The 113,675-nt window shown below is 71.5% G+C and carries 105 protein-coding genes, 2 pseudogenes and 1 riboswitch (1 of these 108 only partly in view); of the genes and pseudogenes, 53 read left to right on the forward strand and 54 right to left on the reverse strand.

What is annotated here, in order from left to right; genetic code table 11:
* Positions 1–593: 593 nt before the first annotated feature.
* Together OG514_RS33630 and OG514_RS33635 are read left to right on the forward strand one after the other, a co-directional pair.
* Positions 594–1,082, forward strand: a complete 489-nt coding sequence (locus OG514_RS33630; protein ID WP_266901246.1) for a carboxymuconolactone decarboxylase family protein — start codon at positions 594–596, stop codon at positions 1,080–1,082.
* Between the two features lie 212 nt (positions 1,083–1,294).
* Positions 1,295–1,633 (forward strand): co-chaperone YbbN, encoded by a 339-nt coding sequence (locus tag OG514_RS33635; RefSeq protein WP_266901247.1) that lies wholly within the window; start codon positions 1,295–1,297, stop codon positions 1,631–1,633.
* Positions 1,634–2,035: 402 nt separating this feature from the next.
* Here OG514_RS33635 and OG514_RS33640 read toward each other — a convergent pair whose 3' ends face one another.
* Both OG514_RS33640 and OG514_RS33645 read right to left on the reverse strand, forming a co-directional pair.
* Complete coding sequence (locus tag OG514_RS33640; protein ID WP_266901248.1) at positions 2,036–2,614, reverse strand: suppressor of fused domain protein; 579 nt, start codon at positions 2,612–2,614, stop codon at positions 2,036–2,038.
* A gap of 114 nt (positions 2,615–2,728) precedes the next feature.
* Positions 2,729–3,562 (reverse strand): NAD(P)H-binding protein, encoded by an 834-nt coding sequence (locus OG514_RS33645; RefSeq protein ID WP_266901249.1) that lies wholly within the window; start codon positions 3,560–3,562, stop codon positions 2,729–2,731.
* 306 nt (positions 3,563–3,868) lie between these two features.
* On the opposite strand from OG514_RS33645, the gene OG514_RS33650 reads away from it, so the two are divergent.
* From OG514_RS33650 to OG514_RS33665, 5 genes are all read left to right on the forward strand, one after another.
* Entirely contained in the window at positions 3,869–4,249 is a 381-nt protein-coding gene (locus OG514_RS33650) for a DUF2185 domain-containing protein (RefSeq protein WP_266901250.1), read from the forward strand.
* A 217-nt stretch (positions 4,250–4,466) separates the two neighbouring features.
* Positions 4,467–4,826: a transposase gene (locus OG514_RS39535; RefSeq protein WP_353962715.1), complete on the forward strand. Its 360-nt coding sequence runs from the start codon at positions 4,467–4,469 to the stop codon at positions 4,824–4,826.
* Between the two features lie 564 nt (positions 4,827–5,390).
* A complete protein-coding gene (locus OG514_RS33655; RefSeq protein WP_266901251.1) occupies positions 5,391–5,771 on the forward strand; it encodes an HIT family protein in 381 nt (126 codons plus the stop codon).
* 202 nt (positions 5,772–5,973) lie between these two features.
* Positions 5,974–6,249, forward strand: a complete 276-nt coding sequence (locus OG514_RS33660; protein ID WP_266901252.1) for a hypothetical protein — start codon at positions 5,974–5,976, stop codon at positions 6,247–6,249.
* A gap of 434 nt (positions 6,250–6,683) precedes the next feature.
* Positions 6,684–7,250: a HutD family protein gene (locus OG514_RS33665; protein WP_266901253.1), complete on the forward strand. Its 567-nt coding sequence runs from the start codon at positions 6,684–6,686 to the stop codon at positions 7,248–7,250.
* 116 nt (positions 7,251–7,366) lie between these two features.
* Here OG514_RS33665 and OG514_RS33670 read toward each other — a convergent pair whose 3' ends face one another.
* Both OG514_RS33670 and OG514_RS33675 read right to left on the reverse strand, forming a co-directional pair.
* Positions 7,367–7,579: a hypothetical protein gene (locus OG514_RS33670; protein ID WP_266901254.1), complete on the reverse strand. Its 213-nt coding sequence runs from the start codon at positions 7,577–7,579 to the stop codon at positions 7,367–7,369.
* A gap of 192 nt (positions 7,580–7,771) precedes the next feature.
* Positions 7,772–8,431, reverse strand: a complete 660-nt coding sequence (locus tag OG514_RS33675) for an MSMEG_1061 family FMN-dependent PPOX-type flavoprotein (RefSeq protein ID WP_266901255.1) — start codon at positions 8,429–8,431, stop codon at positions 7,772–7,774.
* Positions 8,432–8,909: 478 nt separating this feature from the next.
* Between OG514_RS33675 and OG514_RS33680 the strand changes: the two genes are divergently transcribed.
* From OG514_RS33680 to OG514_RS33700, 5 genes are all read left to right on the forward strand, one after another.
* Entirely contained in the window at positions 8,910–9,458 is a 549-nt protein-coding gene (locus OG514_RS33680; RefSeq protein ID WP_266901256.1) for a GNAT family N-acetyltransferase, read from the forward strand.
* Between the two features lie 279 nt (positions 9,459–9,737).
* Positions 9,738–12,590: a hypothetical protein gene (locus OG514_RS33685; protein ID WP_266901257.1), complete on the forward strand. Its 2,853-nt coding sequence runs from the start codon at positions 9,738–9,740 to the stop codon at positions 12,588–12,590.
* Between the two features lie 300 nt (positions 12,591–12,890).
* Positions 12,891–13,169 carry a polyprenyl synthetase gene (locus OG514_RS33690; RefSeq protein ID WP_266901258.1) on the forward strand — a complete coding sequence of 93 codons (279 nt, stop codon included), beginning with the start codon at positions 12,891–12,893 and terminating at the stop codon, positions 13,167–13,169.
* The gene (locus tag OG514_RS33695) at positions 13,162–14,214 is read left to right on the forward strand and encodes a polyprenyl synthetase family protein (RefSeq protein WP_266901259.1); all 1,053 of its coding nucleotides are present in this window, start codon (positions 13,162–13,164) and stop codon (positions 14,212–14,214) included. The genes OG514_RS33690 and OG514_RS33695 overlap by 8 nt, the downstream gene beginning before the upstream one ends.
* A gap of 211 nt (positions 14,215–14,425) precedes the next feature.
* Positions 14,426–15,589: an oxygenase MpaB family protein gene (locus OG514_RS33700; RefSeq protein ID WP_266901260.1), complete on the forward strand. Its 1,164-nt coding sequence runs from the start codon at positions 14,426–14,428 to the stop codon at positions 15,587–15,589.
* 67 nt (positions 15,590–15,656) lie between these two features.
* Here OG514_RS33700 and OG514_RS33705 read toward each other — a convergent pair whose 3' ends face one another.
* A complete protein-coding gene (locus OG514_RS33705) occupies positions 15,657–16,280 on the reverse strand; it encodes a hypothetical protein (RefSeq protein WP_266901261.1) in 624 nt (207 codons plus the stop codon).
* A 352-nt stretch (positions 16,281–16,632) separates the two neighbouring features.
* Between OG514_RS33705 and OG514_RS33710 the strand changes: the two genes are divergently transcribed.
* The 6 genes and pseudogenes from OG514_RS33710 (at position 16,633) to OG514_RS39425 (ending at position 22,875) form a co-directional block, all read left to right on the forward strand.
* The gene (locus OG514_RS33710) at positions 16,633–17,511 is read left to right on the forward strand and encodes a maleylpyruvate isomerase N-terminal domain-containing protein (RefSeq protein WP_266901262.1); all 879 of its coding nucleotides are present in this window, start codon (positions 16,633–16,635) and stop codon (positions 17,509–17,511) included.
* A 1,435-nt stretch (positions 17,512–18,946) separates the two neighbouring features.
* The gene (locus tag OG514_RS33715) at positions 18,947–20,332 is read left to right on the forward strand and encodes a cation:dicarboxylase symporter family transporter (RefSeq protein WP_266902263.1); all 1,386 of its coding nucleotides are present in this window, start codon (positions 18,947–18,949) and stop codon (positions 20,330–20,332) included.
* A 113-nt stretch (positions 20,333–20,445) separates the two neighbouring features.
* Positions 20,446–21,216 carry a GNAT family N-acetyltransferase gene (locus OG514_RS33720; protein WP_266901263.1) on the forward strand — a complete coding sequence of 257 codons (771 nt, stop codon included), beginning with the start codon at positions 20,446–20,448 and terminating at the stop codon, positions 21,214–21,216.
* Between the two features lie 218 nt (positions 21,217–21,434).
* Positions 21,435–22,097, forward strand: coding sequence for an AMP-binding protein (locus OG514_RS33725; protein ID WP_323181673.1), 663 nt, complete (start codon positions 21,435–21,437; stop codon positions 22,095–22,097).
* A gap of 88 nt (positions 22,098–22,185) precedes the next feature.
* Positions 22,186–22,548: pseudogene (locus OG514_RS39420) on the forward strand (SMI1/KNR4 family protein); the annotation flags it as partial.
* Positions 22,549–22,599: 51 nt separating this feature from the next.
* On the forward strand, positions 22,600–22,875 hold the full coding sequence (locus OG514_RS39425) for a histone-like nucleoid-structuring protein Lsr2 (RefSeq protein WP_323181682.1): 276 nt from the start codon (positions 22,600–22,602) through the stop codon (positions 22,873–22,875).
* Between the two features lie 54 nt (positions 22,876–22,929).
* Here OG514_RS39425 and OG514_RS33735 read toward each other — a convergent pair whose 3' ends face one another.
* Positions 22,930–23,547: a hypothetical protein gene (locus OG514_RS33735; protein ID WP_266901265.1), complete on the reverse strand. Its 618-nt coding sequence runs from the start codon at positions 23,545–23,547 to the stop codon at positions 22,930–22,932.
* Positions 23,548–23,914: 367 nt separating this feature from the next.
* Between OG514_RS33735 and OG514_RS33740 the strand changes: the two genes are divergently transcribed.
* Together OG514_RS33740 and OG514_RS33745 are read left to right on the forward strand one after the other, a co-directional pair.
* Positions 23,915–25,114: a S8 family peptidase gene (locus OG514_RS33740; RefSeq protein ID WP_266901266.1), complete on the forward strand. Its 1,200-nt coding sequence runs from the start codon at positions 23,915–23,917 to the stop codon at positions 25,112–25,114.
* Positions 25,115–25,273: 159 nt separating this feature from the next.
* Positions 25,274–26,068 carry a YqjF family protein gene (locus tag OG514_RS33745; protein WP_266901267.1) on the forward strand — a complete coding sequence of 265 codons (795 nt, stop codon included), beginning with the start codon at positions 25,274–25,276 and terminating at the stop codon, positions 26,066–26,068.
* Positions 26,069–26,082: 14 nt separating this feature from the next.
* Here OG514_RS33745 and OG514_RS33750 read toward each other — a convergent pair whose 3' ends face one another.
* From OG514_RS33750 to OG514_RS33820, 15 genes are all read right to left on the reverse strand, one after another.
* Positions 26,083–26,544 carry an SRPBCC family protein gene (locus tag OG514_RS33750; protein ID WP_266901268.1) on the reverse strand — a complete coding sequence of 154 codons (462 nt, stop codon included), beginning with the start codon at positions 26,542–26,544 and terminating at the stop codon, positions 26,083–26,085.
* Entirely contained in the window at positions 26,541–27,458 is a 918-nt protein-coding gene (locus tag OG514_RS33755) for an amidohydrolase (protein WP_266902265.1), read from the reverse strand. Before OG514_RS33755 ends, OG514_RS33750 begins: the two co-directional genes overlap by 4 nt.
* 41 nt (positions 27,459–27,499) lie before the next feature.
* Positions 27,500–27,811 carry an L-rhamnose mutarotase gene (locus OG514_RS33760; RefSeq protein WP_266901269.1) on the reverse strand — a complete coding sequence of 104 codons (312 nt, stop codon included), beginning with the start codon at positions 27,809–27,811 and terminating at the stop codon, positions 27,500–27,502.
* 28 nt (positions 27,812–27,839) lie between these two features.
* Positions 27,840–28,850 carry an aldo/keto reductase gene (locus OG514_RS33765; protein ID WP_266901270.1) on the reverse strand — a complete coding sequence of 337 codons (1,011 nt, stop codon included), beginning with the start codon at positions 28,848–28,850 and terminating at the stop codon, positions 27,840–27,842.
* On the reverse strand, positions 28,847–29,611 hold the full coding sequence (locus OG514_RS33770) for an SDR family NAD(P)-dependent oxidoreductase (RefSeq protein WP_266901271.1): 765 nt from the start codon (positions 29,609–29,611) through the stop codon (positions 28,847–28,849). Before OG514_RS33770 ends, OG514_RS33765 begins: the two co-directional genes overlap by 4 nt.
* Complete coding sequence (locus OG514_RS33775; protein ID WP_266902267.1) at positions 29,608–30,942, reverse strand: enolase C-terminal domain-like protein; 1,335 nt, start codon at positions 30,940–30,942, stop codon at positions 29,608–29,610. The genes OG514_RS33770 and OG514_RS33775 overlap by 4 nt, the downstream gene beginning before the upstream one ends.
* 327 nt (positions 30,943–31,269) lie before the next feature.
* A complete protein-coding gene (locus tag OG514_RS33780; RefSeq protein WP_266901272.1) occupies positions 31,270–31,941 on the reverse strand; it encodes a FadR/GntR family transcriptional regulator in 672 nt (223 codons plus the stop codon).
* A 121-nt stretch (positions 31,942–32,062) separates the two neighbouring features.
* The gene (locus OG514_RS33785) at positions 32,063–33,523 is read right to left on the reverse strand and encodes a polysaccharide lyase 6 family protein (RefSeq protein WP_266901273.1); all 1,461 of its coding nucleotides are present in this window, start codon (positions 33,521–33,523) and stop codon (positions 32,063–32,065) included.
* A gap of 44 nt (positions 33,524–33,567) precedes the next feature.
* On the reverse strand, positions 33,568–34,899 hold the full coding sequence (locus tag OG514_RS33790) for an alpha-L-fucosidase (protein WP_266901274.1): 1,332 nt from the start codon (positions 34,897–34,899) through the stop codon (positions 33,568–33,570).
* 50 nt (positions 34,900–34,949) lie between these two features.
* Positions 34,950–36,218 carry an enolase C-terminal domain-like protein gene (locus OG514_RS33795; protein WP_266901275.1) on the reverse strand — a complete coding sequence of 423 codons (1,269 nt, stop codon included), beginning with the start codon at positions 36,216–36,218 and terminating at the stop codon, positions 34,950–34,952.
* Positions 36,215–37,171, reverse strand: coding sequence for a 5-dehydro-4-deoxyglucarate dehydratase (locus OG514_RS33800; RefSeq protein WP_266901276.1), 957 nt, complete (start codon positions 37,169–37,171; stop codon positions 36,215–36,217). The genes OG514_RS33795 and OG514_RS33800 overlap by 4 nt, the downstream gene beginning before the upstream one ends.
* Before the next feature lie 27 nt (positions 37,172–37,198).
* Positions 37,199–38,065 carry a carbohydrate ABC transporter permease gene (locus OG514_RS33805; RefSeq protein ID WP_266901277.1) on the reverse strand — a complete coding sequence of 289 codons (867 nt, stop codon included), beginning with the start codon at positions 38,063–38,065 and terminating at the stop codon, positions 37,199–37,201.
* The gene (locus OG514_RS33810) at positions 38,062–39,090 is read right to left on the reverse strand and encodes a carbohydrate ABC transporter permease (protein WP_266901278.1); all 1,029 of its coding nucleotides are present in this window, start codon (positions 39,088–39,090) and stop codon (positions 38,062–38,064) included. Before OG514_RS33810 ends, OG514_RS33805 begins: the two co-directional genes overlap by 4 nt.
* The gene (locus OG514_RS33815; protein WP_266901279.1) at positions 39,087–40,412 is read right to left on the reverse strand and encodes a sugar ABC transporter substrate-binding protein; all 1,326 of its coding nucleotides are present in this window, start codon (positions 40,410–40,412) and stop codon (positions 39,087–39,089) included. Before OG514_RS33815 ends, OG514_RS33810 begins: the two co-directional genes overlap by 4 nt.
* A 314-nt stretch (positions 40,413–40,726) precedes the next feature.
* On the reverse strand, positions 40,727–41,737 hold the full coding sequence (locus OG514_RS33820) for a hydroxyacid dehydrogenase (protein WP_266901280.1): 1,011 nt from the start codon (positions 41,735–41,737) through the stop codon (positions 40,727–40,729).
* A gap of 152 nt (positions 41,738–41,889) precedes the next feature.
* Here OG514_RS33820 and OG514_RS33825 point away from each other — a divergent pair, with 152 nt between their 5' ends.
* The 3 genes from OG514_RS33825 to OG514_RS33835 are packed head-to-tail and all read left to right on the forward strand — an operon-like array spanning position 41,890 to position 43,961.
* Positions 41,890–42,750, forward strand: coding sequence for a fumarylacetoacetate hydrolase family protein (locus tag OG514_RS33825; protein WP_266901281.1), 861 nt, complete (start codon positions 41,890–41,892; stop codon positions 42,748–42,750).
* 12 nt (positions 42,751–42,762) lie between these two features.
* Positions 42,763–43,401 carry an SGNH/GDSL hydrolase family protein gene (locus tag OG514_RS33830; protein ID WP_266901282.1) on the forward strand — a complete coding sequence of 213 codons (639 nt, stop codon included), beginning with the start codon at positions 42,763–42,765 and terminating at the stop codon, positions 43,399–43,401.
* 2 nt (positions 43,402–43,403) lie between these two features.
* Entirely contained in the window at positions 43,404–43,961 is a 558-nt protein-coding gene (locus OG514_RS33835; RefSeq protein WP_266901283.1) for a hypothetical protein, read from the forward strand.
* A gap of 45 nt (positions 43,962–44,006) precedes the next feature.
* Here the strand turns inward: OG514_RS33835 and OG514_RS33840 are convergent, their stop codons facing one another.
* On the reverse strand, positions 44,007–46,046 hold the full coding sequence (locus OG514_RS33840) for a calcium-binding protein (protein WP_266901284.1): 2,040 nt from the start codon (positions 46,044–46,046) through the stop codon (positions 44,007–44,009).
* A 337-nt stretch (positions 46,047–46,383) separates the two neighbouring features.
* Between OG514_RS33840 and OG514_RS33845 the strand changes: the two genes are divergently transcribed.
* The 3 genes from OG514_RS33845 (at position 46,384) to OG514_RS33855 (ending at position 49,134) form a co-directional block, all read left to right on the forward strand.
* The gene (locus tag OG514_RS33845) at positions 46,384–47,607 is read left to right on the forward strand and encodes a serine hydrolase (protein WP_266901285.1); all 1,224 of its coding nucleotides are present in this window, start codon (positions 46,384–46,386) and stop codon (positions 47,605–47,607) included.
* A 164-nt stretch (positions 47,608–47,771) separates the two neighbouring features.
* Complete coding sequence (gene thpR / locus OG514_RS33850) at positions 47,772–48,389, forward strand: RNA 2',3'-cyclic phosphodiesterase (RefSeq protein ID WP_266901286.1); 618 nt, start codon at positions 47,772–47,774, stop codon at positions 48,387–48,389.
* Positions 48,390–48,441: 52 nt separating this feature from the next.
* On the forward strand, positions 48,442–49,134 hold the full coding sequence (locus OG514_RS33855) for a VOC family protein (protein WP_266901287.1): 693 nt from the start codon (positions 48,442–48,444) through the stop codon (positions 49,132–49,134).
* Between the two features lie 131 nt (positions 49,135–49,265).
* Here the strand turns inward: OG514_RS33855 and OG514_RS33860 are convergent, their stop codons facing one another.
* Entirely contained in the window at positions 49,266–49,892 is a 627-nt protein-coding gene (locus OG514_RS33860; protein WP_266901288.1) for a hypothetical protein, read from the reverse strand.
* A 249-nt stretch (positions 49,893–50,141) separates the two neighbouring features.
* Between OG514_RS33860 and bla the strand changes: the two genes are divergently transcribed.
* The 4 genes from bla to OG514_RS33880 all read left to right on the forward strand — a co-directional run bounded on the left by bla (position 50,142) and on the right by OG514_RS33880 (position 52,893).
* Entirely contained in the window at positions 50,142–51,059 is a 918-nt protein-coding gene (gene bla / locus OG514_RS33865; protein WP_266901289.1) for a class A beta-lactamase, read from the forward strand.
* 412 nt (positions 51,060–51,471) lie between these two features.
* On the forward strand, positions 51,472–51,915 hold the full coding sequence (locus tag OG514_RS33870) for a DUF3995 domain-containing protein (RefSeq protein ID WP_266901290.1): 444 nt from the start codon (positions 51,472–51,474) through the stop codon (positions 51,913–51,915).
* Positions 51,902–52,414, forward strand: coding sequence for an RNA polymerase sigma factor (locus OG514_RS33875; RefSeq protein WP_266901291.1), 513 nt, complete (start codon positions 51,902–51,904; stop codon positions 52,412–52,414). The genes OG514_RS33870 and OG514_RS33875 overlap by 14 nt, the downstream gene beginning before the upstream one ends.
* Entirely contained in the window at positions 52,411–52,893 is a 483-nt protein-coding gene (locus OG514_RS33880) for a hypothetical protein (protein WP_266901292.1), read from the forward strand. The genes OG514_RS33875 and OG514_RS33880 overlap by 4 nt, the downstream gene beginning before the upstream one ends.
* A gap of 58 nt (positions 52,894–52,951) precedes the next feature.
* Here the strand turns inward: OG514_RS33880 and OG514_RS33885 are convergent, their stop codons facing one another.
* Genes OG514_RS33885 through OG514_RS33895 form a run of 3 tightly spaced genes read right to left on the reverse strand, consistent with a single transcriptional unit; the run spans position 52,952 to position 55,796 of the window.
* On the reverse strand, positions 52,952–53,782 hold the full coding sequence (locus OG514_RS33885) for an ABC transporter permease (protein WP_266901293.1): 831 nt from the start codon (positions 53,780–53,782) through the stop codon (positions 52,952–52,954).
* Positions 53,779–54,993, reverse strand: a complete 1,215-nt coding sequence (locus OG514_RS33890; RefSeq protein WP_266901294.1) for an ABC transporter ATP-binding protein — start codon at positions 54,991–54,993, stop codon at positions 53,779–53,781. Before OG514_RS33890 ends, OG514_RS33885 begins: the two co-directional genes overlap by 4 nt.
* Positions 54,993–55,796, reverse strand: a complete 804-nt coding sequence (locus tag OG514_RS33895; protein WP_266901295.1) for an ABC transporter permease — start codon at positions 55,794–55,796, stop codon at positions 54,993–54,995. Before OG514_RS33895 ends, OG514_RS33890 begins: the two co-directional genes overlap by 1 nt.
* Before the next feature lie 161 nt (positions 55,797–55,957).
* Here OG514_RS33895 and OG514_RS33900 point away from each other — a divergent pair, with 161 nt between their 5' ends.
* The 3 genes from OG514_RS33900 to OG514_RS33910 all read left to right on the forward strand — a co-directional run bounded on the left by OG514_RS33900 (position 55,958) and on the right by OG514_RS33910 (position 60,090).
* Positions 55,958–56,839 (forward strand): winged helix-turn-helix transcriptional regulator, encoded by an 882-nt coding sequence (locus tag OG514_RS33900; RefSeq protein ID WP_266901296.1) that lies wholly within the window; start codon positions 55,958–55,960, stop codon positions 56,837–56,839.
* 444 nt (positions 56,840–57,283) lie between these two features.
* Positions 57,284–58,606, forward strand: coding sequence for a hypothetical protein (locus tag OG514_RS33905; RefSeq protein WP_266901297.1), 1,323 nt, complete (start codon positions 57,284–57,286; stop codon positions 58,604–58,606).
* A 173-nt stretch (positions 58,607–58,779) separates the two neighbouring features.
* Positions 58,780–60,090, forward strand: a complete 1,311-nt coding sequence (locus tag OG514_RS33910) for a phytase (protein ID WP_266901298.1) — start codon at positions 58,780–58,782, stop codon at positions 60,088–60,090.
* A 102-nt stretch (positions 60,091–60,192) separates the two neighbouring features.
* On the opposite strand, the gene OG514_RS33915 is transcribed toward OG514_RS33910, so the two are convergent.
* The 7 genes from OG514_RS33915 to OG514_RS33945 form a co-directional block, all read right to left on the reverse strand.
* Complete coding sequence (locus OG514_RS33915) at positions 60,193–63,102, reverse strand: DUF5682 family protein (RefSeq protein WP_266901299.1); 2,910 nt, start codon at positions 63,100–63,102, stop codon at positions 60,193–60,195.
* Positions 63,099–64,220: an AAA family ATPase gene (locus tag OG514_RS33920; RefSeq protein WP_266901300.1), complete on the reverse strand. Its 1,122-nt coding sequence runs from the start codon at positions 64,218–64,220 to the stop codon at positions 63,099–63,101. The genes OG514_RS33915 and OG514_RS33920 overlap by 4 nt, the downstream gene beginning before the upstream one ends.
* A 95-nt stretch (positions 64,221–64,315) precedes the next feature.
* Complete coding sequence (locus tag OG514_RS33925) at positions 64,316–65,737, reverse strand: VWA domain-containing protein (protein WP_266901301.1); 1,422 nt, start codon at positions 65,735–65,737, stop codon at positions 64,316–64,318.
* A complete protein-coding gene (locus OG514_RS33930; RefSeq protein WP_266901302.1) occupies positions 65,734–67,146 on the reverse strand; it encodes a hypothetical protein in 1,413 nt (470 codons plus the stop codon). The genes OG514_RS33925 and OG514_RS33930 overlap by 4 nt, the downstream gene beginning before the upstream one ends.
* Positions 67,146–67,649 (reverse strand): hypothetical protein, encoded by a 504-nt coding sequence (locus OG514_RS33935; RefSeq protein WP_266901303.1) that lies wholly within the window; start codon positions 67,647–67,649, stop codon positions 67,146–67,148. Before OG514_RS33935 ends, OG514_RS33930 begins: the two co-directional genes overlap by 1 nt.
* A gap of 86 nt (positions 67,650–67,735) precedes the next feature.
* On the reverse strand, positions 67,736–67,903 hold the full coding sequence (locus tag OG514_RS33940; protein ID WP_266901304.1) for a hypothetical protein: 168 nt from the start codon (positions 67,901–67,903) through the stop codon (positions 67,736–67,738).
* Positions 67,900–68,220 (reverse strand): helix-turn-helix transcriptional regulator, encoded by a 321-nt coding sequence (locus OG514_RS33945; RefSeq protein ID WP_266901305.1) that lies wholly within the window; start codon positions 68,218–68,220, stop codon positions 67,900–67,902. The genes OG514_RS33940 and OG514_RS33945 overlap by 4 nt, the downstream gene beginning before the upstream one ends.
* Before the next feature lie 113 nt (positions 68,221–68,333).
* On the opposite strand from OG514_RS33945, the gene OG514_RS33950 reads away from it, so the two are divergent.
* Complete coding sequence (locus tag OG514_RS33950) at positions 68,334–69,332, forward strand: zinc-dependent alcohol dehydrogenase family protein (RefSeq protein ID WP_266901306.1); 999 nt, start codon at positions 68,334–68,336, stop codon at positions 69,330–69,332.
* 384 nt (positions 69,333–69,716) lie between these two features.
* A complete protein-coding gene (locus OG514_RS33955) occupies positions 69,717–70,379 on the forward strand; it encodes a deoxynucleoside kinase (protein WP_266901307.1) in 663 nt (220 codons plus the stop codon).
* A 241-nt stretch (positions 70,380–70,620) separates the two neighbouring features.
* On the opposite strand, the gene OG514_RS33960 is transcribed toward OG514_RS33955, so the two are convergent.
* Genes OG514_RS33960 through OG514_RS33980 form a run of 5 tightly spaced genes read right to left on the reverse strand, consistent with a single transcriptional unit; the run spans position 70,621 to position 76,040 of the window.
* Positions 70,621–71,406, reverse strand: a complete 786-nt coding sequence (locus OG514_RS33960) for an enoyl-CoA hydratase (protein WP_266901308.1) — start codon at positions 71,404–71,406, stop codon at positions 70,621–70,623.
* A complete protein-coding gene (gene mmsB, locus OG514_RS33965; RefSeq protein WP_266901309.1) occupies positions 71,403–72,323 on the reverse strand; it encodes a 3-hydroxyisobutyrate dehydrogenase in 921 nt (306 codons plus the stop codon). The genes OG514_RS33960 and mmsB overlap by 4 nt, the downstream gene beginning before the upstream one ends.
* Positions 72,320–73,396 carry an enoyl-CoA hydratase/isomerase family protein gene (locus OG514_RS33970; protein ID WP_266901310.1) on the reverse strand — a complete coding sequence of 359 codons (1,077 nt, stop codon included), beginning with the start codon at positions 73,394–73,396 and terminating at the stop codon, positions 72,320–72,322. Before OG514_RS33970 ends, mmsB begins: the two co-directional genes overlap by 4 nt.
* Entirely contained in the window at positions 73,393–74,544 is a 1,152-nt protein-coding gene (locus OG514_RS33975) for an acyl-CoA dehydrogenase family protein (protein ID WP_266901311.1), read from the reverse strand. Before OG514_RS33975 ends, OG514_RS33970 begins: the two co-directional genes overlap by 4 nt.
* Positions 74,541–76,040, reverse strand: coding sequence for a CoA-acylating methylmalonate-semialdehyde dehydrogenase (locus OG514_RS33980; RefSeq protein WP_266901312.1), 1,500 nt, complete (start codon positions 76,038–76,040; stop codon positions 74,541–74,543). Before OG514_RS33980 ends, OG514_RS33975 begins: the two co-directional genes overlap by 4 nt.
* Positions 76,041–76,267: 227 nt before the next feature.
* A riboswitch (cobalamin riboswitch) is annotated at positions 76,268–76,448 on the reverse strand.
* A 107-nt stretch (positions 76,449–76,555) separates the two neighbouring features.
* On the opposite strand from OG514_RS33980, the gene OG514_RS33985 reads away from it, so the two are divergent.
* Positions 76,556–77,029 (forward strand): diadenosine tetraphosphate hydrolase, encoded by a 474-nt coding sequence (locus OG514_RS33985; RefSeq protein ID WP_266902269.1) that lies wholly within the window; start codon positions 76,556–76,558, stop codon positions 77,027–77,029.
* Positions 77,030–77,065: 36 nt separating this feature from the next.
* On the opposite strand, the gene OG514_RS33990 is transcribed toward OG514_RS33985, so the two are convergent.
* On the reverse strand, positions 77,066–78,481 hold the full coding sequence (locus tag OG514_RS33990) for a short-chain fatty acyl-CoA regulator family protein (protein ID WP_266901313.1): 1,416 nt from the start codon (positions 78,479–78,481) through the stop codon (positions 77,066–77,068).
* Between the two features lie 366 nt (positions 78,482–78,847).
* Between OG514_RS33990 and aceA the strand changes: the two genes are divergently transcribed.
* On the forward strand, positions 78,848–80,161 hold the full coding sequence (aceA, locus tag OG514_RS33995; RefSeq protein ID WP_266901314.1) for an isocitrate lyase: 1,314 nt from the start codon (positions 78,848–78,850) through the stop codon (positions 80,159–80,161).
* Between the two features lie 113 nt (positions 80,162–80,274).
* Here the strand turns inward: aceA and OG514_RS34000 are convergent, their stop codons facing one another.
* A complete protein-coding gene (locus OG514_RS34000; protein WP_266901315.1) occupies positions 80,275–81,045 on the reverse strand; it encodes a transposase family protein in 771 nt (256 codons plus the stop codon).
* A gap of 145 nt (positions 81,046–81,190) precedes the next feature.
* On the opposite strand from OG514_RS34000, the gene aceB reads away from it, so the two are divergent.
* From aceB to OG514_RS34020, 4 genes are all read left to right on the forward strand, one after another.
* A complete protein-coding gene (gene aceB / locus OG514_RS34005; protein ID WP_266901316.1) occupies positions 81,191–82,789 on the forward strand; it encodes a malate synthase A in 1,599 nt (532 codons plus the stop codon).
* Positions 82,786–83,667: a 3-hydroxybutyryl-CoA dehydrogenase gene (locus tag OG514_RS34010; RefSeq protein WP_266901317.1), complete on the forward strand. Its 882-nt coding sequence runs from the start codon at positions 82,786–82,788 to the stop codon at positions 83,665–83,667. Before aceB ends, OG514_RS34010 begins: the two co-directional genes overlap by 4 nt.
* Before the next feature lie 362 nt (positions 83,668–84,029).
* Entirely contained in the window at positions 84,030–85,226 is a 1,197-nt protein-coding gene (locus OG514_RS34015; RefSeq protein WP_266901318.1) for an MFS transporter, read from the forward strand.
* 44 nt (positions 85,227–85,270) lie between these two features.
* Complete coding sequence (locus OG514_RS34020) at positions 85,271–85,690, forward strand: heme-binding protein (protein ID WP_266901319.1); 420 nt, start codon at positions 85,271–85,273, stop codon at positions 85,688–85,690.
* Between the two features lie 171 nt (positions 85,691–85,861).
* On the opposite strand, the gene OG514_RS34025 is transcribed toward OG514_RS34020, so the two are convergent.
* From OG514_RS34025 to OG514_RS34035, 3 genes are all read right to left on the reverse strand, one after another.
* On the reverse strand, positions 85,862–87,034 hold the full coding sequence (locus OG514_RS34025; protein ID WP_266901320.1) for an alpha-hydroxy-acid oxidizing protein: 1,173 nt from the start codon (positions 87,032–87,034) through the stop codon (positions 85,862–85,864).
* Positions 87,035–87,199: 165 nt separating this feature from the next.
* Positions 87,200–88,303 (reverse strand): hypothetical protein, encoded by a 1,104-nt coding sequence (locus tag OG514_RS34030; protein WP_266901321.1) that lies wholly within the window; start codon positions 88,301–88,303, stop codon positions 87,200–87,202.
* A gap of 202 nt (positions 88,304–88,505) precedes the next feature.
* Entirely contained in the window at positions 88,506–90,578 is a 2,073-nt protein-coding gene (locus OG514_RS34035) for a pectinesterase family protein (protein ID WP_266901322.1), read from the reverse strand.
* 121 nt (positions 90,579–90,699) lie between these two features.
* On the opposite strand from OG514_RS34035, the pseudogene OG514_RS34040 reads away from it, so the two are divergent.
* A pseudogene (locus tag OG514_RS34040) lies at positions 90,700–90,816 on the forward strand (two-component sensor histidine kinase); the annotation flags it as partial.
* An 80-nt stretch (positions 90,817–90,896) separates the two neighbouring features.
* Here the strand turns inward: OG514_RS34040 and OG514_RS34045 are convergent.
* A complete protein-coding gene (locus OG514_RS34045) occupies positions 90,897–91,688 on the reverse strand; it encodes an NPP1 family protein (protein ID WP_266901323.1) in 792 nt (263 codons plus the stop codon).
* A 60-nt stretch (positions 91,689–91,748) separates the two neighbouring features.
* Positions 91,749–92,306, reverse strand: coding sequence for a TetR/AcrR family transcriptional regulator (locus OG514_RS34050; protein ID WP_266901324.1), 558 nt, complete (start codon positions 92,304–92,306; stop codon positions 91,749–91,751).
* A gap of 112 nt (positions 92,307–92,418) precedes the next feature.
* Here OG514_RS34050 and OG514_RS34055 point away from each other — a divergent pair, with 112 nt between their 5' ends.
* Positions 92,419–93,657 carry an FAD-dependent monooxygenase gene (locus OG514_RS34055; RefSeq protein ID WP_266901325.1) on the forward strand — a complete coding sequence of 413 codons (1,239 nt, stop codon included), beginning with the start codon at positions 92,419–92,421 and terminating at the stop codon, positions 93,655–93,657.
* A gap of 33 nt (positions 93,658–93,690) precedes the next feature.
* The gene (mgt, locus tag OG514_RS34060) at positions 93,691–94,911 is read left to right on the forward strand and encodes a macrolide-inactivating glycosyltransferase (RefSeq protein WP_266901326.1); all 1,221 of its coding nucleotides are present in this window, start codon (positions 93,691–93,693) and stop codon (positions 94,909–94,911) included.
* A gap of 65 nt (positions 94,912–94,976) precedes the next feature.
* Here mgt and secD read toward each other — a convergent pair whose 3' ends face one another.
* On the reverse strand, positions 94,977–97,304 hold the full coding sequence (gene secD, locus OG514_RS34065) for a protein translocase subunit SecD (RefSeq protein ID WP_266901327.1): 2,328 nt from the start codon (positions 97,302–97,304) through the stop codon (positions 94,977–94,979).
* Between the two features lie 150 nt (positions 97,305–97,454).
* Positions 97,455–97,907: a hypothetical protein gene (locus OG514_RS34070; protein WP_266901328.1), complete on the reverse strand. Its 453-nt coding sequence runs from the start codon at positions 97,905–97,907 to the stop codon at positions 97,455–97,457.
* A gap of 185 nt (positions 97,908–98,092) precedes the next feature.
* On the opposite strand from OG514_RS34070, the gene OG514_RS34075 reads away from it, so the two are divergent.
* The 8 genes from OG514_RS34075 to OG514_RS34110 all read left to right on the forward strand — a co-directional run bounded on the left by OG514_RS34075 (position 98,093) and on the right by OG514_RS34110 (position 106,740).
* Entirely contained in the window at positions 98,093–98,767 is a 675-nt protein-coding gene (locus OG514_RS34075; RefSeq protein ID WP_266901329.1) for a 1-acyl-sn-glycerol-3-phosphate acyltransferase, read from the forward strand.
* Positions 98,768–99,003: 236 nt separating this feature from the next.
* On the forward strand, positions 99,004–99,660 hold the full coding sequence (locus OG514_RS34080; protein WP_266901330.1) for a cupin domain-containing protein: 657 nt from the start codon (positions 99,004–99,006) through the stop codon (positions 99,658–99,660).
* Positions 99,657–100,715 carry a hypothetical protein gene (locus OG514_RS34085; protein WP_266901331.1) on the forward strand — a complete coding sequence of 353 codons (1,059 nt, stop codon included), beginning with the start codon at positions 99,657–99,659 and terminating at the stop codon, positions 100,713–100,715. Before OG514_RS34080 ends, OG514_RS34085 begins: the two co-directional genes overlap by 4 nt.
* Before the next feature lie 107 nt (positions 100,716–100,822).
* Positions 100,823–101,818: a hypothetical protein gene (locus OG514_RS34090; protein ID WP_266901332.1), complete on the forward strand. Its 996-nt coding sequence runs from the start codon at positions 100,823–100,825 to the stop codon at positions 101,816–101,818.
* Positions 101,815–102,753, forward strand: a complete 939-nt coding sequence (locus OG514_RS34095; protein ID WP_266901333.1) for a hypothetical protein — start codon at positions 101,815–101,817, stop codon at positions 102,751–102,753. Before OG514_RS34090 ends, OG514_RS34095 begins: the two co-directional genes overlap by 4 nt.
* A gap of 43 nt (positions 102,754–102,796) precedes the next feature.
* A complete protein-coding gene (locus tag OG514_RS34100) occupies positions 102,797–103,378 on the forward strand; it encodes a hypothetical protein (RefSeq protein ID WP_266901334.1) in 582 nt (193 codons plus the stop codon).
* Between the two features lie 64 nt (positions 103,379–103,442).
* Positions 103,443–105,218: an asparagine synthetase B gene (locus tag OG514_RS34105; RefSeq protein ID WP_266901335.1), complete on the forward strand. Its 1,776-nt coding sequence runs from the start codon at positions 103,443–103,445 to the stop codon at positions 105,216–105,218.
* 64 nt (positions 105,219–105,282) lie between these two features.
* Positions 105,283–106,740, forward strand: coding sequence for an aldehyde dehydrogenase family protein (locus tag OG514_RS34110; RefSeq protein ID WP_266901336.1), 1,458 nt, complete (start codon positions 105,283–105,285; stop codon positions 106,738–106,740).
* Here the strand turns inward: OG514_RS34110 and OG514_RS34115 are convergent.
* From OG514_RS34115 to OG514_RS34125, 3 genes are all read right to left on the reverse strand, one after another.
* Positions 106,676–108,172 (reverse strand): multicopper oxidase family protein, encoded by a 1,497-nt coding sequence (locus OG514_RS34115; RefSeq protein WP_266901337.1) that lies wholly within the window; start codon positions 108,170–108,172, stop codon positions 106,676–106,678. The genes OG514_RS34110 and OG514_RS34115 overlap by 65 nt on opposite strands.
* Positions 108,169–108,624 (reverse strand): hypothetical protein, encoded by a 456-nt coding sequence (locus OG514_RS34120; RefSeq protein WP_266901338.1) that lies wholly within the window; start codon positions 108,622–108,624, stop codon positions 108,169–108,171. Before OG514_RS34120 ends, OG514_RS34115 begins: the two co-directional genes overlap by 4 nt.
* A 96-nt stretch (positions 108,625–108,720) precedes the next feature.
* Entirely contained in the window at positions 108,721–109,842 is a 1,122-nt protein-coding gene (locus OG514_RS34125) for an amidohydrolase family protein (protein WP_266901339.1), read from the reverse strand.
* 84 nt (positions 109,843–109,926) lie between these two features.
* On the opposite strand from OG514_RS34125, the gene OG514_RS34130 reads away from it, so the two are divergent.
* Positions 109,927–110,433, forward strand: coding sequence for a MarR family winged helix-turn-helix transcriptional regulator (locus OG514_RS34130; RefSeq protein ID WP_266901340.1), 507 nt, complete (start codon positions 109,927–109,929; stop codon positions 110,431–110,433).
* 34 nt (positions 110,434–110,467) lie between these two features.
* Here OG514_RS34130 and OG514_RS34135 read toward each other — a convergent pair whose 3' ends face one another.
* The 4 genes from OG514_RS34135 to OG514_RS34150 all read right to left on the reverse strand — a co-directional run.
* On the reverse strand, positions 110,468–110,935 hold the full coding sequence (locus tag OG514_RS34135) for an NUDIX domain-containing protein (protein WP_266901341.1): 468 nt from the start codon (positions 110,933–110,935) through the stop codon (positions 110,468–110,470).
* Positions 110,936–111,025: 90 nt separating this feature from the next.
* A complete protein-coding gene (locus OG514_RS34140; protein WP_266901342.1) occupies positions 111,026–111,955 on the reverse strand; it encodes a glutaminase in 930 nt (309 codons plus the stop codon).
* On the reverse strand, positions 111,952–113,046 hold the full coding sequence (locus OG514_RS34145; RefSeq protein WP_266901344.1) for an enoyl-CoA hydratase/isomerase family protein: 1,095 nt from the start codon (positions 113,044–113,046) through the stop codon (positions 111,952–111,954). The genes OG514_RS34140 and OG514_RS34145 overlap by 4 nt, the downstream gene beginning before the upstream one ends.
* Before the next feature lie 401 nt (positions 113,047–113,447).
* A protein-coding gene (locus OG514_RS34150) for a GNAT family N-acetyltransferase (protein WP_266901346.1) crosses the window boundary here: on the reverse strand, positions 113,448–113,675 show its 3' portion. It continues 456 nt past the right edge of the window; the window shows 228 of its 684 coding nt (coding positions 457–684); its start codon lies beyond the right edge, outside the window; the stop codon is at positions 113,448–113,450.

Here is a 113,675-nt window from a genome sequence, read left to right on the forward strand (position 1 = left end):
GCGTATGGCCTTTCGTTCCTCTGAGTCCCCCTACCGGTAGCACCGGCGGTTCGGCCGCCTGCCCTGGCTTCTGGAATCCATGCGCGATGTGTTGCGGAGAGTGTTCTGACTCACGCTTGAAGTCGGTTCAAGTAGGGACATAGGGAACGGATTGCACGGAGGGCCCACTCGCTCCGGTGGAGTTGACGGCGGCCTCACAGGCCGTCGCGGGTGACGTCAGCGCACCCCAGGCCTCACCGACCGAGAGTTCAGCCTGTCGATTTTTATCTTTCTAAATGCAGAAACGCTACATTGCATTCACGAAGGCGACATCGATTCCATTGCACCAAGCGAACTATTAATACAGGTGAAATCGGGACTATCGATGCACCTACCCGGCCAGGTAGCCGTAGCGCCAGAGACTCTCACGTTGCAATGGGCTGTGCGTGGACGCTGTGCGTGGAGGAACGATCAGACGGATCGATCCGGCTCCGGTCACATCTTCGTGCGCCGCTCCGTCAGTGCTGTGAAGACGCCAACCCGGCCGAAGCACAAGCCGCATGACAAGTCGCGATACAAGTCGCAGTACAAGTCGCAGTACAAGGAGAGCAGCCATGACGAACACCTCTATCTCCCGGATGCCCGACCCCTCCGAGTTCGTGCCCGAGCTGAAGGACGTCAGTGCCGCCCTGTTCCGGGCGACGGGCAACCGCTCGGTGCCGCGCACCACGATGAGTCTGGTCCACCTGCGCGCCGGGCAGATCGTCGGCAACACCTACCTGACGATCCTGAACACCGGTTTCCTGCGCAAGGCCGGGGAGTCCGAGGCGCGCATCACGGCCGTCTCCTCCTGGCAGGACGCCCCGTACTTCACCGACGCCGAGCGCGCCGCCCTCGCTCTCGTGGAGGCCACCCTCCAGCCCGCCCCGCACGGCAGGGAGCGCGTCTCCGACGACCTGTACGCCGAGGTGGCCAGGCACTACGACGAGAAGGCCCTGGCCACCCTCACCATCGCGATCGGCCAGATCAACTTCTTCATCGCCCTGGCCGTCATCGGCAAGCCCCAGCCCGTCGACTCCCTCGCCGACCAGCAGTGGGACTGACCCCTGCCCGTCCCGTCCCCTCCATGCACGCGGGCGCCGGCGCAGTCGATGACGGCCCGCCCGGCCTGCCCGTCGCCGGTGCGTCACGGACTGCCGGTGCCCAGGTCCTGGCGGTCCGACGCAGGTGGAGGGCCTGGTGTCCTGGCCGGCCCGCCGCATCGCGCAGGGGATGATGGGGGCCGGAAAGACGGAACACGAGGTCAGGAGCTTCCATGGCGAAGCGGGTTCACCAGCCACGTGAGGACGCGGAGTTCGATTTCATCCTCAGGATGAGTGGAACCCCGGTCCTCGCGTACTTCACCGGGACATGGCCCAAGGCCATCGAGCCCTGCCGGGTGATGGACCTCGTCGTGGGTGGCATCGCCGACGAGTACGCGGGCCGCCTGACCGCCGTCCGAACCGACATCACGCGCTGCCCGGCGACAACCGAACGGTTCGGGATCACCGGAGCCCCGTCCTGCGTCCTGCTGAAGGAGGGGGAGGCGGTGGCCCACCGCGCGGGGCCTTTGACCACGGTCGAGCTCCGGGAGTTCCTGGAGGGCCACGTCTGAGACCCGATGCCTCCGCCGAACGCCACCAAGACCCACTCCGCTTGCCCCGAGCCGGAAGCCGCCACCCTCCGCGTCCGCGGCTTCGCCGACATGATGAGCAACCGCCGCGGCCAAGAACGGCCTGACTGGATCAACGGTGTCCTGCGCGACGGTCGGCCGGCCATCCGGGACTTCGTACAGGGGCTCCGGTACGACGAGAAGGCAGCCATCGCCGGCCTGTCCCTCCCCTGGGGATCGGGTCAGGTCGAAGACCAGGTGACGCGGGTGAAGCAGATCAAGCGCCAGGGCTACGGCCAGGCCGGCCTCGACTCCTCCGCGAACGGATACTCCTCATGGCGCGAGCCGGCTCTCGGCCACAAGATCCGGCGCCCGGCACGGTGGCCGACCCGGAGACCTGGCCGATCAGACGACGGATGCCCGCCGGGGATCGACCGGGTCGATCGCGTGCTCGTCGAAGAGGCTTTCAAGGGCCTCCAAACCGTCGTCCCGCCGGAAGTCCTTCTCAGCCCTGGTGATCGGCAGGAGCCACAGAATCCGGGCGTGGGCCCCACCCTTCCAGGTGCAGACCTCGAACTCGGGCCCCAGGGGATAAGGCAGGCTCACCAGGTAGTGATCACACGCCGAGTCGTCCAGCCACGGCCGACCGATGGGGACGGTGTGTCCGACGTCGAGTCGTTGCTGAACAGGCCCGCAGTGGTAGTACGCGTTCATGGTGACGCTCTCCAGATTGACCCACTCGTCACGCGGTGCGGCGAGGAAGAACTCCGTCCCGTGACCATCGTGCTGCGTTGCCTCCCAGCAGCCCGACGTCACGTAAAGCCACCAGTCCCCCGGATGGGCGGGGTGGATCCGGAAGATCCGGAACCCGGGCGCGCGGTCCTCGATCGGCCCCTCCACCCCGGCGACCTCGTCGATGACGCGGCCAGGAAGAGTGCTGCGAAGGTGGTCGAGCAGAGCGGTACGTGCTGCGGCGTTCGGCATCCGATCATGATGCTTCCAGACCCTCGAAGCTCGTCAGCTGGGGTGCGGCCCCGCCGACGCGCCCGATCGCACCGATTGCGACAGACCCGAAGAACGTACTCAAGCCCAGGCGCTTCAGCGGAAGGCGTTGACGTTTTCCGAAGCCCATTGCCGGAAGGGGCGGGCGGGAGTTCCGGTGATCCGTGCAACCGTGTCGCGCACCATCAGCAGCTCGTCGTTCACGTCTCCGCCCGTGACGTCGAGAACGGCTTCCGCGGCTTCCGGGCCGAAGACCGCGGCCATGTGTGCGTGGGCTTCCTGACGGCTGATCTCGGCGAAGGGAACCTCCCGGTCCAGTGCTTCCGCGATGGCCTCGGCCTGTTGCCGGGCGGTCACCTGCTCGGGACCGGTCAAGGCATACGTGCGTCCGTGGTGGCCGGGCTCGGTCAGTGCCACCCGTGCCACCGCCGCGATGTCCGCAGGATGGATGGTTGGCAGCGCGGTCTCGGCGTACGGTGCGCGGACGGTCTCGTGGCCACGGATAGAGTCGGCCCACATCAGCGCGTTCGAGGCGAACTGCGTCGGTCGCAGGATTGTCCAGGCCATGCCGCTTGCCTTGAGTAGTTGCTCCACCGCCAAGTTCTCGCCGGCGGGGTCGAGGTGCGGGTGGGTCTGGACGGTGATGGACGACACCAGCACGACGTGCTCCACACCCGCCTGCAGGGCGGCTTCGAGTATGTCGGCGTCCGGGCCCAGACGTGACACGAGAAACAGCGAACGCACCCCTTGCAACGCGGGCTTCAAGGAAGCCGGCTCCATGAAGTCGCCCTCCACGGCCTCAACCCCGTCGGGAAGGACGGCCCGTACAGCATCGCGCGTGAGCCCCCTCAGCGGCCCGACACCGCGTGCGTGCAGCTCCTTCAGCAGGGCACTGCCTATGTTTCCGGTAGCTCCGGTCACGAGGATCATGGGTGTATCTTCCCGTCATCAGATGATCAAGTAGGCAACACACTAGAACCTCAACCAAGCTTCAGGTCAAGGAGCGTCCGGCCACTCCCACGGGCTGGGCCCGTACATCCGTACGCGACCAGGTCTGCCGTCAGATCTCACGCCCGCACCAGCGCCAGTGAGGGTAGCGGCTGCTTTGCAGGATGGATCCGGACTCGGTCTTGTCCTTGCGGGCCGCGACCTGTGCCGAGGGGCGAAGGCCAGGCCTGCCCGTACGGCCGTTGGGGCGGGTGCGGACACCCGCCCCGATCACCGCAGGAGGAGCACATGTCCCGCCCATACCCGGAGTTCATCCCCGGCGCTGGAGCGAGCCTGGCAACAAGAAGCGTTCTTGAGGGCGAGAGCCGGATTCGCTGGGTCCATCGCAAGCCGTCCCGGCAGCCGGCCGACAATGGCTGGCGCATCCTGGGCGACACCGACACGGGTGACTACCTGCCGAACCCGAAGAACTGGAGGCCCGTCGACCTCAACGAGCTCTGCGCCATCGAACCGGCCCTCATCGGCAGCTACGACTTTCCGGTCGGGGCGGACCTCCAGATCGTCCGTGAGGGCCGTGGCGTGTTGATCGTCGACACCAAGTCGGGCCGCGAGGCCCCCCGGAGCGCCCCCTACGTCCCGCCGCAGCACCGGGCGGGCCAGGAGGGTTGATCGGCCATGGGACACGTTCCGGCCCGTCCGCCATCCGCGCGCCCACGAGGTCCTGCCGCCTGATGTCATGCCCACACCTGGAGCGGTGCAAGGGTGACGGCAGCCTTGCAGGACTGGGCAGTCCAGGGGGCGCCCTCAAATGATCTTGCGCGGTGGATCACAGGGGCGTGATACGTCGTCATGAACTGTCCGATGCCGAGAGGGAGTTCGTTCGTCCGTGTTGCTGCCCGAGTCGTTGCGGGGGCGGAAGCGGCTGGACGACCGCAGTGTCCTGAACGGGATCGTGTGGTGGTTCCGGACCGGAACGGCGTGGCGGGACGTGTCGGAGCGTTTCGGGCGGCGGGCCACGCTCCACACCCGTTTCCGCAGGCGGGCGGCGGACGGGGCGCTCGACCGGATGCTGCGGGCGGCCCAGACGAAGGCGAACGCGGCGAGCGGCCTCGACTGGCTGGTGCCAGTCGCCTCCACCACCTCCCGGGCCCATCGGCACGCGGCCGGAGCCCAAAGAGGGGCTCCGCGACCCGGCCCGCGGCCGGTCCCGAGGCGGCCTGACCAGCAAGATCCGCCTGGCCGGTGACGGGCGGTGGCCGTCCGCTCGCATTCGTGGTGAAGGGCGGCAACACCCACGACTGCACTCAGTTCACCACCGTGATGCCACCGATACGAGTGCCCCGCATCGGACCCGGGCGGCCCCGGGTCCGGCCCGCTCACTCCCCTGCGGGAGGAGTACGCCCCACCGACGATCTGCCCGCCCCTGGTAGCCCGCATCCGTGCCGTACACGTCGACCCCCATGGCGCAGGGCCGTGGTCGCAGCGGGGAGTGGCCGAAACGGCGACATCGCCATGAGGAGCGCGATCGCCCGAGCAGTACGAGGTGCAGGGCGACAGAACGGAGAAGGACCTCTGGCAGCCGGCTTCGACTTGTTCGACTTGTGGGGGCGACTGGCACTGAGTCACGCGATCGGGTGCGAGTTGACGCGGGGTCGGAGGGAAACGCGCTCACCTCGCCTGACCACAAGAGCCCGTTGTGTACGGTGAATTCACTCCCGCTCACGTTGGTACGGCTGACTCCCGTGGGCGGCGACCCACGCCAGATGCACTGGTGACGAGATCGCCCAACGACTGCGGAAAGTTACCGACTGTGACAAATGGTGCTGCCGTCTCCGACTTCTACTGCAACCAGGCCTTGTCCGGCCGGGTGCCGATTGAGACGGTCGCGGAGACGGATCGAGCACTCGCCTTCCACCACACCAATCCGTCGTACCCGGTCCACATCGTGGTGATCCCCAAGGAGCACGTGCCGTCACTGACGGACCTCGGTAACGCCGATCCGGACCTGCTGAACGAGGTCGTCGGTCTGGTGCGCGAGGTCGCTGCCGAAGTCGAGCAGGAGCACGGATCGTGCACGGTGACCACGAACTTGGGGCTCTATCAGGAGTCCAAGCACATGCACTGGCATGTGGTCTTCCGGGGTGAGAACCCCGAGCAGATCTTCGACACCTACGGCCACCACGACGGCTGACGCAGGGCCTGCTGTGAAAGTAGATCTTGGTCGTGAATGATCACTTTCTGTGGGACGTGGGGATCCGGCGAATGGCCGGTGGGCCAGGCTGAGCCGTTGCTGCCGCAGGCCATCAAGGTGGGCCGTCCGCCGGTGTGGACTCGGCGACAGCTGATTGACGGCATAGGGGTGGCGGACCCGGACCGCCGCTCCGTGGCCGGAGGTGCCCGAGAGGTACGGCCAACGGGAGCGCATCTATGACCGCTTCCGGTGTTGGCAACGGGACGGCACCTGGGCCCGGATCGTCACCCAGCTCCAGGCACGGACGGACGCGAAGGGCTTGATCACCTGGGACGTGAACGTCGACTCGACCGTCTGCCGGGCCCATCAGCACGCCGCCGGGGCGGCGGAAGGAGGGCATCCCTGCGGACCGGGTCCGCAACAGGCGGAATCTCGGCTCCCTCGGCGGTCGGCCACCCATGTTCGCCCAGACCGATGACAAGCAGCGGCACGTGGTCGAATGCGGCATCAAACCAGCTCAAGCGCCACCGCGCAGTCGCCATCAGGTAGGACGAACTCGCCATCCCCCACGAAGCGACCGCGCTGGTCGCGGTCCTTAGCGAGTGACGGTGAAGACCTTCGGACTGATGCCCATAAGCAGCGGCTCTCAGGCTAGCCTCCGGTGCCATCATCGTGCAGAGCAGTACGGACCAGAGCGACGTCCACAGCGGGACGGGAGTACGGGGAGGGTCGAGGAGGGCGGAGAGGACGGGGAGGACGCATATAGTGCGTTGGCGGGCACGCCGATGTCGACGGCTCGGCCCTCCTGGACACTGCCGTCGCCCTCCGGCGCACGCTCGCCACCCGAGGGCGCCGCTCAGGGGTGATCCGTACCCGTGATCCGTACTACCGCACGCAGCTCAGGAGCCACCCATGCGCCACTTCGATGTCGATACGCTGACGCCGGGTCGGTGGCGCAACGGCGGCGGTGCTACCAGGGAGATCGCCTCCCGGTCGGCAGGCACCGAGGAGTTCGGATGGCGCGCGAGCGTCGCCGATATCGACCGGGACGGGCCGTTCTCGGCGTTTCCGGGAGTCGACCGGACACTCACCCTGCTGGCGGGCCATGGTGTCCGGCTGAGCTGCCCCGGGGTGTTCGAGCGGCTGCTGTCACGTGCGGGCGAGCCGTTCGCGTTCTCCGGCGACCTCGCGCTCTCGGCCGAACTCCCCAGTGGTCCCTGCCGGGTGCTCAACATCATGGTGCGGCGCGGTCGCTGGACGACTCGGGTGGAACGGGTCGCCGGTCGGGTTGTACCGCCGGTCGGGCACGCCGGGGTGTTCTACGTCCTGCGCGGCCGTTGGCAGACAGGCGAGGACGGACGTGTCCTGGCGTCCGGACAGGGCGTGTGGTGGGACGACGACAACCCGTCGGGCGAAGGAGTCACACCGCTCTCGCCCGACGCATCGGCACTGTGGGCGGACGTCACGCCGACGGAGTGACATCTGGTCAAGCAGCCGGCGCCGCCATCGGATGACCGTCATCGGACGGCTTCCATGGGACCGCGGCCCGATGGAAGCACTCGACTGGAGCAGGACGGTTCCCTGCGTGAAGGGCCTCAGGTCGCCGGACCGACCCGCATGGTCGACCCGGCGAATACCCGAACGGCACCCGCATCGACGTCCGGCACGACCGCCCATACCCCGCCGCCCAACTGCCCCAGTTCGACATGGACGAAGGCATACAGCAGTGTGAAGTCCGACACCACGCGCGCGCCGGCAGGAGAGTTGGCCACCGCCGAGCCGATGAAGTCAGCTACCGGCTGCTGCACACAGCTGCTCGACTCACCCACAGTGGACGCCGCCTCCCCATGTGGATCTCCGCCACCTGGCCTTGGGGCTCCCACCATGCCGACACGGCGAGAAGCAACCAACACCTCACGGGCTGACCCGCGATTGTTCTTGGGGCGTACTGGTCTGGGGGGGTTGGCGCGCTGATGGTGCAGCAAGCGCAGGGCTGGCCGTTACTCGTACCGGTATTTCAGCGAATCCGCCTCCGCATGCTCGATGTCAGCGATCGTCAGCTCCGGCATCCGCAGCTGCGCCAGCGTCACCTCGGCCGAAGTCGGCTGCGCGTCCGCCGGCAGCCACTGCTCCGGCTTCCAGGCCCCGCTGCGCAGGAGCGACTTGGGGCAGTGTGGGTAGACCTCCTCGATCCCCAGCACCAGCGCACTGGCAGGCGGTTTGCCCACGGCGGTCAGCTGCGACAGCAGGTCCGGGCGGGTGGAGACACAGGCCCGACCGTTCACCCTGAGCGTGGTGGTGCGCCCCGGGATGAAGAACAGCAGTCCAGCCCGTCCGGTGGCGATGACGTTCTGCAAGGTGTCCAGACGCTTGTTTCCGGTCGCGTCCGGTATCGCCACCGTCCGTTTGTCCAGTACGGCGACGAACCCGGCGGGGCCGCCGCGCGGGGAGACATCACAGTTGCCCTCGGCGTCCGCGCTGGCGACCAGGACCAGCGATGAGCAGCCGATCAACCGTTGGGTCTGATCGGTGAGTTCGGTCATCTGCTTGCGCATTGCCGTGTCCTTGGGGAATTCGTAGACACGGCGCAACGCCTCCTGGTCGGGCACGGCGTCGCGGCGGAGCGAGTCGAAGGCACTGCTGACAAGGGGTGTCGTCATGCCACCGACTTTAGTGGGCGGACCTTCGATCGATCTTGGCGGCCGGTGAGTGCGGGGACGGGGCGACCGCCTCGCACGTGGTCCACCCTGCTTCCGGTGCCACCTGCCGGCCACTGGCCTTCGTCCTCACCACCGGGCAGGCCGACGACGCCCCCGCCTTCGCGTGCCCCGACTGCGCGGACGGCACCGCACCAGGCCGACGGCGTTTCGGTGCTTCGGCGCTTCGGATGGGGCCGGTCCGACTGGTGACGCCACGCCGCGCCAGGCCGCCCGGCCGGCCTGGCTGACGACCTGCCGACCTGGCCGGCTGACCTGCGGGCCTCTTGTCCACCCACGTCCCGGAAGACTCGGAGCTCCTGGCCACAGCGTCGGGATCTCGGCGTGCCGGCAGCTGGAACCGACGTGGCCGCGGCCATCCATCCAACCGCGCGCCGCACCTCGCCAACCACAGCTGAAACACCGGGGCTAACGTTGACCCATGCCCAATAAGCCGTCGCGGATCGAACTGAGCCCGCTCACCCTCTCCGACCAGGACGAGTTCTGCGCCCTCGTGCGGGCCAGCTCCGAGCTGCATATGCCGTGGATGCAACTGCCCTCCACGGCCGATGAGTTCCAAGCCTGGATGCGTCGCTTCGACGACGGCGCAAACCAGGGCTTTCTGGTCCGTATCCGGGAGACCGGCGTGGCCGCCGGGACGGTCAACATCAACTCGATCATCCGGGGCCGCTACCAGGGCGCGTCCCTCGGCTATGCGGCCTTCGCCCCGTCCGCAGGGTCCGGTTACATGACCGAAGGGCTCGTCGCCACCCTGCAGTACGCCTTCACCGATCTGCGGCTCCACCGGCTGGAGGCCAGTATTCAGCCGGCGAACAAGGCATCCCTGGCGTTGGTCCAGCGGCTGGGCTTCCGCTACGAAGGGCTCTCGCCCGCCTACCTCTACATCGACGGGGCCTGGCGGGACCACGAGCGCTGGTCCATCACCGCACCACAGCCCTGGGCTCCCGATCCGTCCCTTCCCCGGGTCTGACTCCCGCCGATCTCGTCGCACCGGGCCGGGGGTCGAGTCGCCCTGCGCATAGACCTCTTGAACCCTTCGGCGCGCGCCCGGCCGCTTCCGGCACATGGTCGAGATCTTCTCCTGACGCATCGTTCACGTGTCGACAGGCAACCCACACCCCTTGGTTGCCGTCCTCCGGAGGCAAGAGAGGCACCAGGGAAGCCAGGCGCCCGAGAGACCGGAAGCCCGGAATCCCCGTCGGCGCGGTCCTCCTGCGCTCCTCGGTGTCCGACGAGACCGATCTTGAGGATGACCGTTTTGATACGTGCTACACGCGGCGTGGCCACGGCCACGGCGTTACTCGCGCTGGCGGCGGTGTCACCCGGGCCGGCGTACGCGCAGCAGTCACCGCCGTCTTCGCTGCCATCGTCACCGTCCCCGTCACCGGCTCCCGGAACAGCGCCGGCCGCGTCTTCCGGGAGCCGGGTCGGCAACCTCCAGCTCCCCGCGGGATGGAAGATCACCGGGGGCGGGGCCGGGCGGCAGCTGGTCTGGACGTCGCCCGACGCCGTACCCATGGGCGATGCCCGGGTCGAGTTCCACGCCGGCGACCGGCTGCTCGGCCGACCGGTGGCTCAACAGGACGGCCACTCCTTCCGGTTGCCCCTTCGTGACGTCCGGCTTGTCGAGGGGACCCAGTTGCGGGTGACGGCCGCCGGGCGCCGACTCGACGCGCCCGGGCCCGCCCGCTCCGCGCGCATCGATCCCGCCGCCCCCGCCGCTCTGCCGGAGGCCCCGCTTCCCGCGAACCGGGTGGATCCCGGAGTGCCGGGTCGCTACCGGACCGTCAGCGGCGAGTACGGTCTGAAGTCCGTGCGGCTGCCCGGCTTCCCCGAGCCCGTCGAGATGCGCGCCACGGTCGTGGGACCGGCCGACGCGCCGGGGAAGCGGCCCGTAGCCCTTTTCCTGCACGGCCGCCACGAGACCTGCTACACCCCTGGGTCCGACGAGGTGGTGGGCGCGTGGCCCTGCCCGGCGGGCTCTCGGCCGATACCGAGCCACGAGGGATATCTGCGGGCGCAGCGCCTCCTGGCCTCCCAGGGGTACGTGACGCTGTCCATATCGGCCAATGGCATCAACGGCCAGGACTACCGTGCCGAGGACGGCGGCGCCCAGGCCCGTTCCTCCCTGATACGGCTGCACCTCGCCCGCTGGGCCGACTGGTCCGCGAACCGGGCCTCCGCCCCGGCCGCCGTACGACGCGCCTCGGCCGCGGACCTCTCGCGCGTGCTGCTCGTCGGCCACTCCCGTGGCGGTGAGGGAGTCAACCGGGCCGCGCTCGACAGCCTCTCGCCGCCGCCCGCCGGCCAGGACGGCTACCGGGGACCCGTACGGTGGAAGATCCGTGGCACCGTCCCGATAGGGCCCACGATCTTCGGCAACAACCCGGCCCCTGACGTGCCCTCCATGACCATTCTGCCGGGCTGTGACGGCGACGTGTACGACCTCCAGGGCCAGAACTTCGTCGACGGCACACGCGGTGTCAGCCGAGGTGCCGCTCTGCACAGCGCGGTCTACGTGGTCGGCGCCAACCACAACTTCTTCAACAGCGAGTGGACCCCCGGGCAAGCACAGGCGCCTGCCATGGACGACTTCTCGTCCGACGACGGGGTCGACCCGGTCTGCTCCCCCGGCACGAAGACCCGCCTCACCGCCACGCAGCAGCAGGCCGCGGGCGCCACCTACATCGCGGCGGCCGCCCGGCTGTTCGTCGCCGGTGACGACCGAGTCCGGCCGCTCCTCGACGGCACCGGCCGCCGCGCCCCGTCGGCCGACCCTGCCCGGGCCCTCACCCACGCCGTCGGTGCGCACCGCACGCCGGCCTTCGTGCCGGGCTCCTCGGTCACCGTGTCCGGCAGCGGCGGCAGGCTCTGCGCCCAGGTCGACCCCGATCCCGCCCGCGCGTGCCTGTCCCCCGAGGCGGGCGGCATGTCACCCCACTTCGCTTCCTGGGAGGCCTCCCCCGAACCGGGCCGTGACGCCGTCGCACTGGAGTGGGCGACCCCCGGATCCCCGGTCGCGCTGCGCTCGGCCCGGCCGGTCTCCCTCGCGGGTTCCGACGCGCTGGCGCTTCGGTTGATCGTCCCGCCCAACAGCACGGGCACCGAGCTGGACGTCACCGTGACGGATTCCACCGGGCGCCGCGCACACCTGGGCCGTACCCGTGTCGACGGGCTGCCGGGCAGTGAGCGGACCGCCTCCTACTGGGCGCGCGAGATTCGTGTGCCGCTGTCGGCCGCTGCCCGGTCCGGCGTGGACCTGAAGCGGATCACTGCGCTGGAACTGACCCCCCGCAGCGGTTCGGGCCGCGCGTGGCTGATGGACGCGTGGGGCTGGCGCCCCGGCACTCCGGCCGTACGAGCGGCCGCCTTGGCCCGCGTCGACATCGGCCGCCTGACCGTCGCCGAAGGCGACTCCGGAGTCCGCACCTATCGTGTGCCGGTGCGGGTGTCAGGGCAGAGCAGCGGACAGGTCCGACTGTTCGTTCCCGCGCCGGACACGGGCGAGTTGACGTCCCGCACGGTGACGGTACGTCCGGGTCGGCACGACATCGACGTACCGGTCGCGGTACGGGGCAACACCCGCTTCGGCTATGACGTCCCGCACGACGCCTTCGTCAAGGCCGTGCGGGGCACTGCGGTCGGCTCGCACCGGGGTGGTGTGACCGTGCTGAACGACGACGCCATGCCCACGGTGAGCGTGACGCCCGTCGCGGCCGATGTGAGCGAGGGTTCCGCCCTGACCTGGCGGGTGACGCTGTCCGCGGCCGCCGACGCCGAGATCATGGGCGGCGTCGGCTTCCTGCCACCGGCCGGCGGTACGGAGCTGTCGACCGAGGACGTCGACCGGGCGTGGCTGGAGGAGCACCTCGGCGAGGTGCCCGCCACGGCTACGCCGCTCTCCCAGCTCGATCACGGGGGCCTGTACCTGGGCCTCTCCGTACCGGCCGGCGAGACGAGCGCCGAGGTGAGCGTGCCCACCGTCAAGGACGGTGTCAGTGAGACGGTGGAGTCCGTGCGCGCTCAGCTGACTACGTACGACGGCTCGTGGGAGCCCGTCCCTGGGCCGGAGTTCATCGGAACGGTGCGGGACGCGTCGTAGCGTGCCGCGCGCTGTGCCGTGATGAGCGGCGTTACGTGACACGACGTGACATGACACGGTCGGGGCCCCCTCCCATGGGGGCCTCGACTGCCGGAATGCGCGGCGCCCCGCAGCACCGCGCCTGCCGTACCGCGCTCCTCAGCCCCGCGCCCTGCGCCCTGCATCCCCTCTTGATCCGTACGCTCAATCGGTGTGATCACTCGTTCGTGAGTTTCTCCCTGGTCGTGACCGGCGGGCCGCGAGGCTGGCCTGTGGCGCGTGACCTGCGCCGTATCGGTGTGCTGTGGAGGGGGAGATGTCATGAGTCGGGAAGCGGGGCGCCGTGGAGGGCCCGGCGAGCAGGCTGTGCTGCTTGTGGCCGGGCTGGCCGATGTGGCCGTGGGCACGTTGGGGTCCGCGCTCGGGGTCGTACGGGGGCTGGCGCGGCGCTCGGACGCGGCGGAGTTGGTCGGGGAGGCCGAGCGGGATCTGACGGCGCGTGGGCGTCTTGTGCTGGATCGCTACGCATCCGTGCCCCCGGCACATCTGGAGGTGCTCGCCCGGCACGTGCTGGCCGAGCGGGTGGGCGACGGTGGCTGAGCGGTGGGAGTCGGCCGCGTTCAAGGCCCGTGTCGACCAGGTGCTGCATCGCTTCGTCGCCGATGAGGCCGATCTGCTTGCGGCGGTCGATCCGGCCCTGGGGGCGGTGGCCGAGCAGCTGGAGGCCGCCGTCGCGGTCGGCAAACGGTTACGGGCGGCGTTCTGCTACTGGGGCTGGCGCGCGGCACGGCAGCCCGACAGCGACGCCTTGGTGCGGGCGGCGGCCTCCATGGAGCTGGTGCACGCGGCCGCCGTCGTCCACGACGACCTCATCGACGACAGTCCGCTGCGCCACGGGCGGCCCACCGCTCACGTGGCCCTCGGCAGTGTCGTACAGCGTCATCCCCGGGCTGCGGACGCCGCCCGGTCGTTGGCCATGCTCGTCGGCGATCTGCTCATGTCCCTCGCCGGGCAGCTCTTCGCCACCAGTGGTCTGCCCGCCGCCTATCTCGGCCGGGCCCGCCCGCTGTGGGCGGCGCTGGCCCGCGACCTGATCGCCGGGGAGTGTCTGGAGATCCTGCACACCGGTGCCGCCCCGGACACGGCGGCGTCGCTCAAGGTCATCCGCTACAAGACCGCCAAGTACACCGTCGAACAGCCCCTGTTGATCGGCGGCGCCCTGGCCGGGGCCGGCGAGCGGCTGCGCGAGGGGTACAGCGCCTACGGGCTGCCGCTGGGCGAGGCCTTCCAGCTGCGGGACGATCTACTCGGCCTGTTCGGGGACACACGGCGCACCGGCAAGGCCAACGCCGACGACGTGCGCGGCCATCGGCCGACCGCGCTCCTCGCGGAGACCTGGCGCATCGCCGGCTCCGGCGACCGCGAGCGTCTGCGCGCCCTGCTCGGGCGGCACGACCTGGACGAGGACGGTCTGGAGGCCGTACGCGAGGTGATGCGGCGGCTCAAGACACCCGACCGGGTCGAGAGCATGATCGCCGCCCGGGTCGAGGAGGCGCTCGGCGCGCTCCACGCGCTGGACCTGCCTTCGCCTGCGGTCCATGCCTTGACCGGTCTCGCCCACTCGGCCGCGGTCCGTCTGTCCTGACCCGGCTCTTCCCGGCGTGACCCGATCCGACTTGATCCGATCTGGCCTGACTCGATCCGGCTTGAGTCGATCCGGCCTGAGTCGCTCCGGCCTGAGTCGCTCCGGCCTGATCCGACGTCAGCCCGCCTCGCCCCGCACCCGTCCGTCCAGCTGTCCTGTCCGTCCGGCTGCCCCTTCCGCCCGTGGCCGTCACCATTCAAGGAGTCCTGCCGTGTCCGACACCGAGGCATCGATGAACGCCCTTCGGCAGAGCGGCGACGAGCTCGCCGATGCCACCGTCGCCGCTCTCTTCGAGCGCGGCGAGATGGGTACCTTCAACACGCTCATGCGCTTCTTCTCCACCGCCGGCGCTCCCGTGCCGGACGGGTTGCCCGATGTCGCCAGGGAGTATCTGGAAGCCACGAGCGCCCCACCGGCCTGGGTGGACTGGGACGAGATGGAGCGGGCCCGGCTGTTCTTCATCGACAACAACGTGCACATCGCCACCGCTCTGTCCTTCGCCTCCATGCCGGCCTGCTATCTCGTCCCCCACGTCGCGAATCTGCTGTCGACGACCCACGGGCTGAACTACCCCTCCACGCGCATGGCGGCAACCGGCCAGTTCACCGTCTACCTGATGCAGCCCGATGCCTTCGAGGCCGGCAGCCGCTTCATCCCCGCCGCGCAGAAGGTCCGGCTGCTCCACGCCTCCATCCGTCACCACCTCAGGCGCGAGGACCGCTGGGACATCGAGGCGGCGGGGGTGCCGATCTGTCAGGAGGACATGATCGGCGGGCAGATGTTCTTCTCGCTGCTCGTGCTGGACAGCCTGCACCGTCTCGGCATCCACATGTCCGAGGAGGGAGCGGAGGCGTACTACTACGCCTGGCGTGTGGTCGGCGCGATGCTGGGGGTCGACCAGGGCGCCGTCCCCAAGTCCCTCGACGAGGCACGCCGGTTCCTCGACCTGTACATGATCCGGCACATGGGGCCGTCCCCTGAGGGCGCCCACCTGACCCGGCAGCTCATCCGCCTCTACGAGGACATCGTGCCGGGGACGCTGTTCGACCCGGTCGTGCCCGCTCTCGTCCGGTATCTCGTCGGCGACACCTGCGCCGACTGGCTCGAGGTCCCGAGCACCCCGTGGGACACCGTCGTCAAGGCCGTACCCCATCTCCTGGGCGTACTGGAGACCATCGAGGACCGTTCCCCGCTCGGCGCCTGGGCCCTCGACCGGCTCGGACACCTCACCACGGTCTTCGAGCTGTCCTCGCTCACCCGTGGGCGCGTCATGCACTACGCCATTCCTGAAAACCTCAGGAAGGAGTACGGCGTCCCCGACGCACCCTCCCCCACCCGTCGCTGGACCCCGCCGGCCGCCACCGTCTCCCCGTGATCCGATCGGAACCGATCGGCAGGGACCGGCACCGACCGGGTCCGCGGACGACCCGGGTGGTGGTGTGTCAGGGGAGGTTGGCTGCCAGAGCCAGGCGGGTGGCGCGCTGGGTGCGGTAGGCGGCGAGGGCGTCGGCGACCTCTGTGGAGATCCGCTTCTGGTAGGCCGTCTCGATCGCGGCCCCGAAGCCCACCAGGTTCACCTTCTGCTTGCAGGCGACGTCCCGGACGGCGGCCGCGATCGCCTCGGACCCGCCGAGGTCGTCCCCGAGGCGGAGCTTCTCCGTCACCTGATACGGGTCCCCGATGCCCGGGTAGCCGGAGCGGGCCATGCAGCGCGACCAGTTCCCGTTCACCCACTGCGTCCGGGAGTCGGCCTCGGCGCGGGTGTGCGCCTCAGCGGACAGCTGGAAGGGGAACGTCGGGTCGGTGCTCGTCCACTTGGGCTCGTAGAGCTTCCGGTAGCCCTCTCCGAGGCAGCCGTGGACCGGCACGCTCAGGCCGTTGACCTTGATCCCGGCGTCCGTCTCCTGGATGCGGCCGGGGGCGGGCTCGTCCCGGTGGCCGGGGCGAGGTTCCCCGTTGCCGCTCTGCGCGGCGGCGGGGCCGGATAAGGCCGGCAGCCAGGCGAGTAACGCGGCTGTCAGCGCCCCGGTTACGGCCGCCGCTCGGCGGAGTCGGGCGGAATGCATGGTGTGCTCCCTTGTCGTGGGGACCGGCTGTGTCGCGCGTTCGGCGGGAGTCTGCGGATCCCGCGGCTGGACGGGCAAGCTCAAATGCCGCATACAGATGGCCTGTGACAGAACGGACTCATTGGGTCGGGGCGAGCCGGTGGTGCGGGGGGGGCGGGTCTGCGGGGCGGTGTTCGGGGCGGGTGCGCGGGCCGGCGTTCGGGGCCGTATGGAGGCGGCGTTGGGGGCAGTGTTGAGGCGGTGTAGGGGGCCGTGTGCGAGGCGGTGTTGGGGGGGCGGCGCGCGGGAGCCCTACCGCAACCCCTCTACCCGGCGGTAACCTTCGGGCCCGTCCGCAGCTTGGGGGAGTTGTATGGGTGCTGTCACACGGTTCGATTCCTTCGCGAAGTTCGATCCCTTCGCAGAGCACGAGAAGACCCGTGCCGCGTTGAGGGACGTGGTTCCACGGCTGGTCCGGCTACTGCATGGCGTCCCGGACATGGACGCGTCATCCGGTGTCCCCGTGTGGACGGTGGGTGATGTCGGCGCCCACCTCGCGGGCGTGCACTTCGCCTACTCCGTCGGCTTCACCGACGAGTCCGTGGAGTGGGACAGCCTCCTGCCACCGGGCGACGGCCAGTCTTTCGGCGAGCGGATCGCGGCCATGAACTCCACGTCCATCGGACTCTTCAGCGGCGAGGAGCGCGCCGGTCTCGGCGACTTCATCTCCGAGCGGAGCGAGATGTTCCTGCAGGTGACCGAAGGACTCTCCCCGGACACCCCCGTCACCGCCCCCTGGCTCGGGAAGGACTCGGCGCTCACGCTGGCGGCGGCGACCGGTCTGATACTCAGCGAGAGCCTCGTACACGGCCTGGACATCGCCCGCGGCGCCGGACTGCCCTGGCCCATCGGCCCCGAGGAGGCGAGCCTGGTGCTCGGGCAGTCGATGCCGACGATGATGCCGCTGGCCCTGGACACGGCGAAGGCGCGGGGTGTCGGCATCGCGTTCGACCTCGCCATCAAGGGCGGTCCGCGGCTTGCGGTCGTCATCGACGACGGGACGGCGACGGTGACGCGGGACGCCCCGCCGCGCGCGTACGACTGCAGGATCACGGCGGCTCCGGTCGCGTTTCTGCTCGTCTCCTTCCACCGCATGCCCATCTGGAAGGCGATCGCGCGCGGTCAGATGAGGGCGGGTGGGCGTAGGCCGTGGCTCGCCATGCGGCTCGGCGAGCTCATCGCCAGCCCCTGACCTGCCTGGCCTCCGGGACAGGTCGAGCCGTCGCACTCCGACGATCGCCACCGCCGCCGCGCCCAGCGCCCACCCCACGTTGACCGTCCAGGCTCCGCCGGTGCCCAGGGAAAGTCGGTCGGGGAGAGGGAGCACCGACGTCCGCGAGTCGGATCCATGCACGGAAGGGCATGGCGTGGCTCGCGAGCGCCGACCAGTAGCGGCCGTCGGCGAGGGCGTTGGGTAGGACGAGGACGACCGCGACCGTCGTGATCATGGTGGCGGCTGTATGGCGGACGACGGTTCTGAGAGCCATCCCGGTGAGCGGGCACACCGGGGCGAACAGTGCGGAGGCGAGGACGACGCGCTGGGCGCCCGGGTCGGCGATCGAGAATCCCCCGACCGCCGAGGATCGCCTGGGTGAGGACGAACGAGGCTCCCGTGACCAACGCGCCGAAGGCGCCCGCGACGACGACGGCCTTTGCCGCCATCAGCGAACGTCGGTCCGGAACGGCCGCGAACGTCGAACGGACCGTTCCCGTGCTGTGCTCCCCCACCATCGCGAGTGCGCCGCCGGCCCCGAGCTCCCTCACATGCCATGGCTGCGTTCCCGGTGAAGGCGATCTGCAGGGGGATGCCGTCCGGTATGAACTCGGCCCGGTCCCCCGCATTCTCCTCGGTCCAGTACATGTACGTGTCGCAGGCGTGCCCGCGCTGAAGGCGATCACGGCCAAGTCCCGTAGGAGATCCACGTCGAGCGGAGCGACCGGCGTTTGCCCCACTCCGAGGCGACCAGGTCGAGGAAGCGGGGGCGGGGCTCCTCGGGGTGGAGATTCGATACGGACGCGCGTGTCGCCTGCACCCCGGTTGTCGGGGCCGTGGGATGGCCGGTCGTCGAGGCCGTGGGGTCGCTGAGCGTCGAGGCCGTGGTCAGGCCTGTCGTCCGACCGATTGTCGGGCCGGTTGTCGATGCCGCGCCCTCCACCACCGGGAAGCCCCGCAGGGTGACCGCCGCCCACGTGCTGACCTGTACGCTCCGGCGGGCGCCTCGTGCGGAGAACTCCGCGAGGTGCACCGACGTGACGCGGGCCGCGCGGCCGCGCGGAAGGATCGGCCGTCCAGGTGCCCGTGCGCCACCCCTCTCCTCGTCCGAGCACCGCCGACAGTTGCCGTGACCGATGTCGTCCCCGCCGTACAGCCCCGGGCTGACGGCCGGCCGCGAGCGACGCCGGTACCGCCCGCCCTCACTGAACCCTGACTGGCGGGTTTGGAGCATGATCCAGGATTTACGTGGAGGGAGCATGGGGTCTTCTGTCAGATCAGTACCTCCGCAATAGTGGCGCGCACAGCGGAAGTTGTTTTCCGCATGACAGAAGTCCGCTACGGAGGAGTGCCCGTGCCGCACGCCGCCCCACCCGCTCCACCCGCGCCGTCCCTCGCGCGCCGCGCAACCCGTCTGCTGCGCACCTCGCTGTTCGCGCAGGTCGCCTGCGCGCTCCTGTTCGGAGTCCTTGTCGGTCGGCTGTGGCCCGAGGCCGCAGCCGCCGCCCAGCCGCTCGGCGACGGATTCGTCCGTCTCATCAAGGCGATGATCGCCCCGCTCGTCTTCTGCGTGGTCGTCGCCGGGATCACGAAGGCGGGTGACCTCAAGGCCTTCGGGCGCATCGGGATCAAGGCCCTGATCTGGTTCGAGGTCGCGACGACCGTCGCCCTCGTCTTCGGTCTCCTCGCCGGAAACCTCGCCGGGCCCGGAACCGGGATGAACGTCGACCCGGCCACGCTCGACGCCTCCGCCGTCGAAGAGAAGACCGGCGGTGGCGAGCTGCCCTCGACCTCCGAGTTCATCCTGCACTCGCTTCCCGACAGCGCGGTCGGCGCCTTCGCCGAGAACTCGCTGCTCCAAGTCCTCGTCCTGTCCTGCCTTGTCGGCGCGGCACTGCTCCACCTCGGCCACACCAAGGTGCCGGCGATTCTGCCCGCCATCGAACAGGCGCAGGAAGTCGTCTTCGCCATCGTCGGTTTCATCATGAAGCTTGCCCCGCTCGCGGTCTTCGGTGCAACGGCCCATCTGGTCGGCGAGTACGGGCTCGGCGCGCTCTCCACGTACGGGAAGCTGATCGCCGTCTGTTACGGCGTCGCCCTGCTCTTCCTCCTCGCCCTGGCGGTCGCGCTCAAGGCGCTCACCGGGCTCAGCCTCTGGAAGTTCGTCCGTTACACGCGCGAGGAGATGCTCCTCGCGCTCGGTACGGCCTCCAGCGAGACCGTCATGCCCCGCATGATGCAGAAACTGCGCGCCGCCGGCTGCCGTGACGACGCGGTCGGGCTGGTGCTGCCCACGGGCTACTCGTTCAACCTGGACGGCGCCTCCATCTACCTGTCCGTCGGTACGCTCTTCGTCGCCCAGGCGGTGGGCGTCGACCTGACCCTCGGCCAGCAGATCACCGTCGTCCTGGTCCTGATGCTGACCAGCAAGGGCATGGCCGGCGTCCCCGGCTCGGCGTTCCTCGCGCTCTCCGCGACGGCTTCCGCGCTCGGGGTCATCCCGGCCGGTGCCGTGGCCCTGCTGCTCGGTGTCGACCGGATCATGGACGCGATGCGCGTCGCGACGAACCTGCTCGGCAACTGCGTGGCCGTCTTCGTGGTCTCGCGCTGGGAGGGCGCGCTGGACCGGGTGACGGCCAAGAAGGTGCTGAACGGCGAGATCGCGTTCGTACCGGAGGCGACCGGCGGGACCGCGAACGCCACGGAGGCCGGGGAGTCCACGATGGCCGTAGAGGCCGGGGAGAACGTTGAGGCCCCCGAGGCCGCTCACGCTCCGGGAGTCAAGTCCCTTCAGGAGTAGGCAAGTTACTGGAGTGAGGCGGGTGCGGGGCCCGGCCGGTGCGGGCCGGGCCCCGCACGCTCCGGCACCGGCCGGTTGGTGGAAGCGTCAGGGCTTGGTGGAAGGATCAGGGCATGGCTGATGATCCGTTGCTGGTACGTGCGCGTGAGCTGTGGGAGACGTTGGCCGATGCGCCGGTGTCCTTCGCGTCGCTTGACGGTCCCGCCGTGGTCGTGTCACCGACCTCGGCACTGTGTCCGCCGTCATGGGCCGGACTCGTGGTCCTCGGCGGCGCGGCGATCGTCACCGCGCCCACCGAGAGCGCCGCCGGAGTACTGCGCCGTGCGCTGGCTTCGGTACCGACCGACTCCCTCACGCGGCCGGAGAAGGTCCAGACCGTACTGCCCGTCTCCGAGGTGCTCGGGCCGGCGACCTTGGCGTACCTCTCCGGGACCGACTTCCGCCCCGGGCCCGTCGACGGCACTGCCGAGGGCCTGGACCCCGGCCATCCCGCCCTTCCAGGCCTGTTGCGGTCGGCGGGTCCCGATGACGTGGCGGAGAGCGGCATCGAGGAGATCACCTCTCCCGTGTTCGTCGTGCGCGAGGGTACGGAGGTGGTCGCAGCCGCGGGGTACCGCGCTTGGCCCGCCGAGACCGCGCACGTCTGTGTGCTGACCCATCCACAATGGCGAGGCCGCCACCTTGCCCGGCAGGCCGCATCCGCCGCCGTGGCACACGCCCTGACCGCGGGTCTCCTCCCCCAGTGGCGGGCCCGTCCGCCGGCCTCGCGCCGGGTCGCGCAGTCGCTCGGATTCCGGGAGCTCGGGAGCCAGCTGAGTATCCGCCTGGATCTGGAGGCGGATCTGAAGGTGGATGCAGATTCCGTCGGCGGCGCGCACGGCTGACGCGGGACCCCCGGCACATCAGCCGGGCCACGGTCACCAACAGATTCGGGTGACCGTCTGAGCTCTCAGCGGCTGCGCCTCGCCCCTAGGGGATGTCTTGTCGATCAGGCCGGATCAGGGAGCGACGCCTGGCACCGCGCCTCGCAGTGAGGGGGCCGTCGCCGGGCAGAGCCACGGGGGCGTTGATGCGGGGACACGGCGAGACGGTGTTGCTGGACGTGCTGTCCGACGCTGCGGAGTTCGCGCCCGACCAGGGGATCGTCCATGTGGACGGGGACGGCGTGGAAAGGGCCGTCTCCCATCGCGCGCTGCTCGCCGATTCGCTGCGGGTCGCCGGAGGGTTCCTCGACGCGGGACTCGCGCCGGGGAGTCATGTGGTGCTGCCGGCCGATCGGAGCGAGGAGTTCCTGCCGCTCTTCTGGGGCGCCGTGGCCGCCTGCCTCGTACCGGTGCCGCTCGCCCCGGACGCACGGCGGGTGCTCCCCGTATGGGAGTTCCTCGGCCGGCCGACGGTGGCCCTCGGTGCGTCCACCGCGCCGCTGCTCGATGCCCTGCCCGACTCCGTACGCCCCCTGACGCTCGACGGGTTGCGCGCACACCCCGCTCCTCGGCGGCTGCCGGAGCGAGCGTCTGACGGCGTGGCGTTTCTGCAGTTCTCCTCCGGCAGTACCGGAGCGCCGAAAGGGGTCGAGCTCACGCATGCCGCCGTGCTGGCCAATCTGGCGCAGGTCCGCGCCGCGGCGGGCATCGGCTCCGACGATGTGCTCGCGACCTGGATACCGTACTTCCACGACATGGGCCTGATCGGCACCCACCTCGTTCCGCTGTCGGCACGGATCAGGCAGGTCCGGCTCGAACCCCTGACGTTCGCCAAGCCGTGACGTTCCCGCCGCCCGGCAAGGTGGCCCGCCCCCTCGCCCTCGACCGGGCCGGCGCCCGCCGGGACGTCAATCGAATGGATGTCGAACGATGACCGACCTTGACGCGCTGAAGGCTCTCTGCCCGCCTCCCGCCGTCGTTCTCCCGGCGCCCGACTGGTCCCGTGTCGAGGGCGAACTGGGCATGCGCCTGCCCCGCGACTACAAGAAGCTGGTCGCCGCCTACGGGCTCGGTGAGTTCTGCGGTTTCCTCACCCTTTACCAGCCTGGTGCGCTCAGCGAGTGGGTCGATCTGACCGGTCCCATGCCCATGTGGCTGCGTGGGCAGCTCGACGAGATCCCGACCTGGTCGCCGCCGTGCACCGCCGCGGATCTCTTCGCCATGGGTGTCACCGGGAACGGGGACCATCTGTTCTGGGACACGCGGCCCCAGGGCGCCCCCGAAGAGTGGACCGTCGCCGTCGCCGAACGGTTGCGCGCCCCGTGGTTCACGTACAGCGGGACCGTGACCGCGTTTCTCGTCGACGTCCTCGGCGGGACGACGCGCGTCCCGTTGTTCCCCTTGGGCCTCCTCGACGACGGAGTCGTCTTCACCCCCTCACGCCTCCGGAGCCGCGTACCGGTCACCGGCCTGACCACCAGGTCGCCGATCAGTACGCGCGCCATCCGCGACTGGGCCAGGGCCAACGGATACGAGCTGCCGGATCGCGGACGCGTTCCGCTCGCGATCCGGGAGGCCTGGGAAGCGGCACACCCCGGCGGATCCGCTGACAGTGTCTGAGCTGCTCACTCACACTGTCCGCGCCGCTCACTTCGACCGACCTGAGCACCGGAGTCAGGCGAGGTGCACGGACAGGCCGCACAGGCCCATGCCCCGGTGGGTGGCCGTGCGCCAGATGCGGAGCGGGCCGTCGAGGACGCTCTCTTCGCCGGCCGCGTAGTCAAGCCAGTCCTGGGCCTCTGCGGCCGCGCGCTCCTCCGGGGTGAAGGCGAAGGCCCGCTCGACGTGCCGCAGGCCCTCGGCGACCTGGGCGGCAGTGAGCAGGAAGGTGCCGCACCAGCCGGGCAGGAGCACCGCTCGCCTCGGTCCGAGAGCGTGGAGCAGGGAGGAGACGGCGTATTCCTTGCGATGGACCGTGATGAACATGCTGTCCTCGCTCTGCCCTTCCCATACGTCGTACACGGCGGAGAAGGCGGGGTCCGTTCCGCCGGAGCACATCTCGTCGACGTGGCTGCCGGGGGCCGTGAGCGCGCGGAACGAATCGATCTCCGCGCCGTGGTTCTCGTACCAGATGCGGTAGTCGGGGAGCGGGGCCCGCTGCCACTGCTGCCAGCGGCGGGCGGCATCCGGGCTTTCGCGGTCCGCCCGCATCGCGGGGAGCAGTTGCGTGGCGAGGTTCGCGATGCCTTCGTCGGTGTGGCCGGTGATCGCCCACGCACTGGTGAATCCCATGCGAACGACGCTATCTCCGGCCACCGACAGCACCGCTCCCGTGGACCTGCTTGACGAGCTTCGTCATCTGACCGTCCGTCATCACGTTGACGAACATGGCGTGGTCGGTCTTCGGGCTGTGGCGTTTCACCGGTGACGTCGACCGGGGCTCGGCGGCTCTCCGACGCCGGGCCGGAACGTGCCCATTTCACGGAGGAGTTGGCGAGAAGGCGTGTGCGAGATGGAGGCGGTGCGGAGAGGACTTTAAGAAACCTTGTTGAATAAGCCCTTACCTCGGGTTGGCACTTGATTTGCTCCTGCCAATCCGCACAGGGTTCTCTCGAACGTTTGACGCCCCACACGTCAACACGAGGAGAGATCCAGCTTCATGGCAACTCACAAGCGATCCCACGGACTTCGCAACGCGGCCATAGCCACAGGTACGGCCGCCGCGGCCGCTGCCGCGCTGTTCGCGGGCAATCTCGCCGGGGCAGCCGCCCCGGCCGAAGGGACCGTGCACGGACTCGGCGCCCCCGGCGCGGTCTCCGGCAGCTTCGTCGTCATCCTCGACGCATCCGCGAACAAGGCGGACCTCGCGAAGAAGTACGGCGGCACGCTCGTCCGCTCCTACGGCTCCGAGGTCAACGGCTTCTCGGCCTCGGGTCTGTCCGTCGACGAGGCCAAGCGTCTCGCTGCCGACCCCGCCGTCGGAACCGTCGTGCAGAACAAGCGTTTCAGCATCACGGAGACGCAGGAACAGCCCCCGTCCTGGGGCCTGGACCGGATCGACCAGGCCGACACGGCCGGCGACCAGAAGTACACGTACCCCGACAACGGCGGGGACGGCGTGACCGCGTACGTCATCGACACCGGCGTCCGGATCTCGCACAAGGACTTCGGCGGCCGGGCTAGCCACGGCTTCGACGCCGTGGACAACGACGACACCGCCGACGACGGCAACGGCCACGGCACCCACGTGGCGGGCACCATCGCCGGCACCGAGCACGGAGTCGCCAAGAAGGCCAAGGTCGTGGCCGTCCGCGTCCTCGACGACAACGGCTCCGGCACCACCGAGCAGGTCGTGGCGGGCATCGACTGGGTGACCAAGAACCACTCCGGGCCCTCGGTCGCGAACATGAGCCTCGGCGGCGGCGCCGACGAGGCCCTGGACGCGGCGGTCCAGCGGGCCATCGCCTCCGGGGTGACCTTCGCGGTCGCGGCCGGCAACGAGTCCTCCGACGCCGGCCAGGGCTCGCCCTCCCGGGTGCCCGAGGCGCTCACCGTGGCGTCCAGCACCAAGGACGACGAGCAGTCGGACTTCTCGAACTTCGGCTCGGTGGTGGACCTGTACGCTCCCGGCTCCGAGATCACCTCGGCCTGGAACGACAGCGACACCGGCGTCAAGACGATCTCCGGAACGTCGATGGCCAGCCCGCACGTGGCGGGGGCCGCGGCCCTCTACCTCGCGGCCAACCCGTCCGCGACGCCGGCCGACACGGCCGCCGCGCTGACCGGGGCGGCCACCGCGGACGCCATCAAGAACCCGTCGGCCGGCACCGCGAACAAGCTCCTGAAGGTCACGCCGTAACCAGACCGGAAGTGGCGCCGGAGTCGCTCTGACAGCGGCGCCACGACCGTACGGCACGACTCGTCGGGGTCCTTCCCCTCCCGGCGAGCAGGGAAAAGGTGGCCCTCCACACATCCGTGGAGGGCCACCTCCTGTTGGTCGGTGCCGGATACTGCTGGGATGCCGCAGATGTCGCCCGCCGTGCAACCCGAACCGATATCGGCCGACCCGCCGCACCGCACGGACCGCACCCTGCTCACCCAGTCCTGGCTCGACCTCGCGTTCCTGCACTGGGCCGTGGACCCCGCCGACGTCGCCCCGCTGCTGCCCGCCGGCACCGTGCCCGACACCCTCGACGGCGTCACCTACGTGGGCCTGGTCGCCTTCCGGATGCACCGGGTGGGCTGGTTCAGGCTCCCCGGGATCCCGTACCTCGGCACCTTCCCCGAGACCAACGTCCGGCTCTACTCCGTGGACGGCCACGGGCGCCGTGGCGTGGTCTTCCGCTCCCTCGACGCGTCGCGCCTGATCCCCGTGACCGTCGGGCGGTGGGCGTTCCGGATCCCGTACGTCTGGTCGAGGATGAGCGTCCGCAGCGACGGCTCCACCGTGACGTACACCAGCAGCCGGCGCTGGCCCGGCCCGCGCGGGGCGCGCAGCGCGATCAGCGTGGAGGTCGGCGAGCCGGTGGAGGAGCCCACGGCGCTCGAACACTTCCTGACCGCCCGCTGGGGCATGCACAGCTCGTTCCTCGGGCGGCCGCTCTATCTCCCGAACACCCACCCGCGCTGGCCGCTGCACCGCGCCCGGCTCCTCGACTGCGACGAGACGCTGCTCGCCGCCGCCGGTCTGGAGCGGCCGCTCGGCGCGCCCGCGAGCGTGCTCTACTCGCCGGGCGTCCCGGTGCGCTTCGGTCCGCCGCCGGGCGAACCTCGGGCCCTGGCGATCCCCCGCCCACGGGCCGGCGGCGGATGACCCACGGTCCCGCCTCAGCCCGGGGCGATCGCCGCCTCCGCCGCCGCCTTGATCCGGGCGCCGAAGCCGACGGCGTCCTTGCGGGCCGCCGAGAGCGCCAGGCCGGCGAAGAGTTTGCCGAGGCCATGGCCTTCGAGCACGTTGTAGATCCGGACCTGGGTCCGGCCGTCGGCGAGCGGCTCCAGGTCGTAGCCGCCCTCGCTCGCCGTCACGAGGTTCTTGGACACCTCGGCCCACCGGATCTTCACGGGGGCTTCGAGGGCGGTGATGCGGAACTCCCGGCCGGTCTTCATCCCGGCGTCCTTGACCGTGCTCCGGAAGACGGTGCCCACGGCGGTCGGGCTGTCCGGAATCCGCTCGATCCTCAGGACGCGGGGGCTGAACTCCGGATCGTTGCGCCCGTCGGCAAGGAAGGCGAAGACCTCCCCGACCGGCCGATCGACCTCGAACGTCGCTTCGAACTGTCCACTCGTCACGACCCCATGTGACCACCGGTCGCCCCGCCCGGCGAGCGGTGTTCCCCCAGTCGATACGTCTCGACCGCCGTGCCGCCGAACACCGCCGCCCGCTCGGCCGGGCTCAGCGCGTCCGTGAGGTCCCCGGCCGTCGCGAGCGTCCGGCCGTACGACGCCGCGAGGGTGCACACCGGCCAGTCGGAACCGAACATCACGCGGTCCGGACCGAACGCGTCGAGCAGGGTGTCGGCGTACGGGCGCAGGTCCCGCACGGTCCACGTGTGCCAGTCGGCCTCGGTGTGCAGGCCCGAGAGCTTGGCCACGGTGTTCGGCAGGCCCGCGAGGGCGCGCAGGCGGGTCGCCCAGGGTTCGAGGTCGCCGCTCGCGATCGGCGGCTTGGCGGCGTGGTCGAGTACGAAGGTCAGCTCGGGCAGCTCCCCGGCCGCCGTGGTCGCGGCGGACAGCTGGTGCGGGAGGATCACCAGGTCGTAGGCGAGCCCGGCGGCAGCCACCGCCTTGAGGCCGCGGTGGACGTCGGGGCGGAGCAGCCAGGCCGGGTCGGGTTCCGACTGGACCTGGTGGCGGATGCCCACCAGGTGCTCGCCGCCCGGCAGGGCGAGGAGCGCCGCCAGGGTGTCGGCGACGTCGGGCGCCGTAAGATCCGTCCAGCCCACGACGCCGGCGATGAGGTCGCCGGCGCGGGCCGTGGCCAGCATCTCGGGTGTCTCGTCGGCCACGGTCACCGTCTGGACCAGCACGGTCGCCGTCACTCCCGAGGCGGCGGTCTCCTCCCGCAGGTCGCGCTCCGTGAAGCTGCGCCGCAGGGGGGCGAGCGCGGGTCCGGTGATCCAGTCCTGGTCGCGTACGGAGAGGTCCCAGAGGTGGTGGTGGGCGTCGACGACGAGGGACCCACGAGGGACGCTCCCGGGTGCCAGACCCCCTGGGGCGCTCGCTGCCGGCCTGCCGCGCGGTCCGTTCACAGCTGCCACACCACGGGAAGTCCGGCGTCCGCGCCGTCGCCGGAGTAGTCGTGCACGACGTCGAGGAGCTCGGCCATCCGGGCCTGCCATTCCACGTTGACCGGCAGCTTCTCCAGTTCGGCCAGGAGGCGGGTGTAGTCCTCGCAGTCGAGCAGGTGGAAGAGGTCGGTGCCGCTGCGCCAGATCGTCCAGGACGTGCAGCCGGCGGCACGGATCGCGCGGGTCAGCTCCTCGGGGACTTCGCGGTGCGCCTGCTCGTAGGCGGCGACGCGGTCCGCGCGGACGCGGGTGTGCAGGGCGACTCTCATCGGTTCCTCATCCGTGCCTCATCGTGTTTCATCGGTGGTTCGGGACGGGAGCGGTCCCGGGGAGGTGGCGCTCGCGTCGGAGCTCGTCCCAGAGGGATGCGGGGATCTCGCCGGCCAGCATGTCGGCGGCGTCCGTGACCTCCGCCGCGCTGCGCAGACCCAGGAGGACACCGGCCACGGCGGGGTGGCCCAGCGGGAAGCGGGCCGCGACGGCTCTCAGGGGCACACCGTGGCGCTCGCAGATCTCCCGCAGCCGGAGGGCCCTGGCGAGGACCTCCGGTGGCGCCGCCGCGTAGTCGTACGTGGCACCCGGACGCGGATCCGCGAGGAGGCCCGAGTTGAACACCCCGCCGGCGACGATCGACACGCCGCGGCGGTGCGCGGCCGGCAGCAGCTCGGTCAGGCCGCTCTGGTCGAGCAGGGTGTAACGGCCGGCGAGCAGGACGACGTCGACGTCGGTCTCGGCGACGAAGCGGGTGGGTATCGCGGTCTGGTTCATGCCGATGCCGATGGCACGGACGACGCCCTCGGCCCGCAGGCGTTCGAGGGCGGGGTACGCCTGGCGCAGGGCCTGGTCCGCGTGGTCGTCGGGGTCGTGGAGGTACACGATGTCGACGCGGTCGAGCCCGAGCCGCTCCAGGCTCGCTTCGAGCCCGCGCCGGACGCCGTCCGCGCTGAAGTCCCACACCCTGCGGTACGCGGCGGGTACCGCGAAGCCGTGCGCGAGGTCGTCCCCGGGAGCGCCGGGGGCGGGGACGAGGAGGCGGCCGACCTTCGTCGAGACGGTGTACGTGTCGCGGGGCCGGTCCCGCAGGAACGCGCCGAGCCGTCGTTCGGACAGGCCGAGCCCGTAGTGGGGTGCGGTGTCGAAGGACCGGATGCCGCGGTCCCACGCGGTCGCGAGGGTCCGGGCGGCTTCGTCGTCGGTGACGGCCCGGTAGAGGTTGCCGATTCCGGCCGCGCCGAACGCGAGACGGGTGGTCCAGGCGGTGGTCCTGCCGAGGGGGACGCGGGTGGGGGTCGGGGAGTCCGCGCTCATGTGCCCGCCGGCCGGAGTCGGAGGCCCGCCATGCCGCCGTCGACGGCGAGGGCGGTGCCGGTCACCGAGGCGGCGGCCGGGGAGGCGAGGTAGACGACGGCCGCCGCGACTTCGTCGGCGCTCACCAGCCGCCCGGTGGGCTGGCGGGCGCTGAGCGCCGCGCGTTCGGCGTCCGGGTCCTCGGCCGCGTCGAGCAGTCGGGCGACCCAGGGGGTGTCCACGGTCCCGGGGTTGACGCAGTTGACGCGGATGCCCTCCCGTACGTGGTCGGCGGCCATCGCGAGGGTCAGGGAGAGGACCGCGCCCTTGCTCGCCGAGTACAGCGCCCGCTGCGGCAGGCCCGCGGTGGCGGCGATGGAGCAGATGTTGACGACGGCGGCCCGCTCCGAGCGGCGCAGGTGGGGCAGTGCGGCCCGGGTCGTACGGACGACGCCGAGGAGGTTGACGTCGAGGACCCCGTGCCACTGGTCGTCGGGGTTGTCCTCGACCGTGCCGGCCGCGCCGATGCCCGCGTTGTTGACCAGGATGTCGATGCCGCCGAGCGAGGCGGCGGCCGCCTCGACGGCTTCGCGTACCAAGGTGTCGTCGGCTACGTCCGCGCGGAGGGCGATGAGCGTGTCGGGTACGGCGTCCGGGTCGAGGTCGAGGACGGCGACGGCGGCGCCCTGGGCGTACAGCATCCGTGCGGCGGCGAGTCCGATGCCGGAGGCGCCGCCGGTGACGACGGCCCGCAGGCCGGCGAGCGGGGATTCGTTCGTCATGCCGTCACCTCCAGGGCGGGTTCGGCGGCCGGTTCCCTCGGTTCTGCCAGGTCGGCCGCCCAGAACGTGCCGTCGGGATAGACGAACGTGGCCCGTGAGGCCTCGTGCATGTCCGCCGAGAAACCGGGCGCCAGGGGCGCCGTGTAGGCGCCGTCGCGTATGACGGCCGGGTGGGCGAAGTGCTCGTGGAGGTGGTCGACGAACTCGATGACGCGGTCCTCGGTGGTTCCGCTGAGCGCCACGTAGTCGAACATCGCGAGGTGCTGGACCAGTTCGCACAGGCCGACACCGCCGGCGTGCGGGCAGACGGGAACGCCGAACTTCGCGGCGAGGAGCAGTATCGCGAGGTTCTCGTTCACCCCGCCGACCCGGGCCGCGTCCAGTTGGACGATGTCGACGGCGTTCGCCTGGAGGAGCTGTTTGAACACGATGCGGTTCTGCGCGTGCTCGCCGGTCGCCACCTTGACCGGCGCGACGGCGGCACGTACGCGCGCGTGGCCCAGGATGTCGTCCGGGCTGGTCGGCTCCTCGATCCAGTACGGGTCGAACTCGGCGAGCGCACGTGTCCATTCGATCGCCTCGGTGACGTTCCACCGCTGGTTGGCGTCGACGGCCAGGCGGACGTCCGCGCCGACGGCCGCGCGGGCGGCGCGGCAGCGGCGTACGTCGTCCTCGAGGTCGGCGCCGACCTTCAGCTTGATCTGGGTGAAGCCGGCGGCCACGGCCTCCTTGGCCAGTCGGGTGAGCTTCTCGTCGGAGTAGCCGAGCCAGCCGGGCGAGGTCGTGTAGGCGGGGTATCCCCGGGTCCGCAGGACGTTCTCGCGCTCGGCCCGTCCCTCCTTGCCGCGTCGCAGGAGGTCCAGCGCCTCCTCGGGGGTGATCGCGTCGGTGATGTAGCGGAAGTCCACCTGCGAGACGAGCCACTCGGGGTCGGCGTCGGCGAGCAGCTTCCACAGCGGCTTGTTCCGCCGCTTGGCGGCGAGGTCCCAGACGGCGTTGACCACGGCTCCGACGGCCATGTGCATGACGCCCTTCTCTGGCCCGAGCCAGCGGAGCTGGCTGTCGCCGATCAGTGCGCGGCTGACGAGGCCGGGATCGGCGCAGAGGTCTTCCACGGACCGGCCGATGACGTGCGGGCGGAGTGCTTCGATCGCCGCGACCTGGACATCGTTGCCACGCCCGATGGTGAAGGTGAAGCCGTGTCCCGTGGGGCCGTCGGGCTCGTCCGTGCGCAGAACGAGATAGGCCGCGGAGTAGTCGGGGTCCGGGTTCATCGCGTCGGACCCGTCGAGTTGGCGGGAGGTCGGGAAACGGATGTCGTAGGTGTCCATCGCGATGACCCGCGTGATGTCAGTGGACAACGGGGTTCCTTTCACACCTGGGCTGCTTGCTCGGTGTTCGGCGGCTTCATCTGCCCGACCGACACGGAGCAGCCCCAACCATCAGCACAGATCGGGTGATTGGCCTGTTGAGCGAGAACGATACGGCGCTCGCGAGAGGCGGGGCAAGTAGACATCGGATGTTTCTCGGACCCTGAGAACGGCCCTTGAGAACGGCAGCACGAAGGGCATGCCAACGGGCGGGCACTCCCCTGGGGGTGCCCGCCCTCGGCGTACATCACTGGCGGTGCAAGTGGAGGGAGGAGTCCGGGCAGCAGGTCACAGCACGCTGTCGAGCCAGCGGACCACGTTGGAGATGTGGATCGTCGCCCAGGCCTCGGCCGTGCGCGCGTCGCGCGCGGCGAGGGCGTCCAGGATCGCCCGGTGCTCGGAAAGGGTCCGGGCCACGGCCGTCTCCTCGGTGATGCCGCGCCACAGGCGCGCCCGCACGGTGGCCCCGGAGATGCTGTCGAGCAGCGAGCACAGCAGCGGGATTCCCGAGGCCGCCGCGATGCGCCGGTGGAACTCCAGGTCACTGGCGACGAGTTCGTCCAGGCTCGGCGCCTCACCGAGCCGGTCGAGGAGCTCGCCGAGTTCCCTGATCTCGCCCTCGGGGATGCGCTCCGCCGCGAGGGCGGTCGCCGCGGGCTCCAGGATGCCCCGTACCTTCAGGGCCTGGAGCGCCTGGTCGTCCTGGTGGAAGTCCAGGACGAACGACACCGCTTCGAGGAGCAGGGGCGGTTCGAGGCTGGAGACGTACGTCCCGTCGCCCTGCCGTACGTCGAGGATGTTCAGCAGGGACAGCGCCTTCACCGCCTCGCGCAGGGAGTTGCGCGACAGGCCCAGTTCGGCGGCGAGGTCGGCTTCCTTGGGCAGCCGGTCACCGGGGCGCAGCGCACCGGAGACGATCATCTCCTTGATCTTCCCGATCGCCTCGTCCGTAACTGCCAAGGCGTCCTCCTGTGCGCGGCCCAATACATCGGATGTGTCTGCTGGTCGTCAGCCTACTGCAGGGGTGCCACGGGGCCGACCGGCTCGTCGTCCGGCCGGCTCCCCTGGCCGCGTACCGTCGTCAGCGGGCGTTCGGGCCCACGTCCGCCGGTGTCAGAGGGCGACGGACCGGTGTGGCGGTCGCGTACTCGTCCGCGCCGACGTCCCGCAGACTGCCGCGCGGGTCGCCGTCGATGTCATGGGTGACCGGCGGCTGGGCCAGGGTGGCCGCGCCGATCGCCCGGCTGGTGCTCGACAGCCGGTACACCCCGTCGGAGCCTCGTACCAGTCGGGGATCGGCCCGTACGAACCCGCCGGTGGGGATGTTCCCGTCTGCCGCCGCCCCGAAGAGGATGTTGCCCTGCCAGGTGAAGCGGACCGTGGTCGCCATCTCGACCAGGCTGCCGGTCTGGCCGACCAGCAGGTTGTCGGCGACGGTGACGTCGCGGGGTTCGTGCGGGCGGTGGCTCTCGCCCGAGAGTGCGCCGCCCGCGTTGTCGAGGAAGGTGTTGTGGGCGATGAGGACGCGGTCGGGTGCGTCGTTGCCCCGGCGTGCCTCGGCCGATTCGCCGGGGAGATGGTCGCGTTCCGTACCGCTGCCGATCACCATCGGGCGCCCGGAGAGGCCGGCGAGGTAGTTGTTGACGATGACGTGGTCGTTGCCGTAGATCCGGACGCCCTCCTCGCCGCCGATGAGGTAGTTGCTGTCGACGAGGGTGCGGTTGCCGTGGCGCAGGACGATGCCGCCGAGGCTGTCGCGGATGGTGTTGTAGCGGATGGTGTTGTCGGAGCTCTTCACGGAGATGGCCTCGGGGTCGCCGTTGGCCCGCTCGAACAGGTTGTACTCGACGAGCGCGTGCGCGCTGGACAGGGCACGGGGGCTGACGCCGAGGCGGATCGGTTCGCCGCCGTTGGCGCCCGCGAACGTGTGGTCGGAGAAGTGGTTGCGGTGGACGTGCACGCCCTGGGCCATGGCCTCGGTGTCGGCGCCCTCGATGCCGAGGAAGATGCCGAGGGTGGTCTTGCCGTGGAAGTGGTTGCGGTCGATGACGGCCTCGTCGCCGCGCACCATGACCCAGTGCAGGCCCTCGATGTCGGCGAGCTGGAAGTCGTTGCGGGTGAGCCGGATGTACGTGCACGTCGGCGGGATGTCCAGGGTGGTGCTCTGGCGGAAGGAGAAGCCGCTCACGGTCACGTTGCTGGACGCGTCGAAGACGAAGCTCCGCTCGCCGCGCAGCACGGCGCCGCCTCGTGACGCGGCGACGATGGTGATCGGCGCGGTGCGTGTGCCGTTCTTGCCCGTGACGGTGAGGGGCTTGGCGGCGGGGACGGTGTAGGTGCCGTTCGCGACGACGATGCGGGTGCCCGGCCCCGCCGCGTCGATCGCGTCCTGGAGGTCGTCCAGCGAGCCGACGTCGACGGTGGGACCGAGGGGTCGCGCGGGCTTGCGCCGGGCGGCACTCGCGTACGCCGGGGCGGAGAGGGGCAGGACGGTGGCGGCCGCCCCTATCGCGGTGCCGGTGAGGAACGTGCGTCGTTGCATGGTGCCTCCGTGATCGGTCGGATGGGTGATACGCGTACGGCGCGTCACATCGAGGCGCCGGGCCCGGACGGGTCCGACAGGTGGAGCTCGATGACGGGCACGGGTGTGTCGGGCCGCTGCACCGGGAGCCGGAGCGTGAGGGTGCCCGCCGGCTGGCCGCCCATCTGGGTGTTCATCGCCGGGCGGTCGGGGGCCGGCGGTTCCTGGACGATCTCCGAGGCGTCGTTCAGGAGCTGGGCGTACCGCACCCGGCCCGCGAGGCCGGGCAGGTGCAGATGGCGCAGCGGCCAGGCGAAGAGGTGGACGTAGAGGCGGTCGCCGCGCTGGGTGTACCGGCAGTCGGTGGGCGGGGTGTACGGGGAGGGGCCGCAGCCGCGGACGGACCGTTCGTGCAGGTCGGTCCAGCGGCCGATCTCGGCGAGGGCTGCGGTGTCGCGCGGGTCGAGGTCGCCGCGCCCGGTGGGGCCGACGTTCAGCAGGAGGTTGCCGCCCTTGGAGACGCCGTCGACGAGCATCCTGATGAGGAGGTCGGGGCTCTTGTGGTCGAGGTTGTCGCGGTCGTAGCCCCAGCTTCCGTTGAGCGTCTGGCACGCCTCCCAGAGCACGGCGCGGCCGTCGACGGTCATCGGCGCGGAGGGCTGGTACTGCTCGGGCGTGACGAAGTCTCCGGGGAGGCCGGCCCTGTCGTTGACCAGGATGTGCGGCTGGAGGTCGCGGACCATCGCCATGAGGCGCACGGAGTCCCAGTCGTCGGGACCCTTGCCGCCCCACCATTCGCGGCCCGCGTAGGAGAAGTCGAAGAAGAGATAGTCGATCCGTCCGTAGTCCGTGAGGAGTTCGCGGACCTGTCCGTGCAGATAGTCCTGGTACGCGCGGATGTCACGGTCCGCCGCCGCTGCCTTGAACTCCTCGTCGTCGCGCTGTGGGTGCGTACCGTCGACGGGGAACGACGGGTGGTGCCAGTCGATGAGGGAGTGGTAGAAGCCGACCTTGAGGCCTTCGGCGCGACACGCCTCGACGAACGGTCCGACCAGGTCGCGGCCGTGAGGCGTCTTCGTCACCTGGTAGTCGGTGAGCCGGCTGTCCCAGAGGCAGAAACCGTCGTGGTGTTTGGTGGTCAGGACGACGTACCGCATGCCGGCGGCCTTGGCCGTCCTCGCCCACCGGACCGGGTCGTAGCGGTCGGGTTCGAAGTGGTCGAAGTACACCTGGTACTGCTCGTCGGTCATCTTCTCCCGGGTCTTCACCCACTCGTGGCGTGCGGCGAGGGAGTAGAGGCCCCAGTGGACGAACATGCCGAAGCGGTCGTGGGTGAACCACGTCGTGTCGGGCGAAGGGGTCGACGCGATGGCGGCGTCGGTGCTGGTGGTGGTCATGGGGACATCGTTCCTGTGCGTCGGGAGGGGAGGGCCGGCCGACGGCGCCGTCAGGCCGGCTCGTGGACGTCTTCGCGGAGGCGTACGCCAGGGGCGACGCGAGCCAGGTAGCCGCTGTCGTCGCGGCGGGTCAGACCGCACGCCAGGTACTGCTCGTGCAGTCGGGCCAGCGCGTCGCGGTCCAGCTCGACGCCGAGACCGGGTGTGCGCGGGACGGTGATCGCGCCGTCGACGAAGCTCCAGGGCGTGGTGACGACGTCGTCCTCCGGCCGTTTCCAGGGCCAGTGGGTGTCCAGGTCGTGGGTGAGGGCGGGGGTGGCCGCGGCGAGGTGGACCATCGCGGCGAGGCTGATGCCGAGGTGGGAGTTGGAGTGCATGGACATCCCGATGCCGAAGTGGTGGCAGCAGGTCGCGAGGTGCTGGGTGGCCGTGAGGCCGCCCCAGAAGTGGTGGTCGCCGAGGAGGACGCCGACGGCCCGTGCGGGGACGGCCTCGGTGAGGTGCTCCCAGGTGACCACGCACATGTTGGTGGCCAGCGGCATCGGGGCGACGCGGGCGAGGTCCGCCATCGCGGGGATGCCGGCGACGGGGTCCTCCAGGTACTCCAGTACGCCTGCCAGCTCGTCGGCCACCCGGGCGGCGGTCGCCGGGTCCCAGCTCGCGTTGGGGTCGAGGCGGAGCGGATGGTCCGGGAACGCCTCGCGCAGGGCCCGGATCGCGGCGACCTCCTCGTCCGGAGGGAGTACGCCGCCCTTGAGCTTGAACGAGCGGAAGCCGAAGCGGTCCGCCAGGAGCCGGGCCTGCGCCACCAGTCCGGCGGGGTCGAGGGCCGGCCCCCACTCGTCCGGCTCGTGGCCGGGGTGCGCGGCCCACTTGGCGAACAGATAGCCGCAGAAGTCGATCCGGTCGCGGGTGGCGCCGCCGAGGAGGTCGGACACGGGCCTGCCGAGGTGTTTGCCCTGGAGGTCGTGGCAGGCGACCTCGAACGGGGAGGTGACGCTCGCGAGCGTCTTGGCCGCCCCGCCGTCTCCGATGAGGCCGTGGGCGTCGCGGGCGACCCTTCCGCCGACGGCGTCGACCACCCTCCGGGACAGTTCGTTGAGGTCGAAGGGGTCGAGGCCGGGCAGTTCGTCGGCGACGCCGTACAGCAGTTCGAGGTGGGCGGAGTCGCCGTAGCTCTCGCCCAGGCCGTACGCGCCGGTGTCGGTCCTGACCTCCACCACCGCGCGCAGGGCGTACGGCTCGTGGACGCCGACGGCGTTGAGCAGCGGCGGGTCCGCAAAGGCGACGGGGGTGACGACGACGGAGGTGACCTTCACGATCCCACCGCCACGGTGCTCCTGGCCCCGGCGCCGGGGATGTTCGCGAGGGCGCTCCGTCCCCGGTCGAGCAGGTCCCGCAGTTGGTCGACGTGGTCCGGGGAGGCGTCCACGAGGGGCGCTCTGACGTGGCCGACGTCGAGCGCGCGCAGACGGGCTCCGGCCTTCACCAGGGAGACGGCATAGCCGGGGACCTGGTCGCGGAGCTCGGTCAGCGGCAGGTAGAACTCGGCGAGGAGGCGGCCGGTGGTGGCGGTGTCGCCGGTCGTGAGGGCCGTGTGGAAGGCGCGGGCGATGTCGGGGGCGAAGCAGAGGACGGCGGAGGAGTAGTCGCGGATGCCGATGGCCCGACAGGCGCCCGCGCTGACCTCGGCGGTGGGCAGGCCGTTGAGGAAGGCGAAGGTCTCGGCTCGGGGGTGGCCGCTGGTGCGTACGGCGGTGACCATGCGTGCCATCAGGTCCAGGTCGCCGTTGCCTTCCTTGATCCCGGCGACCTGGGGCACGGAGAGCAGGCGCAGTGCGGTGGACACGGCGATTCTGGCCAGGCCGCGCCGGTAGACGAGGACGGGGAGGCGGCCGGCGCGGGCGGCGGACTCCACGTACGCGAGGTAGCCGTCCTCGGTGCCGCCGACGAGGTACGGGGGCAGCAGCAGGATCCCGTCGGCGCCCGCGTCCGACGCGGCGGCGACGGCGGCCTTGGCGTTGCCGAGGCCTCCCCCGGCGCCGGCGAAGACGGGCACGCGGCCGGCGACGACGCGTACGGCGTGCCGGACGATCTCGGCGTACTCGGGGGCGCTGAGCGAGGAGTACTCCCCCGTGCCGCAGGCGACGAAGAGCGCGGCCGGGCCGTGGGCGAGCTGGTCCTCGATGTGGTCGGCGAACACGCCGGTGTTCACCTCGTCGTCGGGGGTGAACGGCGTGAGCGGGAAGGACATCAGGCCGGACGGGATCACGGGAGGTGGTCCTTTCGAAAGGTCGGGTCACCCCTTGAGGGCGCCGCTGGACAGACCGTGGACGAAGGAGCGCTGGAAGAAGAGGAAGACGATCACGGACGGCAGCAGGGCGAGCAGCGACGCGGCCATCACCACGCCGGGGGTGACGAGGGGGTCGACCCGCAGCGTGCGCAGGGCCAGCGGCAGGGTGTACGAGGAGGAGTCGGTGGCCACGAGCAGGGGCAGCAGGTACTGGTCCCAGATCATCGTGAAGCCGAAGACGCCGATGACGCCGAGTGCGGGCTTGCACATGGGGAGGATGATCTGGGCGAAGATCCGCAGGTCTCCGGCGCCGTCGATGCGTGCGGCCTCCTCCAGCTCCTTGGGGACCTCCTTCATGAACTCGGTCATGACGAGGATGGAGAACGCCCAGGCGCCGACGGGGACGATCATGCCGGCGAGGGAGCCGATCAGATTGATGTGGACGACCGGCAGGTCGGCGAGGATCACGGAGAGCGGGATCGCCAGGATCTCCTCGGGCAGCATCAGCGTCGCCAGGATCGCGACGAACGCCAGCGTCATCCCCCGGAACCGCTTCCTGGCCAGGGCGTACCCCGCGAGGACGGAGACGGCGACCTGGAGCAGCAGTCCGAAGCCGACGACGAAGAACGAGTTGAGGAGGTACTTCAGGACGCCCTGGTCGAAGGCGACGGTGAAGTTGTCGACGGTGGGGTCGGACGGGACGACGCTGAGCTGGGTGGGGTCCTTGACGTGGTTGAACGCGCTGACGAGCAGGGCGAGCAGCGGTCCCGCGAACACGATCAGGACCAGGACGTACGTGACGACCTTCAGGACGCGGCCGCCGGCGCTCCGGCTCTCGGTGAGGCCCAGCGCGGTCTCGGTCGGCGCGCTCATTCGTTACCCCTCCGTCGGAACAGGTGGACGCCGACCGTCAGGAGCAGCGTCGCCAGGAAAAGGAGGACCGCTCCGGCGGCGCCGACACCGAGCCGGTTCTGTTCGAGGCCCAGCTTGTAGATGACGGTCATGACGACCTCGGTCGAGCCGTCGGGGCCGCCGTTGGTGAGCAGGAAGACCTCGGTGAAGACGCGCAGGCCCCGGATGGCGGCGAGGATGAAGAGGATGGTGAGGACGGCGCGCAGGCCGGGGACGGTCACATGGCGAATGCGCTGGAACCGGGACGCGCCGTCGACCTTGGCGGCCTCGTACAGGCCGCGGTCCACTCCGGCGAGACCGGCGAGGAAGATCATCATGTCGTAGGGAGCGCCCCGCCAGATGCCGGTGAGCATGATGGAGACCATCGAGGTGTCGGGGTCGTTGATGAATCCCGACGGGCCGAACCCCACCAGGCCGAGGAGGGAGTTCAGCATGCCGTCCTCGGTGGGGTGGTACATGATCCGCCAGAGTTCGGCCACGACCGCGATCGGCACGACCACGGGGAGGAAGGCCGCCGAGCGGACGAAGCCGAGCTTGCGGCCCTGTCCCTCCATGAGGAGGGCGAGCGTCAGGCCGAGCAGCATCGACCCGAGGGTCTGGCCGACGGCGAGGACGACGGTGTGCCAGGCGGCCTCGCGGAAGCCGTCGGAGGAGAGCACGGTGGCGTAGTTCTCGCCGCCGACCCAGCGGTTGCCGAGGTAGGGCTGGACGTCCTGGAAGGACATGGTCAGCGCGCTGGCCATGGGGATGAACTTGAAGTAGAGGAAGAGGATCAGGGCGGGGGCGAGGAAGAGCCACGGCGTCCACCACTTGCCCGCGCGGCGGTTCCTGATGCGACGGCTCGTCACGTGGCCGTTCCTCGGGCGGCGGGAGGCGGGCGGCCCGCTTCCTCCTGTCGCGGACGACGACCCCCGCCCGCCCGGTGCCCGCGGGGTGGAGCCGGTCGCCGTGCCGGCGGCCGACTTCACCTGGTCGACGCTCGTCATCCGGCGATTCCCTGCTCCTGGAGGATCGCGGCGAGCTTGGTGTCGAGCTCACGCAGCTTCTCGCCCAGGTCGAGGGAGCAGTCGGCCATCAGTGCGTTGACGGTCTCGGCGGTGGTCTGGCGTACCGGGGTCCAGTTGGGGATGGAGGGGGCGTAGCGCCCGGAGGAGCGGTAGACGTCGGCGTACGTCTTCCAGCGCGGGTCGGGGCGGACCTCGGTGACGTCCACCGTCTTGTTCACGGGAAGCTGGACGGTGGAGCCGTCCTCGCCCTCCATGCCGAGCTTCTGGCCCTCGGCGGAGATGGCGTACCCGGCGAAGGCGTCCTGGCCGGCCATGTTCTCCGAACCGGCCATCAGGTAGACGGAGCCACCCTCGGCGAGCACGGTGGCGTCCTTCGGCCCCTTGGGCATGGGGACGACCTCGTACTTGTCCTTGCCGAGGGACTTGTCGAAGCGGGGCATGAGGTAGGGGCCGACGACGAACATGCCGGCCTTGCCCGCCTCGAACGTCTCGTTCGTCGGCGGGGTGTCCATGGTGACGGCCCCGGGTTGGACGACCTTCGTGTCGCAGCCGAGGGCGCGGAACCACCGCATGGCCTGCGTCGACTCCTTGCCGCTCATCGACGGCTTGTACTTCCCCTGGCCCGACGGGGTGATGAAGTCTCCCCCGGCGGCCCAGAGGAAGTTGGAGAAGTACCAGGAGGCGTAGCCGCGTTTGGTCGACAGCGGGGCGGCGAGGCCGTAGGTGTCCTGCTTGCCGTTGCCGTCGGGGTCGCGGGTGGTGAAGGCGGCCGCCATCGCGGCGAGGTCGTCCCAGCTCTGCGGGGCCCGCAGTTTCAGCTTCTCGCGCCAGTCCTTGCGGATGAGGAGAGCGCCGGCCTGGGCGGAGTACGGGATGCCGTACTGCTTGCCGTCTACGCTCTTGCCGGAGTTCAGCCCCTGCTCGACGAGGTCCCCGCTGCTCTTGATCTTGCTCAGGTCGATCTCCCGGAGGAGGCCCTGGCTGTGCATCGCGCCGAGCTGGGTGACGTCGTTCATGACGATGTCGGGCAGCTTCCGCTGGGCGGCGCGCTGCTGGAGCTTCGTCTCGAAGTCGTCGAAGATCGCCGTGACCTTCACCTTGTGGCCGGTGGCCTTCTCGAAGCCGGCGACCAGCCTCAGCGTCGCCTTCTCACCGGGTCCGCCGGGCGTCGTCCTGGTCCACAGCTCCAGCTCCGCCTTGGAGTCCTGCTTGGCGTCCACCCCCGCAGGACCGGACGTACAGCTCGTCAGGGCCAACGCCGAGGCGAGAAAACCCGCACCGATCCATCGCGTTCTCTGCATGACAACTCCTGTTCGCCGCCCTCGGCAGCTGGCCTGTAAGCGCTTGCCGGGGACGCTAACGCTCGGCCGAACGAGGGTCAATAGTCCGATGACTGAAAAGAGTTGAGGCGGAGGAGGGTGTACGGCGGCGCATCCGCGCCGACTTGCTCATTGCCCGCTTGAGCAGTCAGGGAGCGGTGTCGGAGGTGAAGCGCTTCGCCTCGGTGGCGGGAGCGCTCCCGTCGGGGCGCGACTCAGACATCGATCAAAGATCCGATGTCTGAGGGCACATGGAAGGTCGGGGCGTTGGAATCAGGCCACGCCGGGTGTCGCCGCTACGCGCGGGTCGCGGCGCCGGCCGGTTCGACGGCGTGCCGCAGGGGCTCACCTCGTACCAGTCGCCGCAGTTCGTCGCGTACGAGTTCGCCGAGGCGGGCGCGTTCCCTGCCCATGGCGCCGGCGAGGTGCGGAGTCAACAGGACGTTCGGCAACGCGAACAGCGGCGAACCGGGGTCGGGCGGTTCGGGCCAGGTCACATCGAGTACGGCGGTGACGTCGGGCCTGTCGCGGAGCACACCGATCACCTCGGGCTCGTTCAGAACCGCACCACGGGCCGTGTTGATCAGGGTGGCGCCCTCGGGGAGCAGCGACATCAGCCGCTCACCCACGAGGCCTTCGGTCTCGGGCAGCAGCGGGGCGTGGACGCTCACGACGTCGCACGCCGCGAACAGGTCCTCGATGCCGGTCAGTCGGACGCCCAGCTCCTGAGCGGCTGCCGGGTCGATCACGGGGTCGCAGGCGAGGACCTCGACGTCGAAGTGCCGGAGGTGCTCCGCGACGAGCCGGCCGATCTCGCCCAGGCCGAGCAGGCCCACGCGGGAGCCGTAGCCCCCGGGCACCACGGGGTTGTGCGGGAAACGGCGGCTGATCGCCACCTCGCGGCCGAGGCGATGGACCTGCTTCAGGCCGAGCAGGATCTGGGCCAGGCTGAACTCGGCGACCGGGACGGCGTTGGCCCTGGCCGCGGAGACGATCGGGATGCCCCGGGCCCAGAACTCCGGCGGCGTCAGATGCCGTACCGAACCGGCCGCCACCATCACCGCCCTCAGCCTCGGGGCGTGGGCGAGCAGCTTCGCGTCGAGCACAGGCGCTCCCCAGCCGGTGAGCAGCACGTCGACCCCTTCCAGTACACCGGGGTCCCGGAGAAGAGCCTCCCGGGTGAGCGGCGGAGCGTGCCGACGTGTCAGGCGTCCGATGTCCTCCAGGACGTGCGCCGGATAGACATCGGCTCTGCGCTCCTCCTCCATGACCAGTAGGGCGTTGGGCATCGTCGTCGCAGCTGCCATCGGCTCGGCCTCCTGGGGCGTGGCGGTTTCGGCGGGCCACACGATACATCGGAGGACAAACCTGATCGTGTCGAAGGACTGGACAAAAGTTCGCCGCATTGCTTGCATTCGCGAGTCGATACATCCGATGTCTATCGTGAAGGATGACTGGCATGCGCGTACTGAGGGTGGGGGAAGCGGGGGCGGAACGCCTCGCGGTCCTGGACGGGGCCGGTGGGCTCCTGGACGCGTCCGGCATCGCCGACGACATCGACCACCGCTCACTCTCCGACGGTGTGCTCGACCGGCTCGCCGGGGCCGTGGCCGCGGGATCCCTGCCGGCCCTGGACGCCCCGGGTGACCGCGTACGCATCGGCGCGCCGGTCGCCCGGCCGGGGAAGGTGGTGTGCATCGGCCTCAACTACCGGGACCACGCGGAGGAGACCGGAGCGGAGATCCCGGCCGAGCCGGTCGTGTTCATGAAGGACCCGTGGACGGTCACGGGGCCGCACGACACGGTGCTGATTCCCCGGGACAGCGTCAAGACCGACTACGAGGTCGAGTTGGCGGTGGTGATCGGCAGGACCGCGCGGTACCTGGACAGCGACGAGGACGCACTCGCGTGCGTGGCCGGGTACGCGGTCTCGCACGATGTCTCCGAGCGCGCGTTCCAGCTGGAGCGTGGCGGTCAGTGGGACAAGGGGAAGAGCTGCGAGACGTTCAATCCGCTCGGCCCGTGGCTCGTCACGCCGGACGAGGTCCCCGACCCGCAGAAGCTCGCGCTCCGGCTGACGGTGAACGGAGTCGAGCGCCAGCACGGCTCGACCGCGGACATGGTGTTCCCCGTCGCCGAGATCATCCGCTACCTGAGCCGGTTCATGGTGCTGCACCCCGGGGACGTCATCAACACCGGCACCCCGGCCGGCGTGGCCCTCGGCCGTCCCGAACCCCGGCCGTACCTGCGGCACGGCGATGTGGTGGAGTGCGGGATCGACGGGCTCGGGACCATGCGCCAGACGTTCCGACAGGCCTGAGGGGAGACGTCCATGCGGTTCACCCGGGACGACCGGCTGCTCTTCGTCGGCGACTCCGTCACGGACACCGGCCGCGACCGCGCGGATCCCACCTCCCTCGGCGAGGGATACGTACGGATGATCGCCGAGGCGCTGCCCTTCCCCGCGACGGTCGTCAACAAGGGACTCAACGGAAATCGGGTCTACGACCTGGAGGCGCGCTGGGACACCGATGTCCTCGGGCTCGCCCCCTCGGTGGTCACCGTGCTGATCGGCATCAACGACACATGGCGCCGCTACGACCGCGGCCTGATCAGCCCGGTACCGGAGTTCGAGGCCTCCCTCGACCGCCTGCTCACCCTCACCGCGAAGACGTGTGCCGCGCGCCTCTTCGTCATGACACCGTTCCTCCTCCCGGCCTCCCCGGAGCAGGAGAGGTGGCACGAGGACCTCGCGCCCCGCACGGAAGCCGTGCTGCGGACGGCCGCCGCTCACGGTGCGACGGTCGTCCGCACGGACCTGGCGCTGCTCGGCGCCGCCGAGGTGCACGGCGCGGCGGCCCTCGCACCGGACGGTGTCCATCCGAGCCCGCTCGGCCACCGAGTCCTCGCGGACGCGTGGCTGGCGGCGGCCGGGGCGGGAAGGGGGCCCGCCTCGTCTGAGAGGCTGTGAGCATGACTGACATGCCCCTCTGGCGTCGGCCCACCCGTAGCGGCTGGCGCATCGACGTCGACGAAGCCCGCACCCGCGCCGACGTGATCGACGCGGCCGGCAGCGTCCGGGCGTCCGTCCCCATCGAGCCGGTCCAGCACTTCACGGGCTGGTTCGCCAAGCGCCAGAACGCGGTCGTGAACCGTGCGTTCGAGGCCGACGGGCCGTCACTGCCGGCCCGTGAGCCGACCGCGATCTCGCTGCGTCCGCACGACCCGGAGGCGTTCGTCAGCGACGGTGCCGACGACGGGCGTCGCCGGGAGAAGACCGGGCGGGCCGCTCTCCACGGCCGGGACTACGCCTTCCAGCACACGGACGGGCAGAGAGCGGACGCGATGCGGGACGGCGTCCGCATCGCGTCGTTCGTCAAGCACGGCTTCCGCCCGCGGGACGGGCACGTCAGCCGCGACGATCACCTTCCTCTGGACGAGACCGACGAACTGGTCCTCACCGTCTTCGAGAAACTGCTGAGGCCCGGACGCCCCGGCGCCGTCTCCGACCTGCTCACCGACCTGAGCTGATCGGCTGCGAGCAGGGCCGGAACGGGGGCCGACCGGGGACGCGCGTCAGGGGCAGCTGATGCGGGCGTCGCCCGGGTCGGTGGTGCAGGTGTCCGTACCGGCACCGCCGTTGGCGGTGTCGTTGCCCAGGACCCCGTCGGTGGTGGTGAGGCGGTCATTGCCGTAGTAGCCGGTCAGGGTGTCGTTGCCCGCGCCGCCGTTCAGGGTGTCGTCGCCGAAACCGCCGTCGATGTTGTCGTTGCCGAAGCCGCCGTGGGCGGTGTCGTTGCCGTAGCTCGCGCGGATGGTGTCGTTGCCGCCGAGGCCGCAGATCACGTCGTTGCCGAAGCCACCGTTGAGAGTGTCGGCGCCGCTGGTGCCGATGATCGTGCACGCGCGCGCGTTGTTCACCGAAGTGGTCGCGGAGGCAGTGTTGTTGGAGGGCATCGGGTCCAGGGGCGAGCCGCTGACACCGACCGAGTTGGTGAGTGTGCCGACGGCCCGGGGTTCGGCCGTCACCGTGACGATCGCGCTCGAACCCGGGGCCAAGGAGCCGAGGGCGCAGGTGGCACCCGTCGTGGTCGTCGTACAGGTGCCTTGCGAGGGAACGGCCGAGATCAGGGTCGCGCCTGCTCCGGAGAGCGTGTCCGAGAGCGAGACGCCGGTCGCGGTGGCCGTGGACGCCGCGGAGTTGGAGACCGTCACCGTGTACGTGGCCCGGTCTCCGATGCTCACCGTGGTCGTCCCGGCCTTCGTCACCGACAGGTCCGCCCTCGGCTGGGGCGGAGGCGTACCGTCACCGCCCTCGTAGCGGGCGAGGGCGAAGGAGAAGCCCGCTCCGTACCCGGCCGCGACGATCTTTCCGTCGGGCTGGACGAGCACGCCCCGGGCCTCGTCGAAGTCGTTGAAACCGGTCACCACGAAGCCGTCGCCGCCGAAGCCGGTGTCCACCGTGCCGTTGGGGTTGAGGCGGGCCAGGCCGAAGTCGTTGGCCTCGGAACTGTTCGGGTCGTCAGCGCGCCCGGCGAGCACGATCTTGCCGTTCTGCTGGAGCGCCAGACCGTACGCGATGCCGCCGTCACCGGGGGCGTTGACCGACGTACGGCCGCCCGTGGCGAAGCCTGCGTCGGGGGTGCCGTTGGCGTTGTAGCGGAGGGCCGCGAAGCCGAGTCCGCCGGAACCGGCGGCGACGATCTTTCCGTCGGGCTGGACGGCCACGGCGTTGCCGAACTCGGTACCGCCGAAGTCCGCGGTCACCATGCCGTCACCGCTGAAGGAGGTGTCAAGGGTGCCGTCGGCGTTGTAGCGGGCCACGCCGATGTCGAAGGCGGTGTTGCCCACGTAGCCGACCGAGACGATCTTCCCGTCCGGCTGGAGGGCCATCCCGCGGGCGATGCCACCGCCGTCCTGGGGCGAGGTGGGGGTGAAGCCCGCGACGACCGCTCCGTCGCCGCCGAGGGTGGGGTCGAGACTGCCGTCGGTGCCGAGGCGGACGAGCGCGAAGCCTCCGCCGCCGCCCTTGCCCGCGGCGACGATCCTGCCGTCCGGCTGGACGGCCACGTCCGCGCCGTCCGCGGATCCGCCGAACTCCTCGACGCGCACCAGGCCGCCGTCGCCGAAGCCCGTGTCGAGGCTGCCGTCGGTGTTGTAACGGGCCACGGAGAAGAAGCAACAGCCGCCGCCCTCCTCCGCGATCACCTCGGTGGTGCCCGCCACGACGATCTTTCCGTCGGACGGCTGGATCGCGACGGCGTTGGCGGTGTGACCGCCGCCGCCGAAGTCACTGGTCACCGTGCCGTCACCGCTGAAGGTGGTGTCGAGGGCACCGTCGGTGTTGTAGCGGGCGAGCGCGAAGCCCGCCTCGCTCACACCGACGACGACGAGCCTGCCGTCGGCCTGCCGTGCGATGTCGTGGCCTTCGGCGTACCCGGTGATCGGGGTCGTCACGCGGCCGTCGGGACCGAACGTCGGATCCAGGTCGCCCGGGGCCGCGAGCGCGGTGCCGGGCAGCGCGAGGACGAGCGCCATGCCGAGCACGGCCGGCACCCCGGCTCTGCCGCCGGGCCTGCGACGCCGTTCCGCCGGTCTCAGCTGTACGTGGGTCATCTGCGTACGAACCTCCGTCTTCGTGGTGTACGGGGAGCAGCGCACAGCTTCGTGCCGGAGTGCGCCCCGCTCCGGCGGGCCGTGCCGAACTACGCTCACCGGCCCTCCTGAACCACTCCCGCGAGGGAGCGCACGGGGAGTGATCCCTGTGTCGGGGCGTCGCGGGGACGGTGGGGCGGTGGTTGCTTCTGAATCGGCCATGTGGTGGCGCGAACCAATCCCCTGATGTGGTGTCAGGGATGGTTCAGGGTGAAGCCGGGGGTGGTCCCTGGCGAAGCGGGCCGGCCGGGAGGGCAGAATCGAAGAAGTTGATCACCGCTTGCCCTGTGGAGTCCCTATGCGTCGTTCCTCGTCCCTGCCGCTCTGTCTGTCGCTGGCCCTGGCCTCCGCGATGACGTTCGCTGTCGCCGCTCCCGTGCTCGCCGCCACCGGGGGCGGTCCGGGCCCTGCCGCCCCCGGCCTGGACCGTGCTGCCCTGCGCGAGGCGATCACCGTGCGCCCGGAGGACGGGACCGCGGGTGTCCTGGCGGAGGTGCACAGAGATGGAGAGGCCTGGCGGGGGACGTCGGGGGACGTGGTGACCGGGAAGCGGCTCAGTCGTGACGCCCATTTCCGGATCGGCAGCATCAGCAAGCCCATGGAGGCCGTGATCCTGCTCCAGCTCTCCGCCGAGGGCCGGGTGGACCTGGACCGGAGTGTTCAGGACTATCTGCCCGGGCTACTGCCGGAGGACCTGTTCAAGGAGCCGGTCGGCGTACGACAGCTCCTCGACCACACCAGCGGCCTGCCCCAGGAGTTCGAGGGTGCCCCGGCCTCCTCGTCCCCGGACGAGGACATCGAGCGCCGACTCGACTACGTCACCTTCGACGAGGTGATCAGGCAGACGCTCCGCCCCGAGGGCAGGCAGGCTCCCGGCCCGCGCTTCAGCCCCGGCACCCGGCAGGAGTACAACTCCTTCGGCTACCGCGTCGCCGGAAAGCTCATCGAGGAGATCACCGGGCACTCGTTCCAGCAGGAGGTGACGGCCCGCATCCTCGAACCGCTGAAGATGCGCGAGACACGGGCCACCGTGCCCGGCCGCAGCACGCCCGTGCCCCGCCCCTACCTGCCCGGCTACCAGCCGGGGAGCGACGGCGAGCTGGTGGACGTCAATGTGCAGGGCGGGCTGCCCGCGAGCATGACCTCCACCACGGGCGATCTGGACCGCTTCATCAGAGGCCTGTTCGACGGCCGACTGCTGCGGCCGGCCCAGGCCGCGGAGCTGTTCGCGATACCGAAGGGCCCCGACGGCAAGCCCCTGCCCTACGCCGGCACCTCCAACTGCACCATCGGGCCCGCCAAGGGCACGGCCTGCTTCAGCGTCGGACTGATGTACACGCCGCTGCCGGACGGCTCGGTCCTGTGGGGCAAGACGGGCTCGGACATGGGGTACCGGAGCGGTGTCTTCGCCACCCGCGACCTGAACCTGCGCGCGGTCTACGCGACGGGCACCTCGCTCCCGTCCGGGAACGGCGGCCCGGCCGTCGCCCAGCGTCTCGTCGGCGCCCTGTTCGCGCGCTGAAGGTCCGGTCCGAGGGGGAGGGTCCCCCCCGTGCGAGGGGGTACGAGCCGTCGTCCCCGGCAGCGGGGGCGGCTCGGACACCGCGTACCCTCGCATCGGAAACGGCCACCGGCCTCGCCGGGTGCAGGGCCAGCAAGGCGAGTAGGGCGAGCAGGGAACGGAACATGACTCAGGCGCGGGGACAGGGGGCGGAGCCCGGTGGGGACGAGCAGGACCGGGCGGCGACGGTGCGCGTCTTCATCGCCCTCGCTCCGCCCGACGAGGCGAAGGCCGAGCTGGAGCGGGTACTGAGCCCCGCTTACGACGCGTATCCGCGGATGCGGTGGAACCGTATCGAGGACTGGCACATCACCCTGGCCTTCCTCGGGGAACTGCCGGTCACGACGGTGCCCCTGCTTCGGTCGCCGCTCGCCGATCTCGCGGCGTCCCGGGGGCCGGTGGAACTGGCGTTGCGGGGTGGCGGGCATTTCGACGAGCGGGTGCTGTGGAGCGGCATCGACGGGGACCTCGACGGACTGCACCGGCTCGCCACCGACGTCCGCACCGTGGTCAAGGAATGCGGTGTCCCCTTCGAGGACCGGCCGCTGCGCCCCCATCTGACGCTGGCCCGCGCCCGCCGCGACGATCAGTCGAGCGTCGTGGACGTGGCCGCCGGACTGGCCGGCTTCACGGGTCGCCCCTGGCGGGCCGAGCGGCTCCACCTGGTCGGCAGCAACTTCGGCCGCGGCCCGGGGCCGATCCGGTACCGCGACATCGAGGCATGGGCGTTCGGCGGGCACTGACATTTCTCCGATGCCGCATCACCCGGTGTCCGTGGCGGGGAGAATGCCCGCCATGGAGACGAGACTGACGGGGTCGCGTGCCTCGGCCGCGGTCGGTGATCTGGGATGGCGCTATCTGCTGGGCAGCCTACGAACGGCGGTCCCCGTCGAGTCGCTGATGCGGGCGGCCGAGGTGGCGACGCTCGCCGTCGCGGCCTGCGGTGACGACGCCGACCGGCACCTCGTCCTCGACGTCCGGCGCGGGCGGGTCCTGCTCACCCTGCAGTCCTCGGAGCACGCGGCCGTCACCACCCGGGACGTCGACCTCGCGCATCGGGTCTCCACCGCTGTCGGCCGGCTCGGGCTGCGCACCGAGCCCGAGGTCGCGACGGGCGCGCCGCGGTCGGTCCAGCTCATGGAGCTGGCGATCGACGCGCTCGACATCGCCTCGATCAGGCCGTTCTGGAAGGCGGTGCTGGGGTACGCGGACGAGCCGGGCGCCGAAGGACCCCGCGATCCGCTCGTCGATCCCCTCGGGCAGGGCCCCGCGATCTGGTTCCAGCAGATGGACGGCACGCGCCCGCAGCGCAATCGCATCCACTTCGACGTCTGTGTTCCGCACGACGAGGCGCAGCGGAGGATTGACGCCGCGCTGGCGGCGGGCGGCCGCCTTGTGTCCGAGAACCGGGCCCCGGCCTTCTGGGTCCTGGCGGACGGCGAGGGCAACGAAGCCTGCATCACGACCTGGCAGGGGCGCGACGACTGACGTCGGCGGGGCCGTCGGCGGCGGCGCCCCCGCCGCTCGGGGCCGCCCGCCTCTCGAAGCCGTGTCCACCAGCGACTCGAACGACGAGCCACGGTGAGCGCCGAGGTTGAGCCTTGGCGCTCACCGGCAGATCAGTCGTGCGGCGATTCGCCGGCAGCCGACCGACGCCCTCCGACTGAGGCGATCAAGGCGTCTGCCACGATCGCCGCGTCCGCCTCCGCGACATCCGCCGGGTATTCCGGCAGCAGATCGTCCCAGACGGGCAACCATGATCCGAACAGCTGGCTCTGACCCTCGGGACGGGCGAAGAACCAGATGTGCAGATGCGCGCCTCCGTCCCCGATGCGGTAGACGTGGGCTCGCGAGATGTGCGGCAGGGCCTGCACGTGGCGGACGATGTGGGTGGACAGGACACCCAGCTCGGCTGCCAGCTCGTCGGGCAGGTCCGCCATGTCGTAGTGCTCGATCGGATGCAGCATGAGCACCAGCGGCACACCGACTCCCGTGATCCGGGTGAGCCGCCAACGTTCGTTGAACCAGATCCCGTCGCCTCGGTCACGGCACGACTCGCAGTCCGACGGGTCCTCCCCGTGTCGTGGAGGCTCGGGCAGCACGGGAGGGCGCAGGGGCGAGACGCGCAATCCGTCCGCTTCGAACGGGCTGATGGTCCACCCCGTCATGCGCGCGAGCGGGAGCCGACGCTCACCATCGGCAGCGGCAAGAGCGTGGTCGTAGAACTCTTCGGGTCGCAAAGCCATGGCGCGAAGACTAGTTCGACATCGACACCCGGTGAGGACCGGGGTGACCTGCTCGACCTGCTCGACCTGCAAGTTCGTTCCCGTCAATGGTCGCTCGGCCAAGCCGCGTTCGTACGAGGAGAGCACGAACGTTCCTGAACGCATCGGCTGACCTGGGGATTCACGAAACTCCGGTGCCGGCGTCGAAACCGGTCGGCGACGCCTGTGCGTGTTTCCCTGTGAAGTGATCGCTCCGGAAAGGGAATCACCTTGTCCATCACAGGTTTCAGCCCGTCCCGTCGCACCGCGCTCGGCCTCGGCACCGGTGCCGCGCTCGCGGTCGCGTTACCGCTCGGCGGGACGGCGTACGCCTCCACGCCCGACGGGGACGACCTCCTCGCACGGCTTCGGGCGCTGGAGGAGCGGCACTCCGCGCGGCTCGGCGTGTTCGCCCACGACGTGCGGACCGGGCGTTCGGTGGCGTACCGCGCCGACGAGCGTTTCCCGATGTGCTCGGTCTTCAAGACCCTTGCCGTCGCGGCCGTGCTGCGCGACCTCGACCACGACGGCACGTTCCTGGCGCGGCGCATCCGGTACACGGCGGCGGACGTCGAGCGGTCGGGCTGGTCCCCCAGGACCGAGCTGCCGGAGAACCTCGCGAACGGGATGACCGTCGCCGAGCTCTGTGACGCCACGCTGCGCTACAGCGACAACACCGCGGCGAACCTTCTCCTTCGCGAGCTGGGCGGTCCGACGGCCGTCACCCGGTTCGCCCGGTCGATCGGCGACCGTACGACCCGGCTCGACCGCTGGGAGCCCGAGCTGAACTCGGCGGAGCCGTGGCGCGAGACCGACACCACGACGCCCCGCGCCATCGGCCGGACCTACGGGCGCCTCCTGCTCGGCGACGTGCTCCCGCGCCGGGACCGGCAGCGGCTCACCCGGTGGATGCTCGCCAACACGACCAGTGGCGAACGGTTCCGCAAGGGCCTGCCGGCCGACTGGCTCCTCGCCGACAAGACCGGCGGCGGACGGTACGGCGGCAACAACGACGCGGGCGTCACCTGGCCGCCGGACGGCGGGCCGATCGTGGTCACCGTGCTGACCACGCGGTTCCAGGAGGACGCGGCTCCTGTGAACCCCCTGGTCGCCGACGCGGCGGCGCTGGTGGCGGCGGAACTCGGCTGAATCTCTCCCGGAGAGGGATCATGCCCGGAAAAGAGACCCGAATAAATAGCTTGAGCGCCGCCCCGAGCTTTCCTAGGCTGTGGGCACACGCTGAAAGGAGGTGATCCGAGAACATGGTTTCTTTTCGGATTCGTGAGGTGACTGCGGGCTAACGGCCTGCCGTCGCACTCTGTGCACCTCGGCAGGTCATCTGCCGAAAACCACGCAGTCACCCGACCCGTGGGCCGCCGGTAATCCGGCCGGCTCCCGTCCGAACTCGAGCGGACGGGACCAAGGCCCACGGGTCGTCCGCGTTCCCGGCCGTCCCGGATCCACCGATGTGAGCCGGATCACAGGGAACGTCCGGACGGGACGGACCCTCCTCGGGGTGTCGGCGCGTTGCTGCGCCGGCCTCGGAACGGAGGGGAATCCCATGGCGATCATCGACATCGAGCGGTCTCGGACGATCACGGGCGGGCGGGCCGTCGCCGCACTGCTCGCCGTCCTCGCACTGGTGCACCTCTACTGGGCCACCGGCCTGACCTGGCCGGCCGCCGACGAGCGGGCCCTGTCGCTCGCCGTCCTCGGCAGCGTCGTGTCCTTCGGGCCGGCCGTGGTGCTGCCCCTGGCGGCCCTTGAGGGGTTCGCCGCCTTCGCCGTCGCCCTCCGCGCACACGAGGGCGGTCGTCGGCGCGGCATCCCGCGTCTGGTCACGGCCGCCGTCGCCGTCGGCATGCTGCTCCGCGGGGCGGTCGGCCTGGTGTGGATCGTGGTCGGCAGGGACGGTTCTGGTGCGGCGTTCCCGTGGCTGAACGCCCTGGTGTACACACCCCTGTGCCTGGCCTTCGGATGGGCGGCGCTGCGTGCCGCCCGCTGACCCCGTCGACCCGGGCGTCGCGCTCGCCCGGGCCGCCCGGCGCGGCGACACCCTGGCCCTGCACGACCTGCTCGACCACCTCACCCCGTACATCGCCCGGATCTGCCGGCCCATCGCACTGGACGACGGACCGGACGCCACGCAGGAGGCGCTGGTCGCGGTGTTCACCTCGCTGCGTTCGCTACGGGAGCCGGAGGCGCTCTACGGGTGGGTGCGGGCGATCTCCGTACGGGAGGCGGTGCGGGTGGCGAAGCGGGCGGGACGGGCGCGGCCGGCCGAGCTCGCCGACGTACCGGAGCGGGGTGATCCGCAGCTGGCCGCCGACATCGACGACGTCCTGGCGCGGCTGTCGCCCGCGCACCGGGCCGTCCTGGTGCTGCGGGACGTCGAGGGGATGGACGAGGAGTCCGCGGCGGCGCTCCTGGGAGTACCGCCCGGCACGGCGAAATCCCGGCTGCACCGGGCCCGGCAGAGTTTCCGAAAGGCGTGGTCGGCGTGAAGGCGAGCGAAGAGGGCAACCGGGGCGACGAGGACAGGGCCGGCCTGCTGCTCGACGACGTGCGGCGGTTGCGCGTCATGGTCGCCGGCGTCCGGGGCGCCCAGCTCGTCGAGCGGGTGCTCCCCGAGCCCCTCCCCCGGGTCTGGCACGTGATGGGTGATCTGGAGGGCGGCTTCGGGGAGTTCCAGCCCGACATGCGCTCGGTCCGGGTCCTGCGGCACGAAGGCGACCGGGTGGAGGCCCTCGCCCGCAGCCGCTACGGGCTGCGGGCACACTTCCACGGCGTGCTGCGGCCCGGCTGGTGCTGGCTGCAGAGCCGGTTCCTGGTGATCGGGATGGCGGCGGTGGACGAGGGAGGGCGGACCCGGGTCGCGCTCACCGGAGGCGTACGTGTCCCCGGGCGCGCGGCGCTGGTGCCGTTCGGCGCGCGGCGCGAACTGGAGGAGGCCATGACGCGCCTGGCCGGACGGGTCTCGTGACCGCCCGCAGCCCGCGCGCGACCGGTCGGTCACGGGCCGTTGTCGGGGCACGGTCCCGTCATACCAGGCTCAGCGCGCCCGTCTGCCGGGCGCGGGCCTCGCCCACCCGGAGGATCACCGCGGCGGCTGCGAGGAGCAGGGCGCTGAGCGCTCCGAGGCCGAGCAGGGTCGGGGCGAGTTCGGTCACGGTGCGGTGTTCCAGCAGGGCGCCGCGGACCGCGAGCAGGCTGCCGGTGAGCGGGAAGACCGCGCCGACGACCTGGACGGCGGCCGGGAGGGCGAAGTGCGGGAGCCGGACGCCCGAGACGAACCAGAGCGGCTCGTCGAGGATCGTGTACAGGAAGGCCGAGTCCCGGGAGAACACCAGGAGGCTGTTGAGGAACGCTCCCCAGGCCACCGCCGGGATCAGCAGGGCCAGGAGGACGATCCCGTACATCCACCAGGCCGAGACCGACAGCGTGCCGAAACCGGTCAGGGCGGCGACGGTGAAGCAGGTGAGCAGCCAGGCGTTCTGGAGCAGCGCGCCGGCGCCGTTGGCGATCATCAGGGTGAGCCGGCCGGCCGGGGAGAGGAAGAGCAGTTCCAGGGTGCCGGTGGTCCGCTCGAAGGAGAGGTGCCAGGCACTCTGGACGAGGGAGAAGAAGAAGGCGTACGCGAGGGTGCCGGTGGCCAGGAAGGCGAGGAGGCGCTCGGGGTCGGCGGCGAGCGGCCAGTTCTCGGCGGCCCGGGAGGCCGTGGCGACGGGGCGCAGGGTGTAGTAGGTGGTGGCCAGTTGGAGGACCGGCCAGACGAGCATCGAGAAGACGACGAGCGGCTGGCCGAAGAGCCGGCGGTGCTGCTTGAGCGTTTCCGCGGCGAAGACCCGCAGGGCGTGGCGGAGCTGGTTCACCGGGTGCCGCCCTTGGCTCCGACGGTCACGTGGTCGGAGCCGACGGCCGGGGTGCCGGAGCCGACGGCCACCGCGTCAGAGTCGGCGGTCGCTTTGTCGGGCCCGGCAGTCGCCGCATCGGGACCGGAGATCGCCGCGCCGGATCCGTCGATCTCGGCATCGGATCCGGCAGTCGCGGCCCGGGGGGCGGTCGGGGCCGAGTGGGGCCCGGCGAGGGGTGTGTCCGGGGTGGCGGCGAGGCCCGCCTCGCCCCTCTCCGCCAGCGTCATGATCGCGTCCTCCAGACTCGCCTCGGCGATCTCCAGGCCCCCGATCGAGCCGCCGGCCTCGAACACCGCCGCCGTCAGCGGTCCCGCCATGTCGTCGGGGTGGCGCAGGGTGATCAGCTCTCCCCCGTCGGGCAGTGCTTCGCGGGTCGCTCCGAAGGCCTCCGCGACGGCCCGGGTGCGCTCGGTCGGGTCGGTGACGGTCAGGCGGACGGTGCGGTGGCTGCCGGTCGCGGCCTTCAGCTCGGCCGGGCTGCCCTGGGCGAGATGGCGGCCGGCGGAGATCACGTACACATGGCCGCAGAGTTCTTCGACCTCGGCCAGGTAGTGGGAGGTCAGCAGCACCCCGGTGCCGTCGTGCGCGGCGAGGTCGGCGACCACGCGGCGCAGGTCGCGGGCGATCGGCGCGTCGAGACCGAGGGTCGGCTCGTCAAGGAGGAGGTAGTCGGGGCGGTTGATGAGGCCGCGGGCGATGGCGAGCCGCTGGGTCATGCCGCGCGAGTACCTCTCGACCATGGTGTCGGCGGCGTCGGTCAGACCGACGAGGTCGAGGAGTTCGCCGGTCCTGCGGCGCAGTTCGGCCTTCGGGACGTCGTAGAGCTGACCGAAGTACCAGAGGTTCTCGCGGCCGGTCATGCGGGTGTAGACCATGCGCTCGCCGCCGGCGATGAGGTTGATGCGGCGGCGTACGGCACGGGCGTCGGTGACCGCGTCCAGGCCGTCGACGCGGACGGTTCCGGCGCTGGGGCGCAGGAGGGTGGCGAGGATCTTGATGGTGGTGGTCTTGCCGGCACCGTTGAGGCCGAGGAGGCCGGTGACGCGGCCACGCGGGATGTCGAGGTCGAGACCGTCGACGGCGCGCTTGAGGGTGCGGGGGCCGAGGATGCCCTTGTCCCGTACGGGGAAGTCCTTGCGCAGGCCGCGTACTTCGATCGCCGTGGTCATCAGTAGGTCCTTTCGACGGCACGGGCCTCGGCCCGCGGCAGGTAGGCCAGCCCCAGGAGGAGATAGGCGCAGGTGAGGACGGCGCAGACGGCGAGCCGCGGGAGGAGTTCGGGGAGGGACTGGCCGCCGGTGAAGCTGCCGTGCAGGACGTCCATGGCGGAGGTGGTGGGGAGCAGTTCGGCGAACCACCGCGCGGGCTCCGGCAGGTAGTCGCGGGGGAAGGTGAAGCCGCCGACCAGGCCGAGCACGATGAAGACGGTGTTCTGCGAGATGTGGGCCTCGCCGGCCGCGATCATCAGTCCGCCGAGGCCGACCGAGAGCGCGAAGACGGCGCCGATCAGCGCGAGGCCGCCGAGCAGCGCGCCGGGCACGGAGGAGACCGGCACGGTGATGCCGAGGACGCCGACGACCAGGCCGAGGGTCAGGAACTCGAGGACGCTGCTGAGCACCGCGAAGGCGGTGAAGCCGATCAGGTACGGGAGACGGCCGGCGGGGGCGATGAGCAGGGCGCCGAGGGTGCCCTGGCGTTGCTCGGTGATGAGCGCCTTCGCGGACCAGAGGATCATCCGTACGGCGAAGTGGAAGGCGGTCGTGCCGACCACGATGTAGGCGAGATAGGCGGTGGTGCCGCTGCCTGCGGCGAAGTCGTCACCGACGGCTCCGCCGCCGATGGCGTGGAAGCCGAGATAGGCGAGCGCGATGGTGAGCGCGGCGGGCAGGACGGTGCCGACGGCGTACGTCCACGGGTAGGCGCGGCGGGTCATCTGCCAGGTGCGCCAGGCGGTTGCCCAGACGATGGGCATGAAACGGATCCCTCCCCCGAAAATAGTGGAACCGAGCGAGTTCCCATTGGGAACTTACAATGAGTTTCTATCGGGAACTCACTCGATGGCGCAAGATGGATCGCCTACGGACCGGACACGGATCCGACACGGACCGGTCGCCCGAACGAGGAGGACACGTCATGGCACGAGCGGTGCCCGACCGCGACGCCGCCTGCGCCATCGCCCAGGCCGCGGCCGTCGTCGGCGACTGGTGGAGCCTGCTCCTCGTCCGCGAGACGGCACGGGGGCGGCACCGCTTCGACGAGCTCCAGCGCGAGCTGGACATCTCCCGCAAGGTCCTCACCGAGCGGCTGAACCACCTCGTCGACAGCGGAGTCCTCGACAAGGTCCCGTACCAGGAGGGGCCGGTCCGGTTCGAGTACCGGCTCAGCGACGCCGGGCGCGCGCTGCTCCCCGTCCTGGTCTCGATGCAGGACTGGGCCGACCGCTGGCTGCTCGGCGACGGTTCGCTCACCGCGTCCGCCGACGAGCGGAGCGCCGAGGCCCACCGCGTCCACGACCTGCCCGGCACCCGGCTGCCCCGGCTCACCCTGCCCGCGCACACGGGTACGGCGCTGGACCCGGTCGACGCCGGGGCCGGCGCCACCGTCCTGTTCTGCTACCCGGCGACCGGCCGGCCGGGCCCGCTCCCCGACGACTGGCTCGACATCCCCGGCACGGCGGGCTGCACCCTGGAGAACCGGTTGTTCCGGGAGGCGCACGAGAGGTTCACGGCGGCCGGCGTCGCGGTGCGCGGCATCAGCACGCAACGCCCGGACGAACAGCGGGCGTTCGCCGCGGCCGAGGAGATCCCCTTCCCGCTCCTCTCCGACATGGACAACGGGCTGTCGGCGGCGCTCCGGCTGCCGACGTTCCGCGCGGGCCAGGCCCTCCGCCTGAAGCGGGCGATCCTGGTCCTGGACCGCGAACGGACCGTCCGCCACGTGCAGTTCCCCGTCACGGACATCCCGGCGGCCGTGGAGACGGCCTGGCGCGAAGGGACGTCGGTCGCCTCGGAGTGACACCTTTCGTGCCGACTCCTTGGGCTGGACAGTTCCGCCCGGCCCGCCGGGTCGGGCGGCAGGGGGGTCGCGCGGCCGAGGGTCCGTCTCGCCAAGGCGCCGGTGGAGAGGGCCAGTTGCTTGCCGAGCTCCCCGGTGGCGCCGTCGCCCACCCCGAACAGGAACGTGGTGAGCGCGCCGAGCGCCATGATCGCCGGCCCCTCCCCCGACCCTCCCGGCTCGACTGGGCTCGCCTCGACGCGGTAACTCCGTTCCGTGGCACGTTACATGCGACGGCGCGGCTCACGCCGGGGTGACCGGAGAGGAGCTGCCGAAGGCGCCCGGCGGGATCCAGTGGTTCCCGGGGAGGTCCGCCCGGCGAAATAGGAATTCGATTGCGTTCGGAACTCCGCCGTGTTCCTATGTCATGTCTTTTTCATGATCATTGCTTTGGGGGAAAAAGAAATGACCAGAGGCATGGACCGCCGTTCCGTCATGCGCGGCATGGCGACCGCCGGAGTCGGCGTCGCGGCCGGAGCGGTGGCGATGGGGAGCGGCACGGCGTACGCGGCGGGTTCCGGGGACGACCCGTACAGCGTCGACGTCATCAGCAAGGGTGCGGACCCGACCGGTGCCACCCCGAGTGACGCCGCGTTCCGCGCGGCCGCCGCCGAGGTGCTGGCCTCGTTCCAGCCCGGCCCGATCTCGGGGGCGATCCCGAAGAAGGTGCTGGTCGTCCCGCCCGGCACGTATCTCCTGACCCAGCCGGACTCGCTCCTCCCGAACGTCAACGGCGAGGGCAACGGGGGCATCGTCGACGGCGTGTCGATCACCGGCTACGGCAAGCGGCTGTCGCGGATCGTGTACTCGCCCGCGGCGAACGACACCACGCTGTGGACGAACTACCAGCGCTACAAGAACATCCGGATCTCCGGGCTGACGTTCACCAGCACCAACGCCACGTCGAGCTTCAACTACGCCTACTCGTCGGCCGACTACGGCGTCCAGGACACCTGGTACACCGACGTCGAGTGGCGCGGCAGCTGGAAGCGCGGCATCGGCCTGGACGGCCCGGCGACCACGTCCAACCTGAACAGCGAGATGGGTTGGGACCACTGTCAGGTCGGCGGCTCGTACTCCGACGCCTTCCTCGTCATGGGGATGACGTCGTCCGCGACGCAGCAGGACCAGTTCCTCAACTACTGGTTCCGTGACTGCAAGGTGGAGTACCAGTCCGGGGTGTTCGTGAGGAACAACCGGGGCGGTTCGATGAACTTCATCGGCGGTTCCTACATCCTCACGGACGCCGCGTCGACCGGTACGTTCTTCGAGCTGACCGCCGACGCCACCACCCGGGCCGACTCGGTCTCGCGTCTGTACGCGCAGGGCATCCGGTTCGAGCTGCGCGGTGTCGGCCACAAGGTGATCGACTCCCGGTGGTACAAGGGAAACATCACCTTCGAGTCGTGCGACGACACCGCTCTGAGCTTCAAGTCCTGGGCTCCGGACGCGGTGACGCACGTGTACGACTTCAACGCCAACGGCGCCCGGGGTCCGATGGTCCGGTACGTGGACTGCGGCCTCATGGGCTCGCACCGGGTGGGGACGGGTTCCACCGCCACCACCAACGGCAAGGTCCTGTACGACGGTTGCCGGTTCATCGACATGTCGGCCGCGACCGGGGCGACCGGCTTCCTCCGCTGGACCGGGTCCGTCGCGCCCCGCTACGAGATGCGCGACTGCCTCATCGGCGCGAACTACCTGACGGACGTGAAGAACCCCGCCTGACGGCCCAGGCATAGGGACGTGAGCGGGCCGCGACGGGAGTCGCGGCCCGCTCTGTCGTTCATCGGGCGTACACCTGGACTTCGGGTGTCGGGCCGGACGGTGGCCGCCGTACCGACACGGAGGGGCACCACGCTCACGCAGGACGTACAAGCCCCCCTCCTGAGGAGACTCGCGTGACTCACCCCCCTACCGCCCGGTCACTCGTGCTCGTCGTGACCTCGGCGCTCGCGGCCGCGGCCCTGGCCGTGCCGGCCCAGGCCCACCACCGTGGCTCCGGCGCCTCCCTGCCCGTCGTGACGCCCCGCGCGGAGACGCCGGTGCTGCACGACGACGACGCGGGCGGCAACGCCGACGCGGACGACCCCGCCATCTGGCGCAACGCCGCCGCTCCGGGCCGCAGCCTCGTCGTCGCGACCGCCAAGGAGGGCGGGCTGCGCGTCTACGACCTGGACGCACGCCTGGTGCAGTCGATAGCCGCGCCGCCTGCCGCCGGGCCGGACGACGCTCCGGGCCGGTTCAACAACGTGGACCTCGTCCAGGGGCTGCGGCTCTCCTCGGGACGCGCCGATCTGGCCGTGACCAGCGACCGCGGTCACGACCGGCTGCGGTTCTACCGCATCGACCGCGACCGCGCCGGCGGCCCGCTGACCGATGTCACCGACCCCGCCGCCCCGGCCGTCTTCTCCCGGGACCAGGCCGAGATCAACGACCAGCGGACCGCGTACGGTCTGGCGACCTGGACGGACCCGGCGTCCGGGAAGTCCTTCGCCCTGGTCAGCCGTCGTGAGCGGACCGGCATCGCGCTGCTCGAACTGCTCCCCGCCGCGGGCGGCAAGGTCACGTACCGCACGATCCGCACCCTGGACCTCCCGGCCACCTTCCGGCTGCCCGACGGCACGTCGTGGGCCCCGTGCGGCGAGCCCGGCGAGCTGCCGCAGGTCGAGGGCATGGTCGTCGACCCCGCCAACGGCACCCTCTACGCCGGCCAGGAGGACATCGGCATCTGGCGGCTGCGCGCCGACCTCACCGGCACGCCGAAGCTTCTCGACAAGGTCCGCGAGTTCGGTGTCCCCGGCGTCTACGACGAGGAGACCGAGGAGTGCACGCCGGGCGCCGACCCCGGCTTCGGCGGGAACAGGATCTCCTCGGACGTCGAGGGCCTGACCCTGGTCACCGAGTCCGACGGCGACGGATACCTGCTCGCCTCCAGCCAGGGTGACAACACCTTCGCCGCCTACGACCGGGAGCTCGGGGACCGCAACGAGTACGAGGGCGGCTTCCGGGTCGCACCCGCGAACAGCGCCCTCGACGGCTCGGAGGAATGCGACGGCGCCGCCGCCCTGAACGCACCCCTCGGATCCGCGTACCCGCGCGGACTGCTCGTCGTGCAGGACGGGCACGACGCCCCCGGCGACGGTGACCGGCCCGCGACCAACTTCAAGTTCGTCGACCTCGGGCCCGTCCTGGACGCCCTCGACGACTGATCCGCCCCACGATCGCCTTCCCTCACCGGCCGCCGGGGCTCGACGACCCGGCGGCCGGTGACGTGTGCGGTGTCCGGAGCCCGCGGTGCGAGGGGTGCGGTGTCACACCGTCGTGAGGAGGGCCGCCACCGCATGGGCCGTGGCCGGGTGACTCGTCGTCAGGGACGGCGGACGGAGGTCCTGGGCGGCCGGCGTCCACGGGTCGCCGCAGCCCAGCAGGTCCGCGACCGCGTCACAGGCGGCCCGGTGGGTGAACAGCAGCGCCGCGCCGGTCGGGCCGGTGGCCGGCCCGTCCGCCGGGGCCCAGCCGTCCGTACAGCCCATGAGGTCCGCGACCGCGTCGCAGGTCTCCGGGTGGAGGGGAAGCAGCGCCGCGCCGCGTGGCGGGGCGGTCGCCAGGGGCGTCCGCTCCACCGGCTGCTCGTGCCACGGCGGGACCCAGGCGTCCAGGGCCGCGAGCCGGGCCGGGAAGATCCGCCCCGCCTCGCGGATGAGCAGGGGGGCCAGCTCGGCGGCGTTCGACCGCAGCGTGGTGATGAGCGTGGGCAGCCACGGCAGCAGCACGGGGTCGGGAAGTCGTCCGAAGGCGTTCGACACGGCTTCCACGACGACGTCGGCGAGTCCCGGTACCGGCTCCAGGGCGTGCACGAAGCCGCTGAGGTAGCGGGGGTAGGAGGGCACCACCAGGGGGTTGCCGAGGAGTTCGTCGCAGCGCCCGCGCAGCTCGCCCCGGGAGAGGGTGCCGAGCTGGACCTGGGCCGCCCACAGCAGCGCCGTCTTCGCGGGGTCCCGCGGGTGCGACTGGGCGACGGCGAGCTCCAGCTGCGTACGGTCGCAGCCCAGTGACAGCGCCAGGCTCTCCATGCTGAACAGGAAGCCCAGCATCGCCGCCACCTGGCCCACGGTCGCGTCCTCGTCGCGGAACGCCGTCGGCAGCAGCGTGCAGTAGTGCGCGTACCCGGTTCTGACGAAGGACTCGATCCACGGCGGCAGGACCGGTTCGCTGGTCCGGTAGTACGCCAGGAGGCCGCGCACCCGGCGCAGTACCTCCGGCGCCCCGTCCACGGTGCGCTCGCCCGCCAGGACGTCGAGGGCCCGCGTCCCCAGCTCGTCGGCGAGGCGTCGGCCGCCGAGGAAGAGCGTCGCGTCCTCGACGGCCGCGAGGACCTCGGCCGTGGTGGCCTGCGGTCCGTACGCGATACGGCGCAGGCGCTGCTCCAGCACCTGCTCCAGGCTCACGCCCTCGTAGCCCAGCTCGATGAGGGCGCGCTGGTGGGTGCCGAGCGACAGGTCCCAGGACTCCTGGATCGACCGTTCGCCGAGCCGCCGCTCCCCCATCACCGTGCGTGCGGCGCCGGGCGGCAGCAGTCGGCGCAGCATCCACAGGACGTCCGAGCAGGCCCGCAGCTCGGGCTTGGACGCCATGTCGAGCAGGGCGCGCCGTACGCCGCGCTGCTGGAGGTTCAGTTCCAGGGGCGCCAGCCGGTCGTGCACGTCACGGGCGAGGGGCGGCAGGGCGTCGTAGCCGACCTGGCCGATCCGGTCGCCGCCCATCATGATCTCGACGAGTCGGCGCACGTCCCGCCGGCCGGGGACGGTGTCCTTCTCGATGCAGGTGACCGCCGCGTCCTGGAAGTCGTACGGCGTGGGCTTGGCCCGGTCCCGCATGGCGGCGAGCAGGATCGAGGTCTCGAAGACGGCGATCGCGTCGGCGGTGGAGGCCAGGTACCCGTTGCGTCGGGCGGCGCGGACGATGTCCACGGACCAGCCGAGCAGTTCGGCCTCGTCGAGGCCGTGGAGGACGGGGGGCCGCTGGAGGAAGCCGGAGAGCCGGTCCTCCGCCGGTACGGGTACGGGCTCGGCCGCGGTGGCCTTCGCCGCCGTCTTCGTGGTTCGCGGCTTCTTCGTACCGGCCTGTCCTTCCAGGCGGTACGACTTCACCCCGGTGCGCTTGAGGTTCTTGGCCCACTCCGTCGCGGCGATCGACACCGAGCCCGAGGCGAGGCCGAACTGCGCCTCGATGGCCGCGTGGCTGGACGGGATCAGCCCGTACTGCCAGGTCGTGGCCGTCCGCGGGGTGATGGTGAAGTCGCCGGTGCCGTGCACGCCGAACTCGTCGACGCGGCTGGCCGCGTGGAAGGCGCCGCACACGTACAGGCAGTCCGCCGGGTCGGTGCCGGTGGCGGCGAGGTGCTCACGCATCCGGGTCCACATGTAGCGCTCGCGGTCCTCGTCGACGCGCACCCGCTCCCCCTGGCCGGGGGCGAGGCGCCGGAAGAGGCTGCCGATGAGGAACATGACCTGGCGGTAGGTGGCGTGGTCGCTGTCGCCGAGCGGGACCTCGACGTACTGGTGCCACCACTCCGACCAGTGCCGCACCTTGCCGTGGCGGAGCAGGTGCTCCTCCAGTTCGGCGAAGCGGGGCCGCAGGTCACCGATCTCGACGCCGACGGCCTCGCCGTGGAGGGCGGCCTCGGGTTCGGTCCCGGCCGGGTGGGTCTCGCCGTCGGCGGGCTGTCGAGGGTCCCACTGGAAGACGTGGTCGGAGGAGCGGTCGACGAGGACGAGTTCCACGCCGGGGGTGTCGAGGGCGTACGCGACGGCCTGGTACTCGGCGGAGGCCTCGGTGATCGGGGCGACGACGGACAGTGGCGCCCAGTCGGGCGGGAAGCCGTCGATGTCGCTCGCGAAGGCCTGGACGGCGACGGGCAGCCGGCAGTTGCGCAGTTCGGTGAGGAGCGGCGCCATGTCCTCGCACAGCTCCAGGTACACGACCTTGGGCTGCTTCTCGCGCAGCCGGCGGGCCATGGCGAGGGCGGAGGCGGGCGAGTGGTGGCAGACGGGGAAGATCTCCAGCGGTTCGGCGACCGCCCGGTCGACGTCGTCGACCAGGCCCAGGAGGATGCCTTCCAGGGCGTCCTGTCCGCCGGAGAACTCGGCCGCCGCTTCGTGGAGTTGCCCGCGCAGCGCGGCGAACGGCGGGCTCGTGGGCTGCTCGGGGGCGCCGCTCATGCCAGCTTCGCGATCGCTTCGCGGCCGCCTTCGAGGAACTCGGGCCAGGAGCCGCCCTCTTCCTTGCCGCGCGGCTCGACGACACCGTGCAGGTACTTGTTGAGGATGGCCAGGTCCTCGGGCTCGCGGCGGGCGAGCGTACCGACCAGGGAGGCGGCGAGGGCGCGTGCGGTCAGGGTGCGCTCGCCGAAGAAGTCGCTGTGGAGGACCGCGTCCTCCAGGACGCCGATCTGCTCGGCGGTGGACAGGGCGGACTCCAGCTTCTCGTCGTCGCTCCCGGCCGCGGCGGCGGAGGCCCGCAGGTCGGCGAAGCTCTGGAGGAGGACGTCGAGGAGGGTGGGCGGCACGTCCAGTTCGATCGCGTGCCTGCGGAGCAGCTCCTCGGTGCGGAAGCGGACGATCTCCGCCTCGCTCTTCTTGTTCGTGACGACCGGGATGCGGACGAAGTTGAACCGGCGCTTCAGCGCGGAGGACAGGTCGTTGACGCCTCGGTCGCGGCTGTTGGCCGTGGCGATGACCGAGAAGCCGGGCTGGGCGAAGACGATGTTCTCGCCGCCCGCGCTGTCGAGCTCGGGGACCGAGATGTACTTCTCGGAGAGGATCGAGATGAGCGCGTCCTGGACGTCGCTGGTGGAGCGGGTCAGCTCCTCGAACCGGCCGATGGTGCCGGTCTCCATCGCGGTCATGATCGGCGAGGGGATCATCGACTCGCGGGACTGGCCCTTGGCGATGACCATCGAGACGTTCCAGGAGTACTTGATGTGGTCCTCGGTGGTGCCCGCGGTGCCCTGGACGACCTGCGTGGAGTTACGGCTGATCGCGGCGGAGAGGAGCTCGGCGAGCCAGCTCTTGCCGGTGCCGGGGTCGCCGATCAGGAGCAGGCCACGGTCGGAGGCGAGGGTGACGATGGAGCGCTCGACGAAGCTGCGGTCGCCGAACCACTTCTGCGACACCTCCCGGTCCAGGCCGTCGGCGCGCTCGGAGCCGAGGATGAACAGGCGGACCATCTTCGGCGAGAGGCGCCAGGAGAACGGCTTGGGGCTGTCGTCGATCGACTCCAGCCAGTCGAGTTCCTCGGCGTACTTGATCTCGGCGGGAGCGCGGAGCAGGTCGGACATGTGAAGGGCCTTTCTGGGCAGGTCGTGGGTGCGGGACGCGCGGGCCGGCGGCTTCCGCGGTGCGTGTGGGCGGCGGGGCCGGGCCTCGGGGCGTCTCAGGTGAGGAAGGTCTTGAGTTCGTGTACGAGCTTGTTGATGTGGCCGGAGACCACCGGGGTGCCGAGGGCCTTGAACCGCTCGCGGAACCAGGGGTTGACCTCCTGCCGTCCCGAGCTGGTCACCGAGCCGACGGGGATGAACCGCACGCCGGACCGGTGGACCGCCTCGATGCCCTCGAACAGCGGCTGTGAGCGGTCGAACTCGTAGAAGTCGGAGATCCACACCATGACGGTGTTCTTCGGCTCGGCGATCTTCGGTCTGGCCATGGCCATGGCCACGGGTCCGTCGTTGCCGCCGCCGAGGTTGGTGCGGAGGAGCACGTCGAACGGGTCGTGCACCCAGGGCGTGAGGTCGATCGCCCGGGTGTCGTACGCGATGAGGTGGACGTCCACCTTCGGCAGGCCGGCGAAGATCGAGGCGAGGATGGTGCAGTTGACCATCGAGTCGACCATGGAGCCGGACTGGTCCACGACGACGATGAGCCGCTGGGGCGTGGTCCGGCGGACGGTGTGCCGGTAGTAGAGGCGGTCGACGTAGAGCCGCTCCTCCTCCGGGCTCCAGTTGGTGAGGTTCTTCCAGATGGTGCGGTCGAGGTCGAGGTTGCGGAAGACCCGCTTGGGCGGGACCGAGCGGTCGAGTTCCCCGACGGTCGCCTTCTCGACCTGGGTGCGCAGCACTTGGGCGACCTCGTCGACGTAGCGCCGGATGAGGGACTTGGCGTTGGCGAGCGCGATGCCGGACAGATTGCCCTTGTCGCGGAGGAGTTGCTCGATCAGCGACATGCTGGGCGTGAGCCGGGCGGCGAGGGCGGGATCGGCGAGCACCTCGCGCAGGTGCATCCGGCGGACGAGATCGGCTTCGACGGCGCCGAGTTCGGGCCCGAGGCCGCCGCCGTCGACGACCGCTCCGGCGCCCTGGCCGCCGCGCAGGCCGCCGGGCGGGCAGCCGAGCGACCGCTCCAGCCAGCCGGCGTCGGACTGCCAGCGGGCCAGCTGGCCCGCGGAGACCGTCCCCGATCCGGTGGAGAAGACGTTGAGCAGCAGCTTGGACGCGAGCGCCGCGCGCCGCACCTCGGCCGCCCGGTCGCGGGCGCCGTCCGGCTCGGGCTCCGGCTTCATCAACCCGTCGAACTCGTCGGCCAGTTCCGGATGGCGCTGGACGACGGAGTCGACGGACGCGCCCGGGTCGAGCAGCGCCGACGGCAGGCCGATGTCCTCGACGACGGCGAGGCTCGCCGACTCCAGGGCGGCCTGCTCCTCGGGGTCGAAGAGCCGGGCGAGGAGTCGCCAGTAGAGAACCTGGCGACGGTTGTCGTCGGGGTCGGGTCCGACCGGGGGTCGGGCGGGGTGGGCAGGAGGTCGGGCGGGGTCGGCCGGGGTTACGGCGGCAGGGGTTGCCGGGGCCGTGTCGTCGGTCATGTGCGCAGCAGCTTTCCGGCTCGTTCGCGCAGGACGGCGACGGAGTCCGTGGCCGCCTTCTCCGCCCGGGCACCGACCTTGTCGGTGGTGCCGCCGGCCCACGCGCCCGCGTGGACGGCGACGGTCTTCTTGCGGACGGTCGTCTCTACGGCGAGCGGCTGGAGGACGAACACCCCCGCGTCCCATCGGAGCAGGCCCAGGCACGCGCCGGACACGGCGACCGCCTCCGGGGTGAGCGGACCGGCGGCCGGGATGCGGTCGGTGTCGACGGCCAGCCGGTGCCCGGCGAACGTGAACGCCAGTTGTCCATCGTCCCCGCCCCCGTCCTCGGCCTCGCCCTCGGCCGCGTATCCCTCAAGGAAGACGGGGACGGCGATCCGGGCGGGGTGGCGGTCCAGCGGGGTGGTCACCGGGTCGGTGGCGGTGGAAAGGATCACCCGGGCCGTGGCGAAGGGGTCCGCGGGCTCGCCCGTGCGAGCCCGCTCGTCGTCCCAAACGAGGTCGCCCTCGGCGGTGACGGGCATGGCGTCGAGGTCCATGGCACGGCCCTCCCCCACGGCGGCGAGCAGAGACATGCGCGGCCGGAGCAGTTGCCACAGGCCCGCGCCGACGACGGTGTCCGGCTTGGGCGCGGACACCGCCGCCCGGACCAGGCGCGGTTCCGTGCCGTCGGCGGGTTCGAACACCGCGTGGACCTGGGCCTGTACGGCGGTCGCGTGCTCCTGTACGTCCACGCCGAGCGGCAGCAGTCGGCCGGTCGCGAGGGACGGGTCGGGGGTCCGGGTGGCACCCGGCAGGGTCAGGAGCATCGCGCGCGTCCACAGGTCGGCCCAGCGGCGCACCGGGACGCGGTCCAGGGTGGCCCCGGGGCAGGAGGCGGCGAGTTCGGCGGCGAAGCCGTCGAGCAGCGTGGCCTGTCGGCGCAGCCGCGGGTCCGGCAGCATCGCGGAGACCACGGGGGCGGCGCCGGCGACCAGTTCGTGGTCGATGCCCTGCCAGCCCGCGCGGGCGAGGTCGCACAGCCAGGCGCGGGCGGCGGCGAGCACGTTGGCTCCGGGCTCGTCCGCTGCGGTGTCCGGGGTGTTCCGCTCGGCGCGCGGCCGGCCGGTGATGTCCGCGACGCGGTCCGTCAGGGCGTCGTGCACGGAGCCCATGAGGGCGGTGCGGGCGGCGGCGAGCGCGACGCAGTGGTCCTCGCCGGCGGCGCCGGCCGCCGCCTTGTCGGCGGCCTCGGCGACCGTCACGGCCAGCGGCGTGCCGGCGACGGCGGTGGCGAGCGCCGCCAGGCCGGCGGCCTGGGCGGGCTGCGGGCGGAGCAGTCCGGAGACGAGTACCCGGTCGAAGGCGTCGACGGCGGTGAGTGCCTCGTCGAGCCCGTCGACGGGGTCGGTGAAGAGGTCCGTACGCATCAGGCGACCTTCCTCGTCGGCGGGAACCACTGCATCTCGGGCAGCGGCGCGGTGATCGGCTCCAGTTCGAGATAGGCGAGGTGCCTGAGGAACCGGCTGAACACCGGCGCGGCGGCCGAGGTGTCGCCCTGCTCGGGGCGCGTGGCGGTCATCACCGCGACGAGCTTGTGGGCGTCGGGCTCGGCGTCCGACGTGTCGGCCTTCAGGTACCGGGCGACACGCTCGGCCCCGTACTGCAGGACGGCTTCGCCGACCAGCGCGCGGATGTGGTTGCAGTAGGTGCCGCGCGCGCCGCCGCAGGGGCGGTTGTTGTTGGTGCTGCACGCGAAGGCGTACGTCCCGGTCGCGATCGAGGACACGTACACGCGTCCCACGTCGGACCCGCTGGACACGACTCCTTGCAGCCGTCCGTCGGCAAGCTCGACGAAGGGCACCTTGGCGAGTTTCCGCGGTCGTGCGGGCGGTACCACCCGCGCCGTACTCGACCTCTCCCAGACCGACAACGTACCTCTCCCATGCACGTCAAAGGGGATGTCCTCGCCGTTGCGGCGGAACGAGAACGAACCTATCCCCGCCCACTGACAACGACTCAGAACACCGCCCCCCGGACCGTGGAGAGGCCGGAACGGACCGCCTTCCCGTGCCCCTGGTAGGGCTTCGCCAGGACGTGGGCGCCCGGGATGCCGACCTCCGGGAGCGCGTCCTCCTCCGCGGTCGTCGCCGCTCCCGTCTCCAGCCTGAGGACCGCGCGGTTCAACGCCTCCCGCGCCGATGCGCTGCCGTGAGGGCGTCGAGAAGACCGGGGAACGCCTCGTCCATGTCGGCACGGCGCAGGGTGTTCATCCGGGAGGTCCCGGCGTAGTGCTGCCGGATGAGCCCGGCCTCACGGAGCACCTTGAAGTGGTGGGTGGCCGTGGACTTGCTGACGGAGATGTCGAAGCCGCCACAGGCGATGTCCGCGTCCCCGGCGTCGAGCTGCGCGACGATGCTCCGCCGCACGGGGTCGACGAGCGCCTCCAGCACCTGCTGAAGGTCGAACTCCGAGACGTCGGGGTGGGGCGGCGTGCGTTCCATGGGTTCCATAGTACGACAGCCATCAAAGTTTGACCACGATCGTACTTTTATGCCACGGTGGCGGCGTCCCCACGACGTCCCCGCGACGTCTCCGGCGAACGAAGGACGGTGCCATGGCAAGGACTGTGCGGTTCCACGAGCTCGGCGGACCCGAGGTGTTACGGCTGGAGGACCTGGACCCCGGCGAGCCGGGCGCCGGGGAGGTACGCATCCGCGTGGACGCCATCGGCCTCAACAGGGCGGAGGCGCTGTTCCGGAGCGGCCGGTACATCGAGCAGCCCGCACGCCTGCCCTCCGGGCTCGGCAACGAGGCGGCCGGCGTGATCGAGACGATCGGTACCGGGGTGGCCGGCCTCGAAGCGGGCCAGGCGGTCAGCGTCGTTCCGAGCTTCTCGCACAACGACTACGGCGTGTACGCCGAGCGGGCCGTCGTTCCGGCGAGCGCGATCCTGCCTCGCGCGGACGGCGTGGACGAGGTGACGGGCGCGGCGGTGTGGATGCCGTACCTCACGGCCTACGGAGCGATGGTCGAGGTGGGAGGGGTGCGGGCGGGCGACGTGGCGGTGGTGACCGCGGCCTCCAGCAGCGTGGGCCTCGCCGCGATCCAGACCGCCAACCGCTTGGGCGCCACGCCGGTCGCCGTGACCCGCACCCGGGACAAGCGGCAGCGACTCCTCGAAGCGGGGGCGGCCGAGGTGATCGTCTCCGACGAGGAGGACGTGACGGAACGCCTGCGCGAGCTGACCGGCGGCCGGGGCGCCGAGTTCGCCTTCGACGCCGTCGCCGGACCGGGCGTGGTGGACCTGGCCCGCGCGATGGCCCCGGACGGGACGGTGTTCCTGTGGGGCGCGCAGAGCGGGCTGCCCACCCCCTATCCCGGGTTCGATCTGGGCATGCCCGCGCTGAGCATGCGCACCTACACGATGCTGGAGATCACCAGGGACCCCGGACGGATGCACCGCGCCACGGCGTTCATCACCTCGGGCCTGCGCACCGGATCGCTGACCCCGGTGGTGGACCGCCTGTTCCCGCTGGAAGAGATCGCCGAGGCGCACCGGCACATGGAGTCCGGCAGCCAGTTCGGCAAGATCGTGGTGACCGTGCGGCACTGACGGCCGCGCGTCGTCCGGCCGGGGAGGCCGACCGGTCGACGGCGGACGCGGTCAGGGTCGCTCGCGCGGTCACGTCGGCCTCCTGGGCGGGCCCGGCGGCACAGCCGGGGGTCCCCGGCGCGGGCGGAAGCGCGTCCAAATCAGGGCAATCATCATCTAGAATGCAGGGCGGCTGTGAGGCGGTGGCTCGTCGCCGGACACTCCGGCTGCGGAATGTCCGGACCGGCCGATGAGGGCAGCCCGGACAGGGCCTGGCCCTGGCGGGGACCTCGTGATGTTGATCACGAGGATCCGGGGAATCGCGTGACCATGGGCGGGCGTCTCAGTGGTACGGAAGACCCAGCCCCCCGTCCGCGAAGAGAAGACCCCATGGAGAAGTGAGGTATGCCGGTGATCTGCGTCGGTGGCATGATCGGAATCGGCAAGACGAGCGTGGCCGAGATGCTCGCCAAGGAGCTGGGAACCGCCGTCTTCTACGAGAGCGTCGAGGACAACCCGATCCTTCCTCTCTTCTACTCGGCGAGCCCCGAAGAGATCCAGGCGAAGCGGTACCCCTTCCTCCTCCAGCTGTACTTCCTGCAGACGCGGTTCGCGTCGATCAAGGAGGCGTACAAGCAGGACGACAGCGTGCTCGACCGGTCCATCTACGAGGACTGGTACTTCGCCAAGGTCAACCACGACCTGGGCCGGATCAGCTCCCTCGAGATGCGGGTGTACGAGGGGCTGCTCGACGAGATGATGCGCGAGATCGACGGTCTGCCGTACCGCAAGGCGCCCGATCTCATGGTCTATCTCAAGGCGGACTTCCAGACGGTGCTGCACCGCATCGGACTGCGGGGGCGCGACTTCGAGCAGGACGAGAGCCTCGTCGAGTACTACCGGACGCTGTGGTCGGGGTACGACGACTGGGTGCACAAGCACTACTCGGCCAGCGACGTCCTCGTCGTCGACATGAACCACACGGACGTCGTGAACAACCCCGAGGACGCGTCCCGTGTGGCGCAGGAGGTCAAGGACGCCCTGGCGGCGGTCGCCGGCCGCGTCTGAGCCCGCCACAGCGCGGCAGCCGCACGTGGCCCGTCCGCCTCGCGGCTGCCGCTTCCGGACCTGCCGGGGACAGGGTTCGGCTCCCGTCACCCGGCGACGACGGCGTCACGGCACCTCCGCCCGGCAGCCGGCCGCAGCCCATGGGGTCGCCTGTCACCTGTCGGCACCCGAAACCTGCCGACGGGAGGCGGCCGCCTCCTTCGCACGTGGGGAGAAAGAGGCGGCCGGGGCAGGGCGCAGGTCAGCGGTGGGTGAAGTCCGGGGCCCGCTTGTCCACGAAGGCGGACATGCCCTCCTTCTGGTCGGCCGTGGCGAACACCGCATGGAACAGGCGACGTTCGAAGCGAACGCCCTCGGCCAGGGTGGTTTCGAAGGCCCGGTTGACGGCCTCCTTGGCCATCATGGCGACGGGCTTCGACATCCCGGCGACGGTCTCCGCGACCGCGAGCGCCTCGGGGAGGAGGTCGTCGGCCGGGACGACACGGGAGACCAGACCGGCGCGTTCTGCCTCGACGGCGTCCATGGTGCGGCCCGTCAGGCACAGTTCCATGGCCTTGGCCTTGCCCACGGCCCGGGTGAGGCGCTGGGAGCCGCCGATACCGGGGATCACGCCCAGTTTGATCTCGGGCTGGCCGAAGACTGCCGTGTCGGAGGCGAGGAGGATGTCGCAGAGCATGGCCAGCTCGCAGCCGCCGCCCAGGGCGTAGCCGGATACGGCCGCGACGGTCGGGGTGCGGAGGTCGCCCAGCCGGTCCCAGGCGGTGAACCAGTCGGTGAGGTACATGTCCATGTACCCCTGCGGCTGCATCTCCTTGATGTCCGCGCCGGCCGCGAAGGCCTTCGGGGAGCCGGTGAGGACGATGCAGCCGATGTCCGGGTCCCGGTCGAGGGCCTCGGTGGCGGCCACGACCTCGTGCATGACCTGGAGGTTGAGGGCGTTGAGCGCTTTCGGCCGGTTGAGCGTGAGCAGCGCGGTGCGGTGGCCCGTACGCTCGACGGTGATCGTTTCGTAGACGGTCCCGGTCATGCGGTGGTCGTTCCCTTCGGTGCTTCCGAGGCTGTGTCGCGAAGGACGTGGACGATGCCGGAGAAGTCCTGGGCCGCTCCGTCGCCCACCGCGAAGGCGGCGTACATCTCGGCGGCGCGCGGGCCGAGTCCGGCGTCGATGCCGGCGGTACGCAGGGCGTCGGCGGCGAGTCCCAGGTCCTTGGCCATCAGTGGCGCCGCGAACCCGGGAAGGTAGTCCCGGTTGGCCGGGCTCGTCGGAACGGGCCCGGGGACCGGGCAGTTGGTGGTGAGTGCCCAGCACTGGCCGGAGGCGGTGGAGGCGACGTCGTAGAGCGCCTGGTGCGACAGGCCGAGGCTCTCGCCGAGGACGAAGGCCTCGCTGACGGCGATCATGGAGATGCCGAGGATCATGTTGTTGCAGATCTTGGCGGCCTGGCCCGCGCCCGCGTCTCCGCAGTGCACGACCCTCTTGCCCATGACGGCCAACAGCGGCTCCGCCCGGGCGAACTCCGTCTCTCCCCCGCCGGCCATGAAGGTGAGGGTGGCGGCCTCCGCGCCCACGACCCCGCCGGAGACAGGAGCGTCCAGGGCCCGGTGTCCGGCAGCCACGGCCGCGTCGTGGGCGGCACGCGCGTCGGCGACGTCGATGGTGGAGCAGTCGATGAACAGCGTGCCGGGCTTCGCGGCCGCCAGGAGGCCCTCGTCGCGGTAGAGGGCGAGGACATGGCGTCCCGCGGGCAGCATGGTGATCACCACGTCCGCCTCGGCGGCGGCCGCGACGGCGGACTCCGCCGCCTCCACCCCCCTCGCGGATGCGGTGGTCAGCGCGTCGGGGACGAGGTCGAAGCCGAGGACCCGGTGGCCGGCGGCGGCCAGGTTGACGGCCATCGGGCCGCCCATGCGGCCGAGGCCGACGAAGGCGATGACGGTGGTCACCAGGGCACCTCCTGGAACGAGTCGGCGACGGCGGGAAGCCGCAGCTCACGGTCGGGGCCGAGCGGGGCGAAGTACCGGGCCACGTCCTCACCCGTGACGTCGGCGAGGGCGGCGGGCGACCAGCGGGGATCACGGTCCTTGTCGATGACCTGGGCCCGGATGCCCTCGACGAGATCGGGTGAGCTCAGGGCCGCGCAGGAGACCCGGTACTCCTGTTCGAGCACCCGCTCCAACGGGCCGAGCCCACGGGCCCGGCGTACCGCGGTCAGGGTGACCTTGAGCGCGGTCGGGGACTTGGCGGCCAGGGTGGCGGCCGCCTCCTTGGCGGCCGGGACGCCGCTCGCGAGGAGCCGGTCCACGATCTGCTCGACCGTGTCAGCGGCGTAGCAGTGGTCAATCCACTCCCGATGGGAGGCCAGTTGACCGGGCGGCGCATGCCCGACGTGTGCCGCCAGGGCGTCGTGTACGGACGCCTGCGCGAGCCCTGTCGTCAACCGGTCGAGCCGCTCGGACGGTACGAAGTGGTCGGCGAGGCCGCAGAGCATGGCGTCGGCGGCGCCGACGGCCGTCCCGGTGAGGGCCAGGTGGGTGCCCAGCTCGCCGGGTGCCAGCGCGAGGAGGTAGGTGCCGCCGACGTCGGGGACGAAGCCGATTCCCGTCTCGGGCATGGCGACCCGGGAGCGCTCGGTGACGATCCGTACGGTGCCGTGGGCCGATACCCCGACGCCACCGCCCATCACGACGCCGTCCATGAGGGCGACGTACGGCTTGGGGTAGCGGGCGATCAGGGCGTTGAGCCGGTACTCGTCCCGCCAGAAGTCGGCGGACTCCGTGCCGCCGACCCGGGCGTCCTCGTAGATGGCGCGGATGTCGCCGCCCGCGCACAGTCCGCGCTCCCCCGCCCCGGAGATCACCACCGTCTCGACGGCGGGATCGTCCCGCCAGGCGATGAGCGCCTCCTCGATCCGCAGCACCATGCCATGGCTGAGCGCGTTCAGGGCCTTGGGACGGTTGAGGATCAACCGGCCCGTCCGTCCCTCGGTTCCGACGATGACCTCCTCGTTCCCGGTCATCGCAGGTGCTCCGTCAGGGCACGGGCGACGATGACGTTCATGATCTCGTTGGTTCCTTCCAGGATGCGGTGGACCCGCAGGTCCCGGACGATCTTCTCGATGCCGTACTCGCTCAAGTAGCCGTATCCACCGTGGAGTTGCAGTGCCCGGTCGGCGACGGAGAACCCGGTGTCGGTGGCGAACCGCTTGGCCATGGCGCAGAGCTGGGCAGCCTGTGGGTCGCCGCGGTCGAGGGCCTCCGCGGCCTGCCGTACCAGCGCGCGGGCGGCGGTCAGCTCGGTGGCCATGTCGGCCAGCCGGAACTGGAGCGCCTGGGCGTCGAGCAGTCGGCTGCCGAAGGCCTCGCGGTCGGCGAGATGGGTGAGGCTGCGGTCGAGTGCGCTCTGGGCACCGCCGAGGGAGCAGGCGGCGATGCCGAGGCGGCCGCCGTTGAGGCCGTGCATGGCGATGCGGAAGCCCTCGCCCTCGGCGCCGAGCCGCCGGTCGGAGGGAATCCTCACTCCGTCGAGGACCACCTGGCGGGTGGGCTGGGCGTTCCAGCCCATCTTTCGCTCGTTCACGCCGAAGGAGACTCCCGGATCGCCCCTCTCGACGACGAACGCGGAGATCCCGCTCGGGCCGACCCCTCCGGTGCGGGCCAGCACGACGTACACGTCGGAGACGCCGGCGCCGGAGATGAACTGCTTCACGCCGGTCAGCACGTAGTGGTCCCCGTCCCGCTCGGCGCGGGTGCGCAGCGCGGCGGCGTCCGATCCCGCGCCTGGTTCGGTGAGGCAGTAGCTGCCCAAGGCTTCGGCGGAGCAGAGGCCGGGCAGCCATCGGGCGCGCTGGGACCGGTCTCCGTACCGGTCGATCATCCAGGCGACCATGTTGTGGATGGAGAGGTAGCCGGCGATGGAGGGGCAGCCGGTCGCGAGGGTCTCGAAGACGAGGACGCCGTCGGCCCGGGTGAGTCCGGAGCCTCCGTGCTCCTCCCGTACGTAGACCCCGCCGAGTCCGAGCGAGGCGGCCCTGCGGATGACGTCGACGGGGAAGTGCTTGTCCTGGTCCCAGGTCACGGCGTGTGGGGCGAGCTGTTCCTGGGCGAAGTCGAGGGTGACTTCGGCGAGGGCGAGCTGGTCCTCGGTGAGGGTGGTCACGGCGCTCATCCCATCGTCGGGATGGTGAAGCTCGCGCCCTCCTTGACCCCGGAGGGCCAGCGCGAGGTGACGGTCTTGGTCCGGGTGTAGAAGCGGATGGCGTCGGGGCCGTGCTGGTTCAGGTCGCCGAAGCCGGAGCGCTTCCAGCCTCCGAAGGTGTGGTACGCCACGGGTACCGGGATGGGGACGTTGACGCCGACCATGCCGGTATTGACGCGGCGGGTGAAGTCGCGGGCCGTGTCGCCGTCGCGGGTGAAGATCGCCACCCCGTTGCCGTAGGGGTGGTCACTGGGCAGCCGCAGGGCCTCCTCGTAGTCGGCGGCGCGTACGACGCCCAGCACCGGGCCGAAGATCTCCTCCTGGTAGATCCGCATCGAGGGGGTGACCCGGTCGAAGAGCGAGGCGCCCGCGAAGAAGCCGTTCTCGTGGCCGGGGAGGCTGAACCCCCGTCCGTCCACGACGAGTTCCGCACCTTCGTCGACCCCGATACCGACGTATCGGTTGACGCGATCCAGGGCGTCTCGGCTGACGAGCGGCCCGAAGTCGGCGTCCGGGTCGTCGGAGGTCCCGATGCGCAGGCCCGCGATGCGCTCCTTCAGTTTCGCGACCAGTGCGTCGGCGGTCTCCTCGCCCACCGGTACGGCGACGGAGATGGCCATGCAGCGCTCACCGGCCGATCCGTAGCCGGCGCCGATCAGCGCGTCGGCGGCCTGGTCGAGGTCGGCGTCCGGCATCACGATCATGTGGTTCTTGGCGCCGCCGAAGCACTGTGCGCGCTTGCCGTGCGCGGCGGCGGTGGCGTAGATGTGCGCGGCGATCGGCGTGGAACCGACGAAGCCGAGGGCCTGGACGCGGGGGTCTTCGAGGAGGGTGTCGACGGCTTCCTTGCCGCCGTTGACGACGTTCAGCACGCCGGGTGGCAGGCCGGCTTCGAGGAACAGCTCCGCGAGCCGCAGGGGTACGGAGGGGTCGCGCTCGGACGGCTTGAGGATGAATGCGTTACCGCAGGCCAAGGCCGGTGCGGCCTTCCACAGAGGGATCATGGCGGGGAAGTTGAAGGGGGTGATCCCGGCGACGACGCCCAGCGGGCCGCGGAGCGAGTGCACGTCGATGCCGGTACCGGCGTTGTCCGTGAACTCGCCCTTCATCAGATGCGGGATGCCGGCGGCGAACTCGACCACCTCCAGGCCGCGTTGCAGGTCGCCGTGGGCGTCGGCGACGGTCTTGCCGTGTTCCGCGGAGAGCAGTCGAGCGATGGACTCCCGTTCGCTTTCGACGAGTTGGAGGAAGCGCAGCAGCACGCGGGCGCGCCGCTGCGGATTCCACTGTCCCCACTCCTGTTGGGCCTCCTCGGCGTCGGCGATCGCCGCCTCGGTGTCGGCGCGTCCGGCCAGGGGAACTCTGGCCTGGGCCTCGCCGGTGTTGGGGTCGTACACGTCGGCGAAGAGACCGGACGTGCCGGTGGCGTGCTTTCCGCCGATGAAATGGGTGAGTTCGCGGACCATCGAAGCCTGCTCTCGTCAGGTGAGGATCCGAGGAAGGCGCGGCGAGGGGGCATCACGACACCGATCGGGGTGCGCGTCGCCGGTCCGGCCGCGGGACAGGGGAAGGCGGGGTCGCCTTCGTCGAGTCACGAACGCGGGGACAGGGCCTCGCCGTTCGGGTACTCCGCCGGATCACCTGGGCCGTGTTCACGTACCGGTGCCATGCGTGTCTGCTCCATCCTCGTGGACAACACGGAACACCCCACGGCCGGTATCCTGACTCCCGGATCAGCGCGCGCTCTCCGGCCTTCCCGACGGATGGTTGCCGTCAGTGGCCTCACCTGCTGGAAGAGCACACTCCCCGGTCACAGTGGCGGGACCGCGCCGGATTCACACCGGCTTCCCTGCACCGCGGGCTTGTCACGAACATATAGTTGGACGTCCTAGTAAGTCCACCCCCCACTCCGGCGGGGCGGGTTGAAGGCGATCACGCGCCGGTAAGGTCCACTGCCATGACGGACCTCATGGCGGACGACATGACGATCGACTGGCGGGCGGACCGCATCGGAAGCGCGCTTCGGGGTGAGAACCCCACGGTTCTCCGGCGTCTCCACGCCGGATTCGCGGTCATCGGGGACGTCCAGTTCCTCCCCGGGTACTCCGTGCTTCTGACGGACGATCCGGCTGTTCAGCGGCTTTCGGAGCTTTCGAAGGCCGGGCGCCTCCGCTTCCTCTCCGACATGGACCGCCTCGGCGAAGCCGTCGAGCGCGCATGCCGGCGGCTCGACCCCGCGTTCCGGCGCGTGAACCTGGAGGTCCTCGGCAACACCGACGGGTTCCTGCACGCCCACGTCTGGCCCCGGTACGAGTGGGAGTCCGCCGATCTCGTGGGGATGCCGGTGTGGCTGTACCCGAGGGAGCGGTGGAGCGACGAGCGGTACGCGCTCGGCCCGCGGCACGACACTCTGCGTGCGGTGATCGGCGACGCACTCGACGGCCTCTCGGACTGAGATCGCCACCGGCTGAGGACGCGGGCCTTCGAGGTCTCACGCCCGGTCGTCGGCCACCCTGTACGGGACGAAGGTACTGGTGTTCTCGTCGACGGCGAGCGGGCGGCCCAGCGGCGGGACCGCGCGCTGAGGGCAGTCGAGGCGCTCGCAGAGCCGGCAGCCCATGCCGATCGGGGTGGCCGCCCCGGTGTTGTCGAGGTCGATGCCGTCCGAGTAGACGAGCCGGGACGCGTGGCGGATCTCGCAGCCGAGGCCGATGGCGAAGGTCTTGCCGGGCTCGCCCCAGCCGCCCCGGTGCCGGGTGACGGCGCGGGCCGTCCACAGGAAGCGCTGCCCGTCGGGCATGGCGGCGACCTGGACGTGGATCCGGCCGGGCGCGGCGAAGGCCTCGTACACGTTCCACAGCGGGCAGGTACCGCCCGCGCGGGAGAAGTGGAATCCGGTCGCGGACTGCCGCTTGGACATGTTCCCCGCCCGGTCGACGCGGACGAAGGAGAAGGGGACCCCGCGCAGCCTGGGGCGCTGGAGGGTGCTCAGCCGGTGGCAGACCGTCTCGTAGCCGAGGCCGAAGTGGTCGGTGAGCCGCTCGATGTCGTAGCGGAACGCCTCGGCAGCCGTGTGGAAGGCACCGTACGGGAGGATCAGCGCGGCGGCGAAGTAGCTGGCGATCCCGATCCGGGCCAGGCCGTGCGGGGTGGACCCGACCGGGAAGTCCTCGGCGGCGAGCCGGTCCAGCTCGTCCCCGTACTCGAGGAGCGCCAGCTGCGTGGCCATCCGAAAGGCCTGCTGGCCGGGCCGCAGCCGTGCGGAGAGGTGGAGTACCCGCCCGGATTCCTCGTAATGGTGCAGCCGCTCGGACCCGGCCGCCGCGTCCCCCACGACCCGTACACCGTGCCGGTCCGCCAGCCTGCCCGAGAGGGCGCGGACGACCTCTCCGGGCCGGATCCCGATGCCGTGGGCCAGCTCCTCGGCGGCGAGGTCGGTGTCGTGGAGGTAGTTCTGACGGCGGTAGAAGAATTCGCGGATCTCCTCGTGCGGGGAGAGGGGGCCGCCGCGGTCGCCGTCCCGGCCGTCCGTCACCCCGGCCAGGCCTTCGGCGAGCCGCTGCCCACGGCGACCGAGGTCGAGGAGGACCTTGGCGACGCCCGGCATCCGGGCAGCGAGCTCGGCGAGATCGGAGGTGGAGACGCGGGCCTCGGCGACCTCGCCGGCCAGCGCCTCGCGCAGGTCCGCGACCAGCCGGCTGGTGTCGCGCTCCGAGAAGAAACCCGGATCGACGCCGAAGGCCTCGGTGAGCCGCAACAGGACGGGCACGGTCAGCGGGCGTGAGTCGTGCTCCATCTGGTTCAGGTAGCTGGGCGAGATGGCCAGGACACGAGCCAGCTCGGCCTGGCTCATCCGCCGCTCCTCGCGCAGCCGCCGAAGCCGCGCACCCGCATACGTCTTGCTCACCCGACCCCCTCGACTCCCGCCTCACACTACGCCGGAATTCGCGCGGGACGGCCTTGGCAAACTTGGCAAATCCTCGCGAGAAGATGCGCAGAAGTTGGCAATCGTCCACGGTTGATGGCACCGAGTGTCATTGGGAGAGTCGTCCTGCGGCCCGCCGGTCCAGGCGGCGCAGGCGGTGCCACCGGGCGCGATTCATGCCCTGATGTCGGTGATCCCGGCGGGTACCGGTCGGCGGTCAGGCGCGATTGCTCAGTTCGTTCCACAAGGGACGGCGGGCCGCACCCCGAATGACGGCACACAGTGCCAAGCCTTTGCACCTTTGACGTGCACGGCCCGCTCGAACGACTCATGGAGACGGTGACGGTCATGGCAGACACGAACACGACGGCAGCGGCGACGGCTGCGGCGGCGAAGCTGGCCGCGCGCTGGGCGACGGACCCCCGCTGGGCCGGGATCGAGCGCACGTACACGGCGGAGGACGTGGTCCGGCTCTCCGGCAGCGTCCGCGAGGAGCACACCCTGGCCCGGCGCGGCGCCGAGCGGCTCTGGCGGCAGCTCCACGAGCGGGACTACGTCCACGCGCTCGGCGCGCTGACCGGCGGACAGGCCGTCCAGCAGGTGCGAGCCGGTCTCCAGGCGATCTACCTGTCGGGCTGGCAGGTCGCCGCCGATGCCAACCAGGCCGGACACACGTACCCCGACCAGAGCCTCTACCCGGTCAACTCCGTTCCCCAGGTGGTCCGTCGGATCAACAACGCGCTGCTGCGGGCCGACCAGATCGCCACCGCCGAGGCCGGCTCGACCGCTTCGACCGACGAGGGCATCGACTGGCTGGCGCCGATCGTGGCCGACGCCGAGGCCGGATTCGGCGGTCCGCTCAACGCCTTCGAGCTGACCAAGGCGATGATCGCGGCGGGTGCGGCCGGCATCCACTACGAGGACCAGCTGGCCTCGGAGAAGAAGTGCGGTCACCTCGGCGGCAAGGTCCTCGTCCCGACCGCCCAGCACATCCGCACACTGAACGCGGCCCGGCTCGCGGCGGACATCGCCGACACCCCGACCCTGATCATCGCCCGTACCGACGCCCTCGCCGCGAACCTGCTGACCAGCGACGTCGATGAGCGCGACGCCCGGTTCGCGACCGGTGAGCGCACGGCCGAGGGCTTCTACCGCGTCCAGAACGGCATGGCGCCCGTCATCGCCCGCGGCCTCGCCTACGCCCCGTACGCCGATCTCATCTGGGTCGAGACGGGCACCCCGGACCTGGCGCAGGCCCGCGAGTTCGCCGAGGCGATCCACGCCCAGTACCCGGACCGGATGCTCGCGTACAACTGCTCGCCGTCCTTCAACTGGAAGGCCGCGCTCGATGACGACCAGATCGCCAAGTTCCAGCGGGAGTTGGGTGCGATGGGCTACCGCTTCCAGTTCATCACCCTGGCGGGCTTCCACTCTCTCAACCACGGCATGTTCGAGCTTGCCCGCGGCTACGCGGACCACGGCATGACGGCGTATGTCGACCTCCAGGAGCGGGAGTTCGCCGCGCAGGCGCAGGGCTTCACCGCTGTGAAGCACCAGCGTGAGGTCGGCACCGGCTACTTCGACCTGGTCTCCACGGCCGTCAACCCGGCCTCCTCGACGACCGCGCTCGCCGGCTCCACCGAGGCAGAGCAGTTCCACTAGGGGGTGTTTCGAAGTCCTGTGGGGCGCTGTGCGGGACTTTCGAAACACCCCCTAAAGCGTGTTGCAGAAGGTTGTATCTGGGCAGGTCGGGGCCGGGGTCGTGGCCGGTCTGGTCATGCGGCGAGGGCAAGGTTGTGCATGTGGGCGACGGCCTGGACCGCGTAATGAAGGCCGTGGCCGCGCTGACGGCAGTCGCGGAGGATCTTGTAGTGCTTCATGCGGGCGAAGGCGTGCTCGACGCGGGCCCGTACTCGTCGGTGCTGGGCGTTGTCCTCCTCCTCCCCCGGCAGGAGGGCCCGTCCGGGGCGTTTGCGGTGCGGGACGACGAGTCCGGTGTTGATGTACGCGCCGTCGGCCAGCACCGTCACGCTCTCGCAGGCAGCAGCGAGGCCGGAGTCCCGCCAGGCCCTGGCGTCCGCGGTGTTGCCGGGCACCGGGCGGGCCGCGGCCACCACCAGCTTGGTGTCGGCATCGATGATGACCTGCACGTTCGCCGAGAATCGGTAGTTGCGTGACGAGGCGCCGACCTTTCGGTCACGGACCGGAACGAGGGTGCCGTCCACGATCCACAACCGCTCCACCGTGTCGGCCGGGCGGGCGGCCGGCTCGATCGCCAGCAGCGGCCGCAGCCGCTGAATCACCCGGCACACCGTCGCCGGTGAGCAGCCGAACAGCGGCGCGAGCTGCCGCATCGTGAGGTTCGTGCGGTAGTAAACGGCCACCAACAGCACCCGGTCCGCCAGCGGCAGACACCACGGCCGCCCACCACCGGGACCGTTCCCGCCCCGCTCCCGCACAACCTTCAGCAGCCGCTCGAACTGCCGCATCCGCAGCCCGGTGAACGTCTCCACCCACAACGGCCCAGCCTTCAACACCCCACCCATACAGGCAAGATGCCCGAATCCCAGCCTACTGCAACACGCTTTAGCCCGCCCTCCGGTGCCCGACCGGCCCGCGCCTCCGGATGAACGGGGGCGAGCGACCGTCCCCGCCCGCCCCCGTTCCCCGCTCGCAGTTCAGGAGAGTCAGATGACCACCAGCGCCCTGATCCGTCACGTCCACGTCCTGGCCGCTCCAGGTGACCGGCACGAAGAGATCCTCACCCCCGCCGCCCTCGACTTCGTCGGCAGGCTCGCCGCCGCCTTCGGCGAGCGCCGCCAGTGGCTGCTGAAGGAACGCCGCCGGCAGGCCATCCGGCTCGCCACCGGTTCACCTCTCGACTTCCCGGTCGCCACCTCGGCGGTCCGCGCCGACCGCACCTGGAGGGTCGCCCCGCCCGCCCCCGGCCTGGCCGACCGCCGCGTCGAGATCACCGGGCCGCCCCAGCGCCGTATGGCGGTGAACGCGCTCAACTCCGGTGCGCGCGTGTGGATGGCGGACTTCGAGGATGCCACCGCGCCCACCTGGGACAACGTCATCGAGGGTCAGCTCGTCCTTCTCGACGCCATCGAGCGGCGGATCGACTTCACCGCCGACAGCGGCAAGGAGTACCGCCTCGGCGAGAATCCCGCCACGATCATGGTCCGACCTCGCGGCTGGCATCTCGACGAGGAACACCTGGAGTTCGCCGGCCGCCCGGTCCCCGCCTCCCTCGTCGACTTCGGTCTGTACTTCTTCCACTGCGCCCAGCGCCAGATCGACGCCGGCCACGGCCCGTACTTCTACCTCCCGAAGCTGGAGAACCACTACGAGGCCCGGCTGTGGAACGACGTGTTCGTCCTCGCCCAGGAGCTCCTCGGCATCCCCCGGGGCACCGTGCGTGCCACCGTCCTCATCGAGACGATCACCGCCGCCTTCCAGATGGAGGAGATCCTCCACGAGCTGCGCGAGCACAGCGCCGGGCTCAACGCCGGTCGCTGGGACTACCTGTTCAGCCTCATCAAGACCTTCGGCCACCGCACCGACTTCCTGCTCCCCGACCGGGCCAAGGTCACCATGACCGCGCCCTTCATGCGGGCGTACACCGAACTCCTCGTCCGCACCTGCCACCGGCGCGGCGCCCATGCCATCGGCGGCATGGCCGCCCAGGTCCCGAGCAAGGACCCCGCCACGCACGAAGCCGCCCTCGCCAAGGTCCGGCTCGACAAGGAGCGGGAGGCCGAGGAAGGCTTCGACGGCTCCTGGGTCGCACACCCGGGGCTCGTCCCGCTCTGCCAGGAGGTCTTCGACGGGTTGCTCAGCGACCGTCCCCACCAGCTCGACCGCAGCCGCGAGGACGTCCAGGTGACGGCCACGGATCTGCTCTCCGTGCGCCGGATCAGTGGCCCGCCGACGGAGGAGGGCGTGCGGACCAACATCTCGGTGGCCCTGCGCTACTTCGACGCCTGGCTGCGCGGGCAGGGAGCCGTCGCCCTCGCCGGCCTGATGGAGGACGCCGCGACGGCCGAGATCGCCCGCGTCCAGGTCTGGCAGTGGCTGCGCCATCGGGTGATCGACCGGGAGTCCGTGCTCCTGGTGCTCGACGAGGAGCTGGCCCGGCTCGGCGCGGAATACCCGTGGGCCGCGCTCGAAGAGGTCCGGGATCTGTTCGAGCGAACCGCGCTCGCGGCCGAGCTGCCGCTCTTCTTCACCCCCGAGGCGTACACCCGCCACCTCGTTCGCACCACGACCACGGAGGCGCAGGCATGAGCCCCGCCGACATCCGCCGTGTCGGAGTCGTCGGGGGTGGCCGGATGGGCGCCGGCATCGCCGAGGTCTGCGCGCGGGCGGGACTCGACACCCTGCTCTGCGAGGCGACCCGCCCGGCGGCGGCGAAGGCCCGAGAGCGGATTGCAGTCTCCCTCGAACGCGCCGTGCAGCGCGGCAAACTCGACCGCACCTCCGCCGAGGCCGCCCTCGACCGGATCGCCGTCGCCGCGGACCTCACCGACCTCGCCGACCGGCAGCTCGTCGTCGAAGCCGTCACGGAGGACCCCGACGCCAAGACGGAGGTGTTCACGGCCCTCGACAAGATCGTCGACGATCCGGCGGCGATCCTGGCCACGAACACCTCCTCCCTACCCGTGATGCGCCTGGGCATGGCCACCGGCCGCGCCGACCGAGTCATCGGACTGCACTTCTTCAACCCCGTGCCCGTGCTGCCGCTTGTCGAGGTCGTCACCACCCTGCACACATCCCCCGATGTGACGGCGGACGTGACGGGCTTCGCCACCCGGACCTTGGGCAAGACCGTCATCCACTCCCGCGACCGGGCCGGCTTCGTGGTCAACGCCCTCCTCGTCCCGTACCTGCTCTCCGCGATCCGGATGACCGAGTCCGGCTTCGCCACCGCCATGGACGTCGACCGCGGCATGGAACTGGGCTGCGCTCACCCCATGGGCCCGCTCAAGCTCGCCGACCTCATCGGCCTCGACACGGTCGCCTCCATCGCCGAGTCCCTCTACGCCGAGTTCAAGGAACCCCTCTACGCACCACCGCCGCTGCTTCTGCGGATGGTGGAAGCGGGACTGCTCGGCCGCAAGACGGGGCGCGGGTTTCACCCGTACCGCCGGGAGGAGACCCGGTAGCTCGGGCTGACGGCCCTGGGCGGCGTGGCGGACAGCGGGTGAGGGCCCGGTGCCTACGCAGGCAGGAGTGCGGGAAGCGTGGAGGTTTCCCGCCCTCCTGCCTGCCGCCCGACCGCCTGGGACTTGTCCGGGCGGGCAAGTGGCGGTGGGACGTCACCGGGGCGGGGTGATGGCGGCTTCGCGCCCTGGTGGCCGACTCAGTCGCCCACCGCCGGCACACAGGCACTTTCGGTGCGGTCGTCCGTACCGCCCTCACCACTACCCGTAGCAGACCGACTATCCGCGATTGCACTTATAGCGCGCTTGCAACTATTGTGAAGGCACGTAAAGCGCTTCTTCAAGCAATCACGGAAGGTTGAACCATGCCGCTGGCTCTCCTCGCCCTGGCAGTCGGGGCATTCGGGATCGGCACGACGGAGTTCGTCGTCATGGGGCTGCTGCCCGAGATCGCCGGTGACTACGGCGTCTCCATCCCCACCGCAGGCCTGCTCGTCACCGGCTACGCGCTCGGCGTCGTCGTCGGCGCGCCGCTGCTGACCCTCCTCGGCAACAAGGTGAGCCGCAAGCGGATGCTCATGCTGCTCATGGGACTGTTCGTGGTCGGCAACCTACTCTCCGCCATCGCCCCGAGCTTCGGGATGATGATGACCGGCCGGGTGATCGCCTCGCTCGCGCACGGATCGTTCTTCGGCATCGGGTCCGTCGTCGCCGCCGGCCTCGTCGCCCCGAACAAGAAGGCCGGCGCCATCGCCACCATGTTCACCGGCCTCACGGTCGCCAACATCGTCGGCGTGCCGCTCGGCACCTTCATCGGGCAGGCGGTCGGCTGGCGCACCACCTTCGCGATCGTCGCCGCGCTCGGAGTGATCGGCCTGCTCGGCATCGCCAAGCTCGTCCCCTCCATGCCCCGCCCTGAGGGCACCCACCTGCGCCGGGAGCTCAAGGCGTTCCGCAACCCCCAGGTACTGCTCGCGATGGCGATGACCGTGCTCGGCTTCGGCGGTGTCTTCGCCGCGATCACCTACATCGCGCCCATGATGACCGAGGTCGCCGGCTACTCCGACGGTGCGGTCACGTGGCTGCTGGTCCTCTTCGGCATCGGCATGTTCCTCGGTAACCTGCTCGGCGGCCGGTACGCGGACCGGCGCCTGATGCCCCTGCTGTACGCCGCCCTCGGCGGGCTCGCCGTCGTCCTCGCACTGTTCACCGTGGTCGCTCACCACAAGATCCTCGCCGCGATCGCCATCCTCCTCGTCGGGGCGCTCGGCTTCGCCACGGTCCCGCCGCTGCAGAAGCGCGTCCTCGACCAGGCCCACGGCGCGCCGACCCTGGCCTCCGCCGTCAATATCGGCGCCTTCAACCTCGGCAACGCCCTCGCTGCCTGGCTCGGCGGCCTCGTCATCGCCGCCGGCCTCGGCTACACCGCGCCGAACTGGGTCGGCGCCGTCCTCGCCGCCGCCGCCCTCGGCCTCGCCATCTGGTCCGCCGCGCTGGAGCGCCGGGCCCCCGCGACCGAAGCCGTCGGCGCCGCCGACACCCGTGTCCCCGTGCACCACTGACCTCCCCTCCCCCGCCCCTACACATCGCACCAAGGAGAAGCTCCATGAACGCCACCGCCGTCACCCCGCTGACCACCCAGGACGCCGAGATCCTGCTCACCGCAGCCCGCCGCGCCGCCGAGGCCGCGGGGGTCACCGTCAGCGTCACCGTCCTCGACGCGGGCGGCCACCTCCTGGCCTTCCGCCGCGACGACCGCGCCGTCCTCATCTCCGGGGAGACCAGCACCCGCAAGGCCTACACCGCCCTGCAGCTGAACGCTCCCACCGCCGACCTCGTCGACCTGGTCAAGCCCGACGGCCCCTTCCACTCCCTCACCACCGCCTTGGACCGCCCCCTGCTGTTCATCGCCGGCGGCGTCCCCGTCCACCGCGACGGCGCCCTCATCGGCGCACTCGGCGTCGGCGGCGGCGCGCCGGAGCAGGACCACGCGTTCGCGGTCACGGCCACCGCCGCACTCGCCTGAGCGACAAGCCGCGAGCCCGTCCCCGGGTCTCCGTTCGCCCGCCACCGACGCAGCCACCACCCGTCCCGGCGAGCCGCAACGTCGTTCTCTCGGCGCGGAACACTTCGCACGGGCCGCCTCGCCGCGACGGCGCCCCTCCGCAGGCCCTTGTACGGGGTCGGCCCTGCCCCCTTACGGGCGGACCGCGCGCAGGGCGCCGTCCGCGCGGAGGTCGGCGAGGGTCGGGTAGCCGTCGACGGCCATGATCAGGTCGGCCTCGGCGAGGAGGGAGCGGAGGACGTGGACGATGCCGTCGGTACCGCCGAGGGCAAGTCCGTACGCGTACGGGCGGCCGACTCCCACCGCCGTGGCGCCGAGGGCCAGGGCCTTGACGACGTCGGCGCCGCTGCGGACCCCGGAGTCGAAGAGGACGGGGAGTCCGTCGGCCGCGGCGACCACGCCGGGCAGGGCGTCCAGGGCGGGCAGACCGCCGTTGGCCTGGCGGCCACCGTGGTTGGAGCAGTAGATGCCGTCCACGCCGCCGTCCCTGGCACGGCGGACGTCCTCGGGGTGGCAGATGCCCTTGAGGACGATCGGGAGGTCGGTGAGCGAGCGCAGCCAGGCCAGATCGTCCCAGACGAGCGGCTTGCCGAAGACGCCCGCCCACTCCAGGACCGCGGCGCGCGGATCCTCCTCGGGGCTCTTGGCGAGGCGGGCCCGGAAGACGGGGTCGGAGGTGTAGTTGGCGAGCGCGTGCCCGCGCAGCTGGGGGAAGTTGCTGGTGGCGAGGTCGCGCGGCCGCCAGCCGGTGATCCAGGTGTCGAGCGTGACGACGATGCCCCGGAATCCGGCCGCCTCGGCACGGTGCACGAGGCTCGCGGCGAGGTCGCGGTCGGTGGGGGTGTAGAGCTGGAAGAAGCCCGGTGTGTCGCCGAACTCGGCGGCGACGTCCTCCATCGGGTCGACGGTGAGCGTGGACGCGATCATCGGCACGCCGGTACGGGCGGCGGCGCGGGCGGTCGCCAGGTCACCGTGCCCGTCTTGGGCGCAGAGCCCGATCACCCCGACCGGCGCCATGAACAGCGGGGACGGCAGCCTCAGCCCGAACAGGTCGACGGACAGGTCGCGCCGGTCGGCGCCGACCATCATGCGCGGCACGAGTCCCCAGTTGCGGAAGGCCGTGACGTTGGCCTCCTGGGTGTACTCGTCCCCCGCGCCCCCGGCCACGTACGACCACAGCGACGGCGGGAGCGCCGCCCTCGCCTTCGTCTCCAGTTCGGCGAAGGTCATCGGCTGCGTGGGGAGGACGCCGAAGAGCCCGTCGAAGTAGATCTCGTGCTGGTAGTCGCCGTAGTGCTGGGGCATGGGGAGACGTGTCCCTTCCGGTTCCTGTCGGCGCACTCCTCCTGGTGGGAGAGGTTCGCCCCGCTGTGGTGGCGACCATCGTGCCCGCCACGCGCGCCCGTGACCATGGAATGACAGCCGGAAAAGTACCGGGGGGGGAGGGATGGGTCGGAGCGGGGCCGGCGGCTAGGAACGCGTCGCGGTCCTGCACCCGCCGTCCGTGCTCCCCGTCCCGTCGTCGATCCCCGTGGTGCGGTCGTACGGGTCCACGGCCTCGCCGCCGGTCGCTGTGCCGGCCGACCCTTCCGAACCGAACTCCGGGGTGAAGTAGCCGTTGTGGGTGTCGCACCCGCCGTTGGTCATGTCGACCTTGTACGAGACGAGGGAGAAGGTTCCCCTCTCGGTGATGATCTTCGACGGGTCGTCCCAGTTGAGCACCACCTCGCGCCGCACGATGGTGCGCACGATGTCGTCGCTGCCGGCCTCGGCCCGTACGACCGGATAGACGTAGGTGACGTCGGTGGTCACCTGGAGGGCACCACGCTCGCCCTCCCGGTACGTGATCCGGCCCCGGGTCTTGACGACGTCGCCCACCAAGCGCGCGTACGACGGGTCGAAGCGGCTGAAGAGGAGGAGCGGGTCGTCGTCCTCGCCCGGGGTGCGGAACGCGGCGGCCAGGTAGTCCTTGACATCGCGCTGGTGCGGGTTGATCAGGGCGATCGCCTTCGCGGGGCGCTCACCGCGCAGCACCTGCAGGTCCAGGTTGGAGGAGGCGAGGAAGTCGCGGGTCTGCCGGAGGGCCTTCTCCACCTGCGTCCTGCTCATCCACCCGGTCGCGCGGGCGGCGGGGACCGTGATCCCGGCGGTGCCGCTCGCCCAGCGCAGGGCGGGCGAGCCCTTGAACGGCTCGTCGAGGGTGGGGAGTCGGGCCGGCTCGACGGGCGGCGCCTCGGTCGGGCGCTCCGACTCCTGGGCGAGCGGCGGCCCGGACCGCCCGTCCGGGTCGGACGAGCCGATCATCCCCCACGGGTCCAGGGCCACGACCAGCAGCGCCACGGCGGCCAGGAATCCGACCAGGTACCAGCCCTTCTTCCGCCGGGGCGGGCGCGGCGTGTACGTACGCCATCCCTCGGCTCCCGCGGGTTCGTCGCGCAGTCGCTCCGTGACGACCCGGGCCCGCGCCGACGGCTCCTTCGGCGCGTCCGCGACGCCCTCCACGGAGTCCCGCAGGAACTGCTCCCACACCTCGTCCGGCACGGACGAACCGCCCCGCTCCCCACCCGCGTTCACACCCGACTCCTTGCCTCGAACACTCGATTCGACCCCGCCCCCGGGGCCCCCGAATGATCGCATGGCGGCTGCAGGGGCGTTCGGGCAGGTCAGATGCCTACGAGGCTCGACCGGCCACGCCGGTGCGTGAACCACCCACAAGCACCTGGCCCTTGAGGAGCCGGCCCCGGGACCACGAGCTCCAGGAGGGCGGCGGCGGTCGTCAGCCCGTCGTCGGGGTCCAGTCGCCGAGCCAGGCGGCGGTGTCCTGGGTGGCGGCCTGGGCGGCTGTCAGGTGGGGGCGGTTCTCGTTCGAAGGGCCGGAGCCGGGGCCTGTGTTGCGGTATTCGGCGAAGCGGTCGGCCTTCCACGGGAAGCCGCTCATGTCCGACCAGGGGGTGGGCTTCACGGCCGCGCTCAGGACGGTTTCGCGGACCGTGGTCTGCGGGGAGAGGGTCGCGTCTCCGCCGGCGTGCCAGGGGCGTCCGAGGTGGAAGCTTCCTGCGGTGACGTCGCCGTTCACGGTGGAGCGGGTGATCAGGAAGCCCTTGCGGCCCGCCGGGGTGCTCGGCGCCGTCAGATAGCCCGCAGACGTGCCGTCCCAGCGCTTCTTCAGGGTGAGGATCGACCTGTCGATCACCGCCGTGGCCCGCCCGAAGACGAAGTCGACGTTGCCGATCACGTACGACCCGGTGACGTACACCCGGCCGACCCGGTCCTTCGCGGCGGTGTCGAGGAGGAGGGTGTCCTGGTCGCCGCTGACGATGACGCCGTCGAGGAGGACCCGGTCGGCGGCCGTGCGCAGGGCGACGGCCTGGTGCCCGTTCAGGTTCCGGTTCGCGGCCTCGTCGAAGTCGTTGGAGACGGTGAGGTTGCGGGCCTGGAAGTCGTCGGCCTCGACCGCGACGGTGGCGCTGCCGCCGGTCCCGTACGTGCCCGAGCCGTCCGGCCTGGTCATGCCGGAGGCGTGGCCCTCGACGATGACGGTGTCCTTGCGGCTGCCGCCGGTGCCTTCGATGGTGACCTGAGGCTTGTTCGAGGGGATCTTGACCGTCTCGCGGTAGACGCCGGGCGCGACCCGGATCACGACGCGCGAGGTGTTGCCCGCCGGTACGGCGTCGACGGCCTTCTGGACGCCGGTGAACCGGCCGCTGCCGTCCTTGGCCACCGTGAGGACGGTCGGCGCCGCGGCCACCGTCGGGCTCGCCGTGCTCGCCGTGCCGATCGAGGAGCGCGGCCCCGTACCGGACTTGAGCAGCGCCGGCACCTCCGCCGCCGGGTCGAGCGTGTACGGGTAGTACGACCGGGGGTCGAACGCCGTACCGCCGCTCTCGTTGCGGCCCGTCGTACCCGAGAAGATGCTGCCGCGCTGTACGAGCGCCGCCGTGCCGTCCTTGATCACCGGGTTGTTCACGCCCTGGAAGACGCTGTTCTCCAGCACCATCCGCGTCCTGCCGCGCGCGTAGTTCCCGTACGACGAGGTGATGTTCGTGCCCGGGTCGTCCTGGAGGAGGTTGTTGTAGAGGTGCGCGTGGGCGACGTTGTCGGTGGACGGGTTGCGCTGCTCCGTCTCGCGGAACCAGTTGTGGTGGATGGTGAGGTCGGCGGTGACGTTCTCCGTCCAGCCGATGCCGAAGGTCTTGTTGTTGTTGCCGAGCCTGTTCCAGGACACCGTGACGTACGTCGTGTCCTTGCGGCTGTCGATCAGCCCGTCGGCCATGTGCCGCAGGTCGTTGTGGTCGATCCACACGTGGTGCGCGCCGTCCATCTGGATGGCGTCGAAGTCGTGGTCCTTGTCGTTCCAGATGCCCTGGTACGCGTCACGGATCGTCAGGTTCCGGATGATGACGTTGTGGACGCCCTGCCCGAGGAAGAAGCCGCCGCCGACGATGTGGCCGGACGTCCCCGAGCCGACGACGGTCTTGTCGGAGGTGACCTTGATCTCCTTGCCCGTGGGGTTCATCGTGATGGTCCCGGCCACGACGATGACGTACGGCTCCGGGGCGGTCGCGTACCGCTCCAGCTCGGCCAGGGTCCGGACCGTCACCGTGCGGCCGTCCCGCCCGCCGTAGGTCCCCTTCTGGCCCAGTGCGTCGACCGACGCGAACCCGTCCGCGACGGCCCGCGCCCAGGCGGGCGCCTCCGCGGCCGTCGCCCCGGCCCGCGCGTCCGCGCCGAACACGCCGAAGGCCGTGCCGTACGCCAGCACCCCCGCCGTGGCGAGCACCGCCGGTACACCGATCACCATTGCCTTCCCGCGCCTGCGGTGCCTCGCCCTGCCTCGCGCCTCGGTCATGTCGTACGTCCTTCCGCCTGTGGGGGTGCCCGCCGGAAGGGGCGGGCGGAAGGTAGTCGCCACGGAGTGGGGAAAGGTTGCCGCCGTGTGATCGATCCCGGTGCTCACCGGGGCGGCCGACCGCGGCCACCGTCTCGGCCCCACCATCGCGCTCGGTCAGGCCGAGGTCATCGGCGCCCGTCCCCTCCTGACGAACGCCGATGACCCGCGTGGAGCCGTGGCCACTCTCGCACTGCCACGTCAGGCGTACGCATGGACCTGCGGGTCAGGCGTATCCGTAGGCCTGCGATGCGTCAGGCGTGTCCGTAGGCCTACGTGTCAGGCATACGGGTCGAAGGGGATCCCGGCCGGCTTGGCCTTGGCCAGGTGGGGGGCGAGATTGCCGTCCTTCAGACCGAACACCGCGCTGCCGAAGTTGGCCTGGCTGAGCTTGTCGCGCAGGCCCGCGGGGTAGCCGTTCCAGCCGACGAGGCTCGGGAACTGCCAGCTGTGCTGGTGGTTCTCGGGCGGTTCGTCGTTGGAGTTGGCGGGGCGGAAGCAGTGCGTGCCGATGCCGTCCTTGTGGTAGACGACCTTGGGGTGGGTGCCGTCCCAGCGGATCGCGTCCCGGCCGTAGGTGTTGAAGTTGCCGTGGGCGGACGTGGAGACGTACTGCGCCTGGTTGTTCTGCACCCACACCACGACGTGTTCCCAGTCGTGACGGTGCCCGCCGAGGCCGCTGCCCGCCACGGCCTGGTCCTTCTCGAAGTACAGGCCGTAGATGATCGCGCACCAGCCGTTGTTGCACTTCGCGCGGGCGTATCCGTTGGTCTGGGTGAGGTCCCACGAGTCGCGGCACTGACCGTTGACGGCGCCGGAGGGGTTGAGCCCGCCGTTGATCGTGCCGTCGGGCCCGATCGCGGGCGTGGGGTAACAGCCGTCCGTGTCGTAGTCGTAGGCGGGCTGGAAGGTCTGTTCCAGGCCGTCGGCATTGGCGGGCAGGGCGGCGGGCGGTGCGGCGAAGGCGCTGCTGGGCAGGGCGATGATCAGCGTGAGGGCGCCGGCGAGGGCGAGCGCGCCCCTGGTTGCGTACACCTGTGTCTTCACTGGGTCCCCTGGGTCGGGCGGCATGAATCGACAGGCGCCATCTTGGCATGAACAGATCATCGTCGGCGGGGTCCGGTCGTGAACTCAACGCGTCGCCGCGGCGACCAACCGCCCCACCTCCCCGGCCGAGACGGTGCCCCCGTTGACCAGGCGGTCGAAGACCAGACCGTCCACGCAGGTCAGCAGAGTGACGGTCCGTTCACCGGCGTCCGCCACGCCGTGCGCGACCAGGAAGGCCTCGACCAGGCGCCGGCCTGCGTTGTCGCGCGGCACGAGGATCTCCCGCAACTCGGGGTGGTGCACGCTCTCCAGGGCGCAGGCGTAGCGCGCGAGCGAGCGACGGCGCCCGTCCCCCGTGAGCCGAAGTCCGGCGAAGGCGGCGAGTCCGGCGGCCAGTTCCTCGGCGTTCCGCGGCACGGAGGCGCGCGCGCCCTCACCCTGCAGCTCTGCCTGGTCGAGCGCGACCAGCCGCTGGACGAGTGCGATGAGCAGTGCCTGGCGCGTGCGGTAGTACGCGGACGTCGTGCCCGGCGGGAGACCGGCGGTCCGGTCCACGGCGCGGTGGGTGAGCCCTCGCATGCCGTGTTCGGCAAGGACGTCGATGGCCGTGTCGGCGAGGAGGGTGCGTCGGGTGGCGGACATCCCCCTTTTCTACACCTGTAGAGAGTGGGTGTACGTTGCCCCCACCGGGGTTTCTACAGGTGTAGAAGCGTCGGTGCACGGCTGACGGGCGTCCGACGCAAGGGAGTTGAGCATGCACGGGAACGCGGTGGTGGTCGGTGGCGGCATCGGCGGACTGGCGGCCGCGATCGGGCTGCGCCGGATCGGATGGGAGGTGACGGTGCTCGAACGCGCCTCCGTCCTCGACGACGTCGGCGCGGGCATCTCCCTGCACGCCAACGGCGTCCGCGCCCTGGACGCCCTCGGAGCAGGCGAAGCGGTACGCGGAGCCGCCCGGCCCCAGTACAGCGGAGGCACCCGCGTCCCGGGCGGTGGATGGCTGGCCCGGATGGACGGAACCGCGCTCGAACGGGAACTCGGCACACCCATCGTCGGCATCCCGCGCGCCGCACTGCACCGGGCGCTGCGGGCGGCCCTGCCTGCCGAGTACGTGGTCGTCGGGGCCGAGGTCACGTCGGTGGACCTCACCGACCCGCGCCGGGCGAGGGTGCTCACCGGAAAGAAGGGCGCGGACGGGGTCCGGGAAGCGGACCTCGTCGTGGCCGCCGACGGCGTGAACAGCCGCCTTCGCGCCCAGCTCTTCCCCGATCACCCCGGCCCCGTCTACAGCGGATCCACCGCGCTGCGCGCGATCACCGACACCCCCGTCCCGCTGACGTCCGACTTCGAACTGACCTGGGGCAGAGGTGCCGAGTTCGGGCACATCGCGTTCGCCGACGGGCGCGCCGAGTGGCACGCCGTACTCAACTCACGCCCCGGCGTGCAACACGCGGACCCGCTGCATGAGATGCGCCGTCGATTCGGGGACTGGCACGACCCGATCCCCGCGCTGCTCGCCGCCACGCGCCACGGCGCCGTGCTGCACCACGACATCCATGAACTCGCCACTCCCCTGCCCACGTTCGTCTCCGGCCGGGTCGCCCTGCTCGGCGACGCGGCCCACGCCATGACCCCCAACCTCGGCCAGGGCGCCTGCCAGGCACTGGAGGACGCGGTGACGCTTGCGGCCGCGCTCGCGACGACCACCGACCCGCGCGACTCCCCCACCTCCCCCACCTCCCGCGACTCCCGTACGTCGACGTCCGGCATCGACGCGGCTCTCGCCAGGTACGACGCCGAGCGGCGGCCCCGAAGTCAGGCCGTCGCCCGCGCGGCCCGCCAGGCCGGCCGCATGGGGCAGCAGCTCTCCCATCCCCTCGCTGTCTCCCTCCGCAACACGGCACTCCGGGCAGCCCCGTCCGGCGCGACCCTCCGCGCGATCCTGCGCCACGCCGACTGGACGGCCCCGAGCCTGGGACCGACCATCAAATAGACGAGACGTCTCGTCTCATCTAGAGTGGTCGTCATGACCACCACCGCGTCCCCCGCGTCCACCACGCCCCCCGCGCACATCGCCATGTTCTCCATCGCCGCCCACGGCCACGTGAACCCGAGCCTGGAGGTCATCCGTGAGCTCGTGGCCCGTGGCCACCGCGTCAGCTACGCCGTTCCCGCGTCCTTCGCCGAGAAGGTGGCGGCGACGGGGGCGACGCCGGTCGTCTACACCTCGACCCTGCCGACCGACGACGACCCGGACGCCTGGGGAACGGAACTGATCGACAACGTCGAACCGTTCCTGAACGACGCCGTGCAGGCGCTGCCGCAGCTCGCCGAGGCCTTCGACAAGGACCGGCCGGACCTCGTCCTCCACGACATCACCGCCTACCCGGCGCCCGTTCTCGCCCACACCTGGGGCGTGCCGGCCGTCTCCCTGTGGCCCAACCTCGTGCCGTGGGAGGGGTACGAGGAGGAGGTCGCCGAGCCCATGTTCGCCGAGCTCAAGGCCTCGCCGCGCGGCAAGGCGTACTACGCGCGGTTCGAGGCCTGGCTCGCCGAGCACGGCGTCGACACCCATCCGGACAGGCTGATCGCCCGCCCGCGCCGCGCGCTCGTGCTCATCCCGAAGGCGCTCCAGCCGCAGGCCGACCGGGTCGACGAGGCCGTCTACACCTTCGTGGGCGCCTGCCAGGGCGAGCGCGCCGAGCAGGGCGGGTGGGAGCGGCCGGCGGACGCGGAGAAGGTGGTGCTGGTCTCGCTCGGCTCCGCCTTCACCAAACTGCCCGGTTTCTACCGGGACTGCGTGGAGGCGTTCGCCGGACTTCCCGGCTGGCATGTCGTCCTGCAGATCGGGAAGTTCGTCGACCCGGCGGAGCTCGGTGTCGTCCCGTCCCACGTCGAAGTGCGCTCCTGGGTGCCCCAGTTGGCGATCCTGCGGCAGGCCGACGCCTTTGTGACCCACGCGGGCGCGGGAGGCAGCCAGGAGGGCCTGGCCACCGCCACCCCCATGGTGGCCGTACCGCAGGCGGTCGATCAGTTCGGGAACGCCGACATGCTCCAGTCCCTGGGCGTCGCGCGGCACCTGCCGATGGACGAGGTCACCCCGGAGCGGCTGCGGAAGGACCTGCTCGCGCTCGTCGAGGATCCCGAAGTGGCCCGCCGCGCACGGGAGATCCAGGAATCGATGGCCCGCGAGGGCGGGACGCGCCGGGCCGCCGACCTGATCGAGGCCGAACTCGCCGGAGCGTGACCGGGAGGGCGGCCCGGCACCCCTCGTGCGGAGCGGGGTGACGGGCCGCCCTCGGCCGGGCCGTGTCAGACCACCGCGCCCGTGCGGTCCCGGTCGCCGGTGCCGCCCGCCCGCTGCCGTGGTTCGGACCCCTTGCCGGGGGTGGCGGCCGGCGCCGGGTTCCTGTGCTCCAGGGCAACGGCCAGCGGCATCGCCGTGAACACCGTGGACGCCATGCCGAGCACGACGCCCGCGAGCAGCGCGACCGAGAAGTCGGTGAGCGAGTCGCCGCCCAGTACGGCGAGCGCCACCAGGACGAAGAGGGCGCCCATGCCGGTGTTGACCGTACGGGGCAGGGTCTGGGCGACGGCCCGGTCGGCGAGGTCCGGCAGCGGAACGCCCCCGCCGCGACGGCGCAGCTCCCGCAGGCGGTCGAGGACGACCACCGAGTCGTTGACCGAGTAGCCGACGACGGTCAGGAGCGCGGCGAGGAAGACGCTGTCCACCGGCTTGCCGAGCCAGGCGAACAGGCCGATCACGAGCAGCACGTCCTGGGTCATCGCCGCCACCGCCGCCGTCGCGTACGTCCAGCGGAACCGTACCGTCAGATACAGGAGTTGGGCCGCGACCGCGAGACCGAGCGCGAGCAGGGCGTGGGTGCGCAGCTCCCCTCCGAGGCTGGGGCCGATCAGGTCGTCGCGTTCCACCTCGACCGGGCCTGCGACCTTGGTGAGCGCCTCCCGGATCTCCCGTTGTTCGCCGTCGCCGCTCTCCCGGACGCGTACCGAGACGTCGCTGTCGCCGGTGGTCTGCACGACGGCGTCGGGGAAGCCCGCCGCGGCGATCGACGCGCGCGCCGCGTCGGCGTCGACAGGCCGCTCGGCGGTGTACTGGACGACCCGGCCGCCGGTGAACTCGACGCCGAACTCCAGGCCCCGGAAGCCGATTCCGGCGAGGGCCACCATCAGGAGCCCGGCGCAGGAGAGCAGCCAGCGGCGCCGGTGGGCCATCAGGCGCGGGACGCGCCGGGTCAGCCGGGTTCGCAGCCGGCCGAGTCCTGCCATGCCGGTGACCGCCGGGCGCCGGCGCACCACGGGCAGCCGCAGGGTCAGGTCGGCGAGCAGGCGGGTGATCACCATCGCGGTGAGGAGCGAGGTCACGACGCCGATCGCGAGGGTCACGCCGAACCCCTTGACGGGGCCGGTGGCGAAGACGAACAGGAGGCCCGCGGCGAGCAGGGTGGTGACGTGGGAGTCCGCGACCGCGCTCCACACCTTGCCGAACGCCGTCGTCAGCGGCCGCCGCAGGTCGGCTCCCGTGGCCCGGCGGCCGAGGGCCGCGTACTCCTCCCTCGCGCGTTCGAAGACGAGGACGTTCGCGTCGACGGCGATGCCGATGGCGAGGACGAAACCGGCGAGGCCCGGCAGGGTGAGCGTGGCTCCGAGGGCGACGACCGCGGCGTACGAGATCAGCCCGTACAGCAGGAGCGCGATCGTCGCGAGGACACCGAGGAGCCGGTAGATCACCATGACGAAGACTCCGGTGCAGGCGAGACCGATCACCGCGGCCAGGGCGCTGGCTCGGATCGCCTCGGCGCCGAGCGTCGGTCCCACGGTGCTCTGCTCGATCGTCGTCACCGGGACCGGGAGCGCGCCGCCCTGGACGAGCGCCGCGAGGTCGCGTGCGTCCTGCGCGGAGAACCCTCCGGTGATCTGCGCGGAGCCGCCGCCGATGCCCGGGCCGCACGGGACGCCGGTCTGCATGCCGGGCGCGGAGACGACGCGGTCGTCGAGCACGATCGCGACCCTGCGGGCCGGGTCCCCGGGTGCCGCGCAGGCGGCGGCGCCGGTGAGCTGCGCCCAGGTGTCGGCGGCGCGGTCACGGAAGGCGAGGTCGACCGTCCAGCCCCGGCCGTTCGTGGTGTCGAGGACGGCCTCGGCGCTCTTGACGCCGTCGCCGGTGAGCGCGGGTGCGGCCAGGCCGAGGAAGCGGCCGGGCGCGTCGGGGTCGGCGAGGACGCGCGTCCCGTCCTTCGCTGCCGGCCCCGCGGGCCCCCGGGCCTCGCCTGTGACGGCGTGGAAGGTGAGCTGGGCCGTGCGGCCGATGACTTCGGCGGCCTGGCGCGGGTCGCTGAGTCCGGGGAGTTCGACGACGATGCGCCGTTCGCCGGAGCGGGCGAGCGAGGGTTCGGCGACGCCGAGACCGTCGACGCGCTTGCGGAGCACCTCCAGGGCGCGGTGGGTGGACGCGGCGTCGGCACGGGCGGTGGGTCCGTCCACGGTCTGGAGGACGATACGGGTCCCCCCACGGAGGTCGAGTCCGAGACGGGGCGGGGTGGTCAGGGTGATCCAGAGGGAGAGCGCGACGACGGCGAGCGCGAGCAGCGCACGCCAGAGCGCGGAACGAGAAGACACGATGACTCCACAGGCAGCGCACGGCGGGCGGCGCTCCTCCACGCGGCAGGTGGGAGCGCCGGCCCGGCCGTGCCGGACGTACGGTCGGTTACGCGTCGCGGGGCCGGTCCGTGGACATGCCGATGGCCCGGACGGCGACGCGGGAGAACGTCAGCTGTGCCGGGTGGAGGGAGGACCGCGGGGGGCGCGCGGGCCGTGGGCGGCGCCTGGCGGCGCCCGCTCACGGCGGGGATCGCCGGCGAGGACGCCCCGCGCGGGTACGGAGAGGTCGGCGGGAACGACGACCGTCGCCCCGGGTGTTCCTGGGAGCCGTACGGGGTTCTCGACGGCGGCCGTGAGCCGTACGACGGCGGTGGGCGCGAAGTGCGGCTCGGGCGCCGATGCGCGGTGGGTGGCGGGGTGAGGGGCGGGCTGGACCGGCGTCGACGTCACGGTCGTGCCCGAAGCCGGGGCCCGGGCCGCGACGGAAGCCGGGCTCGGGACCATGTGGCTCGTCGGGACCGTGGCCGGTGTCGGATCCTGGGCCGGGAGCACGAGGAGGGACCAGATCGCGAGGAGCATCGCGGGCAGGAGGGTCGTGAGTCGTCGCGCCGAACGTCCCACCGTCCCGCCCCTCTCCCTCGTCCCGTCGGCCCAGAGTAGACCGGCCCTCGAAGTCCCCGGCCACCGAGCCCCTCACTCAGGACTGTTGGGTACGTCAGCTGAGTACGCGTGCTCATGTGAGCTACGGCACGGTCTCGCACGATGGGTGGGTCAGCGCTTCGTCCTCGGATCCAGGGGGCCCTTCCGTGCTCAGCCGTCTCGCCGCCCATGTCGTCCCGTTCTTCGGGCGACTGACCGTCACCACCGATCCCGGGGCCCGACTGGAGCCCGGCAGCATCCTGGTCGTGAACCACACCTCGACGGCCGACCCGGCACTCGTCCTGGCCGCGCTCCGCAAGCGGCTCGCCGTCGAGCCCGTGCTGCTCGCCACCGCCGGACTGTGGCGGATCCCGCTGCTCGGCCGGGCGCTGACCCGGGAGAGGTACGTCCCCGTCCACCGCAATTCGGCGCGGGCTGCCGCCGCCCTCGACCACGCGGCGGTCGCGCTCGCCTCCGGGCGGCACGTGATGCTGTATGCGGAGGGCCGCATCCCGCCGCGGCCCGACTCCGCCGAGAATCCGCCGGAGGCGTTCCGCACCGGACTCGCGCGGCTGGCCGGGGCCACCGGGGCTCCTGTCGTGCCGATCGGTCAGGCCGGTGCCCGTCGGATCACCTCGGGCGGGCGTGTGAAGCAGATCGCCGGGGTGCTCACCGCGCCCGTACGGAGGCCGGGCCTCCATGTCCACATCGGGGCGCCGCTGCGGCTGCCCGCCGATGTGACGGCCGCGACGGAGCTGGCCCACGGGGCCGTCACCGAGGCGTGGCGGACGGCGGCCGGGGCGCTGGGCGAACCGGCGGCCTCGGCGGCCCGGCGCCCCTGAGGGTCAGCGAGGGCTCGGCAGACGGACGGCCGTTCACCCCCGGTCCCCCTGAGAGTTGCCCCGGGGCCTCCCGTCGTTACCGAAAAGCGCTCTACGATGCGGTGGTTGTGCGTGAGCACGCACAACGAGCGTCAGGGGGAGGCGCGATGGCGGCAAGACCTGCACGACCTGTTCGAGCGCAGGGCCGGATACCGGACGAGCTACCGGTTGGGGTCCGGCGGGACCTGCCCGGTGGAGTGGAGCTGTACCACCTGAGGCCCGACGGCAGCGTTCTGCTCGCCGACCGGGAGGGCAGCCGGGAGCTCGGACCGGAGCGGGAGTTCCTGCGGTTCATCGACGACGGGCAGTTCGCCCACTACCTGGTCGGAGACGCGGCGACCTCGCCCGAGCGGCCGTCCAACGCCACCGTCAAACTCGGGGTCGTGGGCCCGCGCAGCGCCTTCACCCCGCACGCGCACGGCGGCGAGCACTTCGTCCTCAGTCTCGGCCACGCCGCCTGCGGCCTGTTCGACACGGCCCGCGGGCGCGTCACCGACGTCCCGCTCACGCCGGGCATGCTGATCCGGATCCCGGAGATGATGCCGCACTCCTTCGCCAACCGCGGCGACGGACCGTTGACCATCCTCGCGGCGAACACCGGGTACGGGATCGACCACGAGGACTACGCGATCACCGCGGCCGAGGCCGAGCGGCGGGCGAAGGCGCCCGCGAGCGGCCCCGGCGGCAGGACCGCCCTGGCCACCGACCCCCTCACCGACTACCGGACCCTGGCCGCCGAGCTCCGTGACATCGAGCGCGCCCAGCGGGTCCACGGCATCGGCGCCACCACGGTCCGCGAGCGGCTCGCCGCCCGCCTGCGCCGGGTGGCGGCCGCGCTGGAGGTGCCCCGGTGATCTGTCCCCACTGCGAACGCAACCTGCTCCGCAAGGAACGCGTCGGCGACACCTGCTCACACTGCCATCGCAGCTACGCGCTGGACCCCAAGACCAACGCGCTCCGTCTCAACGACCTCCGGGTACGCCGGATCACCGCCGTCCTCACCGACGGGGGCCGGATCGGGATCGTCCCCGACCAGCTGTGGTACGCCCTCTCCCGCAAGCGCCTCCGGGACAGCGAATACGGGCAGGGCTGCGCGGCCTGGGCGTTCGTGGCGGCGGCCTTCGCCGCCGGCATCGCCTTCTTCGCCCAGGTTCCCGGCCTGCTGATCGGCTCCGCCGCTCTGGGGCTCGTCGGCATGGGGGTCTTCGTGGCCCAGGGCCTGGGCGCGGGCGTGGGCATCCCACCGGTCCCCCGGGAGTCCTTCCCCGCGCACGTCCTCACCCTGTGGCGGGCGGTGTACGGGGCGCTGCCGCCCGGTGTGATCGACACCGAGGGGTCCGCCGACGACCCTTCGGGCCCGGCGGGTGCGGCCGGGACCACCGCGGTGCTGGTCTGCCCCGACCGCGCAGTCATCGCCTTCCTCGTCGCCGACGGCCTGCCCGCCCGCCACGGCCTCGCGGTGGTCCTGAGCGCCGAGGAGGCACGGGCCGTACCGTCGAAGGGTCCGGTGCTCGTGCTCCACGACTCCGACGCGGACGGCGAACTGTTCGTACGGCGCCTCCGCGACGCCCTGCCCGGCCGTACGGTCATCGACGTGGGGCCGCCGCTGCGCACCGTGAGGACCCGGCCGCAGGCCGTCCCGTACCGGGACCCGAAGCGGAAGCCGAGCCCGGCGGACATGCGGCTCCTCACCGAACTGGGCACGTACACCCCCCAGGAGCTGAAGTGGCTCGGGAAAGGCTGGCGGTTCCCGCTCGTCGGACTGCCCCCGGCCCGGCTGCTCGCCGTCGTCGACCGGGTCGCCGGACAGGTGACGCGCGGGGTCGACCCCGACCGGCGGCGCGCCGCGGACCTGGGCTTCCTCACCTGGCCCGAGCAGGCCGGACCTGACCCGGTGGGTGGCCGGTGATCTGCCCGCACTGCGCCGCCCAGCTCGCGGCCAGGGAACGGACCGGGCAGACGTGCTCGCGCTGCCGTCGCCGGTTCGCGCTCGATCCGAAGATCCACGGCCGGGGCATGCACGATCTCCGGATCCGGCGGATCGCCGAGCACGCCACCGACGGCGGGCGCCTGAAGGTGACCCTCACCCAGCTCTGGTACCTCTCCCGGATGTCCAACCAAGTCTGGGACGCGAAGCCCGCACGCGGAATCCGGCCCGGCGTCCGCTGGCTGGTCGCCGCGCCCCTCGCTCTTCTCCTCCTCGTCGTCGGCAATCTCGTCCACGGCGCGGTGGGCACGATCGGCGTCACCGCCGCCGTCGTCGTCGTCGTGGTGGCGGCCTCCGTCATGCGGTACAGGCCCGCCAGCAAGGCCTGGTGGAACATCACCCCCTCGGAGTCCGCGTTCCGGCAGGCGATGACCGGCCCCTGGCGCACCGCGTACAAGGGGCTGCCGCCGGGTGTGGTGGACGACGGTCCGCGCGCCCCGGCAGCCCGCGAGTCCCTCGCCGTCCGCCCCGAGGCCGTCATCCTCTGCACCGATCACGCGGTCGCCGTCTTCCTCCGGATCAACGGCATTCCCGCGAGCCTCAAGGCGCGGCTGGTCGAGGCCGAACCGGCCACCGCCCACGAGGCGCTGGCGGAGGTTCCCGCCGGGCTCCCGGTGGTGGTGCTCCACGACGCCGACGCCCTGGGGGCCCTGCTCGCCCCGCTGTTGCGCCTCGCCCGGCCGGACCGGGTCGTGGTGGACGCCGGACTCCCGGTCGCCGCGGTCCGAACCCGCCGGGGTGCCGTGCACCGGGTGTCGACCACCTCCACGGTGGACGCGGCGGACCTCCGTTCCGTCGCGGGCCTGGCCGAGGAGGACGCCGCATGGCTGGCCGGAGGCCGCTGGAGCCCGCTCGCCGCCGTTCCCCCGCCCCGCCTGGAGTCGGTCGTCACGGCGGCCGTGGAGCGGGCCCTGTCCGCCCGTCCCGCGGAACTCCGTTCCACCGACGGCTTCCTGACCTGGCCGGCCGAGGCGCCGACGCCGGCCGGCGGCCCGTCCCGTACGAAAGGCGCCCCGCCCGGATGAGCCAGCGACACCTCCCTCCCCCGCGTACCGGCCAGGCCGCCGGTACCGGCCGTCGGCCCTCGCTCGGGCTCGCCGCCCGGACGATGACCGGGGTGGCCGACCGGGCGATCACCGTGGCCGCGGCGCGCGCCGGAGCGCCCGGTGGGCTGCGCTTCACCGAGCGCCAGCTGTACTACGCGACCTGCCGCGTCTTGAGCCCCGGCTCGGCCCTCGTCGGCCGGATCCCCGGCACCCCTGCCCCGGTCCTGCGCCTGCCCGCGTTCACCCGGGCGCTGGAGGCGCGCGGCCGGGAGAACGTACCGGGACTGCTTCCGCCGCCGACCGCACCGCCCGCACCGCGCCGCCGGACCGACGTCACCGGGGCGGAAGCGTCGGAGCCGGACCTCCATGACTACGGGCTGCCGCGTCTGCTGCTCTGCCAGGACCGGTCGATCGCCGGGATGCTGCTCGCCAACCACGTCCATCTGGAGGCGGCCTGCCCGGTGTTCGCCGCCGCGGACGCCCTGCCGCTCGACCCGCGCCTGCTCGCCGCCCTGGAGCTGGCCGACGGCGCCACCGTGTACGTCCTGCACGACGCGAGTCCGTCGGGGGCCGCGCTTCCGGCCCGGGTCCGGGCGGGGCTGGGGCCGGTGCCCGGAGTCCGGGTGGTCTCCCTGGGTCTGGTGCCCCGGCACGCGGCCGCCCTGCGCCTGCACTCCGGCCGCGGCCCCGCACCCGATCCGGCCGAACTCACCGCGCTGCCCGCCGCCCTGCGACAGCGGGAGGCCGAGTGGCTGGCGAGCGGACGGTTCGCCCAAGTGGCGGCCGTGCCCCCGGACCGGCTGCTGCGGACGGTACTGCGCCTGACCCGGGGGCCACGACCGCCCCGCGACTCCCTGTGGAGCGGCCTGCGCGGACTGCGCGGAACCGGCTTCATGACCTGGCCCGCCGCGTGACCCGTCCCGGCGCTCCCTCCCACAGACCCGAGGTACGCACACCATGATCCGTCCCGAAGAGATCGGCTACGCGGACGAACTGCTCGCCGACGGCACCGTCCACCGCACCTACGAGAACGGCCTGGAGGAGTGGCGGCGCCGCACCACGGGCCACCCGCACCTCGTGCAATGGCATGACAACCGCGGCGCCTCCGGCACCGACGAGCTGCTCGGCGACCGCATCATCAAGCGCACCCTCGACGACGGCACGGTCACCTACGCCCGGGACATCGGCTACGGCCGCACCCTGTGGGCGCGCGGCGAGAAGGTCATGGTCAACCGGAGTTCCTTCGGCGGCCGCATGGGCATCCTGCTCGCCGGTCTCGGGGTGGCGACCCTGGCCATCACCGCCGCGCAGTTGCCGCCGCTGAGCATGTCCTCCGAGCAGGAGGAGGCACTGCGGCAGCAGCAGGCGCAGGCCTCGCAGTCCTCCGGAGGCGGCGGCGACAGCGGCGGCTCGGCCGACGGTGACGACGGATCCGGAGGGTCCGGTGAAGGGCCCGAGGGCGGGTCCGGCGACGGGAACGAATGGGACGCGAACTGGGACGGCGACGGGGACGCCTGGAGCGACGACGACTTCGGCTGATCCGTGCCACCGGCACCACCAGTAACACCGGTACGACCAGTAACAGCAGGAGAAGGAGCAGTTCGTGGCACGTCTGTGCGCCTGTCTGGCCGCCACCACCGGGCAGGCCCGCGCCCATCTCGACGCGATGGGCGCCCTCGGCCCCGGCCACGTCCCGGCCGAGGTCCCGGGCGCCGAGCTGTCGCTGCTCCCCGGGGAGCCCGGCCGCGCCGAGGGCCCGTACACCGCGTACGGGCGGACGGCGGTCGGGGAGGTCACCCTGCACAACCGGCCGGTGCTCCTCGCCGCCCTCGCGCAGCGGTCCGCTCCCCCGCCGGCCGACTGCTCCGACGGTGAACTGCTGCTTCGCTGCTGGGCGTTGCTCGGGGACGTGGGGGTGGGCCTGGCCGAGGGGATGTTCGTGCTCGCCGTGCTCGACGGCCCCGACCTGGTCCTGATCCGCGACCACGTCGGCGCCCGCACCCTCTTCTACGCGCGGGCCGACGCCGCCTGGGCCGCCTCCACCTCGTTGCGCGCGCTGCGCCGCTGGCCCGCGCTCGGCACCTCGATGAACCTGTCGGCGGTCCGCTCGTTCCTCACCTTCGCCTATCTGCCCGGCGAGGAGACGCTGCTGACCGGCGTACGGGAACTGCTGCCCGGCCGGGTGCTCCGGCTGCACCGGGACGGGACGTCCACCGAGACCGTCCACTGGGAGCCCCGGGAGCGGATCGAGGAGCCCGTGCCGCACGACCCGAGCGGCCATGTCCTGGCGCTGCGGGCCCTGTTGGAGCGGGCGACGGCGAGCCGACTGCCCGTCGCCGAGCCGGCCGCCGTGCTCCTCTCCGGCGGCATCGACAGCTCGCTGGTCACCGCTCTGGCGGCGAAACTCCACAGCCACCCGGTGCACACCTACTCCATCAGCTTCGGCGACGACCTGCCGAACGAGCTGGGCTACTCGGGCCTGGTGGCCACGCACTGCCACACCCGCCACCGGGTCCTGAACGTCTCGGGCGAGGCCGTGGCGGCCCGGCTCGCCGAGGCGGCCGCCCTGCTCGACAGCCCCGTCGGCGATCCGCTGACCGTGCCGAACCTGATGCTCGCCGAGGCTGTGGCCGCCGACGGCGCCTCCGTCGTCCTCAACGGCGAGGGCGGTGACCCCGTCTTCGGCGGGCCGAAGAACCTCCCCATGCTGGTCCAGGAGATGCACCGGACTCCTGGCGCGCCCTGGGACGAGGACCGGGCGACCGCGTACCTGCGCTCGTACCGCAAGTGCTGGACCGACCTCCCGGACCTGCTGACGGCCCCGGCCCTGGAGGCCCTGCGGGACGCCCCGCCCCTGGAGCGGCACGTGGCGCCCTATCTGACGGCGGACGGCGGCGGCCCGTACCGGATGCGGCACCTCCTCAACCAGCTGCTCCACTGCAATCTGCGGACCAAGGGCGCCCACCACATCCTCACGAAGGTGGAGCGGCTGACGTCCTCGCAGGGGGTGGAGGGCCGTTCCCCGCTCTTCGACCGGTCGGTCGTCGACCACGCCTTCGCGACGCCGCCCTCCTTCAAGCTCCGTGGTACGGCGGAGAAGTGGATCCTCAAGGAGGCCGTGCGGGACCTGCTCCCGGACACCGTGGTCGACCGGCCCAAGAGCGGGATGCGGGTGCCGGTCCAGCAGTGGCTGACGGGCCCGCTCCGCGACCTCGGCCAGGACCTCCTCCTCGGGCCCAGGTCCCGGGAGCGCGGGCTGTTCCGTCCGGAGACCGTCCGCGCCTGGCTGCGCGGCGAGGGCGCCCTGCTGCCCCGGCAGGGCGGCAAGTTGTGGCTGGTGCTCACCCTGGAGCTCTGGCTGAGGTCGTACGACGTGTGACCCGGAACCGCGTGTGACCCAGAACCGTCCGATACGACGACCCGATCCGCGAAAGGCCCCCGCCATGACCAGCGACGCGACCGGCGCCCCCGGCATGACCGAACTGACCGATCCCCGCACCGGTGCACCGCGCGGTTCGGCCGTGCTCTCCCGGCTGCCCGAGGTCCGGACGGCCGTGGCCGGTGCGCGGGCCGCGCTGCCCGGTTGGAGTGCCCTCACCCCCAAGGAGCGCGGTCGGCGCCTGGACCGGCTCGCGGGCCTGGTCGAGGAGCACGCGGCGGAGTACACGGCCCGTGAGCGGGCCGGGACGGGCAAGCCGGAGGCGGAGACGACGGGCGAGATCGAGCAGGTCGCGGATCTGTTCCGGTTCTTCGCGACGGCGGCGAGGACCCGCACCGCACCGGCCGCCGGCCTGCTGGTGGCGGGCCACGAGAGCTGGGTGCGCTGGGAGCCGGTCGGCGTGGTGGCTGTGGTCGTGCCCTGGAACTATCCGCTGCTGATGGCGGCCTGGCGCTGTGCTCCTGCTCTGGCGGCCGGGAACACGGTGGTGGCGAAGCCGGCCGAGACGACCCCCGACAGCCTGGAACTCCTCGCGGAGCACGCCGTGTCCGCGCTGGGCGCCGATGTACTGCGGTGCCTCCCCGGCGACCGGGAGACGGGCCGGCTGCTCGTCGAGTCCCCGGTGGACATGGTGGCGTTCACCGGCAGCGGTCGGGCCGGGGCGGACGTGGCGGCCCGCGCGGGGACCCGTCGGGTCAGCCTGGAGCTGGGCGGCAACGCCCCGGCGATCGTCCTCCCGGACGCGCCCGCCGACACCTGGGAGTCCCTCGCGGACGCCGTCACGTACAACGCCGGGCAGAGTTGCGCCGCCCCGGCGCGGGTCATCACCCTGCCGGAGAACTACGAGGCCGCCGTCGCGGGCCTCGCGGCCGCTCTCGGCTCCCGGGTGGCGGGCCGGGACTTCGGGCCGCTGAACAACCCGGACCAGGCGGACCGCTACGACCGTCTGGTCGCCGCCTCCGAAGCCAAGCGGAACATCGTCGCGGACGTCGCTCCGGCGCCGGCAGAGGAGGCGGGACACTGGCGGCCGGCGCGACTGCTCGCGGACCTCCCCGACGACGACCCGGCGATCACCGAGGAGGTGTTCGGCCCGCTCCTCACGGTGCAGCGGGCCGACGGGCTCGATGCCGCCCTGGCCCTGGCGAACGGCGTCCCACAGGCCCTTGCCGCCAGCGTGTGGACCACCGACCTCACGACCGGCCTGGAACTGACGGCCGCCCTGGACGCGGGCGAGACCTGGCTCAACTGCCACCTCGTCCAGACGGCGGAGCTCCCGCACGGCGGCCGCGGCGCCTCCGGCCACGGCACCGACCTGAGCACGCTGGCGCTCCAGGAGTACCAGCGGCCCAAGACGGTCACGGTCCGGCTGGGGCGCCGGGACCAGGGAGTCTCCCCCGTCAGTGGTGGCCGGCGTCGTGAGTGGCGGGTGGACGGGGGCGCTGACCCGGTTCCAGGACCATGAACTGGCCCATCATCCCCTGGTCTTCGTGGTACAGCATGTGGCAGTGGTACATGTACGGGCTGTTCGGGTCCGCGTAGTCGGCGAAGCGCATGATGAGCCGCATCGAGGCGCCCGGGGGCAGCAGGATGGTGTCCTTCCACCCGGCGAGGTGCTCCGGTGGCGGGCTGCCGTCGACGGTGAGCACCTGGAACTGCACGTCGTGGACGTGGAAGCTGTGGAGGGTGCCGTCGCCGGTGTGGACCTCCCATATCTCGGTGGTGCCCTCCAGGACGGTCAGGTCGATGCGGTCCGCCGACATCCGTCGCCCGTTGATCGTGTGCTCGGCGAGTTCGAAGACCCGCTGGGCGTCGGCCGTGTGCGCCGGGATGCGCGGCACCTCGGCAAGCCGTGCGGGAAGGCGCGCGGAGGGCGCAAGGGCGGCGGCGGCCCGCAGCTGGAGCACGTCGAACCGGTCCGCGCCTCCGTCGCGCTGGACGAAGCCCGCTCCGGTGTCGGGGTCGGAGCTGCGCAGGACGACGCGCTCACCGGGGGTGAGCGTGACGACGATCTCGGCGCGTTCCCCCGGGGCTAGCTGGACACGGTCGGTGCTGTGGGGTGCGGAGAGCAGTCCGCCGTCGGTGGCGATCAGTTCGAAGGCGCGGCGGTCGGCGAAGTGGAAGTGGAAGACACGGGCGTTGGAGCCGTTCAGCAGGCGTAGGCGGATGCGTTCGGTCCTGACGTCGAGGTAGGGCCCGAGCGTGCCGTTGACGAGGATGCGGTCGCCGAGGAACCCCGTCGTCCCGGCCATCGGCTCGTCGGGATCGAGTACACCGCCCGGCAGACGGCGGTCCTGCACGATCAGCGGGATGTCGTCGATGCCGTAGGCGTGGGGCAGCTCCGGCGGGGCCGTGTCGTCGTCGATCAGGAACATGCCGGCCACGCCCCGGTAGACGTGCTGTGCGGTGCGGCCGTGGGGATGCGGGTGGTACCAGAGGGTGGCGGCCTGCTGGCGGACCGTCCAGGAGGGCGACCAGGTGGTACCCGGCCCGATCATCTGGTGGGGTCCGCCGTCCATGGAGGGCAGGAGGTGCATCCCGTGCCAGTGGAGGGACGTGGCTTCGTCCAGGGCGTTGCCGACGTTGATCCGTACCTTCTCGCCGCGTGCGGCGCGCAGGGTCGGACCGAGGTGGGCGCCGTTGACCCCCCAGGTGGTCGAGGGCTTGCCCGGCGTGAACTCCGTACGGCCTGCGGCGATCGTGAGGTCGAAGACGCGTCGCCCTTGCGCGTCGACGCGGGAGGGGGCGAGGGGTGGGACATGGAGCGGTCGATCGAAGGACACCTTGCCCCTGGTGTCGATACTGCGCCCGGCCCAGGAGACAGCGGCGCCCAGGACCGGCAGGGCGAGGGCGGATCCGCCGAGGACGCCGAGCAGGGTGCGTCGGGGGATGCTCATGCTGCCGCACTCTCGTTCTGCGTCTGCGTCTGCGTCCGCGTCTCCGACGGCGCCTGCGCCGGGGGCTGCGGCTGCGACCGTGTCCGCATCAGCGTCATGACGGACGCGCCGAACATGAGGACTCCGAGGGGTACGTGGAGTTCGCGGACGTGCGCGAACCCCAGTCCGGCCTGCACGAAGGTCAACAGCAGCAGGGGCACGCCGTGCAGGACCGCACGCGCTGCGACGACTCCTCTGCGCCAGGCGGCCACGCCGACCAGGAGGTGGAGCACCACTGCCAAGAGGACGGCCCCCGCCATCCCGCTGTGCACCGTGCGGCCGACGGGAACCGAGGCCAGCAGCAGGCCTGCTGCCACGGCCTGGGCGAGGAGGATCACGGTCTGAACGGCGGCGGTGGCCCGCAGGGTCCGCAGGGCGCGGGGCGGGCGTGGTGAAGCATGCGGTTCCGACATGGGCTCGCTTCGTGTTCGAGAGGGATCGAGAAGGATTCGAGAGGGATTCGCCGGGAAGGGAAATCGCGGGGCGTGAGAGGCGAGAGCGCCGCGTGGTCAGCGGGCCTGGCGTACGCCGCGCCGCCAGACGTCCGCAATGTCGCGGACGGCGGTGACGTCACGGGTGGGATCGCCGTCGACGAGGAGCAGATCGGCGCGCAGGCCCGGGGCGATGCGGCCGCGGTCAGGGAGGCCGAAGTGCCGGGCGGTGGCGGCGGTGGCCGCGTGCAGGGCCTGCGGCGGCGTCAGGCCCGCTGCCGTCAGGAGTTCGAGTTCGCGGTGCATCGCCTCACCGTGGAGCGGGGCGAAGGGGGTGGCGTCGGTCCCGGCCAGCAGCGGCGCGCCGGCCGCCGCGAGCGCGGCGACGACCTGGGCGGCGTACGCGCCCCGGTCGGGGCGCCCGCCGCCTGAGGCCTCGGCATAGGCGAGGGTGCTGACCACGAACACGCCCTGGGCGGCGGCCTGAGCGGCCAGTTCCTCGGTGGACGGCGCGCCGGCTCCGTCCCCCCACCAGGCGTGGGCGAGTCCGTCGACTCCGGCGGCGAGCGCCGTGGCCGCCTCGGTCGCCGTCGCCGCGTGCGCGATGGTCCGCAGCCCGGCGTCGTGGGCCGCCGCGACCAGTGCTGCCGCGGTCCGGGCCCCGAGGACGGGCAGTCGGGTTCCCGCCGTCGACCCGTCGTCGATGACGATCTTGAGGTAGTCGCTGCCTTCGCGGAGGCGGGTGGCGACGAAGTCGGCGGCGTCCTCGGGCCGGGAGAGGGTGTCGAACGGCCCGGCGGCGTCCCCTAATCCGTCCGCCATGAGGGCCATGAGCTGGGAGGGGTGCCCACCGGGCGCGGTGGCGAGCACCCCGGAGCTGCGCAGGTCGGCGACATCGTCGCGCGCGGCGGCCAGGGCCCGCTGACGCCGGAGGTTGGCGGGCAGGCAGAACATGTCCAGCTCCGTCGTCACGCCGTGGCGCAGGGCCGCGGCGAGGCTGCCGTCGAAGGTGTGGGTGTGGGCGTCGATCAGCCCCGGCAGCAGCGTCCGTCCGGATCCGTCGACCTCCACGTCGACGGGCCGCGCGGGGTCGTGGGAGGCGATCCGGTCGCCTTCGACGAGGACGTCGGCGTGTTCGATGACGCGGGCGCCGTCGAAGACACGTACGCCGCGGATGAGCGTCCGGGCAGGGGTGGGCACAACAGCCTCCTGGAGGGATCAGCAGTTGGTTCGCTCGCTGATAGTACTCCAGCTAACTATCTCTGGGTGAATAGAATTGCGCCCATGAGCGGAGACGAGCACGAGGACGCGGTCGACCGGATCGCCGCCGACTGGCAACGGGAACGGCCTGACCTCGACGTGACCCCGCTGGCTTTCGTGGGACGGATCGCGCTCGTCGCCGAGACCCTCATCGGGCCTGCGGGCGAGCGGGCCGTGGAGCAACACGGCATCAACAAGGGCGACTTCGACGTGCTCGCCACCCTGCGCCGGCGCGGAGCGCCGTACAGCGTGATCCCGTCGGTCCTGTCGGCGGAGCTGATGATGTCGCGCGCCGGGATGACCAAGCGGCTCGACCGCCTGGAGGGCGCCGGTCTCGTACGGCGCACGCTGGACGCCGACGACCGCCGCAGCTTCCGCGTCACCCTCACCGAGGAGGGGCTCGCCATCGTCGACGCCGCGCTCACCGACCTGGTGGAGTGCCTGGGTGGTCTCGTCGCCGGCCTCGGCCAGGACGAGCGGCATCACCTCGACAACGCCCTGCGCACGCTGCTGCGTTCGCACCAGCGCTGAAGGAGGTCGCGGCGACCCTGTCCGCCGTGACCCCCTAGCGCTCCAGGTAGGCCGCTCGGGGGATGTCTCCGGACACCAGGGGGGCCATGTGGTCGCGGTAGCGGGGCGAGAGGGTTTCGAGGGAGGTGATCTTCTCCAGCGGGACCCAGTCGAGGCCGATCTGGTCGATGTCCTGCTCGGTTCCGCCGACGAGCTCGGCGCTGCCGTCCACGGTGCACAGGAAGACGATCTCGACCCGGTGGAAGTTCTCCGTCGCCAAACCGCTGGGGTCGTCCCACCAGCCCTCCAGGACCCAGAGCAGCGGGCCGACCTTCACGGTCAGCCCGGTCTCCTCGCGTACCTCCCGGCGGACCGCGTCGGGCAGCGACTCACCGATCTCCTGGCCCCCTCCGGGGAGGAAGTGGCACTCTCTGCCGTTCCAGAGGTTCCGGGTGAGCAGGACGGAGCCCTCGTGCAGGACGACGGCCTTCGCGGAGGTGCGGATGCGGGTCGGAACGCTCATACGGGGTCTCCTCGGTCCGGGCGGATCGGCCACCCCGGCAGCATGCCCACCACGCCCGACCGCATGCCCCTGCGGCGCTGATGACGGAGGTCAGAAGACCGACAGGCCCGTGATGGTCGTGAAGCGGTCGAGGGCGGTCACGCCCGCCACCGAGTTCCCCCGGGCGTCGAGACCCGGGCTCCAGACGCACAGGGTGCAGCGGCCCGGCACGACGGCGACGACCGCTCCGCCGACGCCGCTCTTGCCCGGCAGACCCACCCGGTAGGCGAAGTCGCCGGCCGCGTCGTAGGTGCCGCAGGTGAGCATCACGGCGTTGACCTGCTTGGCCTGGCTGCGGGTCAGCAGCCGTGAGCCGTCGGCGCGCAGGCCGTGGCGGGCCAGGAAGCCGGTGGCCAGGGCCAGATCGGCGCAGGACGCTTCGAGGGAGCACTGGCGGAAGTACTCGCGGAGCAGATCGGGGACGGGTCCCGTGATGTTGCCGTAGGAGGCCATGAAGTGGGCGAGGGCCGCGTTGCGGTCGCCGTGGGCGGCTTCCGAGGCGGCCACGCCGGTGTCGAAGTCGAGCTCGGGGTTGCCGCTCTCGGCGCGCAGGAAGGCGAGCAGGCTGCCGGAGGCGTCGCCGGTCAGCCGGTGCAGGCGGTCGGTGACGACGAGGGCGCCGGCGTTGATGAACGGGTTGCGCGGGATGCCGTTCTCGTACTCCAGCTGGACGAGGGAGTTGAACGGGTCGCCGGAGGGTTCCCGGCCGACATGGGCCCAGAGCGCGTCGCCCTCTCCGGCGAGGGCGAGGGCGAGGGTGAAGACCTTGGTGACGGACTGGGTGGAGAAGGGCCGCCGCCAGTCCCCCACCCCGTAGACCGTGCCGTCGAGTTCGGCCACGGCCATGCCGAAGTCGGTGGGGTCGGCCGCGGCGAGGGCCGGGATGTAGTCGGCCGGGGTGCCCCGGTCGGTGAGTTCGGCGATCTCCTCGGCGATGCGGTCGAGGACGGGCTGGAAGGAGGTGGTGGTGTTCGTGGTCACGCGCTGTCCCGGGGTCCCCGGTCCTCCGCGGCCCGGCGGGCGGCGGCGAGACCCAGGTCGCCGCCGGCCGGTGCGGTGAAGAAGCGGGCGACGGCCTCGTCCGTGACCTCGGGGAGCGTGGGCGGGGTCCAGCGGGGGTCGCGGTCCTTGTCGACGACCTGGGCCCGGATGCCCTCGACGAGGTCGGGGGTGGTCAGGGCGGCGCAGGAGACGCGGAACTCCAGGTCCAGGACCTCCTCCAGGGTCGCGAGGGCACGCGAGCGGCGCAGGGTGGCCAGGGTCGCCTTGAGGGCGGTCGGGGACTTCGAGAGGAGGGTGGTGGCCGCCTCCTTGGCGGCGGGCACACCCGTGTCGAAGAGGCGCTCGACGACGGCCTCGACGGTCTCGGCGGTGTAGCAGGCGTCGATCCACTCCCGCTGTTCGGCGAGGACGCCGGGCGGGGCGGTGGTGGCGTGCCCGGCGACGGCCTCCCCGGCCGGAAGCCGGGTCAGGTCCCGGACCAGGGCGGGCAGTTCGGCGGAGGGGACGAAGTGGTCGGCGAGGCCCGTGAGGATCGCGTCGGCGGCGCCGACGTGGCCGCCGGTGAGGGCGAGATGGGTGCCGAGTTCGCCGGGGGCGCGGCCGAGGAGGTGGGTGCCGCCGACGTCGGGGACGAAGCCGATGCCGGTCTCCGGCATGGCGACCCGGGAGCGTTCGGTGACGACGCGGACGGAGCCGTGCGCGGAGACGCCGACGCCGCCGCCCATGACGATGCCGTCCATGAGGGCGACGTACGGCTTCGGGAAGCGGGCGATACGGGCGTTGAGCCGGTACTCGTCGCGCCAGAAGGCCTCGGACGCGGAGCCGCCGGCGCGGGCGTCGTCATGGATGGCGCGGATGTCGCCGCCGGCGCAGAGGCCCCGCTCCCCCGCGCCTTCGATGACGACGGTCGTGACGGCCGGGTCGTGCTCCCCTTCCGTCAGGGCGGCGTCGACGGCGAGGACCATGGAGTGGGTGAGCGCGTTGATGGCGCGGGGGCGGTTCAGGGTGATGAAACCGGCCCGGCCCTCCGTCCGGAGGAGTACGTCGGCGGTTCCGGTCGGCACGATCACTCGGTCCCTTCGGGTGGCGCTGCTCACTGTTCCGATCACCGTACCGGGCCCGTCCGGATGTGCGGGATGCGGATCCGGAGAGCGGTACCGGTCAGTCGCCGAAGAGGAGGGAGCCGGCGCCCCGGGTCATGCCGGTGCCCGCAGGCGTGGGGAAGCGTCCGGGACCGGAAGGCCGGAAAGGCGGCGGGAGGCCATGCGGACGGGAGGACCCTCTGTCGTCGGGCCCCGTGGTGTGAGGGCGGGAAGGACTCATCCGCTTCTCGCGGATCCTGATTGCACGGTGCACGGTCCTGTTACGGCCGCTACCCCGCGTCCTCACGTGTCGAGTCCTTCCCGTCCCTTCCATGGAACCACCGCTCCGGCGGGGGCGCGAGCGCCCGCCGGAGCGGTGCCGGAAGGGGTCAGGCCGGGAGCAGATCCTGGGGAACGCGCACCTGGCGGGGTGTGGAGAGACGGATTTCGATGATGTCGCGGACGGTCGGCCATTCCTCGTCGAGGATCGAGTAGAAGGCCGTGTCGCGGACGGCTCCGTCAAGGCCACGGGAGTGGGCGCGACGGACTCCTTCGCAGCTCGCTCCGAGGCGTTCGATCGCGATTCTGGAGCGGGTGTTGCGGGCGTCGGCGCGCAT

It is taken from the genome of Streptomyces sp. NBC_00572 (assembly GCF_026341815.1).
In the GTDB taxonomy this organism is placed as follows: domain Bacteria; phylum Actinomycetota; class Actinomycetes; order Streptomycetales; family Streptomycetaceae; genus Streptomyces.

Excerpts from the sequence above, each read along its gene's own strand:
- OG514_RS34110 (WP_266901336.1), top strand. The coding sequence starts at position 105,283 with ATGACCAGCGACGCGACCGGCGCCCCCGGCATGACCGAACTGACCGAT.
- OG514_RS33665 (WP_266901253.1), top strand. The coding sequence starts at position 6,684 with ATGCGCCACTTCGATGTCGATACGCTGACGCCGGGTCGGTGGCGCAAC.
- OG514_RS34115 (WP_266901337.1), bottom strand. The coding sequence starts at position 108,172 with ATGAGCATCCCCCGACGCACCCTGCTCGGCGTCCTCGGCGGATCCGCC.
- OG514_RS33785 (WP_266901273.1), bottom strand. The coding sequence starts at position 33,523 with ATGCAACGACGCACGTTCCTCACCGGCACCGCGATAGGGGCGGCCGCC.
- OG514_RS34000 (WP_266901315.1), bottom strand. The coding sequence starts at position 81,045 with ATGGGTGGGGTGTTGAAGGCTGGGCCGTTGTGGGTGGAGACGTTCACC.
- OG514_RS34015 (WP_266901318.1), top strand. The coding sequence starts at position 84,030 with ATGCCGCTGGCTCTCCTCGCCCTGGCAGTCGGGGCATTCGGGATCGGC.
- OG514_RS34095 (WP_266901333.1), top strand. The coding sequence starts at position 101,815 with ATGAGCCAGCGACACCTCCCTCCCCCGCGTACCGGCCAGGCCGCCGGT.
- OG514_RS33645 (WP_266901249.1), bottom strand. The coding sequence starts at position 3,562 with ATGATCCTCGTGACCGGAGCTACCGGAAACATAGGCAGTGCCCTGCTG.
- OG514_RS33970 (WP_266901310.1), bottom strand. The coding sequence starts at position 73,396 with ATGACCGGGAACGAGGAGGTCATCGTCGGAACCGAGGGACGGACGGGC.
- OG514_RS34055 (WP_266901325.1), top strand. The coding sequence starts at position 92,419 with ATGCACGGGAACGCGGTGGTGGTCGGTGGCGGCATCGGCGGACTGGCG.
- aceA (WP_266901314.1), top strand. The coding sequence starts at position 78,848 with ATGGCAGACACGAACACGACGGCAGCGGCGACGGCTGCGGCGGCGAAG.
- OG514_RS33925 (WP_266901301.1), bottom strand. The coding sequence starts at position 65,737 with ATGACCGACGACACGGCCCCGGCAACCCCTGCCGCCGTAACCCCGGCC.
- OG514_RS34035 (WP_266901322.1), bottom strand. The coding sequence starts at position 90,578 with ATGACCGAGGCGCGAGGCAGGGCGAGGCACCGCAGGCGCGGGAAGGCA.
- OG514_RS33810 (WP_266901278.1), bottom strand. The coding sequence starts at position 39,090 with ATGACGAGCGTCGACCAGGTGAAGTCGGCCGCCGGCACGGCGACCGGC.
- mgt (WP_266901326.1), top strand. The coding sequence starts at position 93,691 with ATGACCACCACCGCGTCCCCCGCGTCCACCACGCCCCCCGCGCACATC.
- OG514_RS33960 (WP_266901308.1), bottom strand. The coding sequence starts at position 71,406 with ATGACCGGGACCGTCTACGAAACGATCACCGTCGAGCGTACGGGCCAC.
- OG514_RS33635 (WP_266901247.1), top strand. The coding sequence starts at position 1,295 with ATGGCGAAGCGGGTTCACCAGCCACGTGAGGACGCGGAGTTCGATTTC.
- OG514_RS33840 (WP_266901284.1), bottom strand. The coding sequence starts at position 46,046 with ATGACCCACGTACAGCTGAGACCGGCGGAACGGCGTCGCAGGCCCGGC.
- OG514_RS33770 (WP_266901271.1), bottom strand. The coding sequence starts at position 29,611 with ATGACGAACGAATCCCCGCTCGCCGGCCTGCGGGCCGTCGTCACCGGC.
- OG514_RS33735 (WP_266901265.1), bottom strand. The coding sequence starts at position 23,547 with ATGGGATTCACCAGTGCGTGGGCGATCACCGGCCACACCGACGAAGGC.
- OG514_RS33895 (WP_266901295.1), bottom strand. The coding sequence starts at position 55,796 with ATGCCCATCGTCTGGGCAACCGCCTGGCGCACCTGGCAGATGACCCGC.
- OG514_RS33870 (WP_266901290.1), top strand. The coding sequence starts at position 51,472 with ATGGCGATCATCGACATCGAGCGGTCTCGGACGATCACGGGCGGGCGG.
- OG514_RS33650 (WP_266901250.1), top strand. The coding sequence starts at position 3,869 with ATGTCCCGCCCATACCCGGAGTTCATCCCCGGCGCTGGAGCGAGCCTG.
- OG514_RS33820 (WP_266901280.1), bottom strand. The coding sequence starts at position 41,737 with ATGGCAGCTGCGACGACGATGCCCAACGCCCTACTGGTCATGGAGGAG.
- OG514_RS33830 (WP_266901282.1), top strand. The coding sequence starts at position 42,763 with ATGCGGTTCACCCGGGACGACCGGCTGCTCTTCGTCGGCGACTCCGTC.
- OG514_RS33825 (WP_266901281.1), top strand. The coding sequence starts at position 41,890 with ATGCGCGTACTGAGGGTGGGGGAAGCGGGGGCGGAACGCCTCGCGGTC.
- OG514_RS33805 (WP_266901277.1), bottom strand. The coding sequence starts at position 38,065 with ATGAGCGCGCCGACCGAGACCGCGCTGGGCCTCACCGAGAGCCGGAGC.
- OG514_RS33675 (WP_266901255.1), bottom strand. The coding sequence starts at position 8,431 with ATGACGACACCCCTTGTCAGCAGTGCCTTCGACTCGCTCCGCCGCGAC.
- OG514_RS33950 (WP_266901306.1), top strand. The coding sequence starts at position 68,334 with ATGGCAAGGACTGTGCGGTTCCACGAGCTCGGCGGACCCGAGGTGTTA.
- OG514_RS34135 (WP_266901341.1), bottom strand. The coding sequence starts at position 110,935 with ATGAGCGTTCCGACCCGCATCCGCACCTCCGCGAAGGCCGTCGTCCTG.
- OG514_RS33790 (WP_266901274.1), bottom strand. The coding sequence starts at position 34,899 with ATGACCACCACCAGCACCGACGCCGCCATCGCGTCGACCCCTTCGCCC.
- OG514_RS33705 (WP_266901261.1), bottom strand. The coding sequence starts at position 16,280 with ATGCATTCCGCCCGACTCCGCCGAGCGGCGGCCGTAACCGGGGCGCTG.
- OG514_RS34050 (WP_266901324.1), bottom strand. The coding sequence starts at position 92,306 with ATGTCCGCCACCCGACGCACCCTCCTCGCCGACACGGCCATCGACGTC.
- OG514_RS33860 (WP_266901288.1), bottom strand. The coding sequence starts at position 49,892 with ATGGCTTTGCGACCCGAAGAGTTCTACGACCACGCTCTTGCCGCTGCC.
- OG514_RS34025 (WP_266901320.1), bottom strand. The coding sequence starts at position 87,034 with ATGCCCCAGCACTACGGCGACTACCAGCACGAGATCTACTTCGACGGG.
- OG514_RS33900 (WP_266901296.1), top strand. The coding sequence starts at position 55,958 with ATGGCACGAGCGGTGCCCGACCGCGACGCCGCCTGCGCCATCGCCCAG.
- OG514_RS33815 (WP_266901279.1), bottom strand. The coding sequence starts at position 40,412 with ATGCAGAGAACGCGATGGATCGGTGCGGGTTTTCTCGCCTCGGCGTTG.
- OG514_RS33630 (WP_266901246.1), top strand. The coding sequence starts at position 594 with ATGACGAACACCTCTATCTCCCGGATGCCCGACCCCTCCGAGTTCGTG.
- OG514_RS33955 (WP_266901307.1), top strand. The coding sequence starts at position 69,717 with ATGCCGGTGATCTGCGTCGGTGGCATGATCGGAATCGGCAAGACGAGC.
- thpR (WP_266901286.1), top strand. The coding sequence starts at position 47,772 with ATGACTCAGGCGCGGGGACAGGGGGCGGAGCCCGGTGGGGACGAGCAG.
- OG514_RS34010 (WP_266901317.1), top strand. The coding sequence starts at position 82,786 with ATGAGCCCCGCCGACATCCGCCGTGTCGGAGTCGTCGGGGGTGGCCGG.
- OG514_RS33765 (WP_266901270.1), bottom strand. The coding sequence starts at position 28,850 with ATGAGCGCGGACTCCCCGACCCCCACCCGCGTCCCCCTCGGCAGGACC.
- OG514_RS33685 (WP_266901257.1), top strand. The coding sequence starts at position 9,738 with ATGACCGTTTTGATACGTGCTACACGCGGCGTGGCCACGGCCACGGCG.
- OG514_RS34100 (WP_266901334.1), top strand. The coding sequence starts at position 102,797 with ATGATCCGTCCCGAAGAGATCGGCTACGCGGACGAACTGCTCGCCGAC.
- OG514_RS34090 (WP_266901332.1), top strand. The coding sequence starts at position 100,823 with ATGCACGATCTCCGGATCCGGCGGATCGCCGAGCACGCCACCGACGGC.
- OG514_RS33855 (WP_266901287.1), top strand. The coding sequence starts at position 48,442 with ATGGAGACGAGACTGACGGGGTCGCGTGCCTCGGCCGCGGTCGGTGAT.
- OG514_RS34120 (WP_266901338.1), bottom strand. The coding sequence starts at position 108,624 with ATGTCGGAACCGCATGCTTCACCACGCCCGCCCCGCGCCCTGCGGACC.
- OG514_RS33680 (WP_266901256.1), top strand. The coding sequence starts at position 8,910 with ATGCCCAATAAGCCGTCGCGGATCGAACTGAGCCCGCTCACCCTCTCC.
- OG514_RS34045 (WP_266901323.1), bottom strand. The coding sequence starts at position 91,688 with ATGCCGCCCGACCCAGGGGACCCAGTGAAGACACAGGTGTACGCAACC.
- OG514_RS33745 (WP_266901267.1), top strand. The coding sequence starts at position 25,274 with ATGCCGCAGATGTCGCCCGCCGTGCAACCCGAACCGATATCGGCCGAC.
- OG514_RS33920 (WP_266901300.1), bottom strand. The coding sequence starts at position 64,220 with ATGTCCGACCTGCTCCGCGCTCCCGCCGAGATCAAGTACGCCGAGGAA.
- OG514_RS33890 (WP_266901294.1), bottom strand. The coding sequence starts at position 54,993 with ATGACCACGGCGATCGAAGTACGCGGCCTGCGCAAGGACTTCCCCGTA.
- OG514_RS33845 (WP_266901285.1), top strand. The coding sequence starts at position 46,384 with ATGCGTCGTTCCTCGTCCCTGCCGCTCTGTCTGTCGCTGGCCCTGGCC.
- OG514_RS33905 (WP_266901297.1), top strand. The coding sequence starts at position 57,284 with ATGACCAGAGGCATGGACCGCCGTTCCGTCATGCGCGGCATGGCGACC.
- OG514_RS33775 (WP_266902267.1), bottom strand. The coding sequence starts at position 30,942 with ATGGACACCTACGACATCCGTTTCCCGACCTCCCGCCAACTCGACGGG.
- OG514_RS33985 (WP_266902269.1), top strand. The coding sequence starts at position 76,556 with ATGACGATCGACTGGCGGGCGGACCGCATCGGAAGCGCGCTTCGGGGT.
- OG514_RS33915 (WP_266901299.1), bottom strand. The coding sequence starts at position 63,102 with ATGAGCGGCGCCCCCGAGCAGCCCACGAGCCCGCCGTTCGCCGCGCTG.
- OG514_RS33835 (WP_266901283.1), top strand. The coding sequence starts at position 43,404 with ATGACTGACATGCCCCTCTGGCGTCGGCCCACCCGTAGCGGCTGGCGC.
- OG514_RS33760 (WP_266901269.1), bottom strand. The coding sequence starts at position 27,811 with ATGAGAGTCGCCCTGCACACCCGCGTCCGCGCGGACCGCGTCGCCGCC.
- OG514_RS33945 (WP_266901305.1), bottom strand. The coding sequence starts at position 68,220 with ATGGAACGCACGCCGCCCCACCCCGACGTCTCGGAGTTCGACCTTCAG.
- OG514_RS33980 (WP_266901312.1), bottom strand. The coding sequence starts at position 76,040 with ATGGTCCGCGAACTCACCCATTTCATCGGCGGAAAGCACGCCACCGGC.
- OG514_RS33975 (WP_266901311.1), bottom strand. The coding sequence starts at position 74,544 with ATGAGCGCCGTGACCACCCTCACCGAGGACCAGCTCGCCCTCGCCGAA.
- OG514_RS33740 (WP_266901266.1), top strand. The coding sequence starts at position 23,915 with ATGGCAACTCACAAGCGATCCCACGGACTTCGCAACGCGGCCATAGCC.
- OG514_RS33690 (WP_266901258.1), top strand. The coding sequence starts at position 12,891 with ATGAGTCGGGAAGCGGGGCGCCGTGGAGGGCCCGGCGAGCAGGCTGTG.
- OG514_RS34130 (WP_266901340.1), top strand. The coding sequence starts at position 109,927 with ATGAGCGGAGACGAGCACGAGGACGCGGTCGACCGGATCGCCGCCGAC.
- aceB (WP_266901316.1), top strand. The coding sequence starts at position 81,191 with ATGACCACCAGCGCCCTGATCCGTCACGTCCACGTCCTGGCCGCTCCA.
- OG514_RS33710 (WP_266901262.1), top strand. The coding sequence starts at position 16,633 with ATGGGTGCTGTCACACGGTTCGATTCCTTCGCGAAGTTCGATCCCTTC.
- OG514_RS33930 (WP_266901302.1), bottom strand. The coding sequence starts at position 67,146 with ATGCGTACGGACCTCTTCACCGACCCCGTCGACGGGCTCGACGAGGCA.
- OG514_RS33640 (WP_266901248.1), bottom strand. The coding sequence starts at position 2,614 with ATGCCGAACGCCGCAGCACGTACCGCTCTGCTCGACCACCTTCGCAGC.
- OG514_RS33720 (WP_266901263.1), top strand. The coding sequence starts at position 20,446 with ATGGCTGATGATCCGTTGCTGGTACGTGCGCGTGAGCTGTGGGAGACG.
- OG514_RS34020 (WP_266901319.1), top strand. The coding sequence starts at position 85,271 with ATGAACGCCACCGCCGTCACCCCGCTGACCACCCAGGACGCCGAGATC.